General features: G+C 71.0%; 95 protein-coding genes (2 of these 95 running past the window's edge). 53 read left to right on the forward strand and 42 right to left on the reverse strand.

Annotated features, from left to right (window positions below; genetic code table 11):
* From IEY73_RS06815 to IEY73_RS06835, 5 genes are all read left to right on the forward strand, one after another.
* Positions 1-2,425, forward strand: partial view of a discoidin domain-containing protein gene (locus IEY73_RS06815; RefSeq protein ID WP_189078217.1) — the 3' portion only. Its footprint begins 1,424 nt before the window's first position; only the last 2,425 of its 3,849 coding nucleotides appear in the window; the start codon falls outside the window, past its left edge; its stop codon occupies positions 2,423-2,425.
* An 855-nt stretch (positions 2,426-3,280) separates the two neighbouring features.
* Positions 3,281-4,138, forward strand: coding sequence for a tryptophan 2,3-dioxygenase (locus tag IEY73_RS06820; RefSeq protein WP_189078218.1), 858 nt, complete (start codon positions 3,281-3,283; stop codon positions 4,136-4,138).
* 5 nt (positions 4,139-4,143) lie between these two features.
* Positions 4,144-5,370 (forward strand): kynureninase, encoded by a 1,227-nt coding sequence (kynU, locus tag IEY73_RS06825; RefSeq protein WP_189078382.1) that lies wholly within the window; start codon positions 4,144-4,146, stop codon positions 5,368-5,370.
* A complete protein-coding gene (locus IEY73_RS06830) occupies positions 5,367-6,452 on the forward strand; it encodes an amidohydrolase family protein (protein ID WP_229715631.1) in 1,086 nt (361 codons plus the stop codon). Before kynU ends, IEY73_RS06830 begins: the two co-directional genes overlap by 4 nt.
* Before the next feature lie 71 nt (positions 6,453-6,523).
* A complete protein-coding gene (locus tag IEY73_RS06835) occupies positions 6,524-7,906 on the forward strand; it encodes an alpha/beta hydrolase (RefSeq protein WP_189078219.1) in 1,383 nt (460 codons plus the stop codon).
* On the opposite strand, the gene IEY73_RS06840 is transcribed toward IEY73_RS06835, so the two are convergent.
* Positions 7,896-8,906, reverse strand: a complete 1,011-nt coding sequence (locus tag IEY73_RS06840; RefSeq protein WP_189078220.1) for a Gfo/Idh/MocA family protein — start codon at positions 8,904-8,906, stop codon at positions 7,896-7,898. The genes IEY73_RS06835 and IEY73_RS06840 overlap by 11 nt on opposite strands.
* A gap of 49 nt (positions 8,907-8,955) precedes the next feature.
* A complete protein-coding gene (locus tag IEY73_RS06845; protein ID WP_189078221.1) occupies positions 8,956-10,401 on the reverse strand; it encodes an MFS transporter in 1,446 nt (481 codons plus the stop codon).
* A 48-nt stretch (positions 10,402-10,449) separates the two neighbouring features.
* On the opposite strand from IEY73_RS06845, the gene IEY73_RS06850 reads away from it, so the two are divergent.
* Positions 10,450-10,995: a TetR/AcrR family transcriptional regulator gene (locus IEY73_RS06850; protein WP_189078222.1), complete on the forward strand. Its 546-nt coding sequence runs from the start codon at positions 10,450-10,452 to the stop codon at positions 10,993-10,995.
* A gap of 107 nt (positions 10,996-11,102) precedes the next feature.
* On the forward strand, positions 11,103-11,924 hold the full coding sequence (locus tag IEY73_RS06855) for a methyltransferase domain-containing protein (protein ID WP_189078223.1): 822 nt from the start codon (positions 11,103-11,105) through the stop codon (positions 11,922-11,924).
* A gap of 12 nt (positions 11,925-11,936) precedes the next feature.
* Here IEY73_RS06855 and IEY73_RS06860 read toward each other — a convergent pair whose 3' ends face one another.
* The 5 genes from IEY73_RS06860 to IEY73_RS06880 form a co-directional block, all read right to left on the reverse strand.
* Positions 11,937-13,181 carry an ATP-binding protein gene (locus IEY73_RS06860; RefSeq protein WP_189078224.1) on the reverse strand — a complete coding sequence of 415 codons (1,245 nt, stop codon included), beginning with the start codon at positions 13,179-13,181 and terminating at the stop codon, positions 11,937-11,939.
* 181 nt (positions 13,182-13,362) lie between these two features.
* A complete protein-coding gene (locus IEY73_RS06865) occupies positions 13,363-14,835 on the reverse strand; it encodes a glycoside hydrolase family 130 protein (protein WP_189078225.1) in 1,473 nt (490 codons plus the stop codon).
* 8 nt (positions 14,836-14,843) lie between these two features.
* On the reverse strand, positions 14,844-15,959 hold the full coding sequence (locus tag IEY73_RS06870; protein WP_189078226.1) for a glycosyltransferase: 1,116 nt from the start codon (positions 15,957-15,959) through the stop codon (positions 14,844-14,846).
* On the reverse strand, positions 15,956-17,116 hold the full coding sequence (locus IEY73_RS06875; RefSeq protein WP_189078227.1) for a glycosyltransferase: 1,161 nt from the start codon (positions 17,114-17,116) through the stop codon (positions 15,956-15,958). Before IEY73_RS06875 ends, IEY73_RS06870 begins: the two co-directional genes overlap by 4 nt.
* A gap of 120 nt (positions 17,117-17,236) precedes the next feature.
* Positions 17,237-18,238 carry a glycosyltransferase family 4 protein gene (locus IEY73_RS06880; protein ID WP_189078228.1) on the reverse strand — a complete coding sequence of 334 codons (1,002 nt, stop codon included), beginning with the start codon at positions 18,236-18,238 and terminating at the stop codon, positions 17,237-17,239.
* A gap of 91 nt (positions 18,239-18,329) precedes the next feature.
* Between IEY73_RS06880 and IEY73_RS06885 the strand changes: the two genes are divergently transcribed.
* The gene (locus IEY73_RS06885) at positions 18,330-20,066 is read left to right on the forward strand and encodes a glycoside hydrolase family 13 protein (protein ID WP_189078229.1); all 1,737 of its coding nucleotides are present in this window, start codon (positions 18,330-18,332) and stop codon (positions 20,064-20,066) included.
* Between the two features lie 54 nt (positions 20,067-20,120).
* On the opposite strand, the gene IEY73_RS06890 is transcribed toward IEY73_RS06885, so the two are convergent.
* Both IEY73_RS06890 and IEY73_RS06895 read right to left on the reverse strand, forming a co-directional pair.
* Positions 20,121-20,267 (reverse strand): hypothetical protein, encoded by a 147-nt coding sequence (locus IEY73_RS06890; RefSeq protein ID WP_189078230.1) that lies wholly within the window; start codon positions 20,265-20,267, stop codon positions 20,121-20,123.
* A 66-nt stretch (positions 20,268-20,333) separates the two neighbouring features.
* Positions 20,334-22,520 (reverse strand): peptidoglycan recognition protein family protein, encoded by a 2,187-nt coding sequence (locus IEY73_RS06895; protein ID WP_229715632.1) that lies wholly within the window; start codon positions 22,518-22,520, stop codon positions 20,334-20,336.
* 133 nt (positions 22,521-22,653) lie between these two features.
* On the opposite strand from IEY73_RS06895, the gene IEY73_RS06900 reads away from it, so the two are divergent.
* From IEY73_RS06900 to IEY73_RS06930, 7 genes are all read left to right on the forward strand, one after another.
* A complete protein-coding gene (locus tag IEY73_RS06900) occupies positions 22,654-24,981 on the forward strand; it encodes a putative bifunctional diguanylate cyclase/phosphodiesterase (protein ID WP_229715633.1) in 2,328 nt (775 codons plus the stop codon).
* Positions 24,982-25,059: 78 nt separating this feature from the next.
* Positions 25,060-26,112: a class I SAM-dependent methyltransferase gene (locus IEY73_RS06905; protein ID WP_189078231.1), complete on the forward strand. Its 1,053-nt coding sequence runs from the start codon at positions 25,060-25,062 to the stop codon at positions 26,110-26,112.
* A gap of 136 nt (positions 26,113-26,248) precedes the next feature.
* On the forward strand, positions 26,249-27,970 hold the full coding sequence (locus tag IEY73_RS06910) for a sulfatase-like hydrolase/transferase (protein ID WP_229715634.1): 1,722 nt from the start codon (positions 26,249-26,251) through the stop codon (positions 27,968-27,970).
* Between the two features lie 54 nt (positions 27,971-28,024).
* Positions 28,025-30,871, forward strand: a complete 2,847-nt coding sequence (locus tag IEY73_RS06915) for an AfsR/SARP family transcriptional regulator (RefSeq protein WP_189078232.1) — start codon at positions 28,025-28,027, stop codon at positions 30,869-30,871.
* A gap of 3 nt (positions 30,872-30,874) precedes the next feature.
* Complete coding sequence (locus tag IEY73_RS06920; RefSeq protein WP_189078233.1) at positions 30,875-31,459, forward strand: hypothetical protein; 585 nt, start codon at positions 30,875-30,877, stop codon at positions 31,457-31,459.
* 47 nt (positions 31,460-31,506) lie between these two features.
* The gene (locus IEY73_RS06925; RefSeq protein WP_189078234.1) at positions 31,507-32,145 is read left to right on the forward strand and encodes a bifunctional 4-hydroxy-2-oxoglutarate aldolase/2-dehydro-3-deoxy-phosphogluconate aldolase; all 639 of its coding nucleotides are present in this window, start codon (positions 31,507-31,509) and stop codon (positions 32,143-32,145) included.
* The gene (locus tag IEY73_RS06930) at positions 32,142-33,071 is read left to right on the forward strand and encodes a sugar kinase (protein WP_189078235.1); all 930 of its coding nucleotides are present in this window, start codon (positions 32,142-32,144) and stop codon (positions 33,069-33,071) included. The genes IEY73_RS06925 and IEY73_RS06930 overlap by 4 nt, the downstream gene beginning before the upstream one ends.
* Before the next feature lie 27 nt (positions 33,072-33,098).
* Here the strand turns inward: IEY73_RS06930 and IEY73_RS06935 are convergent, their stop codons facing one another.
* Both IEY73_RS06935 and IEY73_RS06940 read right to left on the reverse strand, forming a co-directional pair.
* Positions 33,099-33,959 carry a pyridoxal-phosphate dependent enzyme gene (locus tag IEY73_RS06935; protein ID WP_189078236.1) on the reverse strand — a complete coding sequence of 287 codons (861 nt, stop codon included), beginning with the start codon at positions 33,957-33,959 and terminating at the stop codon, positions 33,099-33,101.
* Positions 33,960-34,072: 113 nt separating this feature from the next.
* Positions 34,073-35,002: a DUF389 domain-containing protein gene (locus IEY73_RS06940; RefSeq protein ID WP_306661474.1), complete on the reverse strand. Its 930-nt coding sequence runs from the start codon at positions 35,000-35,002 to the stop codon at positions 34,073-34,075.
* Positions 35,003-35,254: 252 nt separating this feature from the next.
* Between IEY73_RS06940 and IEY73_RS06945 the strand changes: the two genes are divergently transcribed.
* Positions 35,255-36,682, forward strand: a complete 1,428-nt coding sequence (locus tag IEY73_RS06945; protein ID WP_189078238.1) for a S8 family peptidase — start codon at positions 35,255-35,257, stop codon at positions 36,680-36,682.
* Between the two features lie 211 nt (positions 36,683-36,893).
* Positions 36,894-37,928, forward strand: a complete 1,035-nt coding sequence (locus tag IEY73_RS06950) for a S1 family peptidase (protein WP_229715635.1) — start codon at positions 36,894-36,896, stop codon at positions 37,926-37,928.
* 130 nt (positions 37,929-38,058) lie between these two features.
* Here IEY73_RS06950 and IEY73_RS06955 read toward each other — a convergent pair whose 3' ends face one another.
* Positions 38,059-38,730: a hypothetical protein gene (locus tag IEY73_RS06955; protein WP_189078240.1), complete on the reverse strand. Its 672-nt coding sequence runs from the start codon at positions 38,728-38,730 to the stop codon at positions 38,059-38,061.
* Positions 38,731-38,879: 149 nt separating this feature from the next.
* Here IEY73_RS06955 and IEY73_RS06960 point away from each other — a divergent pair, with 149 nt between their 5' ends.
* Positions 38,880-39,791, forward strand: coding sequence for a serine hydrolase (locus IEY73_RS06960; protein WP_306661472.1), 912 nt, complete (start codon positions 38,880-38,882; stop codon positions 39,789-39,791).
* On the opposite strand, the gene IEY73_RS06965 is transcribed toward IEY73_RS06960, so the two are convergent.
* A complete protein-coding gene (locus IEY73_RS06965) occupies positions 39,788-40,378 on the reverse strand; it encodes a DedA family protein (protein WP_189078241.1) in 591 nt (196 codons plus the stop codon). The genes IEY73_RS06960 and IEY73_RS06965 overlap by 4 nt on opposite strands.
* Positions 40,375-41,196, reverse strand: a complete 822-nt coding sequence (locus IEY73_RS06970) for an MBL fold metallo-hydrolase (RefSeq protein WP_189078242.1) — start codon at positions 41,194-41,196, stop codon at positions 40,375-40,377. Before IEY73_RS06970 ends, IEY73_RS06965 begins: the two co-directional genes overlap by 4 nt.
* Before the next feature lie 230 nt (positions 41,197-41,426).
* Here IEY73_RS06970 and IEY73_RS06975 point away from each other — a divergent pair, with 230 nt between their 5' ends.
* From IEY73_RS06975 to IEY73_RS06990, 4 genes are read left to right on the forward strand one after another with little or no spacing between them, the layout of a single operon-like run.
* On the forward strand, positions 41,427-42,344 hold the full coding sequence (locus IEY73_RS06975) for a diacylglycerol/lipid kinase family protein (protein WP_189078388.1): 918 nt from the start codon (positions 41,427-41,429) through the stop codon (positions 42,342-42,344).
* Positions 42,341-43,330: a YihY/virulence factor BrkB family protein gene (locus IEY73_RS06980; protein ID WP_189078243.1), complete on the forward strand. Its 990-nt coding sequence runs from the start codon at positions 42,341-42,343 to the stop codon at positions 43,328-43,330. The genes IEY73_RS06975 and IEY73_RS06980 overlap by 4 nt, the downstream gene beginning before the upstream one ends.
* A 33-nt stretch (positions 43,331-43,363) precedes the next feature.
* The gene (locus IEY73_RS06985; RefSeq protein ID WP_189078244.1) at positions 43,364-44,917 is read left to right on the forward strand and encodes a phosphatase PAP2 family protein; all 1,554 of its coding nucleotides are present in this window, start codon (positions 43,364-43,366) and stop codon (positions 44,915-44,917) included.
* Positions 44,917-45,735 carry an endonuclease/exonuclease/phosphatase family protein gene (locus IEY73_RS06990; RefSeq protein WP_189078389.1) on the forward strand — a complete coding sequence of 273 codons (819 nt, stop codon included), beginning with the start codon at positions 44,917-44,919 and terminating at the stop codon, positions 45,733-45,735. Before IEY73_RS06985 ends, IEY73_RS06990 begins: the two co-directional genes overlap by 1 nt.
* Here the strand turns inward: IEY73_RS06990 and IEY73_RS06995 are convergent.
* The gene (locus tag IEY73_RS06995) at positions 45,651-47,273 is read right to left on the reverse strand and encodes a GGDEF domain-containing protein (protein ID WP_229715636.1); all 1,623 of its coding nucleotides are present in this window, start codon (positions 47,271-47,273) and stop codon (positions 45,651-45,653) included. The genes IEY73_RS06990 and IEY73_RS06995 overlap by 85 nt on opposite strands.
* Positions 47,274-47,529: 256 nt before the next feature.
* On the opposite strand from IEY73_RS06995, the gene IEY73_RS07000 reads away from it, so the two are divergent.
* The 5 genes from IEY73_RS07000 to IEY73_RS07020 all read left to right on the forward strand — a co-directional run bounded on the left by IEY73_RS07000 (position 47,530) and on the right by IEY73_RS07020 (position 53,808).
* Entirely contained in the window at positions 47,530-49,092 is a 1,563-nt protein-coding gene (locus tag IEY73_RS07000) for a methyl-accepting chemotaxis protein (protein WP_189078246.1), read from the forward strand.
* A gap of 139 nt (positions 49,093-49,231) precedes the next feature.
* On the forward strand, positions 49,232-50,995 hold the full coding sequence (locus IEY73_RS07005; protein WP_189078247.1) for a sensor histidine kinase: 1,764 nt from the start codon (positions 49,232-49,234) through the stop codon (positions 50,993-50,995).
* 77 nt (positions 50,996-51,072) lie between these two features.
* The gene (locus IEY73_RS07010; RefSeq protein ID WP_189078248.1) at positions 51,073-52,320 is read left to right on the forward strand and encodes a response regulator; all 1,248 of its coding nucleotides are present in this window, start codon (positions 51,073-51,075) and stop codon (positions 52,318-52,320) included.
* 98 nt (positions 52,321-52,418) lie between these two features.
* Positions 52,419-52,877: a hypothetical protein gene (locus IEY73_RS07015; protein ID WP_189078249.1), complete on the forward strand. Its 459-nt coding sequence runs from the start codon at positions 52,419-52,421 to the stop codon at positions 52,875-52,877.
* On the forward strand, positions 52,810-53,808 hold the full coding sequence (locus tag IEY73_RS07020; protein WP_189078250.1) for an SDR family oxidoreductase: 999 nt from the start codon (positions 52,810-52,812) through the stop codon (positions 53,806-53,808). The genes IEY73_RS07015 and IEY73_RS07020 overlap by 68 nt, the downstream gene beginning before the upstream one ends.
* Here the strand turns inward: IEY73_RS07020 and IEY73_RS07025 are convergent.
* The 4 genes from IEY73_RS07025 to crcB (IEY73_RS07040) all read right to left on the reverse strand — a co-directional run bounded on the left by IEY73_RS07025 (position 53,777) and on the right by crcB (IEY73_RS07040) (position 55,663).
* A complete protein-coding gene (locus IEY73_RS07025) occupies positions 53,777-54,310 on the reverse strand; it encodes a DUF421 domain-containing protein (protein WP_189078251.1) in 534 nt (177 codons plus the stop codon). The two genes, IEY73_RS07020 and IEY73_RS07025, sit on opposite strands and share 32 nt — an antisense overlap.
* A 107-nt stretch (positions 54,311-54,417) precedes the next feature.
* Positions 54,418-54,792, reverse strand: coding sequence for a fluoride efflux transporter CrcB (gene crcB, locus IEY73_RS07030; protein ID WP_189078252.1), 375 nt, complete (start codon positions 54,790-54,792; stop codon positions 54,418-54,420).
* Positions 54,789-55,139 (reverse strand): DUF190 domain-containing protein, encoded by a 351-nt coding sequence (locus tag IEY73_RS07035; protein ID WP_189078253.1) that lies wholly within the window; start codon positions 55,137-55,139, stop codon positions 54,789-54,791. The genes crcB (IEY73_RS07030) and IEY73_RS07035 overlap by 4 nt, the downstream gene beginning before the upstream one ends.
* On the reverse strand, positions 55,136-55,663 hold the full coding sequence (crcB, locus tag IEY73_RS07040) for a fluoride efflux transporter CrcB (RefSeq protein ID WP_189078254.1): 528 nt from the start codon (positions 55,661-55,663) through the stop codon (positions 55,136-55,138). Before crcB (IEY73_RS07040) ends, IEY73_RS07035 begins: the two co-directional genes overlap by 4 nt.
* Before the next feature lie 158 nt (positions 55,664-55,821).
* Between crcB (IEY73_RS07040) and IEY73_RS07045 the strand changes: the two genes are divergently transcribed.
* Together IEY73_RS07045 and IEY73_RS07050 are read left to right on the forward strand one after the other, a co-directional pair.
* Complete coding sequence (locus tag IEY73_RS07045) at positions 55,822-56,733, forward strand: sulfotransferase (protein ID WP_189078255.1); 912 nt, start codon at positions 55,822-55,824, stop codon at positions 56,731-56,733.
* Between the two features lie 39 nt (positions 56,734-56,772).
* Positions 56,773-57,696, forward strand: coding sequence for an aminotransferase class IV (locus IEY73_RS07050; protein ID WP_189078256.1), 924 nt, complete (start codon positions 56,773-56,775; stop codon positions 57,694-57,696).
* Positions 57,697-57,703: 7 nt separating this feature from the next.
* Here the strand turns inward: IEY73_RS07050 and IEY73_RS07055 are convergent, their stop codons facing one another.
* Positions 57,704-58,405, reverse strand: coding sequence for a sulfotransferase-like domain-containing protein (locus IEY73_RS07055; protein ID WP_229715653.1), 702 nt, complete (start codon positions 58,403-58,405; stop codon positions 57,704-57,706).
* Positions 58,406-58,464: 59 nt separating this feature from the next.
* Here IEY73_RS07055 and IEY73_RS07060 point away from each other — a divergent pair, with 59 nt between their 5' ends.
* Positions 58,465-58,623, forward strand: a complete 159-nt coding sequence (locus IEY73_RS07060; RefSeq protein ID WP_229715637.1) for a hypothetical protein — start codon at positions 58,465-58,467, stop codon at positions 58,621-58,623.
* Here the strand turns inward: IEY73_RS07060 and IEY73_RS07065 are convergent.
* Positions 58,614-58,979, reverse strand: coding sequence for an antibiotic biosynthesis monooxygenase family protein (locus IEY73_RS07065; RefSeq protein ID WP_189078258.1), 366 nt, complete (start codon positions 58,977-58,979; stop codon positions 58,614-58,616). The genes IEY73_RS07060 and IEY73_RS07065 overlap by 10 nt on opposite strands.
* Positions 58,976-59,578, reverse strand: coding sequence for a TetR/AcrR family transcriptional regulator (locus IEY73_RS07070; RefSeq protein ID WP_189078259.1), 603 nt, complete (start codon positions 59,576-59,578; stop codon positions 58,976-58,978). Before IEY73_RS07070 ends, IEY73_RS07065 begins: the two co-directional genes overlap by 4 nt.
* 179 nt (positions 59,579-59,757) lie before the next feature.
* Between IEY73_RS07070 and IEY73_RS07075 the strand changes: the two genes are divergently transcribed.
* The gene (locus IEY73_RS07075; RefSeq protein ID WP_229715638.1) at positions 59,758-60,600 is read left to right on the forward strand and encodes an LLM class flavin-dependent oxidoreductase; all 843 of its coding nucleotides are present in this window, start codon (positions 59,758-59,760) and stop codon (positions 60,598-60,600) included.
* A gap of 24 nt (positions 60,601-60,624) precedes the next feature.
* On the opposite strand, the gene IEY73_RS07080 is transcribed toward IEY73_RS07075, so the two are convergent.
* Genes IEY73_RS07080 through IEY73_RS07100 form a run of 5 tightly spaced genes read right to left on the reverse strand, consistent with a single transcriptional unit; the run spans position 60,625 to position 66,689 of the window.
* The gene (locus IEY73_RS07080; protein ID WP_189078261.1) at positions 60,625-61,479 is read right to left on the reverse strand and encodes a glycoside hydrolase family protein; all 855 of its coding nucleotides are present in this window, start codon (positions 61,477-61,479) and stop codon (positions 60,625-60,627) included.
* Entirely contained in the window at positions 61,443-62,756 is a 1,314-nt protein-coding gene (locus IEY73_RS07085; protein WP_229715654.1) for a UDP-glucose dehydrogenase family protein, read from the reverse strand. The genes IEY73_RS07080 and IEY73_RS07085 overlap by 37 nt, the downstream gene beginning before the upstream one ends.
* Positions 62,757-62,776: 20 nt before the next feature.
* On the reverse strand, positions 62,777-63,793 hold the full coding sequence (galE, locus tag IEY73_RS07090; protein WP_229715639.1) for a UDP-glucose 4-epimerase GalE: 1,017 nt from the start codon (positions 63,791-63,793) through the stop codon (positions 62,777-62,779).
* A gap of 17 nt (positions 63,794-63,810) precedes the next feature.
* The gene (locus IEY73_RS07095; RefSeq protein ID WP_189078263.1) at positions 63,811-65,658 is read right to left on the reverse strand and encodes a glycosyltransferase family 2 protein; all 1,848 of its coding nucleotides are present in this window, start codon (positions 65,656-65,658) and stop codon (positions 63,811-63,813) included.
* Positions 65,655-66,689: an NAD-dependent epimerase/dehydratase family protein gene (locus IEY73_RS07100; protein ID WP_189078264.1), complete on the reverse strand. Its 1,035-nt coding sequence runs from the start codon at positions 66,687-66,689 to the stop codon at positions 65,655-65,657. The genes IEY73_RS07095 and IEY73_RS07100 overlap by 4 nt, the downstream gene beginning before the upstream one ends.
* A 525-nt stretch (positions 66,690-67,214) precedes the next feature.
* Here IEY73_RS07100 and IEY73_RS07105 point away from each other — a divergent pair.
* From IEY73_RS07105 to IEY73_RS07130, 6 genes are all read left to right on the forward strand, one after another.
* Complete coding sequence (locus IEY73_RS07105; RefSeq protein WP_189078265.1) at positions 67,215-68,246, forward strand: LacI family DNA-binding transcriptional regulator; 1,032 nt, start codon at positions 67,215-67,217, stop codon at positions 68,244-68,246.
* Entirely contained in the window at positions 68,239-69,840 is a 1,602-nt protein-coding gene (locus IEY73_RS07110; RefSeq protein WP_189078266.1) for an FAD-dependent oxidoreductase, read from the forward strand. The genes IEY73_RS07105 and IEY73_RS07110 overlap by 8 nt, the downstream gene beginning before the upstream one ends.
* 11 nt (positions 69,841-69,851) lie before the next feature.
* Positions 69,852-71,081: an ABC transporter substrate-binding protein gene (locus IEY73_RS07115; RefSeq protein WP_189078267.1), complete on the forward strand. Its 1,230-nt coding sequence runs from the start codon at positions 69,852-69,854 to the stop codon at positions 71,079-71,081.
* Positions 71,078-72,019, forward strand: coding sequence for a carbohydrate ABC transporter permease (locus tag IEY73_RS07120; protein WP_229715640.1), 942 nt, complete (start codon positions 71,078-71,080; stop codon positions 72,017-72,019). The genes IEY73_RS07115 and IEY73_RS07120 overlap by 4 nt, the downstream gene beginning before the upstream one ends.
* Positions 72,009-72,833, forward strand: coding sequence for a carbohydrate ABC transporter permease (locus IEY73_RS07125; RefSeq protein ID WP_189078268.1), 825 nt, complete (start codon positions 72,009-72,011; stop codon positions 72,831-72,833). The genes IEY73_RS07120 and IEY73_RS07125 overlap by 11 nt, the downstream gene beginning before the upstream one ends.
* Before the next feature lie 89 nt (positions 72,834-72,922).
* Positions 72,923-74,050, forward strand: a complete 1,128-nt coding sequence (locus IEY73_RS07130; protein WP_189078269.1) for a 5-methyltetrahydropteroyltriglutamate--homocysteine S-methyltransferase — start codon at positions 72,923-72,925, stop codon at positions 74,048-74,050.
* Positions 74,051-74,071: 21 nt separating this feature from the next.
* Here IEY73_RS07130 and IEY73_RS07135 read toward each other — a convergent pair whose 3' ends face one another.
* From IEY73_RS07135 to IEY73_RS07145, 3 genes are read right to left on the reverse strand one after another with little or no spacing between them, the layout of a single operon-like run.
* Positions 74,072-74,668, reverse strand: coding sequence for a maleylpyruvate isomerase family mycothiol-dependent enzyme (locus IEY73_RS07135; RefSeq protein WP_189078270.1), 597 nt, complete (start codon positions 74,666-74,668; stop codon positions 74,072-74,074).
* Positions 74,665-75,105, reverse strand: coding sequence for an SRPBCC family protein (locus tag IEY73_RS07140; RefSeq protein WP_189078271.1), 441 nt, complete (start codon positions 75,103-75,105; stop codon positions 74,665-74,667). The genes IEY73_RS07135 and IEY73_RS07140 overlap by 4 nt, the downstream gene beginning before the upstream one ends.
* Positions 75,102-75,449, reverse strand: coding sequence for an ArsR/SmtB family transcription factor (locus IEY73_RS07145; protein ID WP_189078272.1), 348 nt, complete (start codon positions 75,447-75,449; stop codon positions 75,102-75,104). The genes IEY73_RS07140 and IEY73_RS07145 overlap by 4 nt, the downstream gene beginning before the upstream one ends.
* Before the next feature lie 146 nt (positions 75,450-75,595).
* Here IEY73_RS07145 and IEY73_RS07150 point away from each other — a divergent pair, with 146 nt between their 5' ends.
* Complete coding sequence (locus tag IEY73_RS07150; RefSeq protein ID WP_189078273.1) at positions 75,596-76,105, forward strand: GNAT family N-acetyltransferase; 510 nt, start codon at positions 75,596-75,598, stop codon at positions 76,103-76,105.
* 52 nt (positions 76,106-76,157) lie between these two features.
* Here the strand turns inward: IEY73_RS07150 and IEY73_RS07155 are convergent, their stop codons facing one another.
* Complete coding sequence (locus IEY73_RS07155; RefSeq protein ID WP_189078274.1) at positions 76,158-77,924, reverse strand: family 43 glycosylhydrolase; 1,767 nt, start codon at positions 77,922-77,924, stop codon at positions 76,158-76,160.
* Positions 77,925-78,058: 134 nt separating this feature from the next.
* On the opposite strand from IEY73_RS07155, the gene IEY73_RS07160 reads away from it, so the two are divergent.
* Both IEY73_RS07160 and IEY73_RS07165 read left to right on the forward strand, forming a co-directional pair.
* Positions 78,059-78,844 carry a DUF899 domain-containing protein gene (locus IEY73_RS07160; protein ID WP_189078275.1) on the forward strand — a complete coding sequence of 262 codons (786 nt, stop codon included), beginning with the start codon at positions 78,059-78,061 and terminating at the stop codon, positions 78,842-78,844.
* Positions 78,845-78,985: 141 nt separating this feature from the next.
* Entirely contained in the window at positions 78,986-79,717 is a 732-nt protein-coding gene (locus IEY73_RS07165) for a hypothetical protein (protein ID WP_189078276.1), read from the forward strand.
* Positions 79,718-79,761: 44 nt separating this feature from the next.
* Here IEY73_RS07165 and IEY73_RS07170 read toward each other — a convergent pair whose 3' ends face one another.
* The gene (locus IEY73_RS07170) at positions 79,762-80,247 is read right to left on the reverse strand and encodes a GNAT family N-acetyltransferase (protein ID WP_189078277.1); all 486 of its coding nucleotides are present in this window, start codon (positions 80,245-80,247) and stop codon (positions 79,762-79,764) included.
* Positions 80,248-80,273: 26 nt separating this feature from the next.
* Positions 80,274-81,062, reverse strand: coding sequence for an alpha/beta fold hydrolase (locus IEY73_RS07175; RefSeq protein WP_189078278.1), 789 nt, complete (start codon positions 81,060-81,062; stop codon positions 80,274-80,276).
* A 97-nt stretch (positions 81,063-81,159) separates the two neighbouring features.
* Here IEY73_RS07175 and IEY73_RS07180 point away from each other — a divergent pair, with 97 nt between their 5' ends.
* Positions 81,160-81,999 carry an NAD-dependent epimerase/dehydratase family protein gene (locus IEY73_RS07180; RefSeq protein ID WP_189078279.1) on the forward strand — a complete coding sequence of 280 codons (840 nt, stop codon included), beginning with the start codon at positions 81,160-81,162 and terminating at the stop codon, positions 81,997-81,999.
* A 219-nt stretch (positions 82,000-82,218) separates the two neighbouring features.
* Here the strand turns inward: IEY73_RS07180 and IEY73_RS07185 are convergent, their stop codons facing one another.
* Positions 82,219-85,047, reverse strand: coding sequence for a M36 family metallopeptidase (locus tag IEY73_RS07185; RefSeq protein WP_189078280.1), 2,829 nt, complete (start codon positions 85,045-85,047; stop codon positions 82,219-82,221).
* A gap of 266 nt (positions 85,048-85,313) precedes the next feature.
* Between IEY73_RS07185 and IEY73_RS07190 the strand changes: the two genes are divergently transcribed.
* Positions 85,314-86,135 (forward strand): SAM-dependent methyltransferase, encoded by an 822-nt coding sequence (locus tag IEY73_RS07190; protein ID WP_189078281.1) that lies wholly within the window; start codon positions 85,314-85,316, stop codon positions 86,133-86,135.
* A 52-nt stretch (positions 86,136-86,187) separates the two neighbouring features.
* Here the strand turns inward: IEY73_RS07190 and IEY73_RS07195 are convergent, their stop codons facing one another.
* From IEY73_RS07195 to IEY73_RS07205, 3 genes are all read right to left on the reverse strand, one after another.
* Positions 86,188-89,982: an arabinofuranosidase catalytic domain-containing protein gene (locus tag IEY73_RS07195; protein ID WP_189078282.1), complete on the reverse strand. Its 3,795-nt coding sequence runs from the start codon at positions 89,980-89,982 to the stop codon at positions 86,188-86,190.
* 185 nt (positions 89,983-90,167) lie between these two features.
* Positions 90,168-90,665 carry an SUKH-4 family immunity protein gene (locus IEY73_RS07200; protein WP_189078283.1) on the reverse strand — a complete coding sequence of 166 codons (498 nt, stop codon included), beginning with the start codon at positions 90,663-90,665 and terminating at the stop codon, positions 90,168-90,170.
* Positions 90,666-90,679: 14 nt separating this feature from the next.
* Positions 90,680-98,491 carry an RHS repeat-associated core domain-containing protein gene (locus IEY73_RS07205; RefSeq protein WP_189078284.1) on the reverse strand — a complete coding sequence of 2,604 codons (7,812 nt, stop codon included), beginning with the start codon at positions 98,489-98,491 and terminating at the stop codon, positions 90,680-90,682.
* Positions 98,492-98,687: 196 nt separating this feature from the next.
* Here IEY73_RS07205 and IEY73_RS07210 point away from each other — a divergent pair, with 196 nt between their 5' ends.
* Complete coding sequence (locus tag IEY73_RS07210) at positions 98,688-99,149, forward strand: helix-turn-helix domain-containing protein (RefSeq protein ID WP_189078285.1); 462 nt, start codon at positions 98,688-98,690, stop codon at positions 99,147-99,149.
* A gap of 18 nt (positions 99,150-99,167) precedes the next feature.
* On the opposite strand, the gene IEY73_RS07215 is transcribed toward IEY73_RS07210, so the two are convergent.
* The 4 genes from IEY73_RS07215 to IEY73_RS07230 all read right to left on the reverse strand — a co-directional run bounded on the left by IEY73_RS07215 (position 99,168) and on the right by IEY73_RS07230 (position 102,887).
* Positions 99,168-99,638, reverse strand: a complete 471-nt coding sequence (locus tag IEY73_RS07215; protein ID WP_189078286.1) for an FMN-binding protein — start codon at positions 99,636-99,638, stop codon at positions 99,168-99,170.
* Between the two features lie 16 nt (positions 99,639-99,654).
* Complete coding sequence (locus IEY73_RS07220; protein WP_189078287.1) at positions 99,655-101,070, reverse strand: ferredoxin reductase family protein; 1,416 nt, start codon at positions 101,068-101,070, stop codon at positions 99,655-99,657.
* Positions 101,071-101,283: 213 nt separating this feature from the next.
* Positions 101,284-102,288 carry a type I glyceraldehyde-3-phosphate dehydrogenase gene (gap, locus tag IEY73_RS07225; RefSeq protein WP_189078288.1) on the reverse strand — a complete coding sequence of 335 codons (1,005 nt, stop codon included), beginning with the start codon at positions 102,286-102,288 and terminating at the stop codon, positions 101,284-101,286.
* Positions 102,285-102,887, reverse strand: coding sequence for a TetR/AcrR family transcriptional regulator (locus IEY73_RS07230; protein WP_189078289.1), 603 nt, complete (start codon positions 102,885-102,887; stop codon positions 102,285-102,287). The genes gap and IEY73_RS07230 overlap by 4 nt, the downstream gene beginning before the upstream one ends.
* Positions 102,888-103,060: 173 nt before the next feature.
* Here IEY73_RS07230 and IEY73_RS07235 point away from each other — a divergent pair, with 173 nt between their 5' ends.
* Positions 103,061-104,668 carry an AfsR/SARP family transcriptional regulator gene (locus IEY73_RS07235; RefSeq protein WP_189078290.1) on the forward strand — a complete coding sequence of 536 codons (1,608 nt, stop codon included), beginning with the start codon at positions 103,061-103,063 and terminating at the stop codon, positions 104,666-104,668.
* 236 nt (positions 104,669-104,904) lie between these two features.
* Here IEY73_RS07235 and IEY73_RS07240 read toward each other — a convergent pair whose 3' ends face one another.
* Positions 104,905-105,846: an LLM class F420-dependent oxidoreductase gene (locus tag IEY73_RS07240; RefSeq protein WP_189078291.1), complete on the reverse strand. Its 942-nt coding sequence runs from the start codon at positions 105,844-105,846 to the stop codon at positions 104,905-104,907.
* A gap of 77 nt (positions 105,847-105,923) precedes the next feature.
* Here IEY73_RS07240 and IEY73_RS07245 point away from each other — a divergent pair, with 77 nt between their 5' ends.
* From IEY73_RS07245 to IEY73_RS07285, 9 genes are all read left to right on the forward strand, one after another.
* Positions 105,924-106,586 (forward strand): TetR/AcrR family transcriptional regulator, encoded by a 663-nt coding sequence (locus tag IEY73_RS07245; RefSeq protein ID WP_189078292.1) that lies wholly within the window; start codon positions 105,924-105,926, stop codon positions 106,584-106,586.
* Positions 106,587-107,504: 918 nt separating this feature from the next.
* Positions 107,505-108,803, forward strand: coding sequence for an ABC transporter substrate-binding protein (locus tag IEY73_RS07250; RefSeq protein ID WP_189078293.1), 1,299 nt, complete (start codon positions 107,505-107,507; stop codon positions 108,801-108,803).
* Between the two features lie 11 nt (positions 108,804-108,814).
* The gene (locus IEY73_RS07255; RefSeq protein ID WP_189078294.1) at positions 108,815-109,813 is read left to right on the forward strand and encodes a carbohydrate ABC transporter permease; all 999 of its coding nucleotides are present in this window, start codon (positions 108,815-108,817) and stop codon (positions 109,811-109,813) included.
* Complete coding sequence (locus IEY73_RS07260) at positions 109,806-110,648, forward strand: carbohydrate ABC transporter permease (protein ID WP_189078295.1); 843 nt, start codon at positions 109,806-109,808, stop codon at positions 110,646-110,648. The genes IEY73_RS07255 and IEY73_RS07260 overlap by 8 nt, the downstream gene beginning before the upstream one ends.
* Positions 110,649-110,652: 4 nt before the next feature.
* Positions 110,653-111,564: a carbohydrate kinase family protein gene (locus IEY73_RS07265; RefSeq protein WP_189078296.1), complete on the forward strand. Its 912-nt coding sequence runs from the start codon at positions 110,653-110,655 to the stop codon at positions 111,562-111,564.
* Positions 111,561-112,460, forward strand: coding sequence for an aldolase (locus tag IEY73_RS07270; protein WP_189078297.1), 900 nt, complete (start codon positions 111,561-111,563; stop codon positions 112,458-112,460). Before IEY73_RS07265 ends, IEY73_RS07270 begins: the two co-directional genes overlap by 4 nt.
* A gap of 34 nt (positions 112,461-112,494) precedes the next feature.
* Positions 112,495-113,310 (forward strand): DeoR/GlpR family DNA-binding transcription regulator, encoded by an 816-nt coding sequence (locus tag IEY73_RS07275; protein WP_189078298.1) that lies wholly within the window; start codon positions 112,495-112,497, stop codon positions 113,308-113,310.
* The gene (locus IEY73_RS07280; RefSeq protein ID WP_189078299.1) at positions 113,307-114,383 is read left to right on the forward strand and encodes a tartrate dehydrogenase; all 1,077 of its coding nucleotides are present in this window, start codon (positions 113,307-113,309) and stop codon (positions 114,381-114,383) included. The genes IEY73_RS07275 and IEY73_RS07280 overlap by 4 nt, the downstream gene beginning before the upstream one ends.
* Before the next feature lie 4 nt (positions 114,384-114,387).
* On the forward strand, positions 114,388-115,343 hold the 5' portion of the coding sequence (locus IEY73_RS07285) for an aldehyde dehydrogenase family protein (protein ID WP_189078300.1). It continues 448 nt past the right edge of the window; only the first 956 of its 1,404 coding nucleotides appear in the window; it begins with the start codon at positions 114,388-114,390; its stop codon lies off the right edge, out of view.

Raw genomic sequence — 115,343 nt, forward strand, 5'->3', positions numbered from 1 at the left:
CGCGGCGGACGTGCGGCTCAGCTTCACCGCCAACAGCGGCGCGCCCAGCGGTCAAGTGGCCGAGTTCCAGGTCATCGGCAACCCCGCGCCCAACCCGGACCTGACCGTCTCGGGCATGTCGTTCTCACCATCCTCGCCGGTGGAGACCGACGCCGTGACGCTGTCCGCCACCGTGCGCAACGCGGGCAACGCCGGCAGCCCGGCCAGCACCGTCAACTTCTACCTCGGCACCGCCAAGGTAGGCACGGCCACCGTCGGCGCGCTCGCAGCCGGAGCCTCGACCACCGTCTCGGTCAACGCCGGCACCCGCAACGCGGGCACCTACACGCTGAAGGCGATCGTGGACGAGGACGACACGGTCATCGAGCAGAACGACGCGAACAACTCCTACACCAACCCGACCGACCTGGTGGTCGCACCGGTGGCCAGCTCCGACCTGGTGGCCTCCGCGGTGAGCTGGTCGCCGGGCACGCCCGCGGCCGGCAACACGGTCACCTTCTCCGTGACGTTGAAGAACCAGGGCACCGTGGCCACCGCCGGTGGCTCGCACGGCATCACGCTGACCGTGCTCAACGGCACCAGCGTGGTCAAGACACTCACCGGCGCGTACTCCGGCACCCTTGCCGCGGGTGCCAGCTCGCCGGCGGTCAACCTGGGCACGTGGACCGCGGCCAACGGCAAATACACCGTCCGCACCGTGGTCGCCGCCGACGGCAACGAACTGCCGGTCAAGCGGGACAACAACACCACCGAGAAGCCGTTCTTCGTGGGCCGCGGCGCGAACATGCCGTACGACATGTATGAGGCCGAGGACGGCACCACCGGCGGCGGCGCGCAGGTGGTCGGCCCCAACCGCAAGATCGGCGATCTGGGCGGCGAGGCGTCCGGGCGGCGTGCGGTCACCCTGAACCAGACCGGCGCGTACGTGCAATGGACCACCCGGGCGAGTACCAACACGCTCGTGGCGCGGTTCTCCATCCCGGACAACACCACCAGCTCGATCAACATCTACGTGAACGGCACGCTCAACAAGACGCTGCCGCTCACCTCGAAGTACGCCTGGCTCTACGGCAACGAGGCGGAGCCGCAGAACTCCGGTTCGAACCCGCGTCACATCTACGACGAAGCCAACATCATGCTGAACGGCACCGCCGACGCGGGCAGCACGATCCGACTGCAGAAGGACTCCGGCAACCCGGGCAACATCGCGATCGACTTCATCAACACCGAGCAGGTCTCGCCGGTCGCCAACCCGGACCCGGCGCGGTACGTCGTACCGGCCGGCTTCGACCAGCAGTCCGTGCAGGCGGCGCTGGACGCGGCGCGGATGGACAGCAGCAAGGCGGGCGTCTACCTGCCGGCCGGCAACTACCAGACGACGAACAAGTTCAACGTCTACGGCAAGGCCATCCAGGTGGTCGGCGCCGGACCGTGGTACACGCGGTTCTTCACGCCGCAGGACCAGCAGCAGACCGACGCGGGCTTCGACGCCCAGAGCTCGGCCAACGGGTCCACCTTCAAGAACTTCGCGTTCTTCGGCAACTACATCATCCGGCAGGACGGACCGGGCAAGGTGTTCAATTTCCGGGACGTCAGCAACATCACCATCGACAACATCTGGGCCGAGCACACGGTCTGCCTCTACTGGGGCCTGAACACCGACCACATGACCATCAAGAACTCGCGGATCCGCGACCTGTTCGCCGACGGCATCAACATGACCAACGGCAGCACCGACAACCTGGTCGACAACAACGACGCCCGGGCCACCGGCGACGACTCGTTCGCGCTGTTCTCGGCGATCGACGCGGGCGGCTCCGACGAGATCAACAACACCTACTCCAACCTGTCGGCCACGCTGACCTGGCGAGCCGCGGGCGTCGCGGTCTACGGGGGGTACGCGAACACGTTCAAGAACATCTACATCGCGGACACCCTGACGTACTCCGGCATCACGATCAGCTCGCTGGACTTCGGGTACGCGATGAACGGGTTCGGCGCGAACCCGCCCACGGTGTTCGACAACATCTCCATCGTCCGTGCGGGCGGCCATTTCTGGGGTGCGCAGACCTTCCCCGGCATCTGGCTGTTCAGCGCCTCCAAGGTGTTCCAGGGCATCCGAGTGAGCAATGTGGACATCGTGGACCCGACCTACTCCGGCATCATGTTCCAGACGCAGTACATCGGCGGCCAGCCGGTGAATCCGATCAAGGACACGGTGTTCACCAACATCACCATCACCGGGGCGCACAAGAGCGGTGACGAGTACGACGCCAAGTCGGGCTTCGGCATCTGGGCGAACCCGATGCCGGAATCGGGACAGGGCCCGGCAGTGGGCTCGGCGACCTTCCACAACCTGCAGATGAGCGACAACTGGCGGGACATCGAGAACCCGACCAGCACCTTCACCATCAACCGGGACTGATCCGTCCGTCCCTGGGATCGAAGGCCCGCACCGCCACGACGGTGCGGGCCTTCGCCCGTCCCCGTCCCACCCCGCCCGCCCCGCCCGTGCCCGGTCCCGCTCGTGCCCGTCCCGCTCGTGCCCGTCCCGCTCGTGCCCGTCCCGCGTGCCCCGCGCGTCCCGCCCGTCTCGCGCGTCCCGCGCGCGCGGTCGATCTTGAACTTTCCGGTCGAACAATCCCGCCTATATCACCTCGATATGGACACACTTTCTCCAAGATCGAGCGGGAGGAGTGCGCCTAGCGCGTCGATCTTGAACTTTCCGGCCTGGCATAACGGGGTATAGCGGTGTGTATTGGGCACAGCAACTTCAAGATCGTCCCGGGGGGACGCGACCGGCCGGGTGAGGCGGGCGGGCGGCCGGGCGGGGGGACGCGACCGGGCGGGGGGACGCGGGCAGGCGGGGGGACGCGGGCAGGCGGGGGGACGCGGCCGGGGTGGGGGTGAGGCGGGCGGGCCGGGCGGGGGGACGCGACACGGGGACGCGACACGGGGACGCGACACGGGGACGCGACACGGGGACGCGACACGGGGACGCGACGGGGGACGGGGACGGGGGACGTGGGGGCGGGGATGATGCGGGGAGGGGCGATCCGGAAGCGTGGCGGGGTGGGGTGGGCGGACGTGGCCGGGGCGGTGACGTGGATGGTCAGGGGTGGGCGGGGCGTCGGGGGCGGGGCGCGGTGTATTGACGCGAACGGGGACGACGCACGAGAGATGATGGTCTTGTCGCAGTCGTGTGCTGGACTGGGCGGTATGAAGTTGAAGGTTGGCGCAACCGTCGCGTGGCAGCGGCGTCGGAGGCAGGGAGCGGTCGATGTCGACCCGTGATCAGCGGCCCCTCGAGGAGGGGATCGTCCGGGATTTCCAGGTCAACTTGTCGTACGGGCGCTATCTGCACCTGGACGAGATTCTGTCCGCGCAGCACCCGGTCAGCGTTCCCGAGCACCACGACGAGCTGCTGTTCATTCTCCAGCATCAGACGTCCGAGCTCTGGCTCAAGCTGATTCTGCACGAGCTGAGTGCGGTGCGTCGCCAGTTCGCCGCCGACGAGTTGCGCCCGGCGCTCAAGGGGCTGGCGCGGGTGAAGCACATCCAGCGCTGCCTCACCGAGCAATGGTCGGTGCTCGCCACCTTGACCCCGACCGAATACGCCGAGTTTCGCAGTTTCCTCGGCACGTCGTCGGGCTTTCAGTCCTATCAATACCGCGCGATCGAGTTCACCCTCGGCAACAAGGACCGGCGGATGCTGTCGCTCTTCGACGACGATCCCAGCGCGCGGGAGCTGCTGGTGGCCGCCTTGGAGGCACCGAGCATCTATGACGAGTTCCTGCGGCACCTGGCCCGGCACGGCCACGACGTGCCGGGCGAGATCCTGCGGCGCGACGTGACGATGCCGTACCGCTATCACCCGGAGCTGGTCAAGGTGTTCGCCCGCATCTACGAGCATGCCGAGGATTTCTGGACGGCGTACGAAGCCTGCGAGGAACTGGTCGACCTGGAGGAGAACTTTCAGCTCTGGCGGTTCCGGCATCTGAAGACCGTGGAGCGGACGATCGGCGTCAAGCGCGGCACCGGCGGCTCCAGCGGTGTGAGTTTCCTGCGCGCCGCGCTGGATTTGACGTTCTTCCCCGAGCTGTACGCGGTGCGTACGGAGATCGGAGCGCGCCCGTGACCGACATGCTGGACCGCGCGGTGGCGCTGGATGACGCGGACCCGCTGGCCGGCTTCCGCGACCGGTTCCTGCCCGGCGACGTGGTGTCCTATCTGGACGGCAATTCGCTGGGGCGGCCGCTGCGGGCCACGGCCGAGCTGATGGACGAGTTCATCCACCGGCAGTGGGGCGGGCGGCTCATCCGTGGCTGGACCGACGGCTGGCTGGAGTGGCCGCTGCGGCTCGGGGACCGGCTCGGCACGGTCGCGCTGGGCGCGGCGCCCGGCCAGGTGGTGGTCGCCGATTCCACCACGGTGTTGCTGTATAAGCTCGCCCGCGCCGCGGTGGACGCCCGGCCGGGCCGGCGCCGGGTGGTTCTGGACACCGACAATTTTCCGACCGACCGGTACGTGCTGGAGGGCATCGCCGCGGAACGGGGCCTGGAACTGGTGTGGGTCGACACCGACCCGGACACCGGCATCCACCCGGCGCAGGTGTCCGCCGCGGTGGACGAGCGCACGGCGCTGGTGTTGTTCAGCCACGTGGCGTACCGGTCGGGATGGCTCGCCGACGCGGCGGCGATCACCGCGATCGCACACGACGCGGGCGCGCTGGCGATGTGGGATCTGAGCCATTCGGTGGGCTCGGTGCCGATGCGACTGGACGAGTGGGGCGTCGACGTCGCGGTCGGCTGCACCTACAAATACCTCAACGGCGGTCCGGGCGCACCGGCGTTCGCCTACCTGCGGGCCGACTTGCAGGCGGAGCTGCGGCAACCGATCTGGGGCTGGATGGGCCATCGCGCGTCGTTCGAGATGGGGCCGGTCCACGAGTTCGCGCCGGGGGTTCGTGCGTTGCTCAGCGGCACCCCGCCGATTCTGGCGATGGTGCCGCTGCACGCCAACCTGGACGTGCTGTCCGAGGCCGGGATCGATGCGGTGCGCGCGAAGTCGGAGTTGCTGACCGGGTACGTCGTGGACTTCGCGGATCGGTGGCTGGCGCCGTTGGGTGTCCGGCTCGCCACCTCTCGCGACCCGGCGGCCCGTGGCGGGCATGTGACGTTGAGTCGGCCCGGCTTCGAGCAGGTGCTGGAGCCGCTGTGGGCCGCCGGGGTGATTCCGGACTTCCGGCATCCGGACGGCATCCGGGTCGGCCCCGCACCGTTGAGTACCGGATTCGTCGAGGTGCACCAGGGCCTGAGCCGGTTGCGTGACCTGCTGGAGAAGGCGGACGGCGAGGCGACGCTGGCATGAGCTCCGCGGGCTCGGGCCAGGCGGTCGAGACACCCCGCGGCATGACCGGGTGGCTGGTGGCGGAGTCGGTGTGGTGGCAGGGCCGGCTGCTGGGCCGGTCCGCGTTGTGCCTGGCCGACGGGCGGGTGGCGGACGGCCCGGTGCCGGCGGCCGGGGTGCCGCACGACGCCGGTGTGCGAGCGCTTCCGGGAACCCTGCTGCCCGGCCTGTGTGACGCCCACGTGCACTCCGATCTGGTGGACCTGGCGACCGTGCGGGCCGGTGGCATCGCCGCGGTGTGGGATCTGGGCGGCGTGCCCGACCGGGTCGCCGCCCTGCGCGAGCGGGCCGTGTCCGGGGCGTCGTTGCCGCTCGTCGAGATGGCCGGGCCGTTTCTGACCGCGCCGGGCGGGTACCCCGCCGACCGATCCTGGGCCGCGCCCGGGAGCTGGCGGGAGCTGTCGTCGCCGGCTCAGGCCGCCGACGAGGTGGCGCAGTGCCGCGCCGCGGGCGCCACGCTGATCAAGGTGACCGCGCACACCGGGGGGCCGATGCTGGATCGTTCGGTGCTGCGGGCGGTGGTGGACCACGCACACGGCGGCTCGGCGTCCGGCGAACGGTGGCTGCCGGTCGTGGTGCACGCCGAAGGACCGGGCACGGTGGCCGCCGCCGTCGAGGCGGGCGCGGACATGTTGGCGCACACGCCCTGGACGCACCGGCTGGACGCCGGGGTGCTGCGGTCGACCGTGGCGGCCGGCATGACCTGGATCAGCACGCTCGACATGCACGGCTGGGGGCGGGCCACCGCGGAGCACGGGGTGGCGCTGGAGAACCTTCGCCGGTTCCTGGAGCGTGGCGGAACGGTCCGGTACGGCACCGATCTCGGCAACGGTCCGCTGGTGCCGGGCGTGAACCGGCGCGAAATCAGCGCCCTGCAACGCGCTGGCCTGACCCCCGACGAGGTGCTGACCGCGATGACCGGCGAGGGCACCGGCGTGCCGCCCTGCTGGATCGCCGGGGGACTGGACCTGTCCGCGCCGGGCTTCGCCGACCTGATGGCCACCGCGCGGGTGGTGGGTCCGGAACTGCGTCCGCGCGCGTGAGCGACCTTAGTGGACAAGTCCGGGGAAAGACCGGATCCCGCCGGGCCGGGGTCGTTGCCAGCATCGAACGCATGCCTTCGTTTGCCCTGACGGTGTCCGCCGTCCTCCTGTCCGCCACCGCACTGGCCGCCGCCCCGGCGCGCGCCGATCCCTCCACCCTGGACTGGCAGTCGTGTGCGGCGAACGCCGCCGCCCAGTGCGCCTCGTTGCGGTTGCCCGCCGACTGGGCGGACCCGCGCGGGCCGTCGTTCGATCTCGCCGTCGCCCGGCTCCCGGCCACCGATCCGGCCGAGCGGATCGGCACGCTGGTCTTCGGTCCGGGCGGCCCGGGCGATTCCGGGGTGCGGTGGGTCACCGGCGGCGCCACCCGTTTCCAGGACGACATCCGGCGGCGTTTCGACATCCTGAGCTTCGATCCGCGCGGCGTCGGTGGCAGCAATCCGGTCGTCTGCCCGCCGGATCCGCCGGGCGAGCAGCCGGCGCCGGTGCTGACCAGTCAGGCCGACTTCGACGCCCGGCTGGCGTACAACCGTCGGCGGTGGGCGCGGTGCCGCGCGATGACCGGGCCAGTGTTCGATCATGCCGACACGGCCGGCACGGTCCGCGATCTGGAGGCGTTGCGCGTCGCGCTCGGCGAGTCGACCCTGACCTTCCACGGCAGCTCGTACGGCAATGTGCTGGGGGAGCAGTACGCCGAGCGGTACCCGAACCGTGTCCGGGCCATGGTGCTGGAGAGCGTGACCGATCACGGTGTCGTCGGCACCGCCGGTTTCCTGCGCACCCAGGCGTGGGCGCAGCAGGACGCCTTCGACGACTTCGTCGGCTGGTGCGACGCGCACCCGGAGTGCGCGCTGCACGGTCGTGATGTCCGCGCGGTCTGGGCGGACCTGTTGTCCCGGGCGCGGGCCGGCACGCTCGGCCTGACCCCCTTCGACCTGGTGGTCAACCTGCTGCGCGACACCCGGGATCCGGACTACGCGAGGCTTGCCGAGACGATGGCCGACCCGTCGGGCGCCATCCGGGGTCTGCCGCCGCTGAACGACGCGGCGTTCTGCGGTGACTGGTCGCTGCCGGTGCGGGACTACCGTGACTATGCGGCCCAGGTGCGCCGGGCCACCGTGGTCGCGCCCGACCTGCCGTACCCGGCGGCCGTCTTCGCCCCGGCGACGTGCCTGGGATGGCCGCAGCCGCCGGCCAACCCGCAGCACCGCCTGCGGGTGCGCACCGCGGTGCCGCTGCTCCTGCTCAACGCGCGGCATGACCCCGCCACCGGTCTGAACTGGGCCACCGACGTGGCACGCCAGCTCGGCGACCGGGGCGTGCTGGTGGTCTATCAGGGTGCGGGCCACGGGGCGTACAGCCTGAGCGACTGCATGCGGCGGATCGCCGACCGATACCTCATCGAGCGGGTGGTGCCGCGGCGCGGAACCGCCTGCGCAGCCGTTACAGGGTGACCGTCGTGCCGGTGCGGGCGCTGAGGCGGGCTGCGTCCAGCACCTCCAGCGCCCGTACCGCGTCGCTCGGGTCCACCGGCACCGGCGCGGTGCCGGCGACCGCCGCGGCGAACGACGGATAGAACTCGTCCCACCGGCCGCGCTCGCTGCGCACGGGGGCGCCGGTGGCTCCACGGTAGAGCCGTCCCCAGGCGTGTTCCGGTTCCACACCCCAGCGTTCGCCCAGATCGGCCGGCCCCTTTCCGGCCTTGAGCACCGCCTCCTGGCCGTCCACGCCGTCCACGATGTAGGTGCCGGTGGTGCCGGTGACCCGCAGGCGCGGACCGGGGGCGGCCTGCCGCCAACTGCCCCACAGGTGCGACTCGACGCCGCTGTCGTGGTGCACGGCAAGGAACACGTCGTCGTCCAGGTCGTCGTCGCCACACATCTCGGCGTGCACCCGGGCGGCCGGCCCGAACAGCGTGAGCGCCTGATCCACCAGGTGCGATCCGAAGTCCAGCAGGGTGCCGCCGCCGGCCACCGGGGGTTGCCGGTCGGGGGCGAACCGCTCGAAACGCGACTCGAAGCGCCGCACCTGGCCGAGCGCGCCCTCGGCGATCAGCTTGCGCACGGTGCGGAAATCGGCGTCCCAGCGTCGGTTCTGGAAGACGCTGAGCACCGTGCCCGCGCCACCCGCGGCCGCGACGACCGCTTGCGCGGTGTCCGCGTTGAGCGCGAACGGCTTGTCCACCACCACGGCCAGGCCCAGGCCGATGGCCTGCAGGGCCAGTTCGGCGTGGGTGGCCGCGGGAGTGGAGATGGCCACCGCCTGCGCTCCGGCCGCAGCGATGTCCGTGATGGTGTCGAACGTGGTGAGCCCGCGTTCGGCGGCCTGCGCGCGCCGCTGCCCGGAGGTGGTGACCACGCCGACGAAGTCGATCTCCGGGGCGGCGGCGATGAACGGGGCGTGGAACGTCCGGCCGCCCGACCCGTAGCCCACCAGGCCCAACATGATCGTCATGGCGGCGAGTCTACGACCGGGCGGGCCCGTCTCGGCCGGACGGCGGCGGTCAGACTTCGACCGGGGTGAGTTCGGCCGGCGCGGCGCCCACCGTCGCCGGTGGCGCCGACGGGCGCCGGCGTCGCGACGGCGGCACCAGGAGCGCCACCGCGGCTGCGGCGGTGCTGCAGGCGGCGAGCAGGGTGAACGCGGTGACGTAACCGGATTCGGCGGGCAGGCCCGCCGGTCCCTGGTGTGCGGTGACCACCGCGCTCACCATGGCGGTGCCCATGGCCGCCCCGATGGTGCGGATGTTGGTGTTCATGCCGCTGGCCACGCCGGTCTGCGCCGCGGGCACGCTCTGCACCACCAGGTTGATCATGGCGGCGTACACCATGCCGAGGCCGAGGCCGAAGACTCCGCCCGCGATGGCGACCGGGACGGCGGAGTTGTGCAGGATCGCGAATGAGGCGCAGGACAGCGCACTGAGTGCGGCGCCGAGCGCGAGTTGTGCCCGGCTGCCGATCCACCGGGCGGCCGGGCCGCTGAGCGAGCCGGCGACCGCCATGGTGACCAGCATCGGCAGCATGATCAGCCCGGAGCGGGTCACGCTGGCGCCGAGTCCGTACCCGCCAGCGGCCGGCGTCTGCATCAGCCGGGGCAGGAAGGCGTAGACACCGAACATGCTGGCGCCGGAGAGCATCGCGGCCAGGTTGGTGGTCCAGACGCCGCCGAGCCGCATCATGCGCATGTCGATGAGTGGATTGACGGACCGGACCTCGACGGTGAGCCACGCCGCGCACAGCGCCGCCGCGAGCCCGAAGAGCCCGAGCGTGACCGGGTCGGTCCAGCCCCACGTGCTGCCCTGACTCAGCGGCAGCAACAGGGCGACCAGCCAGGCGGACAGCAGCGAGGCGGCGAGCCAGTTGATCCGGCCGGGGGAGCGGATCGGCGAGGGCGGCACGAAGCGCGCCGCCGCCGTGGCCACCAGCAGCACCACGACCATCGGGATCCAGAACAGCCAGCGCCAGTTCAGGGCGCCGACGATGGGCCCGGCGAGCACGATGCCGATGCCGCCCCCGGAGGCGATGACCGCGGAGAGCACGCCGACCGCGGAGGGCACCCGGTGCGGCGGGATCTCGTCCCGCACGATGCCGAAGGAGACCGGAAAGACGGCGCTGCCCACGCCCTGCACGACGCGGCCGGCGATCAGTACGCCGATGTTCGGGGCAGCGGCGGCGAGCAGGCAGCCGAGGGCGATCGCAGCGAGCGCGGCGAGCAGGGTGCGGTCCTTGCCGATCATGTCGCCGACGCGTCCCATCAGCGGCGTGGCGACCGACGCGGCGAGCAGCCAGGCGGTGAGCACCCAGGTCACCGCGGTGGCGGAGGTGTGCAGGTCGTGTTGGATGGTGGGGAGTACCGGTGTGACGAGCGATTGCATCAGCGAGAATGCGGCCACCGCCGCGGCCAGCACCGCGAAGGTGCGGCGAGGCGGCGAGAGGTAAAGTCGAGGCATGCCTCCACATTAACGGAGGCACCCCTCCACTTCACTGTGAGGAGGATCATGCCGGGAGAGAAGCCGTTGCGCGCGGACGCCCGCCGCAACCGGGACGCGTTGCTGGCCGCGGCGGCCGAAGCCTTCGCCGTGCACGGCTCGACGGCGTCGCTGGAGGACATCGCCCGCAGCGCCGGGGTCGGGATCGGCACGCTGTATCGCAACTTCCCCACCCGCCAGGATCTGTTCGACGCGGTCTACCTGAGCGAGATCGACCGGTTGTGCCGGGCCGCCGAGGATGTCGCGGAGCTGGCGCCGTGGCAGGCGCTGAGCACCTGGCTGCGCCGATTCGTCCGGTACGCGGCCACCAAGCGGGCCATCTACGAGGCGCTCAGCCGCGACTCGGCGGCCTTCCGGGACACGCGGGAGCGGATGTACGCGGCCGGCGAGCCACTGCTGGAACGGGCGCAGAAGGCCGGTGCGGCCCGCGTCGATGTGGGCTTCGACGACGTGCTGCGGCTGGTCTCCGGAATCACCGCGGCCGGCTTCGTCGACGAGGAGCAACGCGAACGAGTCCTCGCCATCGCCTTGGACGGTGTGCGGCGGCAGGGGTGACACCTGTCCGCGTACGGGGGACGGAACTCCGGCGGCTTGCGTGCCGTCCGCTGTCGGATGAGTGACGAGGACCCGGTCCCCGGCCCACCCGGCCCCAGAATGGCCGGATGGATCCCCTTCCTGCCGAGCGCACGCCGTTCGCCGACCTGGACCGGATGCCCCCTCCGGTGACGTCCACGCTGATCGACGGACTGCTCGGCATGGACCAGCATCCGGAGATCCGCCGCGTTCGCGCCGTGGCGAACGACCTGCTCGGCGTGCGCCGTGGACAGCGGCTGCTGGACGCGGGCAGCGGCGTCGGCGAGGTGGCCCGGATGCTCGGCGAGAGGGTCGGCGGTGACGGCGAAGTGGTGGCGCTGGACTACTCGGCGGCCACCACCGAGGTCGCGCGGCATCGGCACGACGGCGGCCCGGTCCGCTACCTGACCGGCGATGTGGCCGCCCTCGACCTGCCGGACGACCACTTCGACGGGGTCTGGTGCGAGCGGGTTCTGCAACACCTCACCGACCCGGACGGCGCCATCGGCGAGATGATCCGGGTGACCCGTCCGGGTGGCCGGATCTGCCTGATCGACACCGACTGGCGCTCGCTGGCCTTCGACGGTCTGTCGGCCGGATTGAGCGACATGATGCTGCGCCGGATGCGCGACCGGCTCACCGCCGCCCAGTTCGACATGGGCCGCACGCTGCGCGGCAGGCTGGTGCGCGCGGGTGTGCGCGACCCCGGTGCCACGCCGGTGACCTGCTTTTTCGGCACCCCGGAGTCGGCCAGCGTGGTGCTTCCGATGTTCAACCCGCGGGTGCCGCCAACCGCGTGGACGCTGCCGGAGAGGACGCGGGACGCCTGGTTCGCCGAGGTGGCCGCCTCCGGGCAGCGCGGCGACTTCCTGGCCGCCCTGACCATCTGGGTGGTCGTGGGCAGCGTCTGAGCCGCAACGGCCTCACGGCGTCGCGCGCCACAGCGAACTCATCGGCACGGCACGAATCTTGTCGCCGAACGGCAGAGTCTGCGTTCCGGTGTAGAGGACGTAGCCGGCGACGAACTGGTCGCCCGCGCGTTCGGCAAGATGCCGCAGCCCGCGCAGGTCTTCGGTGCGCACGGTGGCGCCGGCCTTCACCTCGACGCCGACGACTCGTCCATCGGGGGTCGCCAGTACCGCGTCGACCTCGATGCCGTCCTTGGTCCGGTAATGATGGAGGGTCGCGCGCTCCTCGCTCCAGGTGAGTTGTCGCGCCAGCTCCATGAGGACGAAATTCTCCATGATCGGTCCGGCGGCGCCGCCGGGCTCGCCGAGCCGTGCGGCATCCTGCCCGATCAGGTGACAGGCCACGCCGGTGTCCACGAAGGCGAGCTTCGGCGTACCAACCGCGCGATGCGTCAGGTTGGAGGACCAAGCAGGAATGCTCTTGGTGAGGAACACCGAGGTGAGCAACTCAAGGTAGCGAGCGAGCGTGGTGCGGGGGATGCCAGACTGGCCCGCCAGCGCCCCAGGCACCAAGAGGTGCGCCGTGCGGCCGGCGAGAAGCGTGAGAAGTCGGCGCATGTCGCCGCGGCGTTCGATGGTGGACACGTCGAGCACATCGCGTTCGATCAGGGTCGTAAGGTACGAGTCGAAGAAGGCCGCCCGTCGCCGCGGTGTGCGGCGTACCGCCTCGGGGAATCCCCCCGCAACCGCGCGTTCCAGGTATTCCCTGCGGTGCATCGCCGAGGAGTGGACGAGGTCGGGCCCGAGCCTGAATGCGGCATCGACGAAACGGTCGGGATCTCGCTCGCGCTCGCCCTGCGCGAACGGCCACATCTCGATGATCTCCATGCGCCCAGGGAGCGCATCGGGAAGCGTACGGAGCGCGAGAATGCGAGACGAGCCCGTCAGGAGGAACTGCCCCGCCCGGGGATCGAGGTCAACGGTCAGCTTGATCGCACGCAAGAGGTCCGGTGCTAGCTGAACCTCGTCGATGACCATGAGGCCATCGTGCGCGACGAAGCCCACGGGATCATCTTGAGCAGCCTGCAACGTTGCCGGGTCGTCGAGAAGGCGCACCGTCGTATTCGCCCGTTCGGCGGTGGCGAGCCTGGTGAGAGTGCTCTTGCCGGACTGGCGTGCGCCATTGACGAGGACAACTCGGGTGTCGGCCAATGCCTCGCCGACCACTGAGACCGCATGTCGAGGGACAAGGTAGTTCACGGGTCAAGTATTGCTGATTTTCATGATCAACGGTCATCTGGCCGCAGGGTGCGTGGTCATCTGGCCGCAGGGTTCGTGGTCATCTGGCCGCAGGGTGCGTGGTCATCTGGCCGCCACCCGGTGGGTCCGGGCATGCCGCCCGGACCCGCTGCGATTCGAGCAGCAGCGCACTGCTGCAGAGTCAGACCGGCTGCATGCGGCTCAGCAGGCGGTCCAGCGGGAAGCTCGCGAAGCCCACCCGGACGTCGCTCGCGCCGTACGGCAGCCACAACCGGCCCTCGTGCAGCACACCGCCGCAGGAGTAGAGCACGTTCGGCACGTAGCCCTCGCGTTCCACCTCGTCCGGGTCCAGTAGACCGTCCGGCAGGTCCGCGACCACCCGCGCCGGGTCCTCCAGGTCGAGCAGCATCGCGCCGATCGCGTATCGGCGCATCGGGCCCACGCCGTGGGTCAGCACCAGCCACCCGGCCTCGGTCTCCAGCGGCGATCCGCAGTTGCCCACCTGGATGAGGTCCCAGCCGCGGTGCGGCCGCAGCAACGGCGTGGGCGGCGCCCAGCGGTACTTGTCGTCGCGGATGCTCAGACCCAGCGTCTCGCCGTCGGAGCGGCAGAGCGCGACGTGCCGGCCGTTGACCGGCCGGGGGAACAGCGCCAGGCCCTTGTTGCGTGCCGCCGGGCCGCGCAGCGCGGTGACCTCGAAGTGCCGCAGGTCGCGGGTCTGGATCTCGCGCCCGCCGATGTGCCGCCCGTCGTACGCGGTGTAGGTGGCCTTGTAGATCTGCCGCCCCTGGGCGTCGGTGAATTGGACGAAGCGGGCGTCCTCCATGCCGTGGCTCTCGGCCGGTGTGGCGGGCCAGAGCACCCGCTGGTGCAACGGGATGGTGGCGGGGAAGGTGACCGCGTAGTCGCCGGCCACCACCCGGCGGATGGTCTGCAGCGTCGACTCGCTGGTGGCACGGGCCGTCAACTCGGCCGGCAGGTGCCCGAGGACCTCCTCGAACTCCTCGTCGGTGAAGCGTTCCGGCAGTTCACCCAGGACGTACGCGCAGGCCTCGTTGTCCAGGTCCTCGTCGGTGAGGGCGGCGGCGAGCAGTTCCCGGCGGTGCCGGGCGCCGACCCGGTGTCCGATCATCAGCGGTCCGTCGCGGTCCTCGATCCGGATGCTCTCGCCGGGCCCGAGCACGGCGCTGCAGAAGCCGATCGAGGAGATGTGCCCCTCGCCGATCTGCCGCAGGCTGACCGCGGCACGCAACTGGCCGGGTTCCAGACCGCTCTGGTCGGGGTGCGGGACCATCGACGGGTTGCACAGCGCCGCGGCCTCGACGGAGAACTCGTGACTGAAGTACGCGCCGATCAGTGAGCGCGCGGCGGGGGAGAGCTCGACCCCGGCGGGCACCCGGTGGTGCACCAGGTCGTAGTGGTGCTGGAAGACCGCGCACAGGTCGTGGTGCCGGCCGGCGAAACGAGCCCGGACGTCGGCCAGCAGCCGGTCGATCTCGTCCTCGTCGAGCCGCAGGATCCGCTCGATGAGGCTGGACGCGCGGTTGTACGGCAACTGCGCGTCCTCTCCGGGCACGAAGAGTTTGATCACCACGCGACGGGGGTCCGGGGCGAGGGTGATGTCGAACCGGGTGGCGAGCTCTTGCTCGTTCATGGTTGCGGTCACGCTAGGCCACCTGAGGGTCGTGTCGCACCTCGGGACGCCAGCCGGCGCGCATGCTGCAGCGTGGCGAGGAGAGCGAGAGTGGATTCGGCACCTTGGTTCACATTAGGACCATCTGGCTTCAATCCGTCATATCCGCCACCCGTGAGGGGGTCGTACATGACGGTCCCGGCATCGTTGTCGCCGAGGAACCAGTTGATCGCCTGCATCAGCGCGTCGTCCCAGCGTTCGTCGCCGGTGACGGCCGCGGCGGTGGCGCAGGCGTCCGCGGTGGCCGCCGCCTCGATCGGCTGCTGGTCGTAGCGGTGCCGCGGGACACCGGGGCGCCAGCCCCCGACCGGCACGGTCGACAACCGGCCGTGATGGTCCTGCATGTCGCACAGCCAGTCGAGCATGCGCAGCCCGTCGCCCAGCAGCGGCTCGTCGCCGAGCAGATCACCGGCGGCGATCAGCACCTCGGCCAGGGCCGGATTCGCGTACGTGAGGTCCGGTTCCGGCCACACCCAGGCCGGGTCCGAGCCCGGCGTGCCGACCACGGTCGCCGCATCGGCCAGCAGGTGCGCCGCGGCGGCGTCGCGAGGGTGCGCGCGCAGCACCTCGGCGGCGCCCAGACCGGCGAAGGCCATCGCCCGCGACCACGCCGATCGCTGCCGGGCGCCGAGCTCGAACGCCTCCCGCGCCGCACGCCGGATCCAGGGCACGGTGCTGCGGGCCGCCGCGGTGCCCAGGCCCCACAGCGCCCGCCCCCACCAGTCGCCGGTGGACGGCTCGTCGAGCCACCGGCGGTCATAGCCGAGCCGGTTGCGGAAACCGCCGTCCGCGCCCTGGGCGTGGGTGAGAAACGCGAGATACCGCTCGGCCAGCCGGACCACCTGCGCGGTGGGTTGCGTTTCCCGGGCCGCCACCAGCAGGCCGCGTGACACGTCGTCGACGCAGTAGCCGTGCTCGCGCCGGGCGATGGCGTGGCGCGCATGCTCAAGCAACCCCACGTCGTCGGAGAGCCGGGCGATGTGCGCCCAGCCCGGTGCGGGCGCGTCGGCGAGCCGCGCCGGCGGGGCGACGAGCCGGAGACCTGGCGCGCTGCGCTCGGTGCGGTCGCTCGCCCCGGCGCTCATGCGGAAACTCGCGTGCCGGCCCGCCGCGCGGTGTGCTCCCGCGCCCCCAGCAGCCGCTGCGCCAGTGCCTGGTATCGCGCCGCGACGGCCGGCCAGCGCAGCGTCGGCCCGGCCGTGATCCGGCTGAGTCGCCCGGTGGTGTCGCGGTCGTCCAGCATCCGGCGGATGCCCGCCGCCATCACCTCGGGCGCCTGATGCGGCACCAGCATGCCCGGCCCGTCGCTGAGCAGCTCCACGGCGTGCGGGAACTCGGTGGCCACCACCGGCACCCCGGCGCCCACCGCCTCGATCAGCACACCCGAGGTGACCTGCTCGGTGGAGTCGTAGGGCAACACCACCAGGTCCGCCGAACGGATCAGCCGGTTCAGCTCGGACTGCTCCATGTAGGAGTCCTCCCAGCGCACCCGGTCGGTCACGCCCAGGTCGGCGGCCAGCTCCCGCAGCGACTCCCGGTAGCGGTCGCCCTGCTGCTCCAGCACCTTGGGATGGGTGCGGCCGGCGATCGTGTACACCGGTGCCGGATCCAGGTCGCCGAGCAGGGCCACGGCGCGCAGCGCCCACTCGATGCCCTTGCCCGGCCCGAGCAGTCCCCAGGTGAGCAGGTGCGGCCGGGCGTTGCGGTCGCGCGGAGCTCCGCAGTGACCGGCGGCGCCGTGCGGGATCACCGAGATCTTGGACGGGTCGACGTGGTAGTGGTCGGTCAGCCGCTGCCGCGCGGTGTCGGTCATGGTGACCACGGCGTCCGCGGCGGCCACCACCCGTTCCAGCACCGAGCGCTGCAGCGGGTCCGGGGTGCTCAGCACGGTGTGCAGCACGACGATGGTGGGCGCCTTGACCGCGCGCAGCAGCGGCAGCACCTCCTGACCGGCGTCACCCGGGTAGATCCCGTACTCGTGCTGCACGATCACCACGTCGAAGCGGTTCAGGGCGTTGGCGGCGGCCACCCATCCGTCGGGCCGGTCGGTCGGCCAGGTGTGCACCACGCGCGGGGCGCTGCGGTCGACGGTCAAGCCACCCTTGTCGTCGCCGGCCAGCAGGCGCACCACGCCGCTACGCCCGGACCCCGCGTTGAGATGCGTGCCCAGGGCGGCGTTGAAGGTTGCCAGCCCGCATTGCGTGGGTGGGTAGGTGCTGAGAAAGCCGTACGTCGCAGGCATGACAGTCCCTTCTGCTCGGCGGCTGCCTCCCCGCAGCGCAAAATCCGCACATCACTCCAGTGCAGATAAATGTGACGATTAACGACTAATTCACATTTCGACCGTAGCAAAAAGGTCTGATCAGCGGCCGAGTTTGCGGTAAATGCTCAGGTAGTCCTCGACCATGCGGTCCGCGCCGAAACGGTCCCGGGCCCGCTGTCGGCACCGCTGCCGGTCGATGCCGCCGACCCGGGCGACCGCCGCCACCGCCTGGTCGACAGTGTCCACCAGATGCCCGGTGATTCCCTCGTCGACAACCTCCGGCATGGATCCCTTCCGGTACGCGACTACGGGCGTCCCGCACGCCATCGCCTCCACCACGGACAGCCCGAACGGTTCCGCGAAGGAGATCGGATGCAGCAGCGCCGCCGCGCCGCCGAGCACCCGCGCACGCTGCTCCGGCCCGACCGAGCCGTGATAGACCACGCGGTCGTCGTCGATGTGCGGCTCCACCCGCTCGGCGAAGTAACGCCGGTCCTGCACGATTCCGCAGAGGATCAACCGCCGGCCGGCGCGCCGGGCGATCTCGATCGCCACGTGCGTGCCCTTGTCCGGATGGATGCGGCCGAACGCCACCAGGTCGTCACCGCCGCGCGGGTCGAAGGGCAGCCCGCCGAAGTCCACACCGTGGTAGACCGTGCCGACGTAGTCCAGCTCGGGTGCCCGGTCGCTGTCCGAGATCGACACGAACGACGAGCGTGACCGTGCGTACGCGGGAAGGATGGCCGGGCCGGAGAATCCGTGCACGGTGGTGAGCATCGGCGCCCGGCAGTGTTCCGAGAAGGCCAGCGGCAGCCAGTCCAGATGGTTGTGCACCAGGTCGAATTCCGCCGAGCGGCGCAGCGCGTGCGCGACGTGGATCGCCTCCCACACGCGGCCGTCGATCCGCGGATCCTCCTCGTAGCCGGCGGGCACCACGCCGTCCAGCTCGGCCTTGGTGAGCGAGTCCAGCGTGGCGAACAGCGTCACGTCGACACCCCGCTCGGTCAGCCCCTCGGCAAGCAGGCTGGTGATCAGCTCCCACGGGCCGTAGTGCACCGGCGGCGTACGCCAGGCGATGGGCCCCAGCAGCGCGACTCTCATCGGAAAACCCCCGTATCGGCCGAAAACTCGCAATCAGTATGCGACGGTGATCCTCGTTTGAGCGTCCGGTTCGCGTGTTAAAGAAGGTGCCATGACGGATTCGTGGTGGAAGAACGCGGTGGTGTACCAGATCTATCCCCGCAGCTTCGCCGACTCCGACGGCGACGGCATGGGTGACCTGCGCGGCATCATCGCGCATCTGGACTACCTGGCCGGGCTGGGCGTGGACGTGCTGTGGCTGTCGCCGGTCTATCCCTCACCCCAGGACGACAACGGCTACGACATCAGCGACTACCGCGACATCGACCCGGTCTTCGGCTCGCTGGCGGTCTTCGACGACCTGCTCGCCGGGGTGCACGAGCGCGGCATGAAGCTGATCATGGACCTGGTGGTCAACCACACCTCGGACGAGCATCCGTGGTTCGCCGCGAGCCGGTCCTCGACCACCGACCCGCGGCGCGACTGGTACTGGTGGCGCCCGGCGCGCTCGGGCATGACCCCCGGCACGCCCGGTGCGGAACCCACCAACTGGGGTGCCACCTTCGGCGGCCCGGCCTGGGAGTACGACGCGGAAAGCGGGGAGTACTACCTGCACCTGTTCTCCCGCAAACAGCCCGACCTCAACTGGGAGAACCCGGACGTGCGCGCCGCGGTGCACGAGATGATGCGCTGGTGGCTCGACCGGGGCGTGGACGGGTTCCGGATGGACGTCATCAACTACATCTCCAAGGACCCGGCCCTGCCCGACGGTCCGCAACGGCCCGGTTTCTCGTACGCGGACGGCTCCGCCGCCTACATCGACGGCCCCCGCATGCATGAGTTTCTGCACGAGATGCACGAGAAGGTCTTCGCCGGGCGCGATGCGCTGCTGACCGTCGGCGAGATGCCCGGCGTCACCGTGGACGAGGCTCGCCTCTACACCGACCCGGCGCGGGCGGAGGTCGACATGGTCTTCCAATTCGACCATGTCTGGGTCGACCGCGGGCCGGACCCGTGGCGGCTGGAGCCGTTGCGGTTGACCAAACTCAAGGGCATCCTCGGCCGCTGGCAGGCGGGCCTGGCGGACACCGGATGGAACAGCCTCTATTGGAACAATCACGACCAGCCCCGGGTGGTGTCCCGCTTCGGCGACGACGGACAGTTCCGCGTGGAATCCGCGAAGATGCTCGCCACCGTGCTGCATCTGCACCGCGGCACGCCGTACGTCTATCAAGGTGAAGAACTCGGCATGACGAACGCGCCGTTCGAGTCCATTCACGACTTCCGCGACATCGAGGCGCTCGGCCAGTACGCGCAGGCGGTCACCGAGGAGGGCCGTGATCCCGAGGACGTGCTGACGGTGCTGCGAGCACGGGGTCGCGACAACGCGCGCACCCCCATGCAATGGGACGGCTCGGCCCAGGCGGGCTTCACCACTGGCATGCCCTGGCTGGCGGTCAATCCGAACCACAAAGAGATCAACGCGATGGCTGCGGTGGCCGACCCGGACTCGGTCTATCACCATTACCGCAAGCTGATCGAACTGCGGCACACCGAACCCGTGGTGGCGCACGGCGACTTCCGCATGCTACTGCCGGACGATGAGCGGCTGTACGCCTTCACCCGTACGCTCGGCGACACCCGGTTGCTGGTGATCGGCAACTTCTCGGCGGACACGGTGAAGGCGGAACTGGACGACGCCGCGGAGTGGGCCGCGTCCGAGCTGGTGCTGACCAACACCGCGGCGCCGTCCGGCGACCTGATGATCGGACCCGACCTGACGAGCGGACCCGACCTGACGATCGGCCCGTGGCAGGCCGTGGTCTACCGCCGGGCGCTGGGCGGCTGACCGGCCCGGTGCCGGCATCGGACGCGCCGGCACCGGCCGCACCTGCCGGCGGGGTCAGCCGGTGATGGTGTTCCACGAGTAGCCGAGCAGCGCGAACGCGGCGCCCAGCAGCGCGAGCGACACTCCGCGGGTACCGATCGGCAGTGCCGCCAGCACGAGAAGAATGACCGCGATGAGATAGAAGAGACCCTGTATGGACATCTGAACTCCTCGATATCGGTATGACCGGCGCGCTCATACCCGAGGAATGCGGGTGCCCAAACCAATTCATCGCAAGATGACGAGTCCGTCGATCACCACGCCCGGACGTCCCGCGCTGCCCTCGACCGCTACCCGCACGGTGTGCCGGCCGCTGCTGCCCCAATAGGTCACCCACGCCGACCGCCGGTTCTGCACGCCCCGCGCCCGCAAGTCGACAACACCCACGTAGCTGCCGTCCACGTACATCTTGACTCGGCCGGACACCCCCGTGCGGCTTACCGCCAGGGCCGCCGCTCGGCCGGTGAATCGCCAGGTCAGCGTCGAGTTGCGAGTGGTGCTGTGGAATGCCTGGCCGGCCAGGAACGCCGTGCTCCGCAAGGTGCGCCACGAGCCGGTCCGGGCCGCGTCACTTTCCGCGGCCACCGAGGCGGTGCGGGTCACCGAGCCGAAGCCCGCGTTGCCCGCTTCGTCGTTGGCGCGCAGGGTGAAGGTGGTCGCGTGACCGGCGGGCATCGTGGTCGCCAGCCGCGTTGCGGTGCCCGACAGGCGTACGCCGTCCGGCTCGATGAGGGCCTGTGACGCCAGTTCGCCGGCGTCGGCGGCCCGCCAGCCGAGCCGCACCGGCACCCGGCTCTGCAACGATCCGGTGGCCAGGGCGGCCACCGGCCCGGCGGTGAACTCCGGTGCGGTGGTGTCGGCCACCACCACTCGGGCGAAGCTGCGGGAGATCCCGTTCAACCCCACCGCCCGTACGGTGATGGTGTGCCGGCCCGGCGTCAGGCGCAGGGTGGTGGTGCGGTGTGCGGCGGGCGTGGACGTCGCGAGCCGACCGTCGACGAGCACGTCGAAACGCCACAGCATGGTCGTCGACGTGCCGATGGTCCAGTGCGGCGCGATGGTGCCGCGGGTGTAGTACGCCGACGAGCCCTTCGCCGCGCCCCCGATGCGGGACAGCCGCAGACCGGCCGGCGCCGCCGCCGCGAGGGAGCGGATCGAGCCGAGCTGGCCGTACAGCGTGGTCCCCGGGCACGCGGTGTACCCCGTGTCGCGGTGGCCGGAGATGCGGTTCAGCACGGCGGCGTGGCCTTCGGCGTACCGGTCGCTGCCGCTGGAGACCAGGGTGACGGTGCCGGCCGCGGTGGTGCCGTAGGTGCCCAGTTTCCAGGCGGCCACCCGGGCGATCATCGCGCGGACGGATGCCGGGGCGCCGATGGAGGTGTAGTCGCCGATCACCGCGATCGCCGCGCTGTGCGAGTTGAAGCCGAGGGTGTGCGCGCCGAGCACCGGCTGGTCCGCGCCGCCGCCGCGGCCTTCGAAGAGGGTGCCGCACTTGTCGACCAGGAAGTTGTAGCCGATGTCGTTCCAGCCCTTGCTGTGGACGTGATAGCGCTGGATGCCACGGATGATGGCGGCCGACTGCGCGCAGCCGTAGTTGTTGCTGCCCGCCGTGTGGTGTACGAAGATCACCTTGACGTCGCTGGTGTACTGCGGCTCGCCCTTGACGATCGACTCGTCGGCGCCCCAGCCCGCCCGGGTGACCATCGGTGGCAGGGGCCGGGCGCGCGACGCGGCGCGGGCCGACGGCGCGGCCTGGGTCGCCGCCCGTGGTGCCGCGGTGACGCCGGGACCGGTCGCCCCGCCGGCCGCGGCGGGCTCCGGCGCGGCCGGGTTGATCAGGTCGAGCCGCATCCCATCGGGCAAGGTGCCGGTGCGCCCCGGCGCGGTGATCACCTGGGCCGCGACGCCGTCGGAATCGCCCACCCAGACCGGGTCGGTGCCACCGCGCCGGCCGTCCGGCTCGGTGCCGGGTTCGGCCGCGTCCGGCTCGTCCGCGTCAAGGGTCCGCCACGCGCTCCAGGCCCCGGTGACGGCCGAGCGGGTGCGCACCCGGATGGTGCCGGGCGGCTTCGCCGCCGGGTCGGTCCAAGTGGCACCGATCAGGCTGAACGGTTGGGTGGTGCGCGGCGCCACGGTGCCGGATGCGGTGGCCGCCGCCGCGCCGGAGACCTGCGCGAGGGCCACGGTCTGCAGCCCGGGGGCATCGGCGGGAGCGGCGTAGGCCGTGGCCGGTCGTGGCGTGACGACGCCAGGAACCGCGAGCGCGATGCCGGTCAGCACGACAAGCGTACGGGTGAGTGTCCGGTTCAGGTGCACGTGTCCCCCCGAGTGACGGTCCGGGCCGCCCGGCCGGATGACCGGCGAGGCCGAGCCTTCGGCCGCGGTCCGGCTCGTCCCGGTGGTACCAGCCGTCACGCGGATGCACCGCAGCCTCGCAGATGCCGCCTGGCCCTCGTGGCAATTCACCGAAACTCCGGCGTAACCGCTCGGTTCCGGCTTTTCCGCGCTTAGTGGTAAGTCTGGCGGTGAACGTGCCGATGGGGAGGACGTGACACTCGCCCCACCGGTGCACCGGGAACGTGCCGCGCCCGCGGTATCGCCCGCACCGCCGCCGCTGCGGCGGCGCGAGACGCTGCTGTTCCTCGGGGTGATGGCGGTCGCGGTGCTGGCCCTGACGATCGGGCCGCTGTGGCTGCAGACGTCGGCGACCGCGGTGATCGTGGTCGGGAGTTTCTGGGCGCTGATCCGCGGCACGCGCCGCAATGCGATCCCCGGCTGCCGTGCCCCCTGGTGGGCGATGATCGTCGCGGCGACGCTGTTCATCGGCGCCGTGGTGGTGCGCCTGGTGGTGCCGGGCGCGGATGCGTCCCCGCCGGGCGCGGTCGCGCTCATCCCGAACCTGATGGTTCTTCCCGCGTACGCGGCGCAGGCCTGGGCGTACGCGCAGATGCTGCGCCGCCGCCGGGCGGTCGAGGACGACCCGGCCGGGACCGACGCGCTGCTGGTCGGCCTGACCAGCGCGTACGGCGTCTGGACCCTGCTGATCGTGCCGGCGCTCGGGCCCGGCAACGAGACCCTGGTCTACATCACCAACCTGTTCTTCCCGGTCATCGACGTGATGCTGCTGGTCTTGGTGACGCAACTGGCCCTGGCCGGCGGGGCGCGGGCGCCGTCGTTGTGGCTGCTGCTCGGCGGCTCCGGGCTGATGTTCACCGGCGACACCCTGTACGCGCTGAGCGACGGGCAACTGGCCGACGTCCCGATGCACCTCATCGATGTGCTGTTCATGGCGTCGCTGGCGGTGTTCGGCGCGGCGACGCTGCATCCGTCCATGCGCACGCTCACCGAAGCGCAGTCGATCGAGGTGCGCCGGCTCAACCCGTTCCGGATCACCGCCATCGCCCTGCTGGTCATCCTGCCGCAGGCGCTCACCGCGTTCCTGCCCCCGAGCAGCCTGCTGGACAGCCTGGTCCGGGCGGTGCTGTGCGTGTTGCTGATCGTCACGGTCTTCGTCCGGGTGGTGCGCTCCAACAACTCGCGGGCGCAGGCCGAACGGGCGTCTCGCCACCGTGCCACCCATGACGTGCTCACCGATCTGCCCAATCGTGAGCTGCTCGCCGAGACGGTGGCCGCCTGGGGCGAGCGTGCGGCGACCGAGGAGCAGGAGATCAGTCTGCTCTTCATCGACCTGGACCGGTTCAAGATGGTCAACGACCACTGGGGACACCGGGTCGGCGACGAACTGCTCTGCCAGGTCGCCGGCCGGCTCGCCGGGCATGTGCGAGAGGGTGATCTGGTGTGCCGCATCGGCGGGGACGAGTTCGTCATCGCCCTGTCCAGCCGGTCGCATTCCCGGGTCGCCGAGTCGCTGGCCGACCGGGTGCTCGCCGCGCTCGCCCGGCCGTTCGACCTGAGCGTGGGCAGTGTGGTGATCTCCGCGTCGATCGGCGTCGCGAAGGCCGTGGGCGGAACCCAGGCCCTGGAACTCATCCGGGACGCGGACACCGCCATGTACAAGGCCAAGGGTTCGGGGCGCAACGGGTACGCCCTGTTCGACACCTCGCTGCGCGACCGGGTCCGCGACCGGGTCCGGCTGGAGCAGGCGTTGCGCGGCGCGCTCGACCGCGGCGAACTGGCCGTGTACTACCAGCCGATCGTCGACCTGGAATCCGACGAGCTGGACGGTTTCGAGGCGCTGATGCGGTGGCAGTCGCCGGAACTGGGCTTCGTCTCGCCGATGGACTTCATCCCGATCGCCGAGGAGACCGGCCTGATCGTGGAGGTCGGCGCGTGGCTGCTCCGCGATGCGGTCCGCGAGCTGGTCCGCTGGACCGAGCGGCGGCCGGACGGCGCGCGCCGCCTGCACGTCTCGGTCAACGTGTCGGTCCGTCAACTGCGCGGCGGCGCGCTCGTGCGTACGGTGCGCGACACGCTGGCCGAGACGGGTCTGCCGCCCGAGGCGCTGTGGCTGGAGATCACCGAGTCCGGCGTGATGGAGGACGTGGACACCGCGCTGCAGACCCTGAACGAGTTGCGCGATCTCGGGGTGACGCTGTGCGTGGACGATTTCGGCACCGGCTACTCCTCGCTCAGCTACCTGCACCGGCTGCCCGTCGGCATCGTCAAGATCGACCGCTCGTTCGTGGCCGGTGTCGGTGAGGACGACTCGACCAACGAGCCGATCGTGCGCGCGGTGCTGGCGATGACCCACGCCATGGGCCAGCGTGTGGTCGCCGAGGGCGTGGAGACCGCGGTGCAACGCGACTGGCTCCGGGCACAGGACTGCGACCTGGTGCAGGGATGGTTCTACGGCAAGCCGGAGCCGCCCGCCCGCCTGGAGGACTGGTTGCGCCGGGACACCGCGACGGCCGGCTGACCCGGACGGCCGCCCGCGACATCCGACCGGCAGGCCCTCTGCACGCGTGCTGCACGCACCGCCGGGGACGGTGGCCGCATGACCACTACCGAGTACTCCCGTGACCTGCTCGCCCAGCGGCTGTTGGACAGCCTGCTCGGCGCCGTCGAACTGCTCACCTGCGAACTGGGCCGCCAGCTCGGGCTTTACGACGCGCTGCGCGGCTGCGCCCGGACCGCGGCGGAGCTGGCCGAGGCCACCGGCATCGACCGCCGGTATGCCCGCGAATGGCTGGAACAGCAGGCCGCCGCAGGGCTGCTGGCGGTGCATCCCGGACCGGCCTTCACCCTGCCGGAGGAGCACGCGGCGGTGCTGCTCGACGAGGGCGACGCCGCCTACCTGGGCACCGCCGGCCAGTTCGCGCTCGGGGTCGGGCTGACCACCCCCGCGGTCGTCGCGGCGTTCCGCACCGGCGCCGGCGTCCCGTACGCGGACTTCGGGCACCACCTTCGGCACGGCATCGCCGCGTTCAACCGGCCGATGTTCATCCATCAGCTCACCGCGCAGTGGCTTCCGGCCGTACCGGACATCGACCGGACGCTGCGGTGCGGCCCGGCGCACGTGCTCGACCTGGGCTGCGGTCTCGGGCATTCATCGGTGGCCCTGGCCCGCGCCTATCCGTCGATCACCGTGCGCGGCGTCGACCTGGACGAGGCGTCAATCGTGGAAGCCCGCAAGACGGCAGCCGCGGCGGGCGTCGCCGACCGGGTGAGTTTCACCGTGGGCGACGCTTCGGGCCGGCACGGTCCGGCGGACCTGGTCACCATCTTCGAAGCGCTGCACGACATGGCCGATCCGGTCGCCGTGCTGTCCGCAGCGCGGGCCGCGCTGACCGAGGGCGGCAGCGTCTTCGTGGGCGACGAGCTGGTGGCCGACGAGTTCGCCGTGCCCGCCGCAGAGATGGAGCGGCTGCAATACGCGTTCAGTGTGCTGCATTGCCTGCCGGCCACCCGGGCCGAAGGGACCGAGTCCGCCAACGGCACTGTGCTGCGCGCGCCCACGCTGCTCGGCTGGGCGCGGGAAGCCGGTTTCGCGGCTCCCGAGGTCGTGGACATCCCGCACGACATCTGGCGGTTCTATCGGCTTCGGTGATACGACTCTCGCGGCCGCGCTGAACCGTTCCGGCGCTTCGGGCGTACCACCCTCTGTGCCCGTCGTGGGCGCCGTGCCGCGGTGGGCGCTTCCCCTCCGGGCGCGCGGGGGAACCGTCCGGGAGAGGAAGACCGTCGTGTCCGAGGCGAACGTGTCCGAGGCGAACCCGTCCGAGGCGAACCCGTCCGAGGCGAACCCGTCCGAGGCGAAAGGGGGACGCGTGCGTCGCGCAGCCGCGATCGTCACCACCGTCCTGGCCGCGCTGCTGGTCTTCCTCGCCCTGGTCACCCCGGACCAGGTCAGCCGGCTGCCGGCCGGCTCGTATCTCCCGGCGGCCTTCGTCCGGGTGCCGATCGACGGGGTGATCGTGATCGCCATCCTGCTGGTTCTGCCCCGGCGGGTCCGCCGCCCGGCGGCGGTGGTGCTCGGTGCCCTGCTCGGCCTGCTGACCGTGATCAAGCTGATCGACATGGGCTTCTTCGCGGTCCTCGCCAGGCGATTCGACCCGGTTCTGGACTGGCCGCTGTTCGCCGACGGCTACCGGTTCGTCAAGGACTCGTTCGGCCTGCCCGGTGCGATCGGCGCGGTGATCCTGGCCGTTCTGCTCGCGGTGGGACTGGTGCTCGCCATCACCTTCGCGGTGATGCGGCTGACCGCTCTGGCGGCCCGGCACCGCAAGGCGGCGGCCGGGTCGGTCGCCGCGGTCGCCGCCGCCTATGTCGCCGTGGTGGCGTTGAGCGCCACCTTCATCCCCGGCGTCTGGGTGGCCTCCTCGGCCGCGGCGGACCTGGCCTACGACACCGCCCTGAAGATTCCGGAGGACATCCGCGACCGGGACGCCTTCGCCACGGAGGTGGCTCAGGACCGGTTCCGCGACGTGCCCGGCGACCAGTTGCTGACCGGCCTGCGCGGCAAGGACGTGGTGGTGGCCTTCGTGGAGAGCTACGGCCGCAGCGCGATCGACGACCGCGGGCTGGCCGCCGAGGTCGCTCCGGTGCTGGACGCCGGGACGCGGCAGCTCACCGCGGCCGGATACACCGCGCGCAGCGGATATCTCACCTCGCCCACCGCCGGCGGCGGTAGCTGGCTGGCGCACTCCACGTTCCTGTCCGGTGTGTGGATCGACAACGAACAGCGGTACCGCAGCCTCGTCTCCGGCGACCGGTTCACCCTCACCCGGTCCTTCGGCCGGGCCGGGTTCCGCACCGTCGGCTTCGAACCCGGTGTCACGTACGCGTGGCCGGAGGCCGAGTTCTACGGCTACGACAAGGTCTACGACTCGCACACGATGGGTTACCGCGGTCCGAGCTTTAGCTGGTCCACCATGCCCGACCAGTTCGTCCTGGAGGCGCTGCAGCGCGCCGAGCTGGGCCGGGCGCAGCACGCGCCGACGCTGTCCGAGGTCACGTTCACCTCCAGCCACACGCCGTGGGCGCCGGTGCCGCGCATGGTCGACTGGGACACGATCGGTGACGGCTCGCTGTACGGCCCGATGGTGGCGAACCAGGAGAAGGCCGGTTCGGTGTGGAAGGACCACGCCAAGATCCGTTCCGCGTACGCCCGGTCGATCGGCTATTCGGTGCAGAGCCTGGTGTCCTGGCTGACCACGTACGGCACGCCGGACACCGTGGTGGTGTTCCTCGGCGACCACCAGCCCGCGCCGATCGTCACCGGCGAGAACGCCAGCCGGGACGTTCCGGTGACGCTCGTCGCCCACGATCCGGCGGTGCTGAAGCGGATCGACGGATGGGGATGGCAGGACGGGCTGAAGCCCGGCCGGGACGCTCCGGTGTGGCGGATGGACCAGTTCCGGGACCATTTCCTGACCGCCTTCGGCCCGGCCGGCGACCCGCACTGACATCCGTCCCGATGGTGGACCCGGTGCGGCACCGACCTGCCGTAGTGTCAGGGCGTGTTGGTCCGGCTGCTGGGGCCCTTCGAGGTGCGCGATCCCACCGGGCCGGTGGTGGTGCGCAGCACGCGCCAGCGCACCGTGCTCGCCGCGCTGGCGATGCACGCCGGGCGCCCGGTCGCGGTTGCCGACCTGGTCGATGCCGTTTGGCCGGATGATCCGCCCGCCTCGGCGCGTAACAGCCTGCAGTCGCACATCGCCCGGCTGCGCGGCGTGCTCCGGTCGTCCGGGGCGATCGTGCTGGATCCGGCCGGATATCGCCTGACGGCCGACGTCGACGCGGGCCAGTTCGAACGGCTGGTGCGCCGCGGCGAGCATGCCGCCGCGCTGGAACTGTGGCGCGGTCCGCCGTTGCGGGAGTTCCCGGACAGCCCGTTCCGCGAGTGGGCGGTGCGGCTGACCGAAATGTACCGCGCGGTTGTCGCATCCGGGTCGGACTCGGTGGCGCTGCGCACCGAAGTGCATGCCGACCCCTGCTGGGAGGCCGGTGCGGTGGCGCTGGCCCAGTCGTTGGTCGCGTCCGGCTCCATCGCCGACGCCGCCGCGGCGCTGCGCCGGCACTGCGAAGCGGTGGTGGAGCGGCTCGGCGTGGATCCATCACCCCGGGTGCGTCGGCTCCAGGCGGAGATTCTGCGTGGCGGCGCCCCGGAGCGCGCCGGCCGTCCGGACGGCGGCGGGGAGTTCCGCAGCACGGTGCCGTTGCGGTTCTCTTCCTTCGTGGGGCGGGTCGCCGAGAAGGCGCAACTGGCCGCGCTGTTGCGCGAGCCGGGCCTGGTCAGCGTGGTGGGGCCGGGCGGAGTGGGCAAGACCCGGCTGGTGGCCGAGACGACCGGTGCGTCCGGGCGGACCGCATGGGTGGACGCCGCCGACGTCCGCGACGGCCGGGAGTTCGTGCAGGCCGCCGCCGTGGTGCTCGGCGCGCGGCTGGGGCCACGGGACGATCCGCCGCCGGCGCTGGCACGTGCCGCGGCGCGCCTTGCCGCGCCGGTGGTGCTGGACAACTGCGAGCACGTGCTGACCGCCGTGGCCGCGGTGGCCGAGGCGTTGCTCGTCGCGGGCGTACGCGTGGTGGTGACCAGCCAGGAACGTCTGCGGGTGGACGGCGAGGCGGTGCTGACCTTAGGTCCGATGCCCACCGCCGATGGCGTACGGCTGTTTCACGACCGCTGTCCCGGCGGGGACGACGACTCCGCACCGGCCGAGATCGTCACCGCGCTGGACGGCCTGCCGCTGGCCATCGAATTGGCCGCTACCCAGGCGGCCGTGCTCGGTGTCGAGGCCGTCCGGGACCGCCTGGACGACCGGCTCGACCTGCTCGATCGCGGTCGGCGCACGGGCGCCGCGCGGCATCGCACGCTGCGCGCGGTGGCGGAGTGGTCATACCGCCTGTTGCCGGCGTCGGAGGCGGTGGTGCTGCGCCGGCTCTCGGTGTTCGGCGGCTCGTTCACGATGTCGCTGGCCGAGCAGGTGGTCGCTGTCGAACCGGTGTCCCGCGGCCGGGTCGCGCCCCTGCTGGCATCGCTGATCGAGCGTTCCCTGGTGGTGCGGCACGGCCCGCACCGATACCGTCTGCTGGAAACGGTGCGGATGCTGGCCGCGCAACGATTGGACTCTCCAGACACCGAACGGCCGGGCGCGGCTGGGCCGGGCACGGCTGGGCCGGACACGGCTGGTCCGCAGGCCGCGAGCGCGGGACGGGCCGGCTCCGGCGACGGGGATCGCATCCGGGCCAGGCACGCCGTCGCGGTGGTCGCCGCCGCCGAGGACCTGGACGTACGCATGCACGGCCCGGACCAGGCAGCGGCGGTGCGCGAGTTCGACGATCTGCTGCCGGACCTGCGCCGCGCCCGTACGCTTCGCGACCCCGGCCTCGTCGTGCGCTTGGCCGCGGCAATGTACCGATACGGCTATCACTGCCAGCAGTACGAAGTGCTGGCCTGGGGGCACGATGCCGTGCCGGTGGCCGGCCATCCGCGGCGCTCGGTGGCGCTGGCCGCGGCGGCGACCCATGAATGGGGACGCGGTGACCTCACGACGGCCCGGGACCTCGCGGCCCGAGCCGGAGAGTCCTCGGCAGCGCACGAGGTGCTCGGCGACGTGGCGCTGGTGTCGTGTGACGCTCCGGTGGCGCTGGCGCACTACCGGGCGATGGCCGGCTCGGCCGTACCGGCAGTGCGGGTGTCCGGGCTCTGCGGCGCGGCGCTGGTGCTCGCCTGGACCGGGTCTGTGGCCGCGGCGGTCGCGGAGGCGGAGCGCGCGCGGCAGATCGCCGACGACTGTGCCAATCCCAGTGCCATGGCCGAGGCCCGTTACGCACTGGGAGAGGCGCTCGCGGACACCCGGCCGGAGGAGGCGTTGGTCCTGCTCAGCGAGGCGGACCACCTCGCTCGGGAAGTGGACGACAGGCTGTTCCGGGGCGCTTCGCAGACGGCCGCAGTGGCCATTCGCAGCCGCCACGGTGATCCGGCGCCGGCCCTCGCCAGCTTCCGCGAGGTGTTGCGGCTGTGGCGGCGGGCCGGCAACACCACCCTGCAGAGCAACGCGTTGCGCAATCTGATCGTGCTGCTGGCGCGGGTGGGGGAGGACGAGACCGCCGCGCTGGTGGATGCGGCGCTGCCACCCTCGGCCGCGTTCCCGGCGCAGGCGGCGCGGCTGGCCCGCGCCCGCGCCGCGGTGGCCGAACGGCTGGGCGCCCGGACCGAGGCGTGCCACCGACGCGGCGCCGCGATGAGCGCGGTCGCCGTGACGGATGCGGCACTGAGCGCGATCGAGTCGGCGACCCGGCGGCAGACCGGTCACGATGTTCCCCACGCCGGTGAGTCGCGTGCCGGGCATCGCTACGGTTAGCGGGTGTCTGAGATCCCGTGGTGGGGGCTGCCCCTCATCGCCGCCGTGTTCGCCCTGGCCGGAGCCGGGACTGCGATGATCGTGTCGGCGCGCAACGACTACGCGCGCGGCCGGGTGCGCAAGACCCGGCGGTGGTACGAGGAACGGATGTCCGCGTACACCGAGCTGATGGCCGCCTTCGACCGCGTCGTCTACCGGTTGCGCACGGGGTACGCCGCGCGTGGTCGGCAGCCCGACCCGATGGCATACCTGGACGAAGTGGGCCCGGCGCTGATGCGGGTGCGCCTGCTCGCCTCGGGGCCGGTGCGCAGCGCCGCGCTGGCCGCCCACCTGCTGCTGGAGAAGCTGCACGAGACGGGCAAACCGGCGGCGGTGCCGGGGGTGGATCCGGAGAAGCACGGCCGGGAGTTGCTCGCCCAGGTGCCGTTGGTGCTGCAGGAGTTCGAGGCCGCGGCGCGCGAGGAGCTGGAGATCACGCCGCAGCCGCCGGCCGTGCTGACCGGTTTCGGACGGACCCGGCTGATCACCCTGCGCCGCCCGGCGCGCATCGCCGAGGTCCCGGAGAAGGAGCCGCACGCGGCCCGCTGACCGGCGCGGGCTCGTCATCGGCGGCGATGTCCCGCAGGATGGTGGTCATGCCGGACTCAGTGACCTCAGCCATCATCCGCAGCGGCGTCGTCGCGGTTCTGCGTGCGCCGTCCGCCGATGCGTTCGCCGCCGTGGCCGACGTGCTGGTCGGCGCCGGCGTCACGGCGATCGAAGTCACGCTGACCTCCCGCGGCGCCATGGACGCGCTGGCCGGGCTGCGCCGCCAGCTCCCGCCGAGCGCGGTGGTCGGTGCCGGCACGGTGCTCACCCCGGACGACGCCAAGGCGGCGCGGGACGCCGGTGCGGCGTTCCTGGTCTCACCGGTGGCCGATCGGCTGGCTCAGATGATCGAGGCTGCCGGCGACGTGCCGTTCTATCCGGGCGCCTTCACCCCGACCGAGATGCTCACCGCGCATCGTGCCGCCGCACCGCTGGTCAAGTTGTTTCCCGCGGGCGGGCTCGGACCGGCGTACCTGAAGGATCTGCGAGGGCCGCTGCCGGACCTGCGAGTGATGCCGACCGGAGGGGTCGAGATCGCCGACATCGCGGCCTGGTTGCAGGCTGGGGCTTCCGCGGTGGGGCTGGGCGGCCCGCTTCTGCAGGACGCGGCGCGCGGCGGAAGCCTTACGGAGTTGGCCGAGCGGGCCCGCCGCGCGGTCGACGCGGTCGCGTACGCGCGCTCATGAGCTCGCTGTTCACCGTCGGCGAGACGATGGGGCTGTTCGGTGCGCTGGCGATCGGCCGGATCGAGCACGTCGCCTCGTTCGGCTTCGGCATCGGGGGTGCCGAGTCCAATGTGGCCATCGGGGTGACCCGGCTGGGTGGCGCCGCGACCTGGCTGGGCCGGCTCGGCAGCGACGCGACCGGTGACATGATCGCCCGTCGGCTGCGCGCCGAGGGCGTGCACACCATGGACATCCGCGACGAATCCTTCACCGGTCTGATGGTGAAGCACCGCCGCACCGGCGAGACCATGCAGGTCGACTATCACCGCGCCGGATCGGCGGGTTCCCGTCTGACTCCGGCGGACATCCCGAGCGACCTGGCCGGCGCGTCGCTGTTGCACCTCACCGGGATCACCCCGGCGCTGAGCGACTCGGCGCGGGCCGCGGTGTTCCATGCGGCCGAGACCGCCCGCGCGAGCGGGGTGGCGGTGTCCTTCGACCTCAACTACCGCAGCAAACTGTGGTCCCGGTTCGACGCCGCCCCGGTGCTGCGTGACCTGGCCACGCGCGCGGACGTGCTGTTCGCCGGCCCGGACGAGGCGGAGCTGATCGTGGGCGCCGCGGGCACGGATCTGCCGGCGGCGCTGGCCGCCCTGGGGCCTGTCGAGGTCGTGGTGAAGGACGGCGCGCGGGGGTGCACCGCGCTCCTGGACGGCGTGCCGGCGAAGCTGCCCGCCCTCCCGGTGACCGTGGTGGACCCGGTTGGTGCGGGCGACGCGTTCGTCGCCGGCTACCTCGCGGCGCGTCTGGCCGGGTGGGCGGCGCCGGACCGGTTGCGCCAGGCGGTGGCGGCGGGCGCCTTCGCGGTGACCGTGCCGGGCGACTGCGAGGGGCTGCCGTCGACGTCCGAACTGGACGACATGTCGTTCGTGGACGTGCGGCGCTGACGGCTCGACCGGGACGACGAATGCGGCCTAGAGCTGGGGGTGGCCGAACAGTCCGGGCAGCCCCCCGGTGTGCAGGAAGACCACCCGGCCCCGGTGGGGTCCCGCGGCGATCAGCCCGGCCAACGCCCGGCCGGTGTAGGTGGGGTCGAGGAAGAGCCCCTCGGTGCGGGCAGCCAGTTTCAGCGCGTCCCGGACACGTTCGGTGAAATCGTGATAGCCCGGTCCGACCTGGCCACGGTCGATGGCGAGCCGGTCTGCGGGCACGCCGGGTGCCAGGGCGGCGATCGCGGCGCACGGATCGGGTAACGCGCCGGTGTCCACGCCCAGCACCCGTTCGGGGCCGAGCCCGGTCACCAGCCCCGCCATGGTGCCGCCGGACCCGACCGCCGTCACCACCTGGTCGACGTTCGGCAGTTGCTCGGTGATCTCTCGCGCGCAGTCCACATAGGCCTGCACCGACGACGGCGTCGACCCGCCGAGCGGAATGACGTGTGGCCGGTCGCCGGTGGCCCGCAGGCTGTCCGCGATGGCCTCCGGGTCCGCGTTCCACACCACCTGCGCTCCGGCCAGATGGTCGAGCACCAGGTTGCCGCTCAGCCGCGACGGCGGTTCGCCGTGCAGCACCAGGACCGACCGCAAGCCGAGCCGGGCGGCCGCCGCGGCGGTGAGGCGGGCGTGGTTGCTCTGCGGCGCCCCCACGGTGATCAGCGTGGTGGCGCCGGCCCGCAGCGCCTCCGCGCACAAAAACTGCAGTTTGCGCACTTTGTTGCCACCGCCACCGAGTCCGGTGAGGTCGTCGCGTTTGATCCACAATTCGCCGATGCCGAGCGCGGCGGCCAATCGCGGCGCCGGTTCCAGGGGTGTCGGCCAGGTGCCCAGACTGATCACGATCGGACCCTACCCATCTGTCGGTCTCGGCTGCGTCTCGCTGTCCGGCCGGGTCCGCGCAACGCCGCCTGGGGAGAGTCTCGCAGCAACACCACCTGATCGCCCGGCGTGCCTCAATGCTCGTCGGCACCGCGGTGACCGCGTCGCCACACCAGGCGCTGGACGAGCAGGGTCGCCACCCCGGCGAGCACGATCGCCGCGAGGTTGATCACCAGTTGCAGCGCCGAACCGGCCGCCTCGTCGGGCACCCCGTAGGCCAGCGCCACGGCCGCGTTCCCCGCCGCTGGAATCGTGGTGACCGAGATGAGCACCCCGACCAGCGTGGTCGACTTGGCCGAGGTCAACGACAGCATCCCGGCGATGCCGGCGAGCACGCCCACCACCCAGCTCAACGCGTCCGGCTGCCAGATGAAACTGGTCAGCGGCCGGGGAGCCAGCAGCATCGAGCGGTCCACCACCCCGATCGCATCCAGCAGCCAGGTGGCCAGCACGGTCACCGCCGCAGCCGCCGAGAACCCGGCCACCAGCGCGACAAGCGCTCGCCGGGCCAGCCGGGGACGGCGCCGCACCAGGCCCACGCACAGCCCGGCCAGCGGGCCGTAGTCCGGGCCGGCGGCCATCGCGCCGACGATCAGGATCGGCAGGTCGCGCAGCACACCGATGGCGGCCACCACGGTCGCGACGATCATGAAGGTGAGGAACGCGCCGGACAGCGTGCTCTCCTCGCCGGTGTTGTGCTCGATCTCCTGCCACACCACCGCGTCCACGCCCAGTCCGGGCACCAGCCGTTCGGCGCGGTCCACCGAGGCGGACAAGGCGATGTCGACGTGTTCCAGCATGATCGCGCCGTCGCGCTGGATGTCCAGGTCGCCCAGCCGGTCGATGACGCCGCTGGCACCCTCCCGGACGACGTCACAGAACACCAGGTCGCCGTCCGGTTCGCGGGCGGCGCCGGGCACCACGGCCACGTTGGTCACCGCGTCACTGTCGGCGAGGATCTGCGCCAGGCGTGCGGTGCGGTCCGGCGGGACGATGATCCGCATGTGCAGCACGGGCGGACTTTACCGATGGCGGCCGGACAAGTAAGACCGAGGACCCGTGGCGGCGGATCCCCGGCCTGACTTCGAGGACAGGCTACTCGCCCCGGCACCCGGGCGGCAGCCCCACCACCGGTCCGGCACGGGAGACCGTTCGTCGTGCTCATCGCGCGAATGACCACCCGGCTCGCCTCAGATCGGACCGGTCGTGGCCGAACTGGGCGGCCGTAGGGATCGATACGGCTGAAGGGCCACCACATGCGCACCGTCCCCCGGCCGACCAGCCGCACCGCGGCGGCGGTGGTCCTCGGCCTGATCGCCGCCGCGCTCGCGGTGCCCGCACCGGCCGCCGCGGGCGCGACGCCCGGCCGCTACATCGTGACCCTGTCCGTGGCGGCCACCGCCGGTCGCTCGGCGGTCGCCGCCGACGCGGTCGCCGGGAAGGTGCTCACGGCCGGGCACATCGTCAAGACCTACCGCAGCGTGCCCGCGCTCGCCGTACGGATGACCGCCACCGAGGCGCGCCGGGTCGCGGCCGATCCCGCCGTCGCGGCCGTGGAGCCGGACCAGCGCGTACGCATCGAGACCGTGCAGCGCGGCGCGACGTGGAACCTGGACCGCATCGACCAGCGTTCGCGTGCCCTGTCGCGCAGCTACACGCCGACCGACGACGGCAGCGCGGTGCACGCGTACGTGATCGACACCGGCATCCGGATCGGGCACGACGAGTTCCAGGGCCGTGCCTCGTACGGCTACGACTTCGCCGGCCACGACAGCGCCGCCGCCGACTGCAACGGACACGGCACGCACGTCGCGGCCACCCTCGGCGGGCGGCGGTACGGCGTCGCCAAGCAGGTGCGCCTGGTGGCCGTGCGGGTGCTGGACTGCGCCGGTGAGGGATACCTGTCGGACGTGCTGGACGGCGTCGACTGGGTGACCCGGCACGCGATCAAGCCGGCGGTCGCCAACATGAGCCTCGGCGGGTTCGTGTCGCCCGCTCTCGACGCGGCGGTGCGCACCTCGATCAGCAGCGGCGTCACGTACGTGGTGGCGGCCGGCAACAGCGCCGACGACGCCCGCTACTACAGCCCCGCCGGTGTGCGCGCGGCGATCACGGTGGGCGCCACCGACGTCCGCGACCGGCGCGCTAACTGGTCGAACTGGGGACCGGCAGTGGACCTGTTCGCCCCCGGCGTGGGCATCTGGTCGGCGTGGCGCAGCGGCGACTCGTCGCGTGCCGTGCTCAGCGGAACATCCATGGCCGCGCCGCACGTGGCGGGCGCCGCGGCGCTCGTGCTGGACGCGTACCCGGCGTACACGCCCGCCGAGGTCTCCGCGTACCTGGTGCGCGGGGCGACCGTGGGCCGGGTGGTCAACCGGGGCGCCGGCTCGCCGAACCGGCTGCTGTTCGTCCCGCCGCCGCCGCGCCGGCCGGTCATCCGGACGGTGTCCCTGCCGGCCGCGTCGGTGGGGGAGCCGTACCGGGCCCGGCTGCGGCTCGCGGCCACCCGGCGGGGTACGTGGAGCGTGGCGTCCGGAACGTTGCCCGAGGGACTGCGCCTCTCGGGCGCCGGTTACCTGTCCGGCACGCCTATCGAGGCGGGCACCGGCCGGGTGCTGATCCGGTTCACCGACTTCGTCCCGCACCGAGTGAATCGTGCCTACACCCTCGCGGTCGGCGAGTAGCCGCCTCCGCGGTGGCGTCGGCGGGCATCCCGAATCGGTGATAGCCCGGTGTTATGTAAGCCGTGAAACCGCAGCTCAGCACCCCTAGAGAAGGCTTGTGCGGTGGTGATCGGGCGGGGGCGGACACCCTTGAGTCGGGATCGAAAATTGTAAATACTTCGAGCCAATGGTGCGCCTGTCACGGCGCACACCATCCCCCTGGGAGGATCCCGTGCTCAACCGGAAGCTTCGCCGACCGATCGTCGGCCTGGCCGTCGGCATCCTCGTGGGCAGCGGTTTCGCGGCGTCATCCGCCGCGGCGGCCCCGAGCGCATCCGCTGACCCCGCAGCCCCCATCGCCCTCGCCGCCAAGCTGGACAAGCAGCTCGGCGCGGTCAGCGCGGGCAGCTACATCGACGCGGCCGGAAAGGTCGTCGTCAACGTCACCGACGCGGCCGCCGCCAAGTCGGTGAGCGCCGCCGGCGCGACTCCCCGATACGTCGCGCGTTCCGGCGCGGTGCTGGCTGCGGCCAACGACGCCCTCGCGGCGAAGCTGACGACCCCCGGCACCTCCTTCGCCGTCGACCCGGTCGGCAACCAGGTCGTGGTGACCGTGGACAGCACCGTCTCCGGCGCGAAGCTGGCCGCGGTCAAGGCGCTCGTCGCCGGCCTCGGCTCGGCCGCCCGGATGCAGACCGCCCCCGGCACCATCAGCACCACGATCAGCGGCGGCGACGCCATCTACACCAGCAGCGCGCGGTGCTCGCTCGGCTTCAACGTGCGCAGCGGCAGCACGTACTACTTCCTGACCGCCGGGCACTGCACCAACATCGGCTCGACGTGGACCAACGGCTCGACCACGCTGGGCACCCGGGCCGGCACCAGCTTCCCGGGCAACGACTACGGCATCGTGCGGTACACCAACAGCTCGATCACCAAGTCCGGCGCGGTCGGCTCGCAGGACATCACCTCGGCCCGCACCCCGTCGGTCGGCGAGACCGTGTACCGGCGCGGCTCCACCACCGGCATTCACTCCGGCCGGGTCACCGCGCTCAACGCCACGGTCAACTACTCCGAGGGCCGGGTCTCCGGCCTGATCCAGACCACCGTGTGCGCCGAGCCCGGCGACAGCGGCGGCTCGCTCTACTCGGGCACCTCGGCCCTGGGTCTGACCTCGGGCGGCAGCGGCAACTGCAGCTCCGGCGGCACGACCTTCTTCCAGCCGGTCACCGAGCCGCTGAGCGTGTACGGCGTGTCCGTCTTCTGATCGACCCTGGCGACCGGCGACCCCGGTCGTCGAGGCCCCCCGCGACGACGGCGGGCCCCACCCGAGGATCGGGTGGGGCCCGCCGTCGTGCTGGGCGCCGTCGTGCTGGGATGCGGCGCGTCGCCAGGGTCTAGCGGCCGGCCGCCGCGTCGTCGTCCACCCGCTCCTCACCGCGCCGGCGCAGCATGCGCAGGCCGGGCAGCCCGGCGATGGCCAGGTGCAGATCCCGGGTCACCTCCAGCAGGGCGTGCAGATCCGGGCCGACCTGGTCGAGCTTGCCGAGCAGCGGCAGCACGTCCTCGCTGAGGTGGGTGCGCAGTTTCGGCAGCTCGTCCACCATGCGGATGGCCGCGGTGACCTCGTCCGGCGAGAGCTCCTCGACGAAGCGCTGAGCCAGCGGGGCCGCCTTGGACAGCGTGTCCGCGTACGCGTCGAGCAGTCCCGCCGCCTGGTCGGTCGCGGCGGCGGCCCGGCGGACCACGGCGGTTGCCCCGTCGGCGGTCGCCTCGGCGCGCTGCACCACCCCGGCGGCGGCGCCCGCGACCGCGGTGGCTTCCGCGGTGATCGCGCGGGCTTCGGCGACCGTCTCCTCGGCCGCCGCCGTGATCGACTCGATGCGCCGGATCAGCGCCTCCGCGGTGTCTACGGTTACTGTGATTCGATTCACTATCAGCTCTGCCTGGCCGAGCAAGCCGGCCGCGCGGACCGGGATCGTGGCGACCGATGCGACGGTCTCCACCGCCTGCCCGACGGCGTACCGGCCGAGCTCGACGAGGGCGGAAGGCGACGGGAGAAAGGCCATGTGCACCATTCTGCGCCCCGGCCGCAGCTTCCCGCGCCGGCTCACCGACCGTGAGAACGATCATGCAATGGGTCGATCTCGTCGGCGGAGTTTGCGCGGACTTCGGATCCGGGAGGCATCCACCGGGTTCGGCACGGCACTATGCATGGGTGCACTGGAAGCGAAACGGGATTCTGGCCCTGGCCGCCGTCGGCGTGCTGGGCGGTACCGCCCTGGTGGGGGTCGGCATGATGAGTGACGACGGTGCCGGTTCCCTTCCGCTGGCGGGCAATTTCGCCGAGGTGCCCTCCGCCTCACCTTCGCCGACCGGGCCCAGCCCGGAGGAGTTGGCCGCGATCGAGCGCGCCAAGAAGGAGAAGGAGCTGACCACCGCCCTCACCGAGTACGCCGAGTCGGTTCCGGAGTTCTCGGTCGCGGTGCTGGACCGCAACACCGGGCAGGACTATTCCTTCCGGGGGAGCGAGAAATACGAGACCGCCAGCGTGGTCAAGGTGCAGGTGCTGGCCTGCCTGCTGCTCACCGCCCAGGACGACGACCGGGACCTGACGTCCAGCGAGCTGTCCCTGGCCAAGCGCATGATCAGGGCCAGCGACAACGACGCGACCACGTCGCTGTTCTCCCGGCTGGGCCGGTCCTCGGCCGTCGCCGCCTGCAACAAGCGCCTGGGACTCAAACAGACGAAGGTGAGCAGCTCCTGGGGCCTGACCCGGACCACTGTCGACGATCAGGTGCGGTTGCTCGCCGCGCTCGTCGACACGGACGGGCCGTTGGACGCCGACTCACGCGACCTGGCGTACGACCTGATGAGCACCGTGGAGAAGGACCAGGACTGGGGTGTGCCCGCAGCGGCGGCCACCGGCGAGAAGTTCACCGTGAAGAACGGCTGGCTGCCGCGCTCCAGCGAGGGCGGACGCTGGATCGTCAACAGCGTCGGGCGGATCACCGGCGACGATGTGGACGTCTCGATCGCGGTGCTCTCGCACGATCACACGACCATGGACGGCGGCATCGGAGTGGTGGAGAAGGTCGCGAAGATGACCCGGAAAGTCCTGGAATATTAGGCGGATTCCGGAGTGCCGGAAGGCTCCTCGACGGCCTCGCGGCGCTTGTTCCACCAGTTCACCGCCTGGTTGACCACCAGGATGAGGATCACTGCGGCAACCACGCCCTCCCAGGGCTCCGGGAAGATCGACCCGCCGGCCACGCCGATGCCCGCATAGACGGTCGACCACAGCGCGCACGCCGGAAGGTTGGCGATCACGAAGGTCCGCCACGACATGCCCAGGAACGCCGCGGCCAGCAGCACCGGCACCCGGCCACCCGGGATCAGCCGGGACATCAGCAGGACCGGAACCTGGCTGCGGTTCAGCCGCTCCTTCACGGCGCTCAGGCGTTCCTCGTCCCGCAACCAGCGCAGCCGCCGGGCGAGCTGTTCACCCCCGGCGCGGCACATCGCATACATCACCAGGTCGCCCAGGTACGCGCCGGCGGCGCCGGCCGCCACCACGAACACGATCATCAGCGGGTGCTCGTGGAAGGTGAGCGCGGCTGCTCCGCTGACCGCGGCCCCGGTCGGCACGATCGGTACGATCGCGCCGAACGACACCACCAGGAACAGCCAACCGAGCGTGCCGAGCTGATCGATCACGAAGGCTCTCTCCCGGGCAGGTCGCGGCGCTCGACGCCGTCCGCCGCCGGCACCTCAATGGTGAGCGTGTCACCGTGCCGCAACACCCGGACCCGGGAGTCCGGCGCGACGACGGCGGCGTGCTCGGCGAAGGTGTCCCCGGGCGTGTGGAACATGTGCCGGCGCACCCGGCTCATGCCGGCCGGCCAGAAGGTGCCGTAGTGCACCGGCACCGCCCACGTTGCCTTGACCCGGTGCAGCGCCTCGGCCGCCTGCACCGCGTCCAGGTGCTCGTGGGTGTGCAGCGACGGGCCCCAACCGCCGACCGGGATCAGCGCCAGGTCCAGCGGCGCCAGGTCGGTCATCTCGTCGAACAGTCCGGTGTCACCGGCGTACCAGGTCCGGGCCGCGCCCTCCACCACGAAGCCGACCGCCGTCGCGTTGCGTCGTGACCAGGGACCACGTCCGCCGGGGTGGGCCGCCTTCACCGCCCGCACCCGGACCGCGCCGACGCTGGTCTCCTCGCCCGGCGCCAGCTCCACGCAGCGTCGCGCGTAGGACCGGCCCAGCCCGTCGGCCACCAGCCCGGCCGCGCCGCGCGGCACCACCAGGCACGGCTCACCCGGGACCGCGCGCAGCGACGGCAAGTGGAAGTGGTCGGCGTGCAGGTGCGACAGCAGAACCGCGTCCGGCGCGCCGGGCAGGCTCGGCGTCGGGCCGGCCATCCGGCGCAGGTGCGCCAGGCGATTGGTCAGCAGCGGGTCGGTGAGGAGCTGGACGCCCGAGTCGCTCAGCCATGACGTGCTGTGCCCCCACCAGGTCACACTCGTCGCGCTCATGACGGTCGGCCGGGTCGCCGGCGACCGAGCGTGCCGGTCCACCGGGATCGCTGTCTCACGGCTTCACGGTACGCTGTGGGCGCTCCGGGCCGGGCGCAGGTCAGCTCGTTCATCGTCGTCCGATACCCCTGGCGAGCGCCCGACATGCCGCCGTGATCTGTCTCGGGCAGACTGGCCGCGTGACCGGACCTCGTTCTGCCGTTGTGGTGAATCCCGTCAAGGTGCCCGACATGGACATGCTGCGCCGCCTGATCTGCGGCGGGCTCTCCGACGCCGGTTGGCCGGAACCGGCCTGGCTGGAGACCACGCCGGAGGACCCGGGCCGGGGCATGGCCGCCCAGGCTCGCGAGGACGGCGCCGAGGTCGTCTTCGCCTGCGGCGGGGACGGCACGGTGATGGCCTGCGTCACCGCGCTTGCCGGCTCCGACGTGGCCATGGCGGTGCTGCCCGCCGGCACCGGCAACCTGCTCGCCGCCAACCTGGGCCTGGCCACCGACGCCGCCACCGGCGTGCAGGTGGCGCTGGAGGGCGGTCGCAAGCGCATCGACGTCGGCATGGTCGACGACCGCTGCTTCGCGGTGATGGCCGGGATGGGCTTCGACGCGCAGATGCTGGAGGGCACCTCCGAGGCGGCGAAGAAGCGGATCGGCTGGCTGGCGTACCTCGGCGGGGCGATCAAATATCTGCGTGACCGGCCGATGCGGGTGCGGATCGTGGTGGACGACGGCCCGCCGATGCCCCGACGGCCACGCACGGTCATCGTGGGCAATGTGGGTCGGTTGCAGGGTGGTGTGCGGCTGCTGCAGGACGCCGAGCCGGACGACGGCAAGCTCGACGTCGCGGTGCTCAGCCCGAACAGCCTCGGGCACTGGGCGCGGCTCGGGTGGGCGGTGATCCGCCGCCGCAAGCGGGTGCCCCTGATGGAGACGTTCAGCGCGGAGCGTGTGGAGATCATCAGCAATCGCGTGCAGCCCCGCCAGCTCGACGGCGACCTGATCGACCCCGGCAAGCGACTGAAGATCCAGGTGCGGCCGCGGGCGCTGCTGCTGTGCGTGCCGCAACCGGCCGGCGATCCGGACCTGGCCTACGACAGCGAGAGCGCGCGGCGGGCCGCCGAGAAGATTCGGGCGCGCGCGGGTCAGCTGTGAGCTCCACGGAGCCGGTGCCCGAGACACAGACCATGTCCGGCGACGAGTTGTCCGCCGACGACGCCTTCCACGCGCTGCGCCACTACGGCCGGTGGCCGCTGCTGCGGGACGCCTTCGTGCGTTTCCGGTACGGCGACGGCTTCAGCCACGCTCGGGCGCTCGCGCTGCAACTGTGCCTGGCCCTGGTCCCGTTCCTGATCGCGCTCAGCGGCCTGGCCGCCGATCTGGGCGCCGAGGAGGGCGGCCAGGTGGTCGCCGATTCGGTGGTGGCGCTCACGCCCGGCGCCAGTGAACCGCTGGTGCGGGACCTGCTCTCGGACGCCGTCGACGAGGACGCCGGCGAGCTGGCGCTGGTGCTCGGTCTGATCACCGGCCTGGTGGCGCTGACCAGCGCGATGGCGCAGATCGAGCGGGGCGCGAACCGGATCTACGGCGTGGAGCGGGACCGTCCGGTGTTCCCCAAGTACGTGCGCGCAGCGGTGCTGGCGGTGGTGGCCGGACTGCCCGCCCTGGCCGGTTTCCTGCTGCTGGTGGCCGGCCGGCCCGCCGGTGACTCGGCGGCCGAGCATTTCGGCTGGAGCGACGGGATGCGCACCACATGGGACGTGGTGCGCTGGCCGGTCAGCCTGGTGCTGATCGTGTTCGCCGTGGGCCTGTTGTTCGAGCAGTCGCCGCGACGCCGCCAGCCGGGACTGTCCTGGCTGCTGTTCGGCGCCGCGGTGTCCACAGTGCTATGGTGGCTGGCCAGCCTGCTGCTTGCCGGATATGTCCGGTTCAGCGACGCGTTCGGCGCCACCTACGGCCCGCTGACCGCGGTGATGGCGTTGCTGCTCTGGGCCAACCTCACCGGCATCGCCTTGTTCCTGGGCATCGCGTTCGCCGCCCAGTTGGAGGCGCAGCGCGTCGGGGTGTCCCGGCCCGCGCTGCATGACCGCTGGCGGCCCTGCGGCGACGACGAGCGTGTGACGCCGGACGCCTCGGGGTAAACCCGGCGGACCACCGACGGAAGCGAGTCCCCGATGGTCACCGAGCAGCGCACGGCCACGGACGCCAGCCCGGAACACGCCGGCCGGGAACACGCCGGCCGGGAACACGCCGGCCCGGAACGCGACGGCCCGGAACGCGACGGCCGGTTGCGGGAACGCGCCGGCTGGGCGCCGCTGCGGCATTTCGCCGAGCGCAGCGTGCTGGGCCTGCTGGCGGTGGTCGCGGCCGGCCTCGGGTTCGGCCTCCTGCTGCTGCTCGTCCGCTGGCACTGGACACCCCTGCAAGATCTCGACACCGGCGTGGCGGACGGCCTCAACCGTCTCGTTGCGCCGCGCCGCTGGGCGGTGGACACCGCCACCCTGGTGTCCCGCGCGGGCGGCCGGCCGGTGATGATCTGGCTTGTCGCGTTCGCGGTGATGCTGCTGCTGGTGCGCCGGCGCACCCGGCTCGCGCTCTACCTGGTGGTCACCGGAGTGGGGGCGCTGCTGCTCGACCCGTCGGTGAAGACGCTCGTCGGCCGGCTGCGGCCGGTGGTGGACGTGCCGGTCGCCAGCGCGCCGGGCAACAGCTTCCCGAGCGGGCACGCCCTAGGCTCCATGGTGGTCTACGGCTCCCTGGTGCTGGTCTTCCTGCCCGCCGTGCGCGCGCGGTGGCGGCCCCTGCCGGCCGCCGCGGCGGCGCTGGTGATCGCGGCGGTCGGGCTGACCCGGCTGATGCTCGGCGTGCACTTCGTGTCCGACGTGCTGGCCGGATGGTTGCTCGGCGTGGCGTGGCTGGGCGCGACCGCGTACGCGTTCCGGCTCTGGCGGCGCGAGGCCGGTCACCCGGTCGGGCCGCTGCCGCAGGGATTGGAGCCGGAGGCCGCCCCGGAGTTGAGGCCCGCGCCGGACGAGACCCGGTTGCTGCCGCACCCATGGGTCAAGGGCGCCGAGATCGTCACCGGATGGGTTCTCACGTTCGGCCTGCTCTACCTGGTCGGCTACCTGCTGACCCACGTCGTCGAGCCGACCCCGCTGGGCGCTGCCGACAACGCCGTGCCGCGCTGGCTGCAGGGCTTCCGGTCGGACACCCTCGACCGCCTCTCGTACGCGTGGAGCAAGGCCGGCGACACGCACGCGATCCTGACCGTCTGCCTGGTGTTCTGTCCGGTCGCGCTGGCCGTCTGGCGGCAGTGGCGCCCGGTGTTGTTCGTGGTGCTCACCATGCTCGGTGAACTGACCCTGTTCCTGTGCGTCTCGGCCGCCGTGCAGCGGCCCCGGCCGGATGTCGAGCATCTGGACGGCACGCTGCCCACCTCCTCGTTCCCGTCCGGGCACATCGCGGCGACGCTGTGCCTGTGGGTGGCGATCGCGCTGCTGGTCACCGGCCGGGTGCGTGCCTGGTGGCGGTGGATCTTCGTGGCGCTGGCGGTGATCATGCCGGTGGGCGTGGCGGTGTCCCGGATGTACCGCGGCATGCATCATCCCAGCGACGCGCTCGGCGCCGCCCTGCTCACCGCCTGCTGGGTGGGGCTGCTCTGGTGGGTGGTGCGCCCGCAGGCGGAGGCGCCCGCCACGGCCCCGGCGGGGAGGCCCGCGTGCGGGTGATGACCTGGAACATCAAGAACGGCGGCGGGGACCGGCTCGACGCGGTGCTCGCCGTCGTGCATCGCCATCGCCCGGATCTGCTGGCGTTGCAGGAGCTGCGCGGCTTCGCCCGGCGCGGTGGCCTGCGGATGCAGCGGTTCGCCGCGTCCGCGGGCATGCACGCGCACCTGGCCCCGTCGGTGTTCGGCCAGCCGGTGGCGGTGCTGGCCCGGCCGCCGTTGCGGCTCGCCGGCGATGCGCGCGTGCGCTGGCGGCTGCACCACGCCGCGTCGGTGGCCGTGGTGCCCACTGGCGCCGGACCGTTGACTGTGGTCAGCACCCACCTGAATCCGTTCTCCCCGGAGCGCCGTCGGCGTGAGGCGCGATGGCTGGCGGCGCGCTACGGCGGCACGCGCCGGCTGACCCTGCTGGCCGGCGATCTCAACTCACTGGCGCCCCGCACCGACCACACCGCGACCATCGAGCGCCTGGCACCGGCGTACCGCGGACGGCACGTCGGGCCGGACGGCCGGGCCGACACGCGGGCCGTGGCGGCCTTCGCCGCGGACGGGCTGGTCGATCTGTGGACGGTGGCCGGATCGGGGGATGGCCGCACCGTGCCGACCACCGCGGGCGGCGGCGCCGAGTTCTCCGGCATGCGGCTGGACTACGTGCTCGGCACCGCGGACGTCGCGCGCCGGGTGCGGCGCGTCACGGTGCTGCGCGGGGCCGAGACGGAGTATGCCTCCGATCACTATCCGGTGCTCGTCGAGTTGGACATCAACCCCGGCGCGGCATCACGCACCACCCGGTCCCGGCCGTCCCGCTTGGCCGCATAGAGGTTGCGGTCGGCCTGGGACAGCAGCGCCGACACGCTGCTGCGGCCGGAGTCGGCGGTGGTCACGCCGATGCTCGTGGTCACCGGCAGACCGCCGGTGATCGGCGTCCAGTCGTGCTCGCGGATGCGCCGGCGCAGCCGCTCGCAGCGCTCGACCGCCTCCGCCGCGCCGACGTCCGGCAGGATCAGCAGGAACTCCTCGCCACCCAGACGAGCCGCGATCTCCGATCCGGTCGCTGCCTCGGCCAGCAGCCGGGCGAGTTGCTGCAGCACCTCGTCCCCGACGCTGTGCGACAGCGTGTCGTTGATCTGTTTGAAGTGGTCCAGGTCCAGGATGGCCACCGAGATCGGGGCGTCCCGCGCCGCCGCGTCGCCGAGCAGCGCGGGCAGCCGATCGTTGACGTGGCGACGATTGTGCAGCCCGGTCAGCGCGTCCCGGTGGGCCATCTCCCGGAAGTGCTCGCTGGCGCGGCGGGCCTCCGTCGCCTCGAAGACCGCCTGCAACGCCCCGGCGCGGGCCTCCCGCTGGATGCAGTGCAGCGCGGTGGCGTCGGCGTGGAAGGCGCGGTGTTCCTCGTACGCCTCCCGGAACCGGCCGGTGCACGCGTACAGGACGGCCTGCTCCTCGCGGGCCCGGGTGCGCACGCCCTGCAGCCCGCGCTCCTCGCACATCCGCACCGCGGCGTCCAGGGCCAGTTGGGCCTGCGGGAAGTCTCCGGCCACGCGGCGCGCCTCGGTCAGGGTCAGCAGGCATTCGGCGAGCGCGTCGCCCTCGTTGCTGACCAGCGCCGACTGCCCGGCGTCCAGCACCGGATGCAGGGCCGTCTCGACGTCGGCGTACCGGCCCGCCATCAGATGCACCCGCGCGATGGTGTCCAGCTCGTTCGCGCTGAACGGCCGTTCCAGCCGGGACCGGGCATCCTCCATCCGGCCGATCAGACGTGTCGCCGCACCTTCGTCACCGTTCTCGTACGCGGTGTAGGCCATGTTGTTGAGCAGGCACAGCGTCAGGTCGTGGTCGGCCGTGGCGACGGCGATGTCCAGTGCCTCGGCGTATCGGCGCTGCGCCTCGGCGTGCGAGCCGTTGTCGTCCAGTGCGACGGCCAGCGACATCAGATGCCGTGCCCGAATCGACGGGGTCACCGCATCGGCGAGGTGCGCGACCCCTTGCAGGGCGTGCGTCAGCGCGTCGGTCAGGCTGCCTACCTGCCGGAAGAAGACGCACAACTCGCGATGCGCGCGAGCGGTCAGGTAGGCGTCGCCGTGCTGCTGCGCCCAGGCGAGGATCTGGTGGGCGCGCCGTCCGCCGTCCGCCGAGCGGCCCAGCCGCAACAACACGCCGACCTCAAGCAGCCGTGCCCGCTGCACCAGTTCCGGCGCGTCCAGTTCCGCGGCGCGCATCGCGATGGCCTCGGCGGGTGCGCTCAGGTCGCGGAAGTCGGACACCGGCCGGCTTTCCAGCCCGGTCAGCTCCGCGGCCAGCGCCGCGCGCTCGCCGTCGGCCCGTGGCCGGGCCGGTGCTGCCGCCTCGGTGGTCACTGCGCCGCCTCGTCTCGATCGCCGGTGTGCCCCCTTCATCGGCGCGCGGATCGCCGGTCTCAGCCGACCCTCGGTTGCAAAACGGTTGCGCAAACCCGCAAAGCGGACACACGGGACCGGTCGGAAGCGCACCGTGAAGACCCGGGCCCGCTCGCGAGACGGGTGCCGCGGGCAACGCATGGAAGCGGCGTGCGACGCAGTTCGCGGTGGAACTCGACCCGGATCCGCCGCACCTTGACGTGACACGGAGGCCTGAATGTCTGGACTAGCCGACCTCAGCGTGGGGAAGCGCTTGGGGCTGGTGGTGACCATCGGTGTGGTGATGGTCGGAACCCTGTTCACCATCATGATCATCGGCCAGAAGGCCGTGGTGCAGGCCGCCAGCGACGTGGAACACCTGAAGGCCGGACTGGCCGCGTTGAACCATCTGGACACGCGGCAGAGCGAGCTCAAGGTGGACGCCTACCGGTCCGCCCTGGGCCAGGACGTCAGCCAGGACACGGTGGACGACATCCAATCGGCGAACGAGGCGGCCGACGGGGTGGTGGCGGCCGAGCTGCCCGCCGAGTTCGCGGACAAGTTCGCGTCCAACCGGCAGGCCTTCGTCGACTTCGGCAACTTCATCACCCAGTTCGTCGCGGACGCCTCCGCGGACCCGGACGCGGTGCAGTCGCGGCTCGACGAGATCCAGGACCGCAACCACGCCACCGACGACTTCCTCGGCGGCCTGGTCGACGAGGTGCAGGCGGCCTCGCAGGCACGCAGTGCGGACATCACCAGCACCGAGTCGACGGTGCAATGGCTGAGCCTGGCGGTCGCCCTGGCCGGTATCGCGCTGCTGGTCGGGCTGTCGGTGCCGCTGGCGCGGTCGATCGTGCGGCCGGTCGGCCGGCTCGGCGCGGTGGTGGAGGCGCTGTCGCGCGGTGACCTGACCCGGCGCGCCGACATCACCAGTCGCGACGAGCTGGGGCGGATGGCCCGCGGCCTGGACGCGGCCATCGAGTCCATCCGCCAGTCGCTGTCCACCATCGGCGGCAACGCGCAGACCCTGTCCGGCTCCGCCTCGCAGATGTCGATGGTGGCCGGGCGGCTGGCCGACGCCACCCAGTCCACCGGAGGCCAGACCTCCGCGGCGGCCAGCGCCGCGGACGAGATCTCCCGTAACGTGCAGACGGTGGCGGCCGGCTCCGAGGAGATGGGCCTGTCCATCCACGAGATCTCGAAGAACACCAGCGAGGCGGCGCAGATCGCGGCGGTCGCGGTGAACGAAGCCGCGCGGGCCACCAGCACCGTGCGTCAGCTCGGCGAATCGTCCGCGGAGATCGGCAACGTGATCAAGCTGATCACCTCGATCGCCGAGCAGACCAACCTGCTGGCGCTGAACGCCACCATCGAGGCGGCGCGGGCGGGTGACGCCGGCAAGGGGTTCGCGGTGGTCGCCTCCGAGGTCAAGGACCTCGCCCAGGAGACCGCGCGGGCCACCGAGGACATCGGCACCCGGGTCAACGCCATCCAGGCGGACACCGCCGGCGCGGTGGACGTGATCAGCCGCATCAGCGAGGTCATCGCGAAGATCAACGACTATCAGACCACCATCGCCAGCGCGGTCGAGGAGCAGACCGCGACCACCGCGGAGATGAGCCGCGGCATCAACGAGGTGTCCCAGGGCAGCAGCCGCATCGCGGCCAGCATCTCGGACGTCTCGGCGGCCGGCGCGACCACCTCCGAGAGCGTGGAACAGACCCGTCGCAGCAGTGCCGAGGTGGCGCGTGCGGCCGAGGAGTTGCAGACCCTGGTGGCGGCGTTCCGGCTGTCCTGACCGGCCCGGGTCGTCTCGCGCGGTGCGGTTCGAGACGACCCGGTGGGCCCGGCACCGGGTCGGGAGGGGTGACGACGTGATCCGCATGGTCGGTCGACCGCGCCTTCCCGGGCGTAGGTCCCTCGTCGCAGTCGGGCTTGTGGTGCTGATCGGCCTGACCGGGACGGCGCTGGCTGCCGGGGCGTTCCGGATGGCTGGAGACGCTCGCACGGCCCAGGCGATGAACCAGCGGACCGAACTGGTGGTGCGGGCCATCACCGCGGAGATCGGCCGCTACCGGACGGTCCTCGCCGACCTGGCCGCCGCCGTGGGCGCCCAGTCGGATCTCACCGCGGCCGAGTTCACCGCGATCACCCGGCCGGTCGACCGGCAGCGGTTGCCCGGGGCCACCGGCGTGGTCTACGTGGTGCCGGCCACCACCGATCAGGTGCCGCGGCTGCAGGCGTACTGGCGGGCACGCGGCAACACCGCGCTGCGGTTGCGACCGGCCGCCGGCCGTGAGGACCACTACTTCGGCGTGCTGCGCCGCACCCTCGACGGCCGGCCGGTGGACGGCGGCACCGACATCGCCCAGGCCCCGGAGGCGGCCGAGGCGCTGCGCACCGCACGCACCAGCACGCAGGCCGCGATCAGCAGCTCGTACCGGCTCCTCCGGGACGCCGGGCTGCCGCCGCAGCGGCAACAACTGTCCGCCGTGCTGGCGGCGCCGGTGATCGCGAGTTCGCCGCCGGCCCGGGTGGGTGCCTTCCGCGGCTGGATTCTGATGGGCCTGCGCAACCAGGACTTCCTGCGGCAGACCATCGGCCGGGAGGCCGGCGACCAGGTGCGGGTCGCGTTGTACGACACGCCGTCCGGGCTGCGAGCCCCGGTGGCCCGGTGGGATCCCGGCATCCGGGTCGACCCCGGCCGGGCGGCTCGGGACGTCGGCGTGGTGGTGGTGCAGCGCACCTGGGACCTGACCGTACGGCCGACGCTGCGCCTGGTGCGGGACACCAACGGGCACGCCGACGACGCGGCCTGGGCGGTCGGCGGCCTGATCACCGGGCTGCTGGTGTTGTTGACCGTGGTCGTGGTGACCTCGCGCGACCGCGCGGTGCGCCGGGTCGCCGAGGCGACCGCCGCGTTGCGGACCGACATCGCCCGCCGGGAGGAAGTGGAGTCCCGGCTGCGCAGCCGGGAGAAGGAGCTGATGGGCTTCGCCGGCATGGTGGCCCACGATCTGCGCAGCCCGCTCGCGCACGTCTCCGCGTACGCGGAACTGCTGCGCGAGGAGGCCGCCGAGCAATGGGCACAGACGCACCGGGGTTTCCTGGATCGGCTGCGCGCCGCCGCGGCCCGCATGCAGGAGCTGATCGACGACCTGCTCACCTATGCCACCGCGGACAGCAGCACGCTGCGCACCGCCGATGTCGACCTCGGAGACCTGATGGCGGGCATCCGGGCGGATCAGATGGCGGCGGACGACCCGCCGCACATCGAGGTGGCCGAGCTGCCCGTGGTGACCGGCGATCCGACGCTGCTGCGCCAGGTGCTGGAGAACCTGATCGGCAACGCGGTCAAGTACAGCCCACCCGGCCGGCGTGCCGAGGTCCGGGTCCGCGCCACTGCGGAGCGGCCCGGCTGGCACCGCATCGAGGTCGCCGACCGCGGCATCGGCATTCCCGAGGACCAGCGGGTCGAGGTCTTCGACGCGTTCACCCGAGCGCGGGGCAGCGAGGGTTACCCGGGCACCGGCCTGGGCCTGGCCATCGTGCAGCGGGTGGTGGACCGGCACGGCGGCGTGGCCGGGGTGGAGCCGAACCCGGGCGGCGGCAGCCTGTTCTGGTTCACGCTGGCGTCCGGGGCCGCCGCGACGCCGGCCGACAGCGACACCATGGCGTCGCTGTCCGGGAGTCGAGCGTGAACGCCCGGCTGGACCGTCGCGACGGGGCACGCGGCACGGGACGCGAGGAAACAACGGGCGGGGACGACGGAGGCGACATGAGTGCTGCCGGTGACCATGCGACGGTGCTGCTGGTGGACGACGAGGAATCCGTGCTGCTCACGCTGACCCTGCAGCTACGCAAGGACTTCCGCGTGGTGACCGCCGTGGACGGGCCGAGCGCGCTGTCCGCGCTGTCCACCCATGCGCCGGTCGCGGCCGTGGTCTGCGATCGGTGGATGCCCGGCACCGACGGCATCGAGCTGCTGCGTCGCATTCGCGACGACCATCCGTGGACCACACGCATCCTGCACACCGGCCGGGCGGACCTGGAGACCGCGCGCGCCGCGATCAACACCGGGCAGATCTTCCGCTTCGTCGACAAGCCGGTCTCCACCGACGAGCTGCGCCGCACCGTACGGGACGCGGTGGAACAGCATCGGGTCCAGATGGCCGAACGCGACCTGCTGGACAAGACCTTGGGCGGCAGCATCACCGCGCTGTTCGGTTGCCTGGAGATGGCCAGTCCGGCGGCCTTCGCCCGCGCCGCGCGCATCCGCACCCTGGTCGGGGCGCTCTGCCGACAGTTGAACCTCACCGAGCGGTGGCAGATCGAAGTCGCCGCGATGGCCTCGCAACTCGGCGCGGTGATGCTGCCGCCGGACGTGGTGGACAAGCTCGACCACGGCGTCCCGTTGGCCGACGACGAGCAGCGCATGGTGGACGCGGTGCCGGGGGCCGCCGTCCGCCTGCTGCGCGACGTGCCGCTGCTGGACGAGGTGGTGCAGATCATCCGGGCGCTGGAACCGGGCTTCCGCGCATCGGCGGGCACGGACGACCCTCCGGTGGTGCGGCGCGGCGCGGCAGTGCTGCGGCTGGCCCTGCGCTACGAAACGCTGCACGCCCGCGCCTACGAGCCGGACAGCATCATCGCCTCGTTGCGCTCCGAAGGCCACCACCCGGAGATCGTCGCGGCGGCCTGCCGGGTGGGCGGGCTGGCACCGGACCGGCACGTCGTCCGGGCGCTGAACGTCGGCGAACTGTCCATCGGCATGGAGATCGTCGAGGACGTGCGCGCGCCGAACGGGCTGGTGCTGGTCGGCCGGGGGATGGCGATCACCGAGCTGCTCATCGAGCGGCTGATGAACTTCCGCGACAAGGGCATGCTCGCCGAGCCGGTGCTCGCCGCGGTGCCCGGCACACCCGACCCGGCCGCCGGCGACGGCATCGGCGAGGCCCTGGCACCCGGATGGACCCACTGGCTGCCCACCGGCACGGAGCCCACCGTGCCGGCTGGCCGGCACTGAGCCGACGACGCCGGCTGGCCTTGAGCCGACGGTGCCGCCCGAGAAGTGTCACGCCGCCGAGCGCGGGTAAGTCATGCGCGTACCGGGAAGGGGTGGCGATGACAGCGGAAGCCGAGCGACTCACCGCCGGCGTGGCCTTCCGCGCGGGCTGGGGCCTGGTCCTGCTGTGCGCGCCGCGGCGGGTGCTCGCGTGCGGCGGCCACCCGGCACCCGCGGCCCCGGCGCGGGCGGTGGCACGCATCCTCGGCACCCGGCATCTGATCCAGGCCGGCCTCACCGCGCTGGCCCCCACCCGACCGGTGGTCGCCCTGGGCGCCGTGGCGGACGTGCTGCACGCCGCCACCGGCGTGGCCCTGGCGGTGACCTCGCCGCGCTGGCGTGCCGTCGCGGTGGCCGACACGGCGCTCGCCGCCGGGTTCGCCGCCTGGGGCGCACGCGATCATCGCCGGCTTCCCACAGTGTCACCATGGACAGGAAGGACCAGCAGCCATGTCAGGAAACCGGGTCGCCGTCGTCACCGGGGGCTCCGCCGGGATCGGCCGCGCCGTCGTCCGTGAGCTTGCCGCGCACGGCTGGGACGTCGCCGTGCTGGCCCGTGGCCGGGCCGGCGTCGACGGGGCGGTGAAGGACGTCGAGGCCGCCGGCGGGCGCGGGCTGGCCGTGCCGACCGACGTGGCCGAGCTGGCGCAGGTCCGCGCCGCGGCCGACCAGGTGGAGCGCGAACTCGGGCCGATCGACCTCTGGGTGAACGACGCGTTCGCCGGCAACCTGCGCTATTTCTGGGACACGCCCGAAGACGAATACCGGCGCATCACCGAAGTCACCTACTACGGCCAGGTCAACGGCATGCGTGTGGCCCTGGAACACATGCGCCCGCGCAACCGCGGCGTGATCGTGCAGGTCGGCTCGGCGCTGGGCTTCCGGGGCATCCCGTTGCAGTCCGCCTACTGCGGAGCCAAACACGCGGTCAAGGGTTTCACCGAGAGCGTCATCACCGAGCTCAAGCATGCGGGCAGCGCGGTGCAGGTCTGCATGGTGCAGCTCCCCGGCGTGAACTCGGTGCAGTTCGACTGGAACGCCGACGAGTTCGACGAGCACCCGCAGCCGGTCGCGCCGATCTTCCAACCCGAGCTGCCCGCGCGGGCGATCCGCTTCCTCGCCGACCACCCGCGGCGCAACCTCTGGGTCGGCTTCTCCACCGCCTACACGATCCTGGGCAACCGGGTGGCGCCGTGGTTCCTGGATTGGTATCTGGCGAAGACCGGCGTCGGCGGCCAACTGACCGAGACCGACGGCCCGCGATTCGGCTCGAACGTCTTCACCCCGCGCGACGAGCAGACCGACCGGGGCGCGCACGGCATGTTCGACCGCAAGGCCGTGAGCAAGGATCCGTGGTCCTGGGCCTCGATGCACCGCGGCGCGCTGGTCGGTGCCGCCGCAGCGGCGGCGGCCGGAGTCACCGCGCTGCTGGTGGGTCGCCGCCGCTGAGATCGGAGTCGCTGGAGGGGCCGGTGCCGGATTGCACCGACACCGACCCCTTGGCCTCGAACAGCGCCAACGCCACCGTGTCCGGGCTGGAGTGGCCCTGCTGGCGCAGGACGCTGTCCAGATCGGCGCGGGTGATCCCGCACAACCGCAGGTTCCGCTGGTTCACCTCGCCGTCGCGGATCAGCTCGCGCACCGGCGGATCCACCAGGTGGCGAAACGCCGGCAGGAACCGCAGCCGGGCGATGAGGGAATGCGCGAGCAGGAGCACCACCAGAGCCACCGCGCCGGTCAGCCAGGACGAGTCCGACGCGGTCGCGGTGCGGCCGATGATGGCGCCCACCGCGACCGCGACCGCCCAGTCGAACGGGGCGAACTGCGCGATGGTCCGGCGCTCGGTGAGCCGGAACGCCGCCGCCGCGGTCAGGAACAACGCCAGTGCCTTGACCCCGGCGAAGGCGGCGGAGCGCCAGTCGCCGATGAGCGCATCACCGAGGCTGTGCATGACGGCCCGTGGGCGCCGGCGAACCGGCGATCAGAGAAACAACCATGCAGCCGCTCCTACCCAGCATCGGCCGGGCCATGCGCCCGCGCCGGACCGGCCGATGCGCGTCAGGGCCAGAGCGCCTGCGCCACCGCGACGCCGCAGAACGCCGCGCCGAGCCCGGCGACGATGCTCGCGGCGACATTGAGCACCGCGTACGCCCGGACCCGGTCCTCCAGCAGACGCAGCGTTTCGAACCCGAACGTGGAATAGGTGGTCAGCGCCCCGCACAGGCCGGTGCCCAGCAGCGACCCGACCGCGCCCGACACCCGATGCTCGGCGGCGCCCTGGATGAGGACGCCGAGCAGGAACGAGCCGATCACGTTGACGGTGAAGGTGCCCCACGGAAACACCGAGTCGTGGCGCGCCTGCACCGCTCGGTCGGCGAGGTAGCGCAGCGGGGCGCCCACGGCCGCCCCGAGCATCACCAGCAGCACGGTCATCGCCGGCTCCCCGCAGGGCGGCCCACGTACCGGATGACCTCGACCGGGTCGATGATGACCAGACCCTCGGTGACCAGTTCGTCGAGCGCGGGGAGGAACTCGCGCACCCGGTCCTCCTGGTCCACGATGATCACCGCGATCGGCAGGTCCTCGGACAGCGACAGCAGCCGCGTGGTGTGAATCCGCGACGAGGCGCCGTAGCCTTCGATGCCGCGCAGCACGGAGGCGCCGGCCAGGCCCGCGTCGTGCGCCCGGCGCACGATCTCGTGATAGAGCGGCTTGTGATGCCAGACGTCGTCCTCGCCCACGAAGATGGTCAACCGGACGGCCGGTCCTTCGATCTTCACGTCGCCTCCTCACCTGGAGTGCCTCGATCGTCCCGGCGGCGTTCGGCGTGGGCACGTCGCCCGCGCCGGGTGATCAGGCGGGCCAGCGTGACCCCGGCGTAGACCGCGGCCAGCGCCGCCACCACCGTGCCGGCCAGGTAGAACAGCCCGGTGCGGGCCGCCCCGGAAGCCACCAGAGCGCGCACCTCGACCGCGTAGGTGGAGAACGTGGTGTAGCCGCCCAGCACGCCGACGCCGAGGAACGGCCGGATCAGCCGGTGTGCCGACCACACCTCGGTGATCAGCACCATGAGCACGCCGATGAGAAAACACCCGGAGACGTTTGTCGCGAAGGTCGCCCACGGCACCTGCCCCGGGGCAGGGGTCCACGCCTGCGCGATCGCGTAGCGTCCGAGCGCGCCGAGGGCGCCGCCCGCCGCGATGGCGCCCAGCACGGCCCACGGCGCGCGGAAGATCTCCCGGCGTTGCCGGGCCACGTGCAGGTCGACATCAGAGTCCCGGGGCAGCCGGGTGGTCTGTGACACGAATTTCCCCCACCGGTGCCGCGAACCTCGCACCGACTCTACTCCCGCCCCGGCCGGGCGGCCGTGCAGGCCGCGTCACCGGGTGTTCACGTGCTCCCCGCTGCCCGCACACATCGGGCACGGCTGATGCTCACCACCCCGGCGCAACATGCGCTGCCATGGTGAAGGTCTTGTACATCGCGGGCTGGGGGAGAAGCGGGACGACGATCGTCGACAACGTCCTCAACTCCTACGATGCGGTCTTCTCCACCGGGGAGCTGAGCTACCTCTGGTCGCGGGGCGTGGGGATGCGGCGCAGGTGCGGGTGCGGCGAGACGTTCGACGAGTGCCCGCTCTGGCAGAAGGTGCTCTCGGTCGCGTACGGCGGACGGGTCCCGGACCCGCGGCACGTCATCGGCCTGCAGCAACGGGCGGTCCGGGCCCGGCACACCAGGTCCCTGCTCAACGGGCCGCTGCCGGCGGACGCCGCGGAGTATCTGGCCATCACCGCCCGGCTTTACAACGCGATCGCCGAGGTCACCGGCGCGGGGCTGATCGTGGACTCGTCCAAGACGCCGTCCGGCGCGGCGCTGCTGTCACGCATGCCCGGCATCCGGCCATACCTGCTGCACATGGTCCGCGATCCGCGGGCGGTGGCGCACTCCTGGACCGGCGCCGCGCCGCCGCCGGAGACCCGCGGCGGCGCCCCGATCAAGCAGCGACCCGCCTCCAGCACCGTGCACTGGGTGGTCCGCAACGCGATGACCGAGCGGGTCGCCGGCGCGTATCCGCAGCGGCATCTGCGCCTGCGCTACGAGGATTTCGTGGCGTGGCCCCGGCCATCCGTGCGGCGCGTGCTCGACCTGACCGCGACCGGCGACGAGGGCGATCCGTTCACCGGCGCGGCGACCGTCGCGCTGCGACCCAACCACAACGTGGCGGGCAACCCCGGACGGCTGCGCAACGGCGAGATCGAGTTGCGGCTCGACAACCGGTGGCGGGACGCCCGGCGACGCGGCCTGTGGCTCACCTCCACCGCGCTGGCCATGCCGCTGCTGCACCGGTACGGCTACCACCTGCGCCCTCTATGATCCCCTCGCGTGGCGTGCAGGTGACCGGGAGGCGAGCCGATGCTGCAGACCTACGACGAGCGCAACGCGGACATCCACTACTGGGTGGACGGGACGCTGCGGCACCGCAGCGAGCCGGGGCTCTCGCCGTTCGATGCGGTGGTGCAGGGTGGCGATGCGGTCTGGGAGGGCCTGCGGCTGTACGCGGGCGCGGTGTTCGGCCTCGACGAGCACCTGGCCCGGTTGCGCCGGTCGGCCACCGCCCTGAACTTCGCCCAGATCCCCGGGGACCGGCAGATCACCGAGGCGGTGGCCGCCACCCTGCGGGCGAACCGGATGTTCGACGGCGTGCACATCCGGCTGACGCTGACCCGCGGCGTGAAGATCACCAGTGGCATGGACCCGCGACTCAACGCGTCCGGTCCCACGCTGATCGTGCTGGCCGAGCACAAGGCCCCGGTCTACGACACCGGAGGGTTGCGGCTGGCCACGGCGAGCGTCCGGCGGCCCGGCCCGGATGTGCTCGATCCCCGGATCCACCACGCGAACCTGCTCAACTCGATCCTCGCCAAGATCGAGGCGAACGCGGCGGGTGCCGACGACGCCCTGATGCTCGACCAGCGCGGATTCGTCGCGGAGACCAACGCCACCCACTTGTTCGCGGTGGTCGCGGGCGTGCTGGTGACGCCTTGCACGTACGCGTGCCCGGAGGGCATCACCCGGCGGACCGTGCTGGACCTCGCGGACGGTGACTCCGTCCCGGTGCGGGTGCGCGACGTGTCGCTCACCGAGATGTACACCGCGGACGAGGTGTTCTGCACCGGCACCATGGGGGAGATCGCCGGCGTCACCACGATCGACGGGCGGACCATCGGCGCGGGGCGGCCGGGCCCGCTGACCCTGCGCCTGGCCGAACTGTACCGGGAGCATGCCCGCACGCACGGCACCCGGCTGGTGGACCCGCCGGACCCGGGCGGCCGGTGAGCCCGCGTCACAGGCGGTGGGCCGACAACCCTTCGTAGTACGGCCGGGCGGCGGCGACGAGCGGCCGGAGCCGGGCGGGCACGTCGGCCGGCGCCGGATCGTACGCGGCGAAGCCGGTGGACTCGTTGACCGCGGCGTACCAGTGCGGCGCCCACACCCCGTCGGTGTCCCGGGGGCCGGGCGGCCAGGACAGCATCGCCGGATCGAAGCCGATGCCGAGCGCGTCGCACAGCCGCCGCAACACTCTCGCCGGGTCGCGCAGCACGTCCGCGGCGTCGATCACCGGTCCGCCGTACCGGCGAAAGATCTCGGCCTGCTGCGGATAGCCCAGATCGGCCATCTCCGGTTCGCCGCGCACTCGCGCGTACGACGAGACGACGTGTTCCGGGTCGCGGATGAGGTAGGCATGGGTGAGCGCGCCCAGCCAGGAACGGCCGACACCGGGCAGCAGGTGGTGGGCCATGTGTTTCTGATAGAACACCGTGGCGTCGCCGGGGACCGGGCCGGTGAGCGCCGCGGCCACGTCCTGCCACCGGTGCGGCTGGCCGGCGAGCACCGCGTCGCGGCCGGGGTGGTCCAGCCCGGTGACGGCAAGGTAGTGCGCATACAGCGGCTCGTCGACCACCACCGTGTCAGCACGCGACCCGAAGCTGCGCATCATCGCGGTGGAGATGTTGCGCGGCCCGGACCACATCGCCACTCGTCGCATCACCCGCCCATGGTCACACCAGGACCCCGCCCGGACCTCGACGACCTGTCGAAGGGCGAGTGGAAGAAGTACGCCGCCATCTGCGGGCGCACCCTGGCGCACGCGCACGCGCACGCGCCGCCGGGGAAGCGGCCGACCGGGTGCGGCGCGACCACGAGATGTTCCGCGCGGACCACGAGCTGGGCGCGTTTCTCAGCGTCGACATGGTCTATCGCTGACCCGCCGGACGCGGCCCGGTGCCGTCGTGCATCCCGTATTCGCGTTCGACGGTGGCCACGCGCACGCGATAGTCCCGATACCACGCCTCGCGTCCGCGTCGCTGCGCGACCAGATGCGCGGACACCTGCTTCCAGTCCCGGGCCGCCTGCTGATCCGTCCAGTAGGACACGGTGATTCCGAGCGCGTCCCGCGCGGCTTCGATGCCGAGAAATCCGGGCTGCTTCCCCGCGAGCGTCACCATGGCGTCCGCCATCGCCGCATATCCGTGGTCGCCCTCGGTGCGGGTGGAGGTGAAGATGACCGCGACGTACGGCGGTTGCGGGGTGTCGGCTATCGGGTCGGTGGACGATCTCATGCTGCCTCCCTGCCCGCCCGGAGCCCGCGCAGGAGCAACGCGACGACGCGGCGAGCGTCGTACCGGGAATCCCGGCCGGAGCCGATGCACAGGTTCCCGACGGCATGCATCAGTTCCAGCGCTTCGACGTCGCTGCGGACCTCGCCCGCTGCTGACGCCGCGTCCAGCAGGTCGGCGCAGACGGGCACCAGGCGGTCCAGGAAGTAGGTGTGCAAGCTCTGGAACGTCGCGTCGTCGGATCGCAGGGCTTCGGCGAGGCCGTGCTTGGTGACGAGGAAATCGACGAAATGGTCGACCCACTGGACCAGGGCGGCATGCGGCGAATCGTTGCCCGCCAGGAGCGCCGGACCCGCTTCGACGCACGCCTCGACCTGGTGCCGGTAGACGGCGACGACGAGATCGGCGCGCGTCGGGAAGTGGCGGTAGATCGTTCCCACGCCCACGCCGGCCTTCGCCGCGATGTCGCGGACGGGCGCGTCGACGCCGGACGCGACGAACGCCGCGGCAGCCGCCCGCAGCAGCGTCTCCTCGTTGCGCCGGGCGTCGGCTCGCTTGCGTGGGGAGCGTCGTTCGGGCGCGCCGCCGTCGTCGTCAGGCACGGTGCTGTTGCCTCCATCACTCGGCTTGATAAGCGGAACAAAGTTCCGTATCGTCAAAACGGAACAACGATCCGCTCAACCATCATGCCTGACCCGGCGCTCCCTGACCACGCCATCCCGCTCGCGTACGCGCTTCACCGCCGGTGGAAAGGACACACACCATGCCCAGCTTCGGCATCATGACCCCTCCCATGCAGGTCGACTACTCCGACATCCGGCGAGTCTGGCGGGAGGCGGACGCCATCGACGAGATCGAGCACGCCTGGCTGTTCGACCACCTCATGCCGATCGGCGGCGATCGCAACGGTCCCGCGTACGAGGGATGGACGCTGCTGTCCGCCCTCGCCGCGCAGACCCGGCGGCTGCGCCTCGGCCTGCTGGTGACGAGCAACCGTTTCCGCCCGCCCGCGATGCTCGCCAAGATCGCCACAACCGTCGACATCGTCTCCGGCGGACGGCTCGACTTCGGCATCGGCGCGGGCTCGCGTCCCGGCCATCCGCTGGCGAGGCGTGAGTACGCCGCACACGGCTTGCCCTATCACGACTTCGCGCACTCGGTCGGCAGTCTCGCCGAGGCGTGCACCGTCATCCGTCGACTGTGGACGGAACTCGAACCGTTCGACTTCGACGGCGAGTTCGTCCGGCTCACCGATGCCTTCGGCAATCCCCAACCGATTCAGCGCCCGCATCCACCGATCATGATCGGTGGGCGTTCCTCGGCCACCCTGCGGGTCGTCGCCGAGCACGCCGACCTGTGGAACATACCGGGCGGGGACATCGACGACGTGATCGGCCGCAGCGCGCTGCTGGATCGCTACTGCGCCGACATCGGCCGCGATCCGGGCACGATCACCCGATCGATCCACCTCCCCGTCTCGTACGACCGGCCGAAGGTCACGAGGGAGGCGATCGCCGAGGCGGTGGCCGGCGGATTCCAGCATGTCGTCCTCAGCCTGCCATCGCCGTACCCCGCGGGCGTGGCGCGGTGGGTGGCCGACGAGCTTGTCGCCGGTCAGCGTTGACGCTCAGACCAGGCGGGAACCGGGTCAGGCGGACCGGTACGCCGTTCCCGCCTCGGTCAGCCGGCCTCGCTCGTCGTACAGGCCGGTGCGATAGTCGCTGTCCCGGTCGGAGAGCGCAAACCACGCGTACCGCTCGACGTACGGCAGGCTCTCCAGCATCGGGATCGCCGCCGCGACGAAGGCTGCCTGGTCGGCCCGGGGCGCGTACCAGGCGGCCTCGACGCCGGCGGTGAAGTCGGCGAGTGCGAACTCGGTCAACCATATCGGCAGCCGGTAGCGGTCGTGGACGGCCTCCAGGTACGCGCCGAGTTCCGCGGTCGCGGTGGCCGGGTCGGCACCGTACCAATGCAATGCGACGAAGTCGACGCGGTGGCGGCGGGTTGCCGTGCCGGCCAGAAATCGGTCCAGCCAGCCGCCCGGGGTGTCCGCTCCGGCGGAGACCGCCGGACTGCCCAGCCGGCGGCCGGTGGCCTGAAGACGCGGCCACAGATCCAGCGCCTCCTCCACGCGGAGGTTGGCTTGCTCGCGTACGTCCGGCTCGTTGAAGCCGAGGATCGTCTGCCCGGTCTTGGCGGCTCGCTCGAGTGCGGCAGGCTGAGTTTCCTCCGCGCCCCAAACCATCGGCACGAACTCGGCCCGGCCCGGGGCGGTGATGCGCCCCGGGCCGACCGACCATGTGTAATACCAAGCGACGTCGATCTGTGCGAGCGCCTGGTCGACGTCCGCGAAGTACCAGGTGCCGATTCCCCGCTTGCGACCGGCTGATGCCGGGGCGCGCTCCCTCGCCGTGCCGCAGCCGGCCAGCGTCGCCGCCACGGCCGCCGCGAGCAGCCGTCGGCGGGTCACGCCGCGGGGCGGCCCAGCGCGCGGACCGTCCATCCGGCATTCCGCCAGTGCGGAAGGTCGAGCGCGTTGCGGGCGTCCAGCAGGCGTGGCGTCCGGGTCACCGCCGCGAGTCGCGCCGGGTCGAGCTCGCGGTACTGCCGCCATTCGGTCAGGTGCAGTACAGCGTCCGCGCCTTCGCATGCCTTGGCAGGTTCGAGCGCGTAGTCCAGGTGGGGGAATGCGGCACGGGCGTTGTCCACGGCCTCCTCGTCGTGCACGGTGATGTGCGCGCCCTGCAGCTTGATCACGGCAGCGACGTTCAGCGCGGGCGAGTCCCGAATGTCGTCGCTGTCCGGCTTGAACGCCGCACCCAGCACGGCGATTCGCTTGCCCAGGAAGGAACCGCCGACGAGATCGCGTGCGGCGTCGACGGTCCGCTGCCGGCAGCGCATGTTGATCTCGTCGACCTCGCGCAGGAACCGCAGCGATCGTTCGACGCCGAGCTCTTCGCCGCGGGCCAGAAACGCGCGGATGTCCTTGGGGAGGCATCCGCCGCCGAACCCGAGACCGGCGGACAGGAAGCGCGAGCCGATCCGATCGTCCAGGCCGATCGCCTCGGCCAGCCGGGTGACATCTGCGCCGGTCGCCTCACAGATCTCGGCCATCGCATTGACGTAGGAGATCTTCGTGGCCAGGAACGAGTTCGCCGCCACCTTGACCAGTTCCGCGGTGGCCAGGTCGGTGACCAGGTACGGCGTTCCGGCCTCGATCATCGGCGCGTACACCTCGCGCAGCATGGCGTCCGCGCGTGCCGACCCGGTGCCGACGACCAGCCGGTCGGGTTCGAGCGTGTCCCGGACGGCCGTGCCCTCGCGGAGAAATTCTGGATTCCACGCCAGCTCGGCGGCATCGCCCGCCGGAGCCAGATCCGCGACGCGGCCGGCCAGCCGGGCCGCGGTGCCGACCGGAACCGTGGACTTGCCCACCACCAGGCAGGGCTCGCTCAGGTGCGGACCGAGCCCGTCGACCACGGCGTCGATGTGACTGAGGTCAGCGGCGAACGAACCGCTGCGCTGCGGCGTGCCGACGCAGACGAAGTGAACCTCGCCGAACTCGGCCGCTTCGCGCAGCGATGTGCTGAAGCGCAGCCGTCCTCCCGCGTGGGTTCGGGCCAGCAGGTCGGCCAGACCCGGTTCGAAGAACGGTGGCCGGCCCTCGGCCAACGCGGCGATCTTCAGCTCGTCGACGTCGACGCCCAGCACCTCGTGGCCGATCTCGGCCATGCAGGCGGCGTGCACGGCGCCCAGGTACCCGGTCCCGATAACGGTGATCCGCATGGTTTTCTCCTTGCTCAGGCCGCGTAGCCGGCCGGATTGAGACGCTGAAAGCGCCACGCGTCGTGGCACATGTCGGCGAGGCCGCGGGTGGCCCGCCAGCCCCAAAGACGCTCGGCTCGGCCGGGGTCGGCGATCAGCGTGGGCACGTCGCCCGGCCGCCGGTCGGCGACCACGTAGGGCAGTTCCCGCCCGCACGCCTCACTGAGTGCGTTCACGAGCTGCAGCACCGACGTGCCGACGCCGGTGCCCAGGTTGAGCACCCGCAGGCCGCGTTCGTCGTCGAGATGCTCCATCGCGACGCGGTGCCCGGCGACCACATCGAGCACGTGGATGTAGTCCCGCACCGCGGTGCCGTCCGCGGTGGCGTAGTCGCCGCCGAACACACTGAGCCGTTCCAGCCGGCCGACGGCCACCTGCATCAGGTACGGCACGACGTTGTTGGGAACTCCGGTGGGCACCTCACCGAGCAGACCGGACGGGTGCGCCCCGATCGGATTGAAGTAGCGCAGCGCGATGGCGGACAGGTCGGGATATCGTTCGCAGGCGTCACGCAGGATCTGCTCGCAGATCCACTTCGAGCGGGCATAGGGATTGGTGGGCCGGGCTTCGTCCTCCTCGGCCAACGGCACCCGGACCGCGTCGCCGTAGATGGAGCACGACGACGAAAAGACGATCTTACGTACGCCGTGGGCCTGCATGCTGCGCAGCAAGCTGGTGGTGCCGGCCAGGTTGACGTCGTAGTAGTCGATCGGGAGACGCATCGACTCGCCGACCGCCTTCTTCGCGGCGAAGTGGATGACCGCGTCGATCGGATGCCGCTCGAAGACGCCATCCATCGCGTGCCGGTCGCGCAGGTCGGCGACGTATCCGACGAGTGGTCGTCCGGCGATCTTCTGCACTCGGTCGAGAGCCGTCGGGGACGAGTTGGTGTAGTTGTCGACCACGATCGTCTCGTAGCCGTGTTCCAGCAGGTCGACACACGTGTGACTGCCGATGAATCCGGCGCCACCGGTCACCAGGACGGTTCGCACGGCTGTCCTTTCCTCCGTCACCAGGCAAAGGCGCGGATTGCGTAGGCGGGGTACGACACGAGAGCCAGCGTCAGCGGCAGCGTTGCCGTGATGCCGAGCATCAGCGGACGGGCGGCGGTCGCGCGCAGCGCATGTCCGAAGTGGACTTTTGTGGCTCGGGCGACCTCGTGGGCGTGCAGCAGGGCGATGGCCAGCGCCACGACGGCGTACGTCGTGCCGGCGAGCAGGCAGAGAAAGACGTAGCCCGCGGCCTGGTCGGTGCGCTCGCCGGCAAGTGCGGCGCCGCTCATCATCAGGACGATGACCGCGTACGGCAGGATCAAGCGGGGCGCGAGTGGTTCCATCCCGTCCCGGCTCTTCGGGGTCACCTTGAAGGTGATCGTTCGGGGCCGCACCCTGGCGAGAGTGGCCGCCGTGACGCCCCAGGCGACGTACGGCCATCGGCTCAGCGCGCCGAGCCAGGCCTCCCAACTGAGCACCGGGGCGGTGGCGGGCCGCATGAGACCACGGCGGCGCAGCAACAGGGCGATGGCCAGCGGCCACACCGCGACGCTGCCCCAGCGCAGCAGGAATTCGAGATAGTTGACGTGCACCCAGTCGAGCCCGGTCACGGCAGCCGTCGGTGGCAGACACAGCCCGGCGATCGTTGCGCCGGCCAGCGATCCGTAGTGCAACAGCGCATGTGCGTACCGCACCCGGAGCCGCCAGGGCAGCCGCCTGAGATGTCCCGGCACCATGCCGTAGAGCAGCGTCTGGAGGCTGCGCGACCATTGGAACTCCTGGGTGACCATCGCGGCGAAAGTGAGCGGGCCGTCGCCGCCGGCCGCGGCCTCCAACGCGAAGGCGCCCTGCCACCCGGCCGCGGTGAGCAGAAAGCTGGTGGAGAAGTCCTCGGCGAGTTCTGGCCCGACTCCACCGATCTCGGCCAGCGCCGCGGTGCGGACCGCGTAGTGCGACCCGATGCAGACCGGCGCGAGACCGCCGTTGTGACCGGCCTGGAAGGCGCCGTGAAAGAACGCTTCCCGGAAGAGGCGGCTGCGCGCGGCCCAGGAACCGGCCGCGTTGGCGTCGCAGACGCTGGGTGCGCCGACGAATCCGACGGCCGGGTCGGCGAACGGGCGGACCATCTCGGCCAGATAGGTCGGGGTGGGCACGTGGTCGCAGTCGAGCTGGGCGACGACGTCGTAGCTCTCGTATCCCCGGGTGTCGTAGAACCAGGCCAGGTTGCCCTCCTTGCACCGGGTCCGGCGTGGCCAGTCGAGCCGGTGGTAGCCCGGTTCGTCCTCCCGGGTGGACAGCGAAACCCCGTTCGCGGCGCACCAGCCCCGGATCTCCTCGGTGGGTTGTTCGTCGCACAGCCAGACGTCAAACGGATGCGGGTAGCGCTGGCCGAGCATCGCCGCGAGGGTGCGGCGGGCTACCGGCCACGGTTCGGACGGTGCCCGGGTCACCACGAACGCGACGCGCAACCGAGGCATCTTGAGCGCCGGATTCACCCGCCGCAGACGGTTGACGGTGATCAGGAATGAGGCGGGGAGCAGCGAGAGATACAACAGCAGGGCACTGTTGACGATGAGGCCGACCCAGCCCGCACGATGCTGGGGCGCCAGCCACCAGATCCAGAAGGCGACCAGGAAGGCGACCCAGCCGGCGGTGGCCGTCGCAACGAGAAGCCGGTCCCGTCCACCCAGCACGGGCCGGAACGTGTCCGGGCGGGCACGCCGGTGCTGCGCGGGCCGTCGCAACACCGGACCGTCGGGCGGAATCGCCAGGACGTTGCCGGCGGAACGCCGGATCAGCTCGGCGTGGATGCGCGACCGGTCGCCGACGTCGGGATCGCTGCGAACCGGGGCGAGCTCGCTCATCGCGTCGCGCCGTCGAGCTGACCGCCCACGAGGGCCGGGGCCGCATGGCTCAACTCCGCCGGACGCCCGGCGAACCACATGATGGTCCGGCGCAGCCCCTCGGCCAGATCGATCCGTGGCCGCCAGTCGAGCGCCTGGGTCGCGCGACGGATGTCGGGACGCCGCCGGACGGGATCGTCCGTGGGCAGCGGATGATATTCAACAATCGATTCCGATCCGGTGATCTGCAACACCAGTTCGGCCAGTTCCGCCACGGTGAACTCGGTCGGGTTGCCGAGGTTGATCGGTCCGGGCACGGAGCTGTCCAGCATCGCGACGACGCCGCGGACGAGGTCGTCCACGTAGCAGAAGCTGCGTGTCTGTGAGCCGTCGCCGTAGCATGTGAGCGGCGCTCCGGTGAGAGCTTGCGCGATGAAACTGGAGACCACTCGGCCGTCGTGCGCCCGCATCCGTGGTCCGTAGGTATTGAAGATCCGCAAAATGCCGGCGTTGGTCCCGTAGGTGCGTGCGTACGCCGCGGTCACCGCTTCGGCGTATCTTTTTGCTTCGTCATAGACGCTGCGCGGGCCGATCGGATTGACGTTGCCCCAATAGTCTTCGGTCTGCGGGTGGACGAGGGGATCGCCATAGACCTCGCTGGTCGAGGCGAGCACGAAGCGCGCCGAGTGCTGTTGTGCCAGGCGCAGCATGGTCTCCGTGCCGCGGCTGCCCACGGCGAGTGTCGCCAAAGGCCGACGATGATAGTCCGGCGGAGAGGCGGGGCTGGCGAAGTGCGCCACGGCGTCCACGTGGCCGTCGATGTCCAATCCTTCGCTGACGTCCGCCGCCACGACGTCGAGGCCGCGGCGGACGAGGTCGGCGACATTGTCCGGCGACGAGGTCGACCAGTCGTCGACGCACACCACCTCGTCGCCACGATCGAGCAGCGCCTCACAGATGTGCGAGCCGAGAAAACCGGCCCCACCACTGACAACGATCCGCACAGCACCCTCCTGACCGAAGTCATGCAATGCAAGCGCGCCGCATTGCATCGACTGTCGACAATGTCAGGAGACAATCTCGACCCATGGAGAGCGCTCTCACAAGTCCAGAAAAGAACTTTTAACCTTGTTTCCTTGATGAGAACGGCGCGGACGGCTGCACGGACCGATTGGCAAGAGCCGGCGGATCAGAGAATCCTGGGAATCTGCTCGCAGAACGATTCCGGCACGTTACGTCAGTGCGCCCGGAGAGCATTTCGTGGCGCCGCCCGGGTGTGTCGATCTTGCGGTTCGGGCGGTCCGGGTGGGCCGATCTTGCTGTCGGTCCCTCGTGCTGGTCGATCGTGAACCTCCCGGTCCGACTCGTCAGGCACGTCCCCGCGAATCGGGCACCTGCGCCCCGGCGACCGGGCCGTTGCCCTCGCTTCCCGGCCATCCCCGTCGATGCCTGCGCTAATACCTATTAGTGCTGGACTTTTGGGTTTCCCGCTCTTGACGCGACGAAGAACGCGGCGACACGATGTCATCGCAACGCAACTAATGCGTATTAGCGGTGAAACGTTGGGGAGGTCTGCCATGACGGCCACGCGCAGACGCGTGACGCAGCAGGACATCGCCCGGATGACCGGCGTCAGCCAGGCCACCGTGTCGCTGGTGCTCAACGGGCGCGACGGCGCGGACGTCCGGATCGCTCCGGAGACCCGGGAGAGGGTGCTGAGCGCGATTCGCAGCACCGGCTATATCGCGGACCCGGTGGCCCGGCGGCTGGCCGCCCGGCACAACCGGATCCTCGGCGTGTTCACCTACGAACCGGTGTTCCCTGCCGAACTGGGCAACTTCTACCACCCGTTCCTGGTCGGCATCGAGGAATGCGCGGAACGGATCGGCTGTGACCTTCTGCTGCTCACCAGCGCGCCGGTGGTGGACGGGCGGCGCCGCATCTTCCATCATGACAACCGGCTCCGCCTGGCCGACGGCTGCATCCTCCTCGGCCAGTGGCTGGACCCGGCCGAGCTGACCCGGCTGGTGACCGAGGGGCTTTCGTTCGTCAGCGTCGGCCGGCGCGACGACGCGGGCGGTCCGGTTCCCTACGTCGGCGCCGATTATCCGGCCGCCACCGCCGTCCAGGTGCGTCGTGCCGTCCGGCTCGGTCACCGGCGCATCGCCTACATCGGGCAGGGCGGTGGACCGGAGTCGCACGCCGACCGCCTGCGCGGCTTCGCCGCCGCGGCAGCCGAGGCGCGCGTCGACGGCCGGCACCTGACCATCGCCGACCGCGGCCCGGCCCGCGTCCTCGACGAGATGGTCGAGGAACGGCGCACCTGCGCCTTCGTCGAGGAGTACGCGGACGGGGTGGCGCTGGCGGAATGCGCCGCCGCCCGGGGGTTGCGGGTGCCCGACGACGTGTCGTTGGTGGCCCTGGGCGATCCGACGCGTCCCGCCGCCACCGAGCTGGACATCACGGGCTTCCGCATCCCCCGGCGGGACATGGGCTGGCAGGCGGTCGAGGTGCTGTCCGGCCTGTTGGAGGGCGACGTGTCGGCGATGCAGCGACTGCTGCCGTGCGAGGCCGTCGACGGCGCGACGCTGGCGGCGGCCGATGTCTGAGCTGCGCGCCGAGATCCTCGTCGTGGGCGGCGGGCTGGGCGGTGTGGCGGCGGCGCTCGGCGCGCTCCGAGCCGGCCGGTCGGTGCTGCTCACCGAGCAGTACGCCTGGCTGGGCGGACAGTTGACGAGCCAGGCCGTGCCGCCGGACGAGCACAGTTGGGTCGAGCAGTTCGGGGTGACGGCCAGTTACCGGGCGCTGCGGGACGGGATCCGGGCCTACTACCGCAGGCACTATCCCCTGGTGGCGCAGGCGCGCGCGGCCCGTCACCTGAACCCGGGCGGCGGCCACGTCAGCCGGTTGTGCCACGAACCGCGGGTTGCCGTGGCGGTCATCGAGGAGATGCTCGCACCGTACCGCAGCTCCGGGCTGTTGCGGGTGCTGACCGGATGCGTGCCGGTGTCAGCGGCGACCGACGGCGATCGGGTGACCGCGGTGACCCTGCGCGCCGACGACGGCGCCGAGATCACCGTGACCGCGTCGTACGTGCTCGATGCGACCGAGACCGGCGACTTGCTGCCGCTGACCGGCGCGGAGTTTGTCACAGGGGCGGAATCGCGGGCGCAGACCGGCGAGCCCAGCGCGTCCGACACCGCCGATCCGGCGAACATGCAGGCGTTCTCGGTGTGTTTCGCGATCGATCACGTCGACGGTGACCACACCATCGACCGGCCGTCCGGCTACCACCGGTGGCGCTCCTACCAACCGTCCTTCTGGGGCGGACCGCTGCTGGGCTGGCGGACGCCGAATCCGCGCACGTTGGAGATCACGACCCGCGCGTTCACGCCGAACCCGGAGGACGAGCCGTGGCGGGTCGAGGCTGATCAGCGCGCGAATCCGGGTGACGGCAACCTGTGGACGTTCCGCCGGATCGCCGCGCGGCGCAACTTCCGGCCGGGTTTCTATCCGAGCGACATCTGCCTGGTGAACTGGCCGATGATCGACTACTTCGAGGAACCACTGATCGGTTCGGCGGATCCGGCGGCCGTCGAGTCCGCGGCCCGCGAGCTGTCCTTCGCCGCCCTGTACTGGCTGCAGACCGAGGCCCCGCGTCCGGACGGCGGCGTCGGCTGGCCCGGGCTGCGGCTGCGCGGCGACGTCACGGGCGGCGCCGACGGCCTGGCGATGGCGCCGTACATCCGGGAGTCGCGCCGGATCCGCGCCGAGTACACCATCGTCGAGCAGGACCTTTCCCTGGCCGTACGCGGAGACAAGGGTGCCGTCTCGCACGCCGACTCGATCGGGGTCGGCATGTACCGGATCGATCTGCACCCGTCGACCGGCGGGGACAACTACATCGACGTCAGCTCCTGTCCGTTCGAGGTCCCGCTGGGCGCGCTGATCCCGCAACGGATGGAGAACCTGCTGCCGGCCGGCAAGAACATCGGCACCACGCACATCACCAACGGTTCGCATCGGCTGCATCCGGTCGAATGGAACGTCGGCGAGGTCGCCGGCCTGCTCGCGGACTTCTGCTTGACGCGCGGCACCAACCCGCGCGCCGTGCGCAACATCCCCCACCTGCTCACCGACTTTCAGGACCGCCTTGGTGCCGAAGGCATCGAGGTGCACTGGCCCGATGTCTCCGGCTACTAAGGACTGATCCCATGAGAGTGATGAATATCGCCGCGGCCATGGTGCTTCTCGGATCCCTGGCCGCCTGCGGCGACGGATCCTCCTCCGCCGACGGTGGCGCCGTCACGCTGCGGATGACCACCTGGTCAGCGAACGAGGCGCACGTCAAGCTCTTCACCGACATCGCCGCGGCGTACCACGGCGCGCATCCGAACGTGACTGTCACCTTCGACGCGCTGCCGGTGGAGAACTACACCACCGCGGTCACCACGCAGATCGCCGGCGGCAACACCCCCGACCTTGCGTGGATCCTGGAGAGCGCCGCCCCGGACTTCGTGTCCTCCGGTGCGCTGGTGCCGTTGGACGACGCCGTGGAGAATCCGTCCGAGATCGCCCCGACCACGACCGCGTTGTGGAAGCAGGACGGCAAGCTGCTGGCCTATCCGTTCTCCACCTCGCCGTTCGGGGTGTTCGTGAACACCGACCTGGTGCCGGACCTGCCCACCGGCGACGACTGGACCTGGGACGCGGCCATCGGCGCGGCGAAGAAGGCGGCGGTCTCCTCCGGCAAGCAGGGACTGGTGCCGCGGGACTTCGACTACAAGGACTGGACGAACCTCGCCCCCATCTTCGACGCCTGGGGCGCTCAGGCGTGGAGCGCGGACGGCAAGACGTGCGGCTTCGACAAGCAACCGATGGTCGACGCGATGACCTTCATCCACCAGGCGATCTTCGACGACAAGGCGATCCCGGGACCGGGCGTGGCCGCCGACTTCTTCGCCGGGGACGCCGCCATGACCATCACCCAGATCTCCCGTGCCTCGTTGCTGGAAGACGCCCCGTTCGACTGGACGCTCGTTCGGCTGCCGAGCGGTCCCCGGGGCACGTACGCGGTGTTCGGCCAGGCCGGTATCGGGGTGCTCAAGAAGGGCGAGCACGTCGATGAGGCCAAGGACTTCCTGAGGTTCTTCACCAACGATGCCAACTCCGCCAAGCTCGCCGCGTACTTCCCGCCGCCGCGTACCCCGCAGCTAACGCCCGAGACGCTCGCCGAAAGCAACCCGTTGCTGAAGCCGGAGAACCTGAAGGACGTCGTCATCGACGGCATCTCCTCCGGGGTGGTCAAGCCCAGCCACCGCAACAGCGCCGAGATCGTGCAGGCCGTCCGTTCCGCGCTCGACCCGATGTGGAAGCCCGGAGCCGATGTGCCAGCCGTCCTGACCGGCGTCTGCACCGCCATCCAACCGCTGCTGACCAAGTGATCACCACCATCAGCCGGGTGGACGCCCCGGCGACGACACCACCGCCGCGGGACCGCTTCTGGACCACCCGGCGCCGGGACGAGCTGACCGGATGGCTCTTCATCGCCCCGCAGCTCGCCGGGACCGTGGTGTTCGTGCTCGTGCCGCTGCTACTCGTCGGCTGGTACAGCCTGCACGAGTGGAACGTGCTCGCCGACTCCTTCACCTTCGTCGGGGCGCAGAACTATCGGGCGCTGGCACAGGACCCGAAGATCGGTGGGGTGTTGCGCGCCAGCGCGCTGTTCTCGGCCGGCCTGGTGGTCGTCAACCTCAGCCTGGCGCTGCTGCTGGCGGTCCTTCTCAACCAGCGCCTGCGCGGTACCACGGTCTTCCGCGTGCTGTTCTTCTCCCCGGTCGTGGTGTCGCTTGTCGCCTGGACGATCGTGTGGCGGTTCATGCTGCAGAACAACGGCGGGATCAACGACCTGCTGGCCGCCGTCGGCGTCACCGGGCCGAACTGGTTGCGCTCCGGCGGCACGGCGATGGCGGCGGTGATCGTCGTGCAGACGTTCAAGAACGTCGGCCTCAACATGGTGCTGTTCCTGGCTGCGCTGCAGGGAGTGCCACGGGAACTGTACGAGGCAGCGCGCACCGACGGCGCCTCGGCCTGGACCGTCTTCCGGCGGATCACCCTGCCGCTGATCAGCCCGACCGTCCTGCTCACCTCGATCATCACGGTCGTCGGCTCGCTGCAGGTGTTCGCGCAGATCGCGGTGCTGACCGAGGGCGGGCCGGGCACGTCCACCACGGTGCTCGTCTACTACCTGTACCAGCAGGCGTTCCAGTTCCACGCCTTCGGATATGGGGCCACCCTGTCGATGCTGCTGTTCGCGATCGTCCTCGCCCTGACCGTTCTGCAATGGCGCATGCGCCGGAGGTGGGTGTTCCATGAGTCGTAGGGCGAAAATCCTCGTCTACGCGGCGCTCAGCGTGCTCTGCGTGCCCTTCGTCTTCCCGACCTGGTGGATGGTGACGAGTTCGTTCAAACCGAACGCGGACATCTTCTCGGCGCGGCTGTGGCCGCGGCACCTCTCCCTGCAACCCTGGCACGACGTGTTCACCTTGCAGCCGTTCGCCCGGCAGTACGCCAACAGCCTCTACATCGCGCTGCTCGTCACCGCCGGCACCATGGTCGTCGCGTCGATGGCCGGGTATGCCTTCGCCCGCATCCGGTTCCGAGGGCAGAACATCCTCTTCGTGGTCGTGCTCACCGGGCTGCTGATCCCCAGTGAGGTCACGATCGTTCCGCTGTTCCGCATGTTCAACGCGGCGGGGCTGATCGACACCCACTGGCCGTTGATCCTGGTGCCGATCTTCGGAGCGCCGAGTGTGCTGGCCACGTTCATCATGCGGCAGTTCTTCATCACGTTGCCGGGCGAATTGGAGGAGGCGGCCCGGCTGGACGGCCTGGGCCGGGCGGGCACCTTCCGGCGGGTCGCGCTGCCGTTGGCCCGCCCGGCGCTCGGCGCGGTGGCCATCTTCACCTTCTTGCATAGCTGGAACCTCTATCTGGAGCCGATCGTCTTCCTGTCCACCAAGACGAAGTTCACCCTTCCCCAGGCGCTGACCCAGTTCACCGACGCCTATCAGGGACCACTGTGGAACGTGCAGTTGTCGGCGGCGTCGATGACCGCGATCCCGGTGCTCATCGTCTTCGTGCTGGCGCAGCGCCACTTCATCGAGGGTCTTGCGCAGACCGGACTGAAGGGCTGACGTCTCACCTGCCGTGTCGAGCTCGCCGAGCCGAAGCGGACATCGAGCAGTATGCTGCGGACGGACCCGTCACGAAGGGAACAACAGCGATGACACTTCGCGATACCCCACCGTTCCGGGCAGATCACGTCGGCAGTCTGCTGCGCCCCGCTCGACTGCTCGACGCCCGGACCCGCCGCGCTACCGGCGAGATCGACGTCGAGGAGCTGAGGGCCGTCGAGGACGACGCGATCCGCGACGTCGTCCGGATGCAGCACGACGTCGGCCTTCGTTCGGCCACCGACGGCGAGTTCCGGCGAACGTCCTGGCACATGGACTTCATCTACCAGCTCGGCGGCATCCGCAGTACCGACGAGAAGATCCAGGTGCACTTCCGCAACGCGGACGGCGAGCTCGACTTCGAGTCGGCCGCGCTCGCCGTCGACGAGCCGGTGCGACTGCGCGAGACCATCTTCGGCGATGACTTCACCTTCCTCGCCGACACCGTCCAGCCGGGCGTGACGGCCAAGCTCACCATCCCGTCGCCGAGCATGGTCCACTATCGCGGCGGCCGAGCGGCGATCGACCCCGAGGTCTATCCCGACGAGGAGCAGTTCTGGTCCGACCTGAGCGCGGCGTACGCCGAGCAGGTGCGCCGGGTCGCCGGCCTCGGATGCCGCTATCTGCAGCTCGACGACACCAGCCTGGCCTACCTGAACGATCCCGAGCAGCGTCGGCTGCTCACCGAGCGCGGGGATGACGCCGATCATCAGCACCTGCGCTACATCCGGCAGATCAACGCCGCCATCGCGGACCGGCCCGCCGGGCTTGCCGTCACCACGCACATGTGCCGGGGCAACTTCCGGTCCTCCTGGGCCGCCTCGGGCGGATACGACTTCGTCGCCGAGGCGCTGTTCAGCGAGCTCGCGGTCGACGGGTTCTTCCTGGAGTTCGACGACGACCGCTCGGGAGGTTTCGCCCCGCTGCGCTTCGTCCCGCCGGGAAAGATGGTCGTCCTTGGCCTGGTCACGACGAAGAACGGCAGGCTGGAATCCAAGGACGCGTTGAAGCGGCGCATCGACGAAGCCAGCAGATACGTGCCGTTGGAACAGTTGTGCCTGTCCCCGCAGTGCGGCTTCTCCTCCACAGTGGAGGGCAACGTGCTGTCGTACGACGAGGAAGTCGCCAAGCTGAGCCTGATCGTGGAGACCGCGGCCGAGGTGTGGGGCGACCGGTAGCGGACACCGCGCCGCAGCGTGTCAGCGGTGGGGGAGCGCTCGGCCGTCCCGCAGCGTGCGTCCGGCCAGGAGTGCCACGAGGGAGCCGCCGTCGGCCTTCACGGCCTGCCCGTCTCCCCAGCTCCAGTCCAGGTCGATGGCCTCCAGCCGGACGTCGCTCAGATCGATCCCGAACACCGTGCCGCCGGCCGCGGTGAGCCGGTCCAGGAGGGCGCGGATCGCCTCCGGGGGCGCCACGGCGCCCCGGTCGAGGGCGATCGTCACGTCCAGGGAGTGGATGACCGCATGGCTCAGCGCCCCTGCCGCGCCGCCGCCTGGCGGCTGCCACGCGTGCAGCGACGGCGAGCGGAGCTGGCCGAGGAGATCGGCGACCGGCAATGAGGCGTCGCGTGCGGCCACGGTGTTCGAGAGCGTGGTGAAGTCGCCGCCGGCCGCAGCCATCTCCGCCCGGAACCGTTCGGGGGTCAGCCGCACCGGCATCGTCACGTGCGCGACCACGTGACGTACGGACCATTCGTCGCAGAGGGAAGGCGCGCCCCAGGTCTCGGTGGGCGCGGTGGTGAGGAGATCGGCGAGCCGATCGTAGGTGTGTGCCACCCAGGACTGCGGATCATTCATGATCGGTCTCCTTGCATTCGGTTCTCCAGGTGTTCCGCGAGCTTGTCGAGGGAGGTGCGGAAACCGGCGCGAGCCTGCGGCGCGCGCATCGCCTCGGGCACGTGACGTTGACGGATGACGACCGCGGTCGTGCCGTCGCCCAGGTCGTCGAGCGTGCTGGTGGTGTGCAGCCCACTCGACGGCTCGACCCAGGCGAGCCGTTCGGGCGCGACGACCTCGGTGAACGTGGCGACCATCCGATGGCTGCCGTGCTCGCCGACCATCAGGGTTTCGAAGCGGCCCCCGGGGTGGAGCTCGACGATGATGCCGTCCACGGGGGTGGCTATGCCGCGCGGACCCCAGAAGTGCGCGAGTTCGGCCGGCTCGGTGAGACACTGCCACACCAGCTCGCGCGGCGCGCGAAAGACCCGCCGATAGACCAGCTCGTCGTCGCTCACCGGTCTGCGCGCTTCTGCACGCGGGCGAGGTGACTGTCCAGCCGGTCCATGCGCTCGGACCAGGTGCGCCGGCTCTCCTCCACCCAGGAGGCGGCGGATTCCAGTGCCGCGGGCTCCAGCCGGCACGGCCGTGTCTGCCGGTGCCGTCCCCGGCTGATCAGGCCGGACCGCTCAAGGACCCGGATGTGCTGCGAGACGGCCTGCATGCTCATCGCGTACGGCTCGGCCAGCTCCTTGACCGTTGCGTCGCCGATGGTCAGCCGGGCGACGATGTCTCGCCGGGTGCGATCGCTGAGTGCGGTGAACAGGGCGTCGAGTTGCTGATCCGTGGTGGTGGCTCCCATGCTCCGTACTCAAGCATCTGCTTTATAAAGTGTCAACTGGAGAATGCGACGGGACCATCAACCGGTCGCCCCGGAAATTGCCGCCTGCCGGACCGCTGGCGTACCGTACGAATCACTGAAACGACCGTTTCAGTGGAAGGAGTCCCATGGCGCATCAAGACCGGCGAGACGACGACGTCACCGTGCGCGCCGCCGACCGCCCCGGAGACCTCGGCTGGACGGTGATGGCCCACGGCGAGCTCTACGATCGGCAGTTCGGCTGGAACACCGACTTCGAGGCGCTTGTCGCGAGGATCGTCGCCGACTACGCCGCCGACCACGACCCCTCCGCCGAAGCGGCCTGGATCGCCGAGGCCGACGGCGAACGGATCGGATGCGTCTTCCTGGTCCGCGGCGATGATCCGGAAGCGGCCAAGTTGCGCATCCTGCTGGTCACCCCGGACGCGCGCGGTCGCGGCGTCGGCACCCGCCTGGTCGAGGAATGTCTCGCCTTCGCCCGCAAGGCCGGCTACCGGCGGGTCGTGCTGTGGACCAACGACGTCCTGGTCTCCGCGCGCCGGATCTATCAGGCAGCCGGGTTCATCCTCACCGCGGAGGAGCCCCACCACAGCTTCGGCCACGACCTCGTCGGGCAGACCTGGACCCTGCGGCTGTAGCCGTCGCGTCCCGCGGGAAGATCCGCTCAGGTGAGGCGGTGGCGCAGGGCCATCACGGTGTGTCCAGCAGTGCGGGCAGTTCGTAACCAGCGCCGGCGACCAGACGGTAGCCACCGTCCGGGGACGCCTCGATGCGCCAGCGTGCCGCGGCTCCGTGACCGCCCAGGACCGGGCCGCCGCTTGCGGGTACCGACAACGGCCGGCCGGTCGCCGCGTTGACCACCCGGTAGTAGCCGTCCGTCAGGTGCTCGAAGCGCCACCGTTGGCAGCGGCCCGGGTGGTATCGCCGGTATGCGACCGGGCGTGCGCACCCGTCGAGCGCGAGCCTGCCCGCGGTGTCGGCGATCAGCACGTCGCCGAGCGGTTGCAGCCGGAACTGCTGGCATGCTTCGCCGGTCGCGGTCGCCGTCTGCACCGGCGAACCGGCGCCGCCGCACTCCGCGCCTTGCAGCACCCGGCCCGACAGTTGGCTGCGGATCGTCGACCAGCCGTCCCGCGCCGTCACCAGCCGGAAACGCTGGCAGTCGTTGGCCAGCCAGCCCCACTGCGCCACCCGTGCACCCTCGGCGTTGACACAGGCTGCGACCTCGGCGACCTTGTTGCTGAAACGGTTGCCCAGGCTCACCCAGCCGCCACCGCGCTCATCCAGGCGCCACTGCTGGCACGGGTCGCCGCGCGACGGTGCGGCGAGACGGATGTCGGCGCCCTCGTACCCGCAGGTCGGGTTGGCGATCACGCTGCCATCGAGACGGCTCACCAGTGTCGCGTACGCCGGACCGTGGCCGATGGCGCGACTGCCGGACAGCGGGTCGCCCAGGGCCGGCCACCCACCCGGCCACGTGATCGGCCGGACGGAGAGCTTGGGCAGGCCGTCGTCGTACAGGTCGTAGTAATGGTGGGCGAACCAGCGGCCGAAGACGTCGCCGCCGCCGGTTCCGCGGAACTCGTTGTAGCCGCGGAGCAGTTCGGTGCCGCCGCCGTTGAGCATCGGCACCCCGGCGCGGTCCACGTACGGCCCGGTCACGCTCGTGGCGCGTCCGACGACGACACGGTAGTCGCTGTCGACGCCGCGGCAGCAGAAATCCAGGCTCACGAAGAGGAAGTAGTAGCGGCCGTGCCGGGTGATCGACGCGCCTTCGATCGACGCGCCGCCGCGGGAGGCGAGCGAGTGGAGCGTGGTGTCGTCGCTCGACAACATTCCCGTTGCGCGGTCGAGGCGGCGCATCTTGATCCCGTCCCAGAACGATCCGAACGCCAGCCACGGCTGGCCGTCGCCGTCGAAGATCAGCTCGGGGTCGATGGCGTTGAAGTCGTCCGGCGGGCTCGACCGCAACACCATGCCGCGGTCCTCCCAGCGGTAGGCGGGGTTGGACGGGTCGAGCGTCGTATTGGTGGCCAATCCGATCACCGAGTTGTTGGTGCCGAACGACGAGGCCGCGTAATACAGGTGGTAGGTGCCCGCGAAGAAGTCGATGTCCGGTGCCCAGAAGTCCGCCGGCGTGGTGCCGAGCTGCTCGGTGACCCAGCCGGGCGCGGTCGCGAAGACCGGCCCGAGGTCGCTCCAGTGCAGCAGGTCGGTCGAGCGGCGCATCGGCAGATACGTACGCGTGCCGGCGTCGCCGGTGATGAAGCTGTAGTAATAGCGCCCCTGCCGGATGAGGGTGGGGTCGTGCGCGATCGGGTCGTCGGCGATCCGCCCGGCGGAGGCGCCGGCCGTCACCGGTTCCGGCACGGCAGCGGCCGGTCTCGCCGGTGTCCCGGCCAACGAGGCGCAGAGCGGCAGCAGTACGGCGAAGAAGCGTCCCACGGCGACGGCCATGCACGCATAGTCTTCGATATGTGGCGGTCGCGCCAGCAGCCGTTCGGCCGGGACTGGCGGACCGTTGTCGTCCATCGGAGGAGTAGAGATCGTCGCGCTCGCGGCGAAAGATCGGCTACGGGAGGAGCGCGATGATGATCGGCGATCTGCCGAAGGTGGTGTCGCGTGCGGAATGGCTTGCCGCCCGCAAGGAACTGCTGGCAAAGGAGAAGGAGGTCACGCGTGCCCGGGACCGGGTCAACGCCGAGCGCCGCCGCCTGCCGATGGTCCGCGTCGACAAGCCCTACCGGTTCGAGGGTCCGAACGGTCCGGCCAGCCTGCCGGAGTTGTTCGACGGCCGGCCGCAATTGGTGATGCACCATTTCATGTTCGGCCCCGACTGGGACGGCGGCTGTCCGAGTTGCGCCTCCGCCGCCGACGGCATCGGACGGCTGCGCCAGTTGCACGCACGCAACACCACGCTCGTCGCGGTGTCGCGGGCGCCGTACCCGAAGCTCGCGGCCTTCCGGGAGCGCATGGGGTGGACGTTCCCGTGGGTTTCGTCGTTCGGCAGCGACTTCAACTACGACTTCCACGCCACCCTGGACGATCGGGTGGCTCCGGTCTTGCTGCATTTCCGCACCGAGGACGAACTCCGGCAGGAGAAGGGCACGCCCTGGACCGACGGACCGTGGACCGAGGCCATGCGGGGCGAGGAGATGCCCGGCATCAGCGCTTTCCTGCGCATCGGCGATGACGTCTTCCACACGTACTCGACGTTCGGGCGCGGGATCGAGGACTTCCACAACGGTTACCCCTACCTCGACCTCACCGTCCTCGGCCGCCAAGAGGAGTGGGAGCAGCCGAGCGGGCGCGCGACGCCGCTGGGCCTCCAGGTCGGCGGACCCGGCATGCGTCTTCCCGACGAGTACGACCTCTGACCCGCGACCGATCGACGGCGGGGAGAGTGCCACGGCACTGCGGGAAACCCCGGCTGATCGAGCCGGACGCGGTACCACTATGGTCCCCTCGGCCCGGATGACGATCATGGAAATGCGGGCGCTACACGGAGGAGTCGTTCAATGCGCATACGCGCCCTGCTTGCCGCGACCGCTGTGACTTTCGGTCTGGTGGCCATGGCGTCTTCACCCGCCGCTGCCGTACCCAACAGCGCGAACGTGTCGTTCCTCGACAATTGCGACACGGTCGCCATCCACCTCGAAAGCACGTCCCGGAAGCGGACGATTCACTTCGAGATCACCGGCGGTGCCGAGCCCGAGACCTACAACCTGGCACCCGGTGCCTCGCAGTTCATCTTTGTTTCCCTTGTGGACGGTGGGCTCAGCCTCAACCTCGTCGCCTCGTTCGAGAAGCGGCCGCACCAGTACGTCCAGCTCTTCACCCGTACGCACGTCTGGCAGCGTCCGGCGACGTGTCCCAGCCCGGAGCCGTCGACCTCACCATCGTCCACGGCGGACCCTGACCCGTCCGGCACGGCTGACCCGTCCGGCACGGCTGACCCGTCCGGCACGGCGGACCCGGACCCGTCCGGCACGGCTGACCCGTCCGGCACGGCCGACCCGGACCCGTCGGCGTCCGGCGACGCGCAACCGTCGACCTCGACCGGCGCGCAGCCGTCCGCGTCGGCCGAGGCGCAGTCCTCGACCGCGCCGGGCGGCACCGGGGGAGGCGACGGCGGACTGCCGTTGACCGGTCCGGCCGCCACCGGCCTCGTGGGTCTCGGCCTGCTGGCCGTCGTCGCGGGCACGGTACTGCTGGTGCTGCGTCGGCGGAAGGTGCGCTTCACCGCCTGACGATGGCGGGGAGGCCCCGGAAGCCTTCACATCGTCACTGTTACTCAGGCGAGGGCGAGCCTCATGTAGACACTGTTCGGGTCTGGCCGGTAGTCGGCGAACGGCGGGCACGGGTCGAATCCGTGCCGGGCGTACAACCTCCGGGCCGGCGCGAAGAAGTCATGCGCGCCGGTCTCCAGGCTCACCGAGTGATATCCGCGACGGCGGGACTCGCCGAGCAGGAACGCGAGCATGTGCGCGGCCACGCCGCGACCGCGTGCCTCGGCCCGGGTCCGCATCGCCTTGATCTCTCCCGCGGACGGGCCGAGGTGCTTGAGGGCGCCGCAGCCGAGCAGACTCGCGCCCTCCCACACGGTCCAGAACGACACCTCGGCGGCGCGAAGCTCCGCCAGCCCGAGGGCATGCACACTCTCCGCCGGTGAGGTCGCGTGCATGTCGGTGAGATGCTCGGCGACCAAGCCCTGAACCTCCTGGCGGCGGAGATCGTCGAGCTCGATCCGCAGCGCCGCCGGTTCCCCCGAAGTGATCATGCAGCCAGTATTCCGCATCGCTCCCGCTACTTCGCCTCCAGGAAGTCCCGGGTGACCGCGGCGAACAGCGGGGAGATCGCCAGGTTGTAGTGGGTCAGGCCGGGCAGGATGGCGAGCGCGTGACCGCCGGTGGGACGGCCTTCGCCCTGCCAGCCGCCATCACGCAGACCGCCGTCGAGCAGTTGGAAAGCCTCGACGAAGTGGCTCGGCGGGCACATGTCGGCGTCGCCCGCGACGATCATCGTCGGCACGGTCAGCGAGCGGACCTGATCGGTGAAGTCGAAGTCCTGCGCCAACGCCTCGCCGATCTTGTCGAGCAGCCGGGGAAAGTCCTCCGGGCGCGGCGCGACCCGCTGGTACAGCTCGTACATCGGGGTCGCCTTCATGAACTCGGCAGCGCCCGCGTTCACCTGTCCCTGTTGCTCCAGGATGTCCGGGTAGGCCGCATCGCGTCGGATGCCAGCCGACGCCGCGACAAGCCGGCCCACCCTGTCCGGGTGGTGGAAGGCGACCTGCATGGCGACGGCACCGCCCAGCGAGTACCCCACGACGTCGGGGCGGTCGAGGCCGAGGTGATCGATCAGCGCTGCGATGTCATCACCCATCACCCGTACGTCCAAGGGCCGTTCGATGTCCGCGGTGCGGCCGTGACCCTGCAGGTCGGGCAGGACGACCTGACGGTCGGCGGCAAGCGTCGGCAGGATCGGGGCGAACATCTCGCCCGACCCCAACCCGCCGTGCAACAGCACCAGCGGGCGGCCGGCACCGTGGGTCTCGTAGTAGAGCTCGATGCCGTTGACGTTCGCGTAGCTCATGATCGCTCCTGGTGTGGTGGTTGCCGCCGACCGGGCGGGCGGCGGGACTGCGTGGTTAGGCTTCGTCCGGTACCAGAGAATCATTTCGGGAGGCAGCATGCGGATCGCGGTCACTGGTGGCACCGGCAAGCTCGGCCGGGCCGTGGTCGCCGGGCTCACGGAGGACGGCGACGAGGTGATCAACCTGGATGCCGCGGCGCAGCGGCCGGACATCCGGGTCGACCTTACCGACTACGGCCAGACGATCGAGGCGCTCACCGCGATCGACGACCGCTACGACCACATCGACGCGGTGGTGCATCTCGCGGCGATCCCCGCACCCGGCATCATGGCCAACGCGGCGACGTTCCACAACAACATCATCGCCACATACAACGTGTTCGCGGCGGCGAAGGCAGCGGGCATCACGAACGTGGTGTGGGCGTCCAGCGAGACAGTGCTCGGCCTCCCGTTCGACACGCCTCCGCCGTACCTACCGGTCGACGAGGAGTACCCGGGTCGGCCGGAGTCGCGCTACTCACTCGCGAAACACCTCGAAGAGACGATGGCGGCGCAGTTCTGCCGCTGGAATCCCCGGCTCAAGATGATCGGACTGCGCTTCTCCAACGTCATGGATCCGCAGGACTACGCCGAGTTCCCGTCCTTCGACGCCGACCCGGCACGCCGGAAATGGAACCTGTGGGGCTACATCGACGCGCGCGACGGCGCCCAGGCCGTACGGAAGGCCCTGGACCATCAGGGAACCGGCATGGAGATCTTCGTCATCGCCAACGCCGACACGGTGATGAGCCGTTCGTCCGCGAGCCTGGCGGCCGAGGTCTATCCCGGCGTCGAGGTGCGCAAGGAACTCGGTGAGCACGAGACATTGCTGTCAATCGACAAGGCGAAGCGCATTCTCGGGTACGAACCCCGGCATAGCTGGCGCCATCACGTGTGAAGGAGCCGGAAATGTCGATTCTGGTCGTCGAATTCACGATGGCGTCGACCCGCTCGGTTGTGATGTCGCCGGTCACCAGCTCGATCCGCACCGCGCACCCTTCCGAACACCGAGACACCGTGTGCGCCCCACGCGTGCTAACCGCAGGTCGAGTCGGTGCCGCGAGGCCGAGGAGGCCGGACGGCGGAACCCCGCCGCCCGGCCTTCCGCAGAGCGGGTTCAGCGCGCGATGCCGAAGACGCCCACCTCCACGGTGTCGACGTAGAAGCACCCGGTGTAGAGATCCGGGCAGGTGACGCCCTCCTCGGCCACCTGAGTACCGAGCATCGTGTAGCGCACGTAGCGCACCCCGGGGGTGCTGTCCGGCGCCAGCGGCACCGCGTTCATCTTGTCGCGGTTCTGCACGCCGAAGTGGCCTTGCGCGGCGACCGTCCAGTCCTGGCCGTCGGCCGACGTCTCCACCCGGTAGTCACCGGTTGAGGAACTGGCATCGTCACCGCAGTTGCCGGTCGGGTTGATCTCGACCGCGGACACGTCGACCGCGTCCGGCAACCGAACCATCATGTATCGCGGATCGATGCTGCCGTCGTCCGCGTACGTCGCATCGGTGCTCCAACCGGTCTGCTGCGAGGCGTCCACCGCGGCGTCCGGGCCGCAGCCGATGAAGCTGTAGTCGGCGCCGTTGGAGTCGGTGACCTGGCTCCCGCCGCTGGTCGCGGCCCAGTCCCGGCGCAGTACCCAGTTCACCTTGTTGGCGCCCTGGTGCACCCGCAGGTCACGCATCACCGGTTCGTACCCGGCACCGGAGGCGCTGACCTCGGGATAGGTCCCGCCGGGCAGGACGTTCGCGATCGTGTACCGGCCGTCGGCGTCGCTGACCGCCTGGTAGGAGTCCGCAAACCCGGAGTTGTGACCGGCGAAGGTGACCGTGGCGCCGGCCACCGGGGCGCCCGAGTCGGCGTCGGTGATGGTGCCGCTCACCGAGGTGCGCGACGCGTCCCGGTTCGGCGGCATCGAGAAGTCCTCGATCGGGGTGGTGTCGTCGCCGCCGAGGTCAGCGGCGAACCAGCCCATGCCGCGCCCGGCGAAGACCTTCCAGATCTTGTGCTGGTCCCGGCCGTCCCGGGTGACCCGGTCGGCCATCAGGATCGAGTTGCGCATGTCGAGGTATGACGGGTTCGCCGGGGACAGTTCCATCGCGCGGGTGATCAGCGACTCGGAGATCTTCGACCCCAGCATGCTGCGCAGGTCCCACAGGGTCTCACCCCAGATCTCGCCGTCCGCGTGCGACTCCGGGAATCCAATGATCTTGCCGAAATCGCCGTACGTGTATCCGCCGGAGCCCGCGCCGGACGTGCCGGGGCAGACCTCGGCGTCGGCGCCGACCGTGCAGTCCAGCGGTTGCGTGCGGATCAGGTTCTGGTCGTCGCTCACGTACCGGCCGACCAGCACCTCGCCGGGCTTGGCGGTGTCGGTCTGGAAGCCCAGGGCGGCGAGGTGGTCGAACGCGTACCAGTCGCTCCACGCCTCGCCCATGGCGTACCCCTGGAAGCCGGTCAGCGTGGAGTTGCCGGAGGCGTCCACCACCAGACGGTTGGACATGCCGTGGGTGTATTCGTGGTAGACCACGTCGGCTTCGTCGCCCGAGTTGGCCGCCAGGAACGGGTCGTCCGGCCACGACGGGTCGGAGAACAGATACATCTGCATCCGGCCCGGTACGCCGTCCGGCGTGGGCAGCATGTTCGCGTTGTCGGTGTGCCCGGCGTCCGGGAACCCGTCCGCGGTGTCCGCCCCGTCGATCGCGTTGACCTCGATCGGGTCGCCGTCGGCCGTCTCATAGTTGCCCGCCTCCCGGGTGAACCCGATCGGCGCGGACTCCAGGTGGTCGTGGAAGCTGCTGACGTAGTAGAAGAGCTGCGCCGCGTTCTGCCGCGCGTTGTCCTTCCACGAGTACGCCACGTGCGGGTCCCAGGAGCACTTCTTGTCCGCCGCGCAGGGCGCGCCGACCTGGCTGGTGAAGTCGGTGAACGGGAACCGCCAGTCGCCGGGCTTGTTCGGGGCGACCTCCTCGCCGGCGTTGGCCTTGTCGTCGTCGTTGACGTCGAGGAACACGTGCGCCGAGTCGCCGGTCAGCTCGGTCGCGTCCGGCGCGATCCACTTCTTCAGCGACCGGTGCTGCTGCACGCCGCCGAAGCGCGCGCCCGGGTAGTTCTGCCACACCACGGCCGCCGGCGCGTTGTCGTTGAGCAGCAGGTCCTGCCGGTAGAGGACGCGACCGGTCGCCGCGTCGATCACGTGCAGGTAGCCCTCCTTCGTCGACAGCGTCTGCCAGGCGGGCCGCGCGCTGCCCCCGGCGGCGAAGGCGACCAGCTCGGCCGGGTCGTCCGGTCGCGCACCGGCCTGCGGGCTGACGCCGACGTCCTTCGCCGCGGCTGCCCGGGCCTGTGCGGCGGTCATCGTCGCGTCGCTCAGCGAGGACGGCAGGGACGCCGCCGGTGAACCGGTGACCTGGATGAGCCGGCCGTCCTTGGCGATGTCGGCCTTGACGCCGTTGCCGAACACCGGCACCTCGCCGACCATCTGCTGGAAGCTCAGGTGGTGGGTGCCGTCGACGTCGGTGTAGTCCTTGCGCAGCCGCAGATCGCCGATCTCGGCCGTGTCCAGGCCGAAGGCCTCCGGGTGGGCGGCGAGATAGCCGGTGGCGATCTTCGTGGCCGGCCGCGAGCTGGGTGCGGTGAGAAACCCGTCGAGCCGGGCGACGCGGCGCGCGGTCCCGGTGACCGGGTCGATGTCGACGAGGCCCTGGGTGCCGAGACCGGACCGCAGCTTGGTGACGTCGGCGGGGCGGCGGGCGGTGCGGAGCGTGGCGAGCGTACGCGCGTCCGGTGTTCGGGCATCGAAGTTGGCCCGCCGGTCGTCGTGGTGGCGTGCCCGGACCGTGTCCGGTCCGGGATCGGGGGCGGCGGACGCCGAGGCGGGGACGGCGCCGACGCCCAGGACCGCCGCGGCGATGGCGGCGACGGACCTGCGTGTGGGTACGGATGTCATCAGTGGACTCCTAACGGTCTCTCCGAAACGGGATCGCACGCGGAGAGACAATCGCCGAGCGTACGCGCGATATCGAGGCTTTTAAATTGTTTTCCCTATTTAGACAAAGGTCTCCATTTATTTCACGGGAAACACACATTCGGCCTGGCATTCTCCCGTCGGGGAATCACGTCGACGATGTGGACGGTGGATCGTGGACCGTGGCGGTGCATGATCGGTGTAGGGTCGGTCGCGCAAGCGACGACATCGTTCTATGGAGGCCGCCGGTGGAACGTCGTGGTGAGGACGCCCGCGAGGTCGATCTGCGGACCGATCGGGCGCACGGTGCACGGATCTATGACTACATCCTCGGCGGCAAGGACAACTTCGCCGCCGACCGCGAGGCCGGTGAGAACTCGCTGAAGATCTGGCCGGCGTTGCGGGTTCATATGCAGGCCAACCGTTACTTCATGCACCGGGTGGCGCGTTTCCTGGCCGCCGAGCGCGGGATTCGGCAGTTCCTCGACATCGGCACCGGGCTGCCGACGTCACCGAACCTCCACGAGGTCGCGCAGTCGGTCGACCCCACCGCGCGGGTGGTCTACACCGACAACGATCCGCTGGTGCTCGCGCACACGCGTGCCCTGATGCTCGGAACGGCTCAGGGGCAGACGGCGTACGTCGACGCCGACATGCGCGATCCGCAGACGATCATCGCCGCGCCCGAGTTCCAGCGGACTCTCGACCTGACTCAGCCGGTCGGCCTGCTCCTGATCGCGATCGTGCATTTCATCGAGGACGACGCCGAAGCGCTGCGGGTCGTCCGGCAGGTCCTGGAGGTGTTGCCGAGCGGAAGTTACCTGGCGATGTCCATCGCGACCGACGAGTTCGACCCGGTCCCGCTGGCCGAGGTCCAGCGGGAGTACAACCGGGTCGGGGAGACGCTCATCTTCCGCGACCGGGCCAAGGCGCTGGCGTTCTTCGACGGTCTGGAGATGGTCGAACCGGGGCTGGTCCAGGTGCACAAGTGGCGCCCGGACTCCACTGCGGCGCAGGGGATCGCGGACAAGGACATCGCCATGTACGGAGCCGTCGCGCGCAAGCCCTGAGGCCGGGGCCGGGAGGTCCCGGCACCCGGCCCTGGCAGCCGCCGGCCACCGGTCATGGCCGCGGCGTCCACGGCTCGGCGACCACCCAGCTCGTGTCGGCCGCCCACGAGGTGGTCGTGTCCCAGGCGTTGGATCCGCCGTTGCTGGCGAGGTAGACGGCGTTGTCGAAAGCGCGGAGGTACCTGTCCGGGAAGTTCACCGACCGGAACGATGTTCCCTGACCGCCGTTGCCCGGCTGCGGGCAGAACGTCGCGTCCTGGGTGAACAGCGTGCTGCCGTCGTTGGGCTGCAGGCGAAGTTGGAAGTTCTGATGGCGCAGGTAGCTGCCGGGCCTGGTGATCGACTCGAAGGACACACAGTCGGCGTCGGCCAGGCCGGCTGCCTGCACCCAGGTGGCGTCCCGCTTGTCCACCGCCGGAGCGTCCGGCGTGATCGGTGCGGTCACCACGAGGTCGCCGTCGTCGTGTTTGACGAACGTGGGTGCGTCGGCGGTGGCCTGCAACGACACCCACGGCCCCGGATCGAGCGCGAAGAGGTTCGCCGCGCCGGGCGTCGGGTTCGAGGTGATGAAGTCGGCGCAGTTGCTGTCGGTGTCGGCGCCGTCCGGGAACCGGCTCGCACTCTTGCCTTCGCCGTCGGCCAGGGCGGGCGTGGCAACGGTGCAGCCGGCGCCCGTACCGGCCTGGTAACCCTCGGCGAGCCACGGGTCGACGAGCAGCCCGTAGTTGAGACTGTCGGCGACCAGCCCTCGGGCGTCGCGCAGCACCATGCTGCCGGCACCGGTGGACAGGGCGGGTCCGCCGAACCACTGGTCCGGAGCCGGTGTTCCCTGGTAACCCGCGACCGTGACGGCGGAATCACGCAGGGGCGTATCGATCGCATGGCGGTGGGTCAGCGGGCGATCCAGCACGATGCCGCCGCCCAGCGCCTGCACCGGCTCGTTGCTCGAGTGCGGGAAGCGGGTGGCCGGGGTGAAGGTGATTCCGGTGCCGCGATCGCTGAACGGCAGGTTGGACGAGTGGGCGAACCGCAGCGGGCGGGTCAGGTCGAGGCCGGTGCCGCCGGCACCGGCGGTACCGGTTGCGGCCACGGTGACGGTTTCGATCCGCGAGTCGATGTCCAACCGGATCCGGTCACCCACCGAGATTCCGGCGGTGGAGGTGACCTTGATGGTGGTGGCGCCGACGGACGCCGGTGCGGCCAGCAACGCCTGGGTGCCGGCCTTGCCGACCGCGGTGACGGTGGCGACCTCACGCTTCTTGCCGTAGCCGATGGCCACCCGCTGACCGACGGTGAAGCCGGCCGTGCTCGTCACGGGGACGTTCGTCGCATGTGCCGGAACCGTGATCACCGGGCCGTCGGGCAGCGGTTGCCACAGGGGCGTGCTGAGGGTGGCGGCCGATCCGGGGCTGACGATGGTGGCGTTGCCGGCGTGGCCGGAGGAGTCGATGGCGACCCGGCCGCCGGTCTCGTCGAATCGGTAGTCGGCGATGTCGCCGGCGCCGGCCTGGCCCTCGGCCAGGTCGCTGATGTCGGCGGGGGACAGGGCCCGGCCGTAGACGGCGAAGTCGTCAACGGTTCCGTTGAGGTAGGGGTCGGGGTATTGCGAGCGGCCGATCCAGTTCTGGTCGGTGTCGCCGAGCGAGGACGGCGTCAACGTCATGTCCGGGTTGGTCGCCACCGCGGTGCCGTTGAGATACAACGTCCCGGTGGTGCCGGCCAGCGTCACCGCGACGTGTGACCAGGTGTTCAGCGGCAGATGGCCGCCGCCGGTGAGGGTCTGCTCGGCGCCGTTGCCGTCCGTGGTGATGGCGAAGCGGAGCCCGTTGCCCGCGGCGTTGACGGTCAGGAACATGTTCACCGCGGTGCCGGAGCCGAAGTCGAAGATCCGCGCCCAGGTGTCCTCGGAGGCCGGGTTGACCCACGCCGAGACGGTGTAGTCGGACAGGTCGCTGACGATTCCGGCGGGCAGGCTGATGTACTCGTCGGCGCCGTTGAGACGGACGGCGTTGCCGAGACGCCCGTCGGCTCGCGGCCCGGATGCGCCGGTGGCCGGGATGTCGGCGATCGTCGCGGATTCGGCTTTGCTGCCGGTGCCGACCACGATCGGGTCGCCGACTTCCATTCCGGTCGTGCTGCGGACGTTGAGGGTGGTGTCGCCCGCCCCGGCGGGGGCGGCGAGGCCCGAGGTGGACAGGCCGAGCAGATAGTGGCCGTGTGCGGCGATCCGGGTGCCGGCCGGGATGCGCACCGTTGAGGAGACCGCCTGCTGGGTCGGGTGCTCGGTCAACGTCCAGCCGGAGACGTCCACGGCGCGCGAGCCGTCGTTGTGCAGTTCGATGTAGGAGTCGGTCGGGTCGGCGCTGGTGCCCACGCGGAACTCGTTGATCGTGATCGGGTCCGCGTTGCGGACCTTCTCGGCCGTCGTCCACACGTGCCACGCCCCGCGGGCCGAGCCCCGCCACACGGCCCGGCCGGTGAGGTCGCCGTTGAACGCCGTGCGCGCCGACGTGACGGCGAAGGTGGTGCGGACGCGTCCGCCGGGCGCGACCGATCGGAACCGGGTCGCCCCCGTCGCCTCGGCGGTCCACCCGTGGGGCACCGATAGACTCAGCCGGACATCGGCGACCGTCGCGCCGGTGGTGTTCGTGAACGTCTCGGTGACCTCTTGCTTCTCCCCGGGTGCGAAGGTCTGCAGGCCCGGCGGGTCGGCGGCCGTCGACCCCGGCGTCAGGGTCAGCGGCCGTACGTCGTACCGGGCCGCCACGATGTTGGCCTGCACCTGCTGGTCGACGGCGTCGGTCGGGTACCCGGCCGTCATCACGCCCTCGTAGAAGGTGCCCTGGGAGCCGTTGCTGTTGTCGCCGCCGTTGCCCAGGACGATCGCGCCCTGCTTGCGCATGGGGTCGTAGCTCGCGTCGACGCGTGGACCGTCGAACATCGTGGTCAGGGCGCCTTGCTGTGCGTCGCCGCCGAGGCTGGCCCAGTGATGCGGCTCGCCCTTGGCCACCGCGGTCACGAAACGCGACGTCACGCTCGGCAGATCGGGGCAGAGCTTCGACGTGCTCCCCGGGTTGACGCAGCCCACCAGGTTGTTCTCCTGGTCGGTCATGATCCACGGTCCGGGCGGGGGTCCGTGGTACCAGGCGCTCGCGGTGCCGAAGTAGCTGGTCTCCATGGTGCCGTTGCCGTCGTCGCGGCTGTCGATCTCGGCATTGCCGTAGTCGAAGCAGCAGCCGCCGTTGTAATGGTGGCCGTCGACGATCCAGTACATCCCCTCCGGCTCGTCGTCGACCGCGATGCCGCGGGTGTCGTTGTTGCGCAGGCCCATGCCCGGTGCGATGAGGACGCCGTACGCCTGATGCCCGCCGACGGTGATCGGTGCCATGTCCGCGATCGGGAGGTTGTCGGCGCCGCCCATGGCGGGTCCGCTGAAGCCACCGCGGGGCGCTTGGGTGAGGTGGTTGCGCATGGGTGACTGGTCGTAGAGCTTCGTGATCAGGCATGTGGTGCCGGCGCAGAACCGGTCCTGTGTGGCGGCGTCGGCGTACCCGCCGCGGCGGAGCAGACCGACGTTGCGGACTCGGTCATCCGACAGCCGCCTGACCTGGTACAGCGGGCCGGTGTAGGCGGCGTAGAGGGCGCGCGTGGTGCTGTGCGCCGCCACGCAGGGCGTGCCCCCGGCGGCGTAGATGTCGCAGGGCCGTGCCGCGTGCGGCAGGGTGGGCGGGCCGGCCTGCGCCGCGGCTGTCGTGCCCAGCGGTGCGCCGATCATGCCGAGAAGGATCACCATGCCGGCGGCGCGCATCCTGCGCCGTGCCGGATTCGAAGCCCACGGAAGTCGCATGTCACCGTCCTGTGCGCCGACCGGCGCCGCGCGCGCCGGCATCGATGTAATCGATAGACGAATGTCACTGTGAACGTTAACAGTCGGGCTCGTCAAGACCTGGCGTGACATCGCGCGTAACGTCGGCGAAACGCCGGGAGGCCGCGTCCTGCCTGTCCGGGCCACGGCCCCGCCACGGGGAAAGGTCAGTCCTCGTCGAGCACTTCTTCGGTGGAGTAGATCCCCATCGCGACATCGTCGACGAAGGTCTGCCAGAAGCCGTGGTTCGCCTCGGCCGCCGGGTCGATCGCGGCCAGCGCGGCGCGCAGATCCGCCGCCGCCCGATCCCAGTCCTCCGGATCGCTGTCCGCGCTGTAGAACGGAAAGCGGTCGGCGACCGCCCGGACGCATCCGGCGAGCCGGTCCAGGTCGGTGTTGACCGTGTTGGTGGTGATCCGCTCCGGGTTGGGCACGTGCACCACCGCGCCGGTGGACGCCCGCACGCAGATCCGCCCGAACGGGCCCACCGTCCCGAAGCAGATCAGGTCCGCGGTGTCGTCGCCCGGCAGCGGTCGCGCCTGGTCCAGCAGGTCGTATCCGCCCAGGCCGCGCGGCACGCCGGGATCGGCGAGGCGATCCGCGACGGCCGGCGCGACCCGTTCGGTGGAGTCGAGCCGCACCAGCTCGAACGTGGGCCAGCTCATGGCGGCACGGTACCTCAACCGCCGCTGCTGAACAGTTGCCGCACCGCCTCCCGCAGTGCCTTGTTGGTAGCGGCGCGGATGGCGTCGGTGGCCGCCCTGTCCACCCCGTTCCAGCGATACGACCAGGTGACGTTGACATCGGTGTCGCGCAGCATCGGGCCGCACTTGGCGGCGCACGGCGCGCGCTCGGTGTAGAGATCCTTGATGTTGCGCAAGCCGCCGGCCTGCTGGATGAGGTCCTCCTCGGCGTGGATGCCACTGGCGCCCTTACCCTGGGCCCGTCCGGTGATGATGCGACCGTCCTGCAGGCGCGCGGCGCCGTAATTTCCGCCCCGGTTGCCGTCCGCGATCCGGCGTGCCTTCACCGCATCGATCAGGTCGTTCTGGGAGTTGTAGTCGGCCTGTGAGCCGACTTCGTCGCACTCCTCGTTGTGCACCAGCAGGGCGGTGGCGCCGGCGGCGACGTAGAAGTCGTGGGCGTCGGCGACCGTCAGGTTGTAGACGCGGGCGTTCTGGGCGTGCGCGTGCGTTCCGGCGATCCGGACCATGCGCCCGTCGGCGGCGCGCAGCCACTGCCCGTGCCGCAACTCGGCGGCGTTGATCCACTGCCCGCCCGGGGTGTCCGCGCGACCGTCCTGGTCCACCCAGAACGCGTGCCCGGCCGTCGCGGTCACCGTCTGTCCACCGTCGACGCTGATGTCGACCAGGTCCTTGGCGCCCTCGCCGACGATCAGCGCGGTCACCGGCTCAGCCACGTTCTTGCCGGTCGCCGGGTCGGTGGCCAGCACCTTGTCGCCGAGCCGAACGTCGCTGATCGGCTTGCGGCTTCCGTCGGCCATCACCACGGGGGTGTCCGCGGTGAAGCTGTTCGGCTCGCAACCGTCCGGCGGCGCCGGCGGTTTCCCGCCGGGACCGCGCGGCTTGGTGCCGAACGGGTCGGTCAGGCCGGTCGGCTGGTTGCCCACGTACGCGTAGAGGTTGGTGCCGCCACCGCCGAAGCCCAGCGGGTCGGTGCTGAGGAATCGATGGTCCCGTGTGGAGTAATAGCGCGCGCGGTTGTAGTACAGGCCGGTGCCGTCGTCCTCGCGTCCGGCGAAACGCACCGGGTTGCCCGCGTCGGAGCCGGACACCGTGGTGGCGCCGTAGGGCTGGTAGCTGTATTCGGCGGTGACGTTGCCGCCGGCGTCGACGAGCCCCACCGTGCTGCCCAGGGCGTCGGTGAGCAGGGCGTTGGTGCCCGCACTCGTGCTGCGGGCGAACACCTGATCCACGCCGGCGCTGAGCAGGTTGGCCGACGGCGTACCGCCGGTCAGTTCCTGCACCGGGTTGAGCCCGTCGTAGAGATAACCGGCGGTGGTCGAGCCGTTGGTCTTGGTGGCCCGCCGGCCCAGTCCGTCGTACCCGAAGGACACCGACAGGCCGGTCCTGCTCAGGGCGGCGAGCTGCCCGCGGGCGTCCCACGTGTAGCTGGTGGTGCCATCGGAGGTGAGGTTGCCGTTCGCGTCGTAGGCGTACGCCGTGGCACCCACGGCGGTGAGTTGGTTCGCCGCGTCGTAGCTCGCCGGGCCGTACGCCGCCGGCAGGTCCGCGCGGGCGTAACTGCCGCCCACGTGCACCGTGCGGCCGGCGTCGTCGTAGCCGTAGGTCAGGGTGCCCAGGGTGGCCGAGCCGCGGGTGTAGGTGATGCCGGTGAGCTGGCTTGCCGCGTCGTAGGCGTAGGTCTGGGTGACCCCACCGGGCAGGGTGACCGCGTTCTGCCGGCCCACCGCGTCGTACCCGATGCCGACCGAGTCCCCGCCCTTGACCTCCTGCGTGAGCTGATCGGCGTTGTTGTACGCATACGTGACGGCGGCCTGTCCGGCGACGGTCATCGAGGTACGCCGGTCCGCCGCGTCGTACGCGTAGTCGATCTGTCCCTGCGGGGTGACCGACCGGGTCATCCGGTCCAGGCCGTCCATCGTGTTCGTGGTCGTCCCGGCGATCGAATCCACCACGGAGGTGATCCGGTCGCCGGCGTCGTAGGTGTAGCCGGTCCGGCTCTGCGAGGTGCTTCCGGACACCCCGTACCGCGCCGCGGTCAGCCGGTCCAGGACGTCGTAGTCGAAGCCCGTCACGGTGCCGTCCCGGCTGGTCACCGAGGTGAGGCTGCCGTTGGCGTCGTAGCCGTAGGACTCCGCGCGCCCGAGCGGATCGGTGATTCTGGTGACCCGGTCCAGCGCGTCGTAGGTGTAGCCGGTGGCGTGCGCGCGGGCGTCGGTGACCTTGGTGAGGTTGCCGTTCGGGTCGTACTCGAAGGCGCTCTGCCGACCGAGCGGGTCGGTGATCGACCGCACCTGGTCCAGCGCGTCGTACCCGACCTGGGCGGTGGCGCCGTCCGGATCGGCGACCCGCACCGCCCGCCCGGCGCCGTCGTTGACCTGCCGGCCGATGCGGCCCAGCGGGTCGGTGACCGAGGACGGATCGCCGAGCGTGTAGCCGTACCCGGTCGCCTTCCCGGCGTTGTCGGTCACCTTGGTGACCTGGCCGGACTCGGTGGTTTCCAGGGTGGTGACCCGGGACACCGGATCGGTGATGGTGCGCAGCGCGCCGTTGTCGCCGTAGGTGTAGGCGGTGACGTGGCCCAGCGGGTCGGTGATCTGGGTCAACTGGTTGAATGGTCCGTTGTAGACATACCGGGTGGTTCGCGCCTGGGCGGTGCCGGCCAGTTCCGTGATGCCGGTGACGTTGCCCGCCGCGTCGTAGGTCAGCTCGATCCGGCGGCCCAGCGCATCCACGTACGCCGTCGGAAGGTTGGTGACGGCGTCCCGGCTGATCTGCAGCGTCTGCGCGCTCGCCGTGCCGAACGCCGCGGTGTCGCTGGTGGTGAAGCCCTGCGCGTTGAAGGTGACCCGGCGCACGGTCCCGCGCGGATCGGTCAGCCGGGTCTCGGTGATCCGGCCGTTCGCGTCGGTGGTGTAGGCCAACTGGAACGTGCTGCCGTCGGCCGCGGTCTGCTTGCTGATCCGTCCGGCCGCGTCGTAGGTGTTGGTCAGATAGACGGTGCCGCGCGGATCCCGGGCCGACGCCAGCCGCCCGGAGGCGTACGTATAGGTGGTCACGCCGCCGTTCGCGTCGGTCACCGTGGCCAGGTGACCGTCGCTGGTGTAGGTGTAGGTCACCGCCCGGCCGAGGTTGTCCTCGGCGCGGGTCACCCGGTTCGCGGCGTCCCGGGTGAACGCGATCCACTTGCCGCCCGGCGAGGTGACCTGGGTGATCGGGCCCTTCGCCCGAACGATGCCGTCCGGATCGGCGGCGGCCGGGGCTCGGGTGATCGTGATGGCGTTGCCGAACCTGTCGCGTATCTCGCGCAGCGGCGCCTCGTCCCCGAACACATAGGTGGTGCCGTCGCGCAGCCGCACGTCCCAGCCGTCCCCGTTCCAGGCCAGCGTGGACTTGTTGAACCGGGTCGGCGTCGGATCGGCGGCGAAGGCCGCGCTGAGGAACTCGTTGGTCCCGGTGCCGCCCGGGGTGATCCGCCGGTAGTGCACCTTGCTGCCGTCCGGCAGGATCAGGTCGGCCTGCACCCACTGCTGTTCGGAGTACAGGTAGATGTCGTAGTCGGAGTTGACGCCGATGCCGAACGACCGGCGGCCGGTGTCGCTCTGCTGATAGGTGCGGGTCACCGACACCGGCATGACGTCGGAGAGGGTCAGGTCGGTGTGCCGGTCCACGATCAGGCCGGAACCGAGATCCACCGGGTCCGCGCCACTGGCCCCGCCTCCGGCCGCCGGCGCCGCCGCGGGCGGCGGGTCGGTGCCCGGAGTGATCAGCATCGCGCCGGTGAACTGGTAGACCTCGGTGCCCGGGTCCGGCACCACCTGCCGGCGGTCGGCGGTGACCGAGCCGTGCCCGTAGACGAACCAGCCGCGACCGGCGGGGTCGTAGTGCCAGAAGTCCATCTTGGCGCCGGCCGTCGCGTGCGTGAAGTTCGGGTAGATCACCCGTGCGCCGCGCGGGAACACGTACGAGCTGCCCGGCTGGACCGTGAAGTACGCCGGCACCTGGGACTTGGGCAGCGGGAACGGGGGCCGGTCGGCGGGGATCGCGGTGATGCCGAGCTTCGTCACGACCGCGCCGTCGACGTCGCGCACCACGGTGCCGGCCGGCAGCCGCACCTCCAGGCCGGGGATGGCCGGCGTGGTGAGCACCACCTCGCGGGTGGTCGGGGAGGGGAACGACACCGCGTGCGCGGAGTCCAACTGAGACAGCCAGACGGGATAGGGCAGGACCGTGGTCTTTCCGGCAGTCAGGTCCACGCCGATGTCGTACCGCCCGTACGCCGCGCCGCCGTCCACCCGCAACACCCGGTGCCCGGACGGCAGACCGGCCAGCAGGAAGCGGCCTTGGGCGTCGGTGGTGGCCCGTGTCGCCAGCACGCTGACGGTGATGCCGGGCAGCGGCTTGCCGTTCAGGGCCAGGGCCTGACCGGACAGCGCGGTGGTGCCGGCGGGCGCCTTGCGAGCGGTCGCCTGCCGCGGCGGTGCCGCGGGCTGGTGCGTGTTCCAGTCCTCGCCGGCCAGGTTGCGCTGGTCCGGGGTCCAGGTCCGGGCATTGCCGGCGGCCGTCGCCTCCTGGAAGCCGGCCGGCTGGGCGGACTTCACCCGCGGCGGGCTGAGCGGGTGGGCGGTGGCGGCGGGGGCCGCGGGCCGCGCCGGCACGGCCCGGAACAGGTGTGCCACGTCGGATCCCACCCCGGCCGCGGCGAGGGCGGACCTGGTGGTGAGGGTGAAGGTGATCGAGCCGGTGAACGAGTACGGGCTCAGGTCGATCTCGTACGTGCCGGTGCTGGGCAGGGTGGGGATGGCGACGGTGGCGCCGCCGGAGTTCTGCGTCAGCGTGGTGCCGTCCGGCCGCAGCACCAGCACGTTCGGATAGAACGGCACGGTGCCGCCGGTGAACTGGAGGGCCAGGTTCTGGCCGGCGGTGCCCGCGTAGGTCATCCGGGCGCTCTGCCCGGCCCGGCCGAAGGTGACCGTCTTGGACGAGTTGAGCGCGACCGTGCCGGCGTTGATCTGCTCGGACAGCGTCAGGGTGACCGCGCCGGTGGTGAAGGTGGTCGGCCCGATGATCAGCCGGTAGGTGCCGGCGGCCGTCGCGCGGGCGTCGAAGCTGCCGCCGTTGGTCAGGCTCCAGTCGGACACCGCGGTGCCGGCCGCGTCGAGGACCCGGGCCCGCAGCACCGTGCCGCTGGCGAACGTCCAGTTGGTGAGGCCGAACGAGAGCCGCTGCCCGGCGGTGGCGGTGAAGCCGGTCTCCGCGTACCGGCCGGTCTGGCTGACGGTCAGCGTCTTGGCCGCGCCGCCGACCGTGGTCGCCCCGGCGTCCACGCGCTCGACCAGGGTCAGTTGGGCGGAGCCGGTCTCCGCGTACGGGTAGATGACGATCTGGTAGGTGCCGGCTGTCGGGAGCGGATCCAGATCGAGCTGGGTGGCGGCCAGGTTGCCGTCGCGCAACACGGCCCCGTCCGGACGGACGATCTGCACGCCGACGGTGTGTGGGAAGGCGTACGAGCCGAAGCTGAGACTCAGCCGCTGCCCGGCGGTGCCGGTGAAGGTCAGGCGGGTGGTCTGCCCGAGTCGCGGCGCCGACACGGTCTTCGCGGCGCCGATGGTGAGCGCCCCGCCGGCGATCTCCTGGGACAATGTCACCGCCGTCGACCCGGTGCTGACACCGTCGTCCGGGGTCAGCGTCATTCGGTACGTGCCGGCGGTGGCCGCGGTGAACCAGAACGTGCTCAACGAGCCGACCAGGTAACCGGTGACCGTTGCGCCGGCGGCATTGAGCACCTGGACGCGCAGCCCCGCCGACGCGGGGAAGGTCCAACTGGAGAAGGCGACCGAGTAGCGCTGCCCCGCGACCGCGGTGAAGGCCAGATCGGCGGTTCGGCCGGCTTGGGCGATGGTCACGGTCACCGCCGCCCCGGTCGCCGAGACCGTGCCGGCGTCCTGTCGTTCGGTCAGCCGGGCGGTGAGCGATCCGGTGCTGGAATAGGGGCTGAGCACGATCGCATAGGTGCCGGTCGACGGCAGCGTGGGCAGGTCGTAGTGGAACGAACTGAGGTTGGCCGACCCCAGCACCGAACCGTCCGGGGCGAACACCGCCACGGCCGGGTAGAAGGCGAAGGTGTACGCGGTGAAGTCCAGGCTCAGCCGCTGCCCGGCGGTGCCGGCGAAGGTCATCCGGGCGTTCTGCCCGGCCCGCGCGATCGACACGTTCTTGCTCGCGCCCAAGCTCAGGGCGCCGGCGTTCAGTTCGGCCGAGACGGTCACGGTGACCGAGCCGGTGCTGAAATCGGTCGAGCCGAACAAGACGGTGTACGTCCCGTTCTGGGTGGTCGTGAAGTCGAGGTCCTCCCCGCTGAGGTTCACCAGTCCGCGATCCTGGCTGGAGGCCCACAGCATCGGGGTGCCGGTCGGTTCCAGGATCTTCGCCGTCACCGTGGTGCCGGTGGCGAACGTGGACCCGGTGAAGCCGAGGCTGACGCGTTGGCCCGCGGTGCCCGCGAAGGTGAGCTCGGCCTGCTGACCGGCCCGGTTGAGCGCAACCCCGGTCGGGGCCCCGGTGAAGCTCAGCCCGCTGACCACCCGGCTGGACAGGGTGGCGCTGACCGACCCGGTGCCGGTGTCCTTCGGGTCGATGACGAGCTGATAGGTGCCGCTGGCCGGCAGCGTGGGCAGGGCGAGGCCGCCGAACAGCGATGCCAGCGACCATGGCTCGTCGAACTGGTCGCGGGCGAAGGAACCGCCGTACGGCGTGTACAACGCGGCGTCGAAGTCGTTGGCGAAGGTGGAACCGGTCAGGCCCAGGCTCAGCCGTTGCCCCTTGCGGCCGGCGAACCGGTACACCGCGATCTTGCCCGCGGTGGGGACCGTGACGGTTCCGGAGGCGCCATCGACGGCCAGCACGCCGGTGGTGGCCACATCGGCGGCGTGGTAGGGCCGCGGCACGGCCACGAAGTCGCCGCCGCTGGTCGCGGTGCCCGCCGCGGTGGCGACGGTGATCCGGCCGGAGCCGGCCGCGCCCGGGACGGTCACCGTCAGGCTGGTCGCGCTCGCGGCGGTGACTCGTGCGCGGGTCGCGCCGAACGCGACGCTGTTGCCGGCCGTGGTGCCGGCGAATCCGGTGCCGGCGATCGTCACGGTGTCACCGGCGGCCCCGAGCCCCGGACTGAACCCGCTGATGGACGGTGTCACGGCGGCCGGGTCAACGGTGAACGGTTGCCTGCTGGTGGCGCTGCCGGTTGCCGTGCGCACGGTGATCGTGCCGCTGCTGGCTCCGGCCGGGACGGTGACGACCAGCCGGACCGGGGAGGCGTCGGTCACGGTGGCGGTAGTGCCGTTGAAGGAGACGGTGTTTCCGGCCGCGGTGCCCGCGAATCCGGTGCCGCCGATGGTGACCTTGGCGCCCACGGGCGCCCGCGCGGGGACCACGCCGGTGATCGCCAGGGTGGTGTTCGAATACCTGTCGATCGCGGTCAGGTTGCCGGATTCGTCGTAGTCGTACCGTGCGCTCGACCCGCCGCTGATGCCTTGCGTGGCGCTGCGGAGTTGACCGGCCGCATCGTAGGCGTAGTCGACGGGGTCGGCGGGCAGCGCGGCGGCCGACCCGGTCGGCAGCGGCCCGGCGCGCTCGGCCCGCTTCACCGGTTGCTCGGCCGACAGCGGTTGAGCAGCGTGTGGCGCCGTCTCGCGGACCGCCGCGCCGGCCTGATGCGGCGACGCCGCGACCGCCCCCTGCCCGACAGCCAAGAGCCCGGTCACCAAGAACGCGACTGACCTTCGAGACATGACGCCCGCCTCTCTCCCCATTGGAGGCTGCGACGACCGGTACCGGCTGCCGCACCGGCGATTGTTCTTGCCGCGGCGTGAGGCACATAGCTGACACCGGCAATGTGGGACGGATCAGGGACAGCCATCCATCGACGTGCATAAACTGAGCGTGATGCCGCTTCATCGTGGGATGCATCGATCAAAGGGGAATCCGATGCCCGGGGGAATCGAATCGTCAAAGCTCACCGCGCAGCCGCTGTCCAGCCTCGCCGCGGAGCTGCGCGCATTGCACCGCAAGACCGGACGCACTCTGCGGGAGATGGAGAAGGTCGCGTTGGCCAGCGACTCCTCCCTGTCTCGCTACCTGGGTGCCAAGACGCTGCCGCCGTGGCAGGTGGTCGAGGCCTTCTGCCGGCAGGCCGGGCGTGACCCGGCGGAGCTGCGAGCGTTGTGGGAGCACGCGAAGGCGGCCCGCGGCCCGGCGCGGCAGCCCGCTCGCGCGCCCGTCCCCGCCGCGCCTGTCCCCGCCGCCCCCGCCCCGACCGTGCCCGCGCCGGCCGCGCCGCACGGCCCGGAACTGGGGCGCTGGGTGTTCATCGCCGCGGCTGCCGCCTGCCTGGCGGCGCTCATGACCCGCTGGTTCGCCCCGCCGGGCGGTCTGCACCTGCAGGGTTAGACCGTTTCGCGCGCCGGGTCATCCGAAGTGCGCCGCGTCCAGGGCGGCCTGCAGCGACTCCCGATAGCCGTCACTGGTCACGGTGGCGCCGCTGATCGCGTCGACGTTCGCGCTCTGCGCCCGGAGCACCTCGGCGCGCAGGCGGGGCAGGGCGTAGCCGTTGATCTCGGTGTCATGGTCGCTGTTGTCCGGATGGCGCAGGACCCGTACGTCGGTGATCCTCTTGTTCCGGATCTTGACCTGGACCTGGACCGGCCCGCGGCTGGTCTGCGCCACCGTGCCGTTGACCGTCAGGGTCTTCGGGGCGACCGAGGACGACCGGGTGCCGGTGGGCGGCGACGTCGGCGGCGACGAGGTGTCCTGGCCGACGATGCCCGGCGCGGCTGCCGGTGGTGATGCCGCACCCGCGCCATGGAGACTGGTGCGGTAGCTGAACAACAGCACGACCGCGCAGACGGTCGAGACGATCCAGAGAGTCAGGCGGCGCATTCGCGCCTCCGCCAGGTCACCATGCGAACTCCTCGGAGTGAATGAGACTGTCGGTCATGCCCGCGGCGCGCAGATCGGCGCGTACGGACGTCATCCAGCTCGGTGGCCCGCAGAGGTACGCCTCGCGGTCGGCCACGTCCGGGACCAGCCACCGCAGGACCGCCACGTCGTCGGCGCCCCGGTGGGCGGGCAGCCAGGAGCCGTGCGCGGCGCGACCGCCTTCCAGATAGACCACCCGGACGCCGTGCCGACGGGCGAGGTCGTCCAGTTCGGCGCGGAACACCGCCCGGGACCGGTCGCGGGTCCGATAGAGCAGCACCGCGCCGACATCCGCCGGTCCCAGGTCGTCGAGCAGGGCGCGCATGGTGGTGATGCCGACCCCGGCGGCGATAAGCAGCGGAGGCCGCCCCTGCGACCGCGCCGTGGTCAGCGTGCCGTAAGGCCCTTCGATCAGCACCCGCGTGCCCGGCCGCAGGTGGCGAGCCCGGCGGCTGCCGTCGCCGCTGTCCTTCACGGTGATCCGCAGCAGGTCCGGGGCGGGACCGGCGGACAGGGTGAACGGGTTGGCGCGTGTCCAACCTGGACCGTCCAGGAACCGCCACAGAAAGAACTGCCCGGCTCGCACCGGCAGCCGTTCGAGGTGGTGGCCGCGCAGATAGACGGAGACCACGCCGGGCGCCTCGGCGACCACCTGCGCGACCCGCAACCGGTGGTAGACCGAACGCCACAGCGGCAGCGCGACCCGGAAGGCGACCACCGCGCCGAGCGTCGCGGCATAGAGCCCCCACCAGTAGGCGCGCGCGAGCGGGGAGAATCCGAAGTCCGCGCCGGTCCAGATCTGATGCGGCAGTGCCAGGCCGACACCCAGGTAGGCGTAGAGGTGCAGGAGGTGCCACGACTCGTACCGCAGGCGGCGCCGGGCGGCCCGCACCGACAGGATCACGACCAGGATCAGCAGGATGGTGCCGGCGGCGGCGAGGAGCATGCCCGGGTACGTCGCGACGAGGCGCCAGGCGGTGCGGAGGAACCGGCCGTCACCCGACTGGGCGTACCCGACTGTGATGAGCGTGACGTGCGTGATCATCAACCAGAACGAGGCGAAACCGGTCAGCCGATGCCGCCGGGCCAGCCAGTCCTGGCCGTAGCTGCGTTCCACCCACGGGATGCGCGTCATCAGCAGCACCTGGATGAGCAGCAGATCGGAGGCCCACAACCCGGTCAAGCGGCCGAGCGTGGTGGCCGGCTCACCGAGGCCCGAAAGGTTGCGGATGCCGCCGCCCGCGATCCAGAGCGCGGTCACGACGACCATGCTGAGCACGGCGAGGGAGCCCGCGAGGTCGCGCCACCACCGCCTCGGGGCCCGCCGTCGCGGGAGCGGACGCGCCGCGGCGAGCCGGACGCGGCCGGTGATCGCGGTGCTGGACTGGGTCATGGGGCAAGTCTGGCCGCGGCGAAATCGGAGGATTCCAAGAAACCACGACGCCCGCCGCGGCGGTCATCCCGCGACCGCTGACCGACGGCACGCCGCCACCGCAGAGGTCTGCTGTGGCGTTGGCACCGTGAGTTGCTCATCGCGGACGGCGTACACGATGCGATAGTCGCCGGTCGATTGCTGCCACGATTCTCTGGTGACCGGCCCCGGGCGTCAGAGGGCCGCGGCGACGCGTTCGGAGAACTCGACCAGGCGGTTGGCGAAGCCCCACTCGTTGTCGTACCAGCCGAACACCTTGACCTGGGTGCCGACGGCCTCGGTGAGCGGCGCGTCGAAGATCGACGAATGGGGGTTGCCGACGATGTCCGCGGAGACCAGGGGGGCCTCGGAATACTGCAGATAGCGGCGCAGCCGCGGGGAGCCGGCCGCCTCGCGGAACGCCGCGTTGACGTCCGCCACTCCGGCGCTGCGCCGGAGGACCACGGTGAGGTCCGTGATCGAGCCCACCGGGACGGGAACGCGCAGCGCGGCGCCGGTGAGACGCCCGTCGAGTTCGGGGATGACCTTGCCGATCGCGGTGGCCGCACCCGACGACGTCGGGATGGTCGACACCGCCGCCGCGCGGGCGCGGCGCAGGTCGGAGTGCGGCGCGTCGTGCAGGCGCTGGTCGCCGGTGTAGGCGTGGACCGTCGTCATGAGCCCGGACTCGATGCCGAACGAGTCGTGGAGCACCTTCGCCAGGGGTGCGAGCGAATTCGTGGTGCAGGAGCCGTTGGAGAACACGTCGTGGCGCTCCGGGTCGAGCCGGTCGTCGTTCACCCCGAGCACGTACGTGGGGACGTCGCCCTTGGCCGGCGCCGAAATGATGACCTTCCGCGCGCCGCCCTTGAGGTGGGCCGCTGCCGCGCCGCCGTCGGTGAAGTATCCGGTGGCCTCGATGACGATGTCGACGCCGAGGTCGCCCCAGGGGATGGTGGCCGGGTCGGGCTGCGCGAAGGCCGTGAAGCGCCTGTCCCGTACGGCGATCGTGTCGCCGTCGACGGCGACGCCCTCCAGGTGGCCCGTGACCGAGTCCCATTCGAGCAGGGCGGCCAGTGTGCCGGGATCGGTGAGATCGTTGACCGCGACGACTTCGACGTCGGCGTTGGTCGCCAAGGCCGCACGCAGGTAGCTGCGCCCGATCCGGCCGAAGCCGTTGATGCCGATGCGTACCGTCATGGCGTTCGATTCCTCCGGGTGGTCGTGGGATGGGGTGTGGATGGCGCCGCCGCCCGGAGCAGGCTGAGCGCGCCGGCGCGGGCGTCGTCGAACGGGCCCGGGTCCTGCTGGGCGATCGCCAGCACATAGCCGCCCTGCAGCACGGCCATGAGGGTGTGCGCGAGGTGCTCGGGGTCGAGGTCGGCGCGCAGTCCGCCGGCGGCGACCGCCTCCCGCAGCACCCGCACCCAACGGGTGTGGACCTGGGCGAACGCGCGCTGCACCGGCGCGAGCAGCGCCGGGTCCTCACGGACCTGCGGGTCCTGGGTCATCCGGCCGACCTTGCAGCCCTTGAGGGCGTCGCGGGGACGCATCAGGTAGGCCTCGATCCGGGCCATCGGATCGCCGGGACCGTCGAGCTCGGACGCGGCGGGCAGCAGGTCGGCGACATTGCGCTCCAGGGCGGCGAGCGCCAGGTCCCGCTTGGTGGGGAAGTGGTGGTACATGCTGCCCTGACCGACGCCGGACCGCTCGCGCACGTCACGTGGGCTGGTGTCGGCGTAGCCGCGCTCCCACATGAGCTGGCTCATCGTGTCGATCAGCAGTTGGCGCGAGTCCATGCGGACAGTCTGTACATACCAGTAGGTACAGCGCAAGCCCTTTGCCGTCGACGTCTCCGTGTCGCGGGCCGCCCGGGATCATTTCGGGCAGAACCGAAAGGCCCGGACGGAGAAGCGGCCGTCATCGATCGTGGGTCGTGACGTCATCGCCTCACGATCGGGGGACTGAGTTGATGGTGCAAACGAGTCGTCGCCGCCGTACCGCCACGGCGGCGACGTTGTGGTTCGGGCTCTTGGGCCCGCTTGAGGTGCGCGTCGGCGAGAAGGTCGCGCCCATCAGGTCGCCGAAACACCGCATCCTGCTGGCCGCCCTGCTGCTGGATGCCGGCCGCCAGGTGCGTACCGGACGGCTCGTCGAAGCGGTCTGGGGATCCGGCCCGCCGGACCACCCGCACAAGGCCCTGCAGATTCACATCACCCGCCTGAGATCCATCTTGGACACCCTGTCGCCGGGGTCCGCGGCGGCGATCGTGACTTGCTCGGACGGTTATCTGATCGACGTCGCGGCGGGGCAGCTCGACCTGCTGCGATTCCGGCGCCGGCTGCGGGAAGCCGACCGCGCGGCGCAGGCCGGCGACGCGGTTCGGGAGGCGACGACCCTGGCCGGTGCGCTGGCCGAGTGGCGCGGCGACCCACTCGCGGACGTCCCGTCGGAGCTGCTGCGCGGCGCGGCGCTACCGTGGCTGGAGGAACAGCGGCTGCGGGCTCTCGAACGCCGCCTCGACGTCGACCTGCGTCTGGGCCGGCACGCCGCAGCGGTGAGTGAATTGGTCGCCCTGACCGGCGCGTATCCGCTGCGGGAGCGGCTGTGGGAGCTCCTGCTGACCGCGCTGGCGGCCGACGACCGCCGGTCTGACGCGCTGACGGCGTACGAGGAGCTCCGCCGTCGTCTCATCCACGAACTGGGCATCGAACCGAACGACGAGCTGCAGCGATTGCACGTCAACATCCTGACGGGCGGCCGCACGTCCACGGCGGACACACCGGCGGGTCGCACGCCCGTGCCCCGGCAGCTTCCCCCGGACGTACGCGGATTCACCGGCCGCCACGCGCAGATGACGCGGCTGAACGGCCTGATCGCGCGGCTGGATCACGCCGGCGGGCCGACCCTCATCGTGATCGCCGGTACGGCCGGGGTGGGCAAGACCGCTCTGGCCGTGCGCTGGGCCCGACGGGTGGCGGACACCTTCCCGGATGGCCAGGTGTACCTGAACCTTCGTGGCTACCACCCCGGCCAACCGGTGACCACGGCACAGGCGCTGAACCGGATGCTGCGCGCCCTCGGCGTACCGGACGCCGAACTGCCGTCCGACCGGGACGAGCAGATCAGCACGTACCGGTCGCTGATGGACGGTCGCCGGATGCTCCTGGTCCTCGACAATGCGCGCAGTTCCCACCAGGTTCGGGCGCTGCTGCCCGGCGCGCCGGGCAGCCTCGTCGTGGTCACCAGCCGGGATCAGCTCATCGGGCTGGTAGCCGCGGAAGGGGCCGAGCTGCTCACCCTGGAGGCGTTGTCGACGGTCGAGGCGCACGCCATGCTGGCCGAACGCTTGGGCACAACCCGGCTGGCGGCGGCGCCGGACGCGACCGCCGACATCATCGCCGGGTGCGCCCGGCTGCCACTCGCGCTGGCGCTCATCGCCGCCAGCGCGGCGACGCGGCCGGAGCCCAGCCTCGACACGCTGGCCCGCGAGCTTCACCGCGCGCGTCGAGCATGTGCCCGACCGCCATGTCCGCCACGTCCTGCTCCACGCGTACGTGAAGGGGCGGGCCCGGCATAAACGTTGCGGTCACCGCATCGCGTCGTCGCCGGCGATGGACGGCCCGGACCGACCCGGCGGCTCCAGGTCGCGCTGATACCAGGTGCCCGGCCTGCCGCTGAGGTGGGCCGGGTCTGCCGGGCCGACGGGGATGAAACCGGAGCATGCCCGGAGTGGAGCCGCGTCAGCTCGACCGTCGCGCACACCCCACGCTCCGCCGGGACCGGCGCAAACCGGGCCCGGCGGGCGGGGAGGATCTAGGCCGAGACGAGCGGGCTCAAGGCGGCGCCCAGCGCCGCGACCATGCCCGGCCGGTGGCCGTTGGGCACCATGTTGATGGTGATGCCGTCGATCCCGGCACCCAGCACCCGTTCCTGCAACTGCTCGGCCACCTGGTCGGGGGTGCCGATGAAGGCGCGGCTGCGACGGTCCTCCGGGACGAGCCCGGCCAGCTCCTTCACCTCCTGCTCGGTCTCGCCGACCAGACCCATCGCCAGGTAACTGGTCGCCAGCGTGGCCGGGTCGCGGCCGATCTCCTCGCACCGCTGGCGCAGCACGGCGACCTTGTGGGCCAGCACGTCGACGTCGCAGATGATGTTCATGTGGTCGGCGAACCGGGCCGCCAGCCGGAACGTCTTCCGCTCGCCGCTGCCGCCCAGCATGATCGGGATGGTCGGGCGCAGCCGCGGGTTGTTCATCGCGCCGCGCGCGGTGTACCACTTGCCATCGAGGCTGGCCGGCTCGCCGCGCAGCATCGGCGAGATGATCGTCAGAGCCTCTTCCAGCCGTTCGAAACGCTGGCCGAAGGTGCCGAACTCGAAGCCGTAGTCGTGGTGCTCGCGCTCGAACCAGCCCGCGCCGATGCCGAGGATGGCGCGACCCTTGGAGACCACGTCGAGGGTGGTCACGGTCTTCGCCAGCAGCGCCGGATTGCGGTACGTGTTGCCGCTGACCAGTGTGGACAGCCGGATCGTCGAGGTGGCCGAGGCGAGCGCGCCCAGCGTCGTGTAGGCCTCCATCATGTTGTTCTCCGGCGCGCCGATGCCGGGTAGCTGATAGAAGTGGTCCATCACCAGCACGGTGTCGAAGCCGGCTCCCTCCGCCTCGCGGGCCTGCGCGGCGACGGTGTCGAAGAGTCGATCGGCCGGCACGTCGGGATAGGTGAAGTTGGGAATCTGGTACCCGAGCCGGATGCTCACGTTTCCTCCGGTATGTAAGAGGGTTATCACTGCTAATGTAAGAGCCCTTTTACGCCAACGGCAAGAAGGGGGCGGCCGTGTCGGCGGAGCGCGGCTATCACCACGGCGGTCTGCGGGCGGCGCTGATCGCGACGAGCTTCGAGGTGCTCGCCGAGAGCGGCCTGCAGCGCTTCTCGGTGGCCGCCGTCGCGCGCCGGCTGGGCGTCAGCTCGGCGGCTCCCTATCGGCACTTCCCGGACCGAGCCCACCTGCTCGCGGCGGTCGCCGCCGCGGCAGCCGCTGACCTGCGCGCCGCGTTCACGGCCGCAGCCGATGCCGCCGCGGCCGATGCCGCCGCGGCCGATGCCGCCGCGGCCGATGCCGCCGCAGCCGATGCCGCCGCGGCCGATGCCGCCGCGGATCCGCGGGCCCGGCTGGCCGCGGTCGCCGGAGCATACGTGCGGTACGCGGTGCGTACCGGTGCCGGCTTCCCGGTCGTCTTCGCCCCCGAGCTGGCCAGCCTCGCCGACCACGAGCGGCGCGAGGAGACGCGCGCGCTGATGACCGTGCTGCTCGACCTGTCGACGGCGACCGCCGTCCGCGCACACCTGGACGCCGTGCGGCAGATCGAGGCGGTGATCGCGGTCGCGCACGGATACGTTTCGCTGTACGTGGACGGCTTTTACGCCCACGGTGACAGCGTGGTCGATGACATCGCCGAGCGGGCCGTCGCCGCCGCTCGCGCGCTGATCGGCCGATGAGCATGGCGGAACGCCTCACGCCGGTCGGCCTGCTGGACCTCGACGGCGTACTCAGTCCGTTCGCCGCACCCATCTGTTCCGCCGGGTGCCGGGAACGAGTGCTGTTTCGAGGTCGAGGAGCCGGTCCGCTACCACCCGGATCATGGCGAGTGGATTCGTGCGCTGGCGGCCGTCGGTGAACTCTGGTGGGCGACCGCCTGGGGGACAACGCAAACACCCGCTTCCTTCCCCTCCTTGAAGCGGAGCCGTTGCCATTCGTCCGGTTCCCGCCGGTTCCGTTCGAGCCCGAGCTCAAGGCTCCGGCGGTCGACGCCGTGGTCGGTGATGGTCCGGCGGCATGGATCGACGACCGGTCCACGGCCGCGAGCCGGCGCTGGGGGGCCACACGGCCCACGCCGACATTGCTGGTGCCGATCGACCCCACGGTCGGACGGACCCGCCAGGGAGCGACCGCATCATGGCGTCGATCTTGGAAATAGTGGAGCGAAATGAACCGTTCGTGTCGCTTTCTGCGCCCCCAAAACTCAAGATCGGCGCGCTGGCGGTGTGTGCGCGCGTCGATCTTGGAGAAAGAGTGCCCGTATCGGAGCGATATAGAGTGACTTGTCCGACCGCAAAGTCCAAGATCGGCGATGTCGTGGCGCGCGGGGGGCGTGGCGCGCGGGGGGCGTGGCGCGCGGGGGGCGTGGCGCCGGGTGGCGTGGCGGGCGGGGGCGCGGCGGGGACGTGGTGGGTGCGCGTTCTGGTGTGTGACTGTGGAGCGCGTGTCACATTTTCCGCCCGATGACACCGGAAGTTGATTGTAAGACAACAGGAGATGTTCGGTTGACACCAAGATTAACAAGGTGTTCCAATGACAACATCCTGCGGCGAGGCGATCCACCCCGCCTCGCCACCCCCTGTCAAGGGAGTCGCTCGATGAAATTTCGTGGCTTAGCTGCCGGCGTCTCCGCCCTCCTCGTCGTCGCCGGCCTCGCCGCCTGCGGCGGCGGTGACGACTCTGGCTCCGAGGGTGACGTCACCCTCACCTATTGGGCCAGCAACCAGGGCGCGAGCTTGGACAACGACAAAGAGATCCTCACTCCTGAGCTGGAGAAGTTCACTCAGCAGACCGGGATCAAAATCAACCTTGAGGTCGTGCCCTGGTCCGACCTCACCAACCGCACCCTGTCGGCCGCGGTCAGCGGACAGGGACCCGATGTCCTGAACATCGGCAACACCAACGCCGTCACCTTCCAGGCGACTGGCGGGTTCTATCCGTTCGACGACGCGGCGCTCGCCAAGATCGGCGGGAAGGACCACTTCGTCGACTCGGCGTTCGCGACCGCGGGCGCCCCCGGCAAGCCGCCCACGTCGATCCCGATCTACAGCCAGGTCTACGCGCTCTATTACAACAAGAAGATGTTCTCCGACGCCGGCCTGCAGCCACCCCAGACGTGGGAGGACCTCGTCTCCGACGCGCAGAAGCTGACCGATCCGGCGAAGAAGAAGTGGGGCGTGGTCATCCCCGGCGCCACGGTGAACGCGAGCATGCACTTCTCGTTCATCTTCGGCCAGCAGAACGGCGGAGACGCCTTCGACGCGTCGGGTAAGCCGACCTTCACCACGCCGGGCATGGTGGCCGGCGTCAAGCAGTACGTGGATCTGATGTCGCGCTACCACGTGGTCAACCCGAGCGCGGCCCAGTACAGCGACTCCGCCCAGGCAGCCGGTGACTTCGCCCGCGGCGACGCGGCGATGTACTTCGCGCAGACCTCGGGCATCAATGTGCTGAAGCAGAACGGCATGGACCCCGAGCAGTACGGCATCGTGCCCATCCCGGCCCCGTCCGGAGGGAACGACATCGGCAGCTTCGTCGCCGGCACGAACATCTCGATCTTCAAGAACACCAAGCACCTGGACGCGGCGCTGCAGTTCGTGAAGTTCATGACCAGCGACGCGGAGCAGGCCACGCTGAACAAGGCCTACACCTCGCTGCCGGCGGTCAAGGGGGTGTCCGCCTCGTTCACCGACGACCAGCAGAAGCTGGACACCTTCACCGACATCCTGGCCAACCGGGCCAAGCCACTGCCACTGGTCGCGGGTGTGCAGGCGTTCCAAGCCAACGTCGGAGGCGCGGTGGTGTCGCTGATCGCGAAGGCGGCGACCGGCGCGCAGGTCAGCGAGGCCGATGTGCGCAACGCGCTCGACCAGGCCCAGCAGAAGATGCCGGCGTAGGGAACACCACCATGGCGACGACGCTGCCCGGCCGGGCCGCCGCGGGAAAGACCTCCCGCGGCGGGCCGGACCCGGCCACCCCACCAACCAAGGCACGGCGCAAGTGGTTGAGCTGGAAGCGCTCGACGCCGTACCTGCTGCTCGTGCCCGCAGCCGTGCTCGAACTGCTGATCCACGTGATCCCGATGGTTGTCGGGCTGTGGATGAGCTTCATCGAGCTGACCCAGTACTACATCACGAACTGGTCGGAGGCGCCCTGGAAGGGGCTCGGCAACTTCACGGTGGCGCTGGACTTCTCCGGCCCGCTGGGCCGGCAACTGCTTCGCTCGTTCGGTGTCACGCTCGGGTTCACCGTGCTGACCGTCGGCATCTCGTTCGGGCTCGGCCTGTGCGCCGCCCTCGCGCTGCAACGCTTCGGGCGCGGGCGCGGGTTCATCCGCACGCTCTTCCTGACCCCGTACGCGCTTCCCGCGTACGCCGGGATCATCACCTGGAAGTTCATGCTGCAACGCGACAACGGCCTGGTGAATCAACTCATCACCAACGATCTGCACCTGACCGGGAACCGGCCGTTCTGGTTGATCGGCAGCAACGCCTTCGTGTCGGTGGTGGTCGTGGCGATCTGGCAGCAGTGGCCGTTCGCCTTCCTGATGACCATGGCGGGCATGCAGGTCATCCCGGACGAGGTCTATCAGGCCTCGTCGATCGACGGCGCGAGCACCTGGCAGCAGATCCGTCACGTCACGCTGGGCATGATGAAGCCGATCAACTCGGTGCTGTTGCTGCTGCTGTTCCTGTGGACGTTCCGGGAGTTCAACACCCCGTTCGTGTTGTTCGGGCCGACCCCGCCGGCGTCGGCCGACCTGCTGACCATCCATATCTATTCGAGTTCGTTCATCAACTGGAACTTCGGTCTCGGCTCCGCGATGTCGGCGCTGCTGATGTTGTTCCTGATCCTCGTCGCCGGGGGATGGGCGTTGTGGAACCGGAGGATCAGCCGCGATGCGTGAGCAACTGTCGTTCCGGATCTTCCGGTGGGTCGTGCTGGTGCCGCTGGGCCTGTTCGTGGTGGTGCCGCTCTACACGATGATCATGTCGGCGCTGAAACCGTTGCGCGACGTGCAGGGCGCGTTCTCCTGGTGGCCGACCAGGCCGACGCTGCGCCCGTTCGTCGACATCTGGTCCACGGTGCCGCTGGCCAAGTACTTCGTGAACAGCCTCATCGTGACCAGCGTGGCGACGGTGTTCAGCGCGCTCATCGCGGTGTTCGCGTCGTACGCGATCTCCCGATACCGGTTCCGCGGCCGGGGCACGTTCTCCGGGGTGGTGCTGTCCACCCAGATGTTTCCCGGCGTGCTGTTCCTGTTGCCGCTGTTCGTGGTGTTCGTCAACATCGACCGGACGCTCGGGTTCACCTTCCTCTATCAGACCCGGGTCGGGCTGATCCTCACCTATCTCACGTTCACCCTGCCGTTCTCGATCTGGATGCTGGCGAGCTATTTCGACGGCATTCCCAAGGAACTCGACGAATGCGCGCGCGTCGACGGGGCGTCGGCGCTGGGTGCGTTGTTCCGCATCGTGCTGCCGACGGCCCGGCCGGGCATCATCGCGGTGGCCGTCTATTCGTTCATGACCGGTTGGGGCGAGATCCTGTTCGCCTCGCAGCTCACGAACGCGGACTCGCGCACCCTGTCGGTGGGCCTGCAGGCGTACGCCACCGAGGCGAACGTGTACTGGAACCAGGTGATGGCCGCGGCGCTCGTGGTGAGCATCCCGATCGTCGCCGGGTTCCTGCTGTTGCAGCGTTACCTCGTCGCGGGCCTGACGGCGGGGGCGGTGAAGTAGACCGGTGGACATCATCTGTGCCGGTGCGGTCACCGTGGACACCATCGCGGTGCTGGACCGCACGCCCGGCCCCGACGAGCGGGTGCTCGCCGAGGGATTCCTGGTGGCCGGTGGCGGCCCGGCCGCGACCGCGGCGGTGGCGGCGGCGCGGCTCGGCGCGTCGGTCGGCTTCTGCGGCGTCGTCGGTGACGACGAGGACGGTCGCCTCAGCCGGGAGCTGCTGGCGGCCGAGGGAGTGGACACCCGCTGGCTGGAGGTACGGCCGGGGGTCACCACGACCCGCAGCATGATCCTGGTGTCCCGGACCGACGGCACCCGCACGATCGTCACCACCGAGTCGGCGGCCCCGGCGCGAGTGCCGACCGGGGAGTCGAGGTGGCTGCACGTCGACCAGACCGGCTTCGCCGCCGCGCGTACCGCCCTGCGGGGCTCGGGCGGCGGGGCACGTCTCAGCGTGGACGGCGGAAACCCGGTCCCCGGGCTGGACCTGAGCCTGGTCGACCTGTACGCCCCGGCCCGGTCGGCGCTGGCCGCCGCATTCCCGGCCGCCGACGTCGCGGGCAGCATGCGTGCCGCGTCCGAGGCCGGCGCCGGCGACGTGGTGGTGACCGCCGGGGCCGAGGGCAGCTTCCTCTGGCTGGACGGCGCGGCGCGGCACATGCCGGGAGTCGAGCCGCCCGAGATGGTCTCCACGATGGGCGCCGGGGACGTGTTCCACGGCGCGCTGCTCGCGGCGCTCGCAGGCGGGCGGACGTTGCCCGACGCCGCCCAGTGGGCCAACGCGGCGGCCGCCCTGTCCTGCCGGGCGGTCGACGGCCGCAGCGGCATCCCCGACGCGGCCACCACCACCGCATACCTGGCGAGCCGGCGCACCGCCGCTCTTCCCCTCGGCACTGCACGGAAGGACGACTCATGACTCTGAACCAGACGGCGGAGCAAGCCGGCGATCTGGTCGCGCCGCTCCGGTCACCCCAGGGCGGCTTCGCGATGCTCGCGCTCGACCAGCGCGCCTCGCTGCGGCGGATGTTCCCGGTCGTCGACGGACGTGAGGCGGATGACGATGCGCTGCGGTCGTTCAAGCAGACCGCCGCGCGCATCCTCACCCCGTACGCCTCGGCGGTGCTGCTCGACCGGCCGTACGCGGTCACCGAGCGCCGGCCCGAGGAGGTCGCGCCGGACTGTGCCTTGATCCTGGCGGCCGACGTGCTGCACCAGCCACCGGGCCAGCCGGTGCTGGACACCACGCTGGACACCGAGGTCACCGCGGCGTTCATCCGGCAGGTCGGTGCCGTGGCGATCAAGCTGCTGGTGATCTGGCGCCCGGACGGGCACGAGGAACGGCGCGCCGAGCTGGTGCGGTCGTTCCTGGCGGTGGCCCGGGAGGCGGGGGTGGCGAGCCTGGTCGAGGCGGTGTCGCAGCCGCGCATCGGCGAGACGTGGGACACCCCGGCGTCCCGGCAGCAGGCGGTGCTTGACGCGGCCCGGGAGATCGCGCCGCTCGGGGGCAGCGTCTACAAGGCTCAGGTCCCCGGGTATCTGCCCGGCGACGTCTCCGCGGTACGCGCGTTTGCGGAGACCCTGTCCGAGATCGTCGCGATGCCGTGGGTGGTCCTGTCCAACGGCGTTGAGCAGGACGACTTCGCCCCCGCGGTGCGGCAGGCATGTCTCGGCGGGGCGCACGGCTTCCTGGCCGGCCGGGCGATCTGGGCCGACACGGTGGCCGACCCGGACCCGGCGGGCGCGCTGGCCGGACGATCGACGCAGCGGCTGCGCGCATTGGCCGACATCGTGGCCGAGACGCGGAAACCGTAGTGTTCCTCCGAACGGACGACTGGGAGTGCGGCGGGTGACCACGGTGGAAGACAACTTCAGATATGGCTCGGCCCCCGAACGCCGGGACCGGATCGTGCAGTTCATCGCCGAACACGGCTACTGCACGATCCTTGAGCTGTCCCAGTCGTTCGACGTGTCCGAGATGACCATCCGCAGGGACGTGCAGCGCCTGGCCGAGCAGGGCAAGGTGCGCAGCTTCCGGGGCGGCGTCGGCTCGCTGACCAAGAACGACATCGAGGGCAGCGACTACCGGCTGCGCGACACGAAGATGGCCGACGCCAAACGTTCGATCGCGGAACGCGCGATCGAGCTGGTCCGGCCCGGTTCGGTGATCGCGATCGACGCCGGCACGACCGGGCATCAGGTGGCCGAGCTGCTGCCGGCCGACCGGGGGTTGACGGTGGTGACCCACTCGTTCCCGGTGGTGTCTGGCCTGATCGGCAACGCCGGTGTGGACGTGATGTGCCTGGGCGGCATGCTGCACCAGGAATCGCTGTCGTTCGACGGCCCGTCGACGCTGGCCGCGATCGCGGGTCTGCGGGTGGAGACCTTCTTCCTCGCGGCGAGCGGCATCAGCGACCGGGGCACGTTCTGCGGCAACGGCTACGACGCGATCACCAAACGGGCCCTCATCGAGGTCGCCGAGCAGGTCGTCCTGCTCGCCGACTCGTCGAAGTTCGCCAACTCGGCGATGGTGAAGATCTCCGGCTGGGACGTGGTGGACCGGATCGTCATCGACGACGGGATCGCCGAGCCGCAGCGGCGGATGCTGGCCGATCAGGACGTCGACGTGGTCACTGTGCCCGCGCACGCGCTCACCGCCTCATGAGCGCGCGGCGGATCGCGGTCATCGCGGGCGACGGGATCGGGCCGGAGGTGGTGCCGGCGGCGATCGGCTGCCTCGACGCGGTCGCGGCGGCGCACGGATTCTCCCTCGACTGGACCGAGCTGCCCTGGGGATCGGCGTACTACCGGGCGCACGGACGGATGATGCCGCTCGACGGGCTCGACACCCTCGCCGGGCACGACGCGGTGTTCCTCGGCGCGGTCGGCGACCCGGGGATCCCCGACGTGGAGACGTTGTGGGGTCTGCTCATCCCGATCCGGCGCCGGTTCGACCAATACGTCAACCTCCGGCCGGTGCGCCGGCTGCCCGGCGTCCGCTCGCCGCTGGCCGGGACCGAACCGATCGACCTGGTGATCGTGCGGGAGAACACCGAGGGGGAGTACTCCGAGGTGGGCGGCCGGGTCTACCGGGGAAGGCCGGAGGAACTGGCGGTGCAGGAGGCGGTCTTCACCCGGCACGGCGTGACCCGGGTGGCGGCCTACGCCGCCGAGGTCGCGGCGGGGCGCCGGGGCGAACTGACCTCGGCGACCAAGAGCAACGGCATCGTGCACACCATGCCGTTCTGGGACGAGGTCGTCCGCGACACCGTCGCCGGGGCGGGCGGCGTCCGCCTGCGCAGCGAGCTGATCGACGCGCTCGCGGCGAGCCTCGTGCTGCATCCCGAGCGGTACGACGTGATCGTCGCGTCCAACCTGTTCGGCGACATCCTCAGCGACCTGGCCGGCGCCGTGACCGGGTCGATCGGCTGCGCCCCGAGCGCCAACCTGAACCCGCCCGGCCGGCACCCGTCGATGTTCGAGCCGGTGCACGGCTCGGCGCCGGACATCGCCGGTCAGGGCGTCGCCAACCCGATCGGCCAGATCTGGAGCGGCGCGCTGATGTTTGACGCGCTCGGCGAGCCGGCCGCCGCGCGGCACCTGGTGGCCGCGTTCGAGGCCGCGCTGGACGGCGGCGTGCGCACCCGTGACGTGGGCGGCACGGCCACCACCACCGAGATGGCCGACGCGGTCCGAGCCCACATCGGCGCCCTCACCCCCTCGTACGTACCGGAGTAATCGCATGCTCTTCATCGACGGTGACTGGCTCGACGACGGCGACGAGCGGCCGGTGCACGACCGCTGGACCGGTGACCGGATTGGCGCCGTGCGGCTCGGCACCGCCGAGCACGCGGCCCAGGCGGTCGATGCCGCCGCCGGTGCCCTGCGGACCGGTCTGCCCGTCCCGGAACGCGCCCGGGTGCTTGCCGAGACCGCCGGGCTGGTGACCGAGCGGGCCGCCGAGTTCGCCGCGCTGGTCACCGCGGAGACCGGCAAACCGATCGCCGCGTCCCGCGCCGAACTGGCCCGTGCGGCGCAGACACTAGGCTTCGCCGCCGCGGAGGCCCGGCGCATCACCGGCGAGGGGGTCGCGCTCGACGCGGTTCCGGCCGGGGCCGGCACGATCGCGCTGACCATCCCCGAGCCGCGCGGGGTGGTCGCCGCGGTGACCCCGTTCAACTTCCCGGTCAACCTGGTGCTGCACAAGGTCGCCCCGGCCATCGCGGCCGGCTGCCCGGTGGTGCTGAAACCCTCGGAGAAGGCGGTGTTGCCGGCCGCGGCGCTGGTGCGCGCGTTCACCGATGCGGGGTTGCCGCCCGGCTGGCTCAACCTGGTGTGCGGCGAGCCGGCCGAGGTGGTCGACGCGTGGCTGGCCGACGACCGGGTCGCGGTGCTGAACTTCACCGGGTCAAGCCGGGTGGGCTGGCAGCTCAAGGCCCGCTCGCCGCGCAAGCTGCACATCCTGGAGCTGGGATCGGCGACGGCGATGGTGGTCACCGACCACGCGGACCTGGACCGGGCCGCCGCCGACGCGGTCACGGCCGCCCTCGGCAACTCCGGCCAGGCGTGCGTGTCGCTGCAACGGCTCTACGTCACCGCGGGCGTGCACGACGCGTTCGTGCAGCGGTTGACGACGGCCTTCCGGGAGGTGCGGCACGGCGATCCCGGGGACCCGGGCACGGTGGTCGGGCCGATGAT

Origin of the sequence: Mangrovihabitans endophyticus (assembly GCF_014646155.1) — a bacterium.
GTDB lineage: Bacteria > Actinomycetota > Actinomycetes > Mycobacteriales > Micromonosporaceae > Actinoplanes > Actinoplanes endophyticus.

Bases quoted from the DNA above. Each gene is read 5' to 3' on its own strand.
- IEY73_RS06820 (WP_189078218.1), top strand. From the start codon at position 3,281: ATGTCGACCCGTGATCAGCGGCCCCTCGAGGAGGGGATCGTCCGGGAT.
- kynU (WP_189078382.1), top strand. From the start codon at position 4,144: ATGCTGGACCGCGCGGTGGCGCTGGATGACGCGGACCCGCTGGCCGGC.
- IEY73_RS06830 (WP_229715631.1), top strand. From the start codon at position 5,367: ATGAGCTCCGCGGGCTCGGGCCAGGCGGTCGAGACACCCCGCGGCATG.
- IEY73_RS06835 (WP_189078219.1), top strand. From the start codon at position 6,524: ATGCCTTCGTTTGCCCTGACGGTGTCCGCCGTCCTCCTGTCCGCCACC.
- IEY73_RS06840 (WP_189078220.1), bottom strand. From the start codon at position 8,906: ATGACGATCATGTTGGGCCTGGTGGGCTACGGGTCGGGCGGCCGGACG.
- IEY73_RS06845 (WP_189078221.1), bottom strand. From the start codon at position 10,401: ATGCCTCGACTTTACCTCTCGCCGCCTCGCCGCACCTTCGCGGTGCTG.
- IEY73_RS06850 (WP_189078222.1), top strand. From the start codon at position 10,450: ATGCCGGGAGAGAAGCCGTTGCGCGCGGACGCCCGCCGCAACCGGGAC.
- IEY73_RS06855 (WP_189078223.1), top strand. From the start codon at position 11,103: ATGGATCCCCTTCCTGCCGAGCGCACGCCGTTCGCCGACCTGGACCGG.
- IEY73_RS06865 (WP_189078225.1), bottom strand. From the start codon at position 14,835: ATGAACGAGCAAGAGCTCGCCACCCGGTTCGACATCACCCTCGCCCCG.
- IEY73_RS06870 (WP_189078226.1), bottom strand. From the start codon at position 15,959: ATGAGCGCCGGGGCGAGCGACCGCACCGAGCGCAGCGCGCCAGGTCTC.
- IEY73_RS06875 (WP_189078227.1), bottom strand. From the start codon at position 17,116: ATGCCTGCGACGTACGGCTTTCTCAGCACCTACCCACCCACGCAATGC.
- IEY73_RS06880 (WP_189078228.1), bottom strand. From the start codon at position 18,238: ATGAGAGTCGCGCTGCTGGGGCCCATCGCCTGGCGTACGCCGCCGGTG.
- IEY73_RS06885 (WP_189078229.1), top strand. From the start codon at position 18,330: ATGACGGATTCGTGGTGGAAGAACGCGGTGGTGTACCAGATCTATCCC.
- IEY73_RS06890 (WP_189078230.1), bottom strand. From the start codon at position 20,267: ATGTCCATACAGGGTCTCTTCTATCTCATCGCGGTCATTCTTCTCGTG.
- IEY73_RS06905 (WP_189078231.1), top strand. From the start codon at position 25,060: ATGACCACTACCGAGTACTCCCGTGACCTGCTCGCCCAGCGGCTGTTG.
- IEY73_RS06925 (WP_189078234.1), top strand. From the start codon at position 31,507: ATGCCGGACTCAGTGACCTCAGCCATCATCCGCAGCGGCGTCGTCGCG.
- IEY73_RS06930 (WP_189078235.1), top strand. From the start codon at position 32,142: ATGAGCTCGCTGTTCACCGTCGGCGAGACGATGGGGCTGTTCGGTGCG.
- IEY73_RS06940 (WP_306661474.1), bottom strand. From the start codon at position 35,002: ATGCGGATCATCGTCCCGCCGGACCGCACCGCACGCCTGGCGCAGATC.
- IEY73_RS06945 (WP_189078238.1), top strand. From the start codon at position 35,255: ATGCGCACCGTCCCCCGGCCGACCAGCCGCACCGCGGCGGCGGTGGTC.
- IEY73_RS06955 (WP_189078240.1), bottom strand. From the start codon at position 38,730: ATGGCCTTTCTCCCGTCGCCTTCCGCCCTCGTCGAGCTCGGCCGGTAC.
- IEY73_RS06970 (WP_189078242.1), bottom strand. From the start codon at position 41,196: ATGAGCGCGACGAGTGTGACCTGGTGGGGGCACAGCACGTCATGGCTG.
- IEY73_RS06975 (WP_189078388.1), top strand. From the start codon at position 41,427: ATGGACATGCTGCGCCGCCTGATCTGCGGCGGGCTCTCCGACGCCGGT.
- IEY73_RS06985 (WP_189078244.1), top strand. From the start codon at position 43,364: ATGGTCACCGAGCAGCGCACGGCCACGGACGCCAGCCCGGAACACGCC.
- IEY73_RS06990 (WP_189078389.1), top strand. From the start codon at position 44,917: ATGACCTGGAACATCAAGAACGGCGGCGGGGACCGGCTCGACGCGGTG.
- IEY73_RS07000 (WP_189078246.1), top strand. From the start codon at position 47,530: ATGTCTGGACTAGCCGACCTCAGCGTGGGGAAGCGCTTGGGGCTGGTG.
- IEY73_RS07010 (WP_189078248.1), top strand. From the start codon at position 51,073: ATGAGTGCTGCCGGTGACCATGCGACGGTGCTGCTGGTGGACGACGAG.
- IEY73_RS07015 (WP_189078249.1), top strand. From the start codon at position 52,419: ATGACAGCGGAAGCCGAGCGACTCACCGCCGGCGTGGCCTTCCGCGCG.
- IEY73_RS07020 (WP_189078250.1), top strand. From the start codon at position 52,810: ATGTCAGGAAACCGGGTCGCCGTCGTCACCGGGGGCTCCGCCGGGATC.
- IEY73_RS07025 (WP_189078251.1), bottom strand. From the start codon at position 54,310: ATGCACAGCCTCGGTGATGCGCTCATCGGCGACTGGCGCTCCGCCGCC.
- crcB (WP_189078252.1), bottom strand. From the start codon at position 54,792: ATGACCGTGCTGCTGGTGATGCTCGGGGCGGCCGTGGGCGCCCCGCTG.
- IEY73_RS07045 (WP_189078255.1), top strand. From the start codon at position 55,822: ATGGTGAAGGTCTTGTACATCGCGGGCTGGGGGAGAAGCGGGACGACG.
- IEY73_RS07050 (WP_189078256.1), top strand. From the start codon at position 56,773: ATGCTGCAGACCTACGACGAGCGCAACGCGGACATCCACTACTGGGTG.
- IEY73_RS07055 (WP_229715653.1), bottom strand. From the start codon at position 58,405: ATGCGACGAGTGGCGATGTGGTCCGGGCCGCGCAACATCTCCACCGCG.
- IEY73_RS07065 (WP_189078258.1), bottom strand. From the start codon at position 58,979: ATGAGATCGTCCACCGACCCGATAGCCGACACCCCGCAACCGCCGTAC.
- IEY73_RS07075 (WP_229715638.1), top strand. From the start codon at position 59,758: ATGACCCCTCCCATGCAGGTCGACTACTCCGACATCCGGCGAGTCTGG.
- IEY73_RS07080 (WP_189078261.1), bottom strand. From the start codon at position 61,479: ATGGACGGTCCGCGCGCTGGGCCGCCCCGCGGCGTGACCCGCCGACGG.
- IEY73_RS07095 (WP_189078263.1), bottom strand. From the start codon at position 65,658: ATGAGCGAGCTCGCCCCGGTTCGCAGCGATCCCGACGTCGGCGACCGG.
- IEY73_RS07100 (WP_189078264.1), bottom strand. From the start codon at position 66,689: ATGCAATGCGGCGCGCTTGCATTGCATGACTTCGGTCAGGAGGGTGCT.
- IEY73_RS07105 (WP_189078265.1), top strand. From the start codon at position 67,215: ATGACGGCCACGCGCAGACGCGTGACGCAGCAGGACATCGCCCGGATG.
- IEY73_RS07110 (WP_189078266.1), top strand. From the start codon at position 68,239: ATGTCTGAGCTGCGCGCCGAGATCCTCGTCGTGGGCGGCGGGCTGGGC.
- IEY73_RS07115 (WP_189078267.1), top strand. From the start codon at position 69,852: ATGAGAGTGATGAATATCGCCGCGGCCATGGTGCTTCTCGGATCCCTG.
- IEY73_RS07125 (WP_189078268.1), top strand. From the start codon at position 72,009: ATGAGTCGTAGGGCGAAAATCCTCGTCTACGCGGCGCTCAGCGTGCTC.
- IEY73_RS07130 (WP_189078269.1), top strand. From the start codon at position 72,923: ATGACACTTCGCGATACCCCACCGTTCCGGGCAGATCACGTCGGCAGT.
- IEY73_RS07135 (WP_189078270.1), bottom strand. From the start codon at position 74,668: ATGAATGATCCGCAGTCCTGGGTGGCACACACCTACGATCGGCTCGCC.
- IEY73_RS07145 (WP_189078272.1), bottom strand. From the start codon at position 75,449: ATGGGAGCCACCACCACGGATCAGCAACTCGACGCCCTGTTCACCGCA.
- IEY73_RS07150 (WP_189078273.1), top strand. From the start codon at position 75,596: ATGGCGCATCAAGACCGGCGAGACGACGACGTCACCGTGCGCGCCGCC.
- IEY73_RS07155 (WP_189078274.1), bottom strand. From the start codon at position 77,924: ATGGCCGTCGCCGTGGGACGCTTCTTCGCCGTACTGCTGCCGCTCTGC.
- IEY73_RS07160 (WP_189078275.1), top strand. From the start codon at position 78,059: ATGATCGGCGATCTGCCGAAGGTGGTGTCGCGTGCGGAATGGCTTGCC.
- IEY73_RS07165 (WP_189078276.1), top strand. From the start codon at position 78,986: ATGCGCATACGCGCCCTGCTTGCCGCGACCGCTGTGACTTTCGGTCTG.
- IEY73_RS07170 (WP_189078277.1), bottom strand. From the start codon at position 80,247: ATGATCACTTCGGGGGAACCGGCGGCGCTGCGGATCGAGCTCGACGAT.
- IEY73_RS07175 (WP_189078278.1), bottom strand. From the start codon at position 81,062: ATGAGCTACGCGAACGTCAACGGCATCGAGCTCTACTACGAGACCCAC.
- IEY73_RS07180 (WP_189078279.1), top strand. From the start codon at position 81,160: ATGCGGATCGCGGTCACTGGTGGCACCGGCAAGCTCGGCCGGGCCGTG.
- IEY73_RS07185 (WP_189078280.1), bottom strand. From the start codon at position 85,047: ATGACATCCGTACCCACACGCAGGTCCGTCGCCGCCATCGCCGCGGCG.
- IEY73_RS07195 (WP_189078282.1), bottom strand. From the start codon at position 89,982: ATGCGACTTCCGTGGGCTTCGAATCCGGCACGGCGCAGGATGCGCGCC.
- IEY73_RS07200 (WP_189078283.1), bottom strand. From the start codon at position 90,665: ATGAGCTGGCCCACGTTCGAGCTGGTGCGGCTCGACTCCACCGAACGG.
- IEY73_RS07205 (WP_189078284.1), bottom strand. From the start codon at position 98,491: ATGTCTCGAAGGTCAGTCGCGTTCTTGGTGACCGGGCTCTTGGCTGTC.
- IEY73_RS07210 (WP_189078285.1), top strand. From the start codon at position 98,688: ATGCCCGGGGGAATCGAATCGTCAAAGCTCACCGCGCAGCCGCTGTCC.
- IEY73_RS07215 (WP_189078286.1), bottom strand. From the start codon at position 99,638: ATGCGCCGCCTGACTCTCTGGATCGTCTCGACCGTCTGCGCGGTCGTG.
- IEY73_RS07220 (WP_189078287.1), bottom strand. From the start codon at position 101,070: ATGACCCAGTCCAGCACCGCGATCACCGGCCGCGTCCGGCTCGCCGCG.
- gap (WP_189078288.1), bottom strand. From the start codon at position 102,288: ATGACGGTACGCATCGGCATCAACGGCTTCGGCCGGATCGGGCGCAGC.
- IEY73_RS07230 (WP_189078289.1), bottom strand. From the start codon at position 102,887: ATGGACTCGCGCCAACTGCTGATCGACACGATGAGCCAGCTCATGTGG.
- IEY73_RS07235 (WP_189078290.1), top strand. From the start codon at position 103,061: ATGGTGCAAACGAGTCGTCGCCGCCGTACCGCCACGGCGGCGACGTTG.
- IEY73_RS07250 (WP_189078293.1), top strand. From the start codon at position 107,505: ATGAAATTTCGTGGCTTAGCTGCCGGCGTCTCCGCCCTCCTCGTCGTC.
- IEY73_RS07255 (WP_189078294.1), top strand. From the start codon at position 108,815: ATGGCGACGACGCTGCCCGGCCGGGCCGCCGCGGGAAAGACCTCCCGC.
- IEY73_RS07260 (WP_189078295.1), top strand. From the start codon at position 109,806: ATGCGTGAGCAACTGTCGTTCCGGATCTTCCGGTGGGTCGTGCTGGTG.
- IEY73_RS07270 (WP_189078297.1), top strand. From the start codon at position 111,561: ATGACTCTGAACCAGACGGCGGAGCAAGCCGGCGATCTGGTCGCGCCG.
- IEY73_RS07280 (WP_189078299.1), top strand. From the start codon at position 113,307: ATGAGCGCGCGGCGGATCGCGGTCATCGCGGGCGACGGGATCGGGCCG.